The organism is Corynebacterium endometrii (assembly GCF_004795735.1).
Lineage (GTDB): Bacteria > Actinomycetota > Actinomycetes > Mycobacteriales > Mycobacteriaceae > Corynebacterium > Corynebacterium endometrii.
Map to the genome: position 1 here is coordinate 1,551,819 of NZ_CP039247.1, position 115,343 is coordinate 1,667,161.

Annotated in this window: 104 protein-coding genes (2 of these 104 cut by a window edge); 25 read left to right on the plus strand and 79 right to left on the minus strand. The window is 61.4% G+C overall.

The window, feature by feature from the left end:
- The 4 genes from CENDO_RS06995 to dxr form a co-directional block, all read right to left on the minus strand.
- Nucleotides 1-1,464 carry the 5' portion of a penicillin-binding transpeptidase domain-containing protein gene (locus CENDO_RS06995; RefSeq protein WP_136141394.1) on the minus strand. 387 nt of this gene lie to the left of the window's left edge, so the window shows 1,464 of its 1,851 coding nt (coding positions 1-1,464); it begins with the start codon at nucleotides 1,462-1,464; the stop codon falls past the left edge of the window.
- Nucleotides 1,465-1,575: 111 nt separating this feature from the next.
- Nucleotides 1,576-2,739 carry a flavodoxin-dependent (E)-4-hydroxy-3-methylbut-2-enyl-diphosphate synthase gene (ispG, locus tag CENDO_RS07000; RefSeq protein ID WP_136141395.1) on the minus strand — a complete coding sequence of 388 codons (1,164 nt, stop codon included), beginning with the start codon at nucleotides 2,737-2,739 and terminating at the stop codon, nucleotides 1,576-1,578.
- An 87-nt stretch (nucleotides 2,740-2,826) separates the two neighbouring features.
- On the minus strand, nucleotides 2,827-4,035 hold the full coding sequence (locus tag CENDO_RS07005; RefSeq protein WP_136141396.1) for a M50 family metallopeptidase: 1,209 nt from the start codon (nucleotides 4,033-4,035) through the stop codon (nucleotides 2,827-2,829).
- A 42-nt stretch (nucleotides 4,036-4,077) separates the two neighbouring features.
- Nucleotides 4,078-5,256, minus strand: a complete 1,179-nt coding sequence (gene dxr, locus CENDO_RS07010) for a 1-deoxy-D-xylulose-5-phosphate reductoisomerase (RefSeq protein WP_425456218.1) — start codon at nucleotides 5,254-5,256, stop codon at nucleotides 4,078-4,080.
- A 188-nt stretch (nucleotides 5,257-5,444) separates the two neighbouring features.
- Between dxr and CENDO_RS07015 the strand changes: the two genes are divergently transcribed.
- Nucleotides 5,445-5,879 carry a DUF2631 domain-containing protein gene (locus tag CENDO_RS07015; protein WP_136141398.1) on the plus strand — a complete coding sequence of 145 codons (435 nt, stop codon included), beginning with the start codon at nucleotides 5,445-5,447 and terminating at the stop codon, nucleotides 5,877-5,879.
- Nucleotides 5,880-6,092: 213 nt separating this feature from the next.
- Here the strand turns inward: CENDO_RS07015 and rlmN are convergent, their stop codons facing one another.
- Complete coding sequence (gene rlmN / locus CENDO_RS07020) at nucleotides 6,093-7,193, minus strand: dual-specificity RNA methyltransferase RlmN (RefSeq protein WP_136141399.1); 1,101 nt, start codon at nucleotides 7,191-7,193, stop codon at nucleotides 6,093-6,095.
- Between the two features lie 117 nt (nucleotides 7,194-7,310).
- Here rlmN and CENDO_RS07025 point away from each other — a divergent pair, with 117 nt between their 5' ends.
- Entirely contained in the window at nucleotides 7,311-7,715 is a 405-nt protein-coding gene (locus CENDO_RS07025; RefSeq protein WP_136141400.1) for a LapA family protein, read from the plus strand.
- A gap of 91 nt (nucleotides 7,716-7,806) precedes the next feature.
- On the opposite strand, the gene CENDO_RS07030 is transcribed toward CENDO_RS07025, so the two are convergent.
- The 5 genes from CENDO_RS07030 to rpsB all read right to left on the minus strand — a co-directional run bounded on the left by CENDO_RS07030 (nucleotide 7,807) and on the right by rpsB (nucleotide 12,446).
- On the minus strand, nucleotides 7,807-8,706 hold the full coding sequence (locus CENDO_RS07030; RefSeq protein ID WP_210726522.1) for a phosphatidate cytidylyltransferase: 900 nt from the start codon (nucleotides 8,704-8,706) through the stop codon (nucleotides 7,807-7,809).
- A gap of 123 nt (nucleotides 8,707-8,829) precedes the next feature.
- Nucleotides 8,830-9,387 (minus strand): ribosome recycling factor, encoded by a 558-nt coding sequence (frr, locus tag CENDO_RS07035; protein WP_136141401.1) that lies wholly within the window; start codon nucleotides 9,385-9,387, stop codon nucleotides 8,830-8,832.
- A gap of 75 nt (nucleotides 9,388-9,462) precedes the next feature.
- Complete coding sequence (pyrH, locus tag CENDO_RS07040; RefSeq protein WP_246014444.1) at nucleotides 9,463-10,149, minus strand: UMP kinase; 687 nt, start codon at nucleotides 10,147-10,149, stop codon at nucleotides 9,463-9,465.
- Nucleotides 10,150-10,519: 370 nt separating this feature from the next.
- A complete protein-coding gene (gene tsf / locus CENDO_RS07045) occupies nucleotides 10,520-11,332 on the minus strand; it encodes a translation elongation factor Ts (protein ID WP_136141403.1) in 813 nt (270 codons plus the stop codon).
- A 283-nt stretch (nucleotides 11,333-11,615) separates the two neighbouring features.
- A complete protein-coding gene (gene rpsB / locus CENDO_RS07050; RefSeq protein WP_136141404.1) occupies nucleotides 11,616-12,446 on the minus strand; it encodes a 30S ribosomal protein S2 in 831 nt (276 codons plus the stop codon).
- Nucleotides 12,447-13,029: 583 nt separating this feature from the next.
- Here rpsB and CENDO_RS07055 point away from each other — a divergent pair.
- Complete coding sequence (locus CENDO_RS07055) at nucleotides 13,030-13,518, plus strand: M23 family metallopeptidase (protein WP_246014206.1); 489 nt, start codon at nucleotides 13,030-13,032, stop codon at nucleotides 13,516-13,518.
- 9 nt (nucleotides 13,519-13,527) lie between these two features.
- Here CENDO_RS07055 and CENDO_RS07060 read toward each other — a convergent pair whose 3' ends face one another.
- From CENDO_RS07060 to rplS, 10 genes are all read right to left on the minus strand, one after another.
- Nucleotides 13,528-14,445 (minus strand): tyrosine recombinase XerC, encoded by a 918-nt coding sequence (locus CENDO_RS07060; protein WP_210726523.1) that lies wholly within the window; start codon nucleotides 14,443-14,445, stop codon nucleotides 13,528-13,530.
- A gap of 103 nt (nucleotides 14,446-14,548) precedes the next feature.
- The gene (locus tag CENDO_RS07065; RefSeq protein ID WP_246014208.1) at nucleotides 14,549-15,523 is read right to left on the minus strand and encodes a serine hydrolase; all 975 of its coding nucleotides are present in this window, start codon (nucleotides 15,521-15,523) and stop codon (nucleotides 14,549-14,551) included.
- A 107-nt stretch (nucleotides 15,524-15,630) separates the two neighbouring features.
- A complete protein-coding gene (gene dprA / locus CENDO_RS07070; RefSeq protein WP_136141406.1) occupies nucleotides 15,631-16,821 on the minus strand; it encodes a DNA-processing protein DprA in 1,191 nt (396 codons plus the stop codon).
- 2 nt (nucleotides 16,822-16,823) lie between these two features.
- Nucleotides 16,824-18,443: a YifB family Mg chelatase-like AAA ATPase gene (locus CENDO_RS07075; RefSeq protein ID WP_136141407.1), complete on the minus strand. Its 1,620-nt coding sequence runs from the start codon at nucleotides 18,441-18,443 to the stop codon at nucleotides 16,824-16,826.
- The gene (locus CENDO_RS07080; protein ID WP_136141408.1) at nucleotides 18,430-18,819 is read right to left on the minus strand and encodes a YraN family protein; all 390 of its coding nucleotides are present in this window, start codon (nucleotides 18,817-18,819) and stop codon (nucleotides 18,430-18,432) included. The genes CENDO_RS07075 and CENDO_RS07080 overlap by 14 nt, the downstream gene beginning before the upstream one ends.
- Nucleotides 18,820-19,152: 333 nt before the next feature.
- A complete protein-coding gene (locus CENDO_RS07085; RefSeq protein ID WP_136141409.1) occupies nucleotides 19,153-19,458 on the minus strand; it encodes a DUF2469 domain-containing protein in 306 nt (101 codons plus the stop codon).
- Between the two features lie 51 nt (nucleotides 19,459-19,509).
- The gene (locus CENDO_RS07090) at nucleotides 19,510-20,181 is read right to left on the minus strand and encodes a ribonuclease HII (protein ID WP_136141410.1); all 672 of its coding nucleotides are present in this window, start codon (nucleotides 20,179-20,181) and stop codon (nucleotides 19,510-19,512) included.
- Between the two features lie 6 nt (nucleotides 20,182-20,187).
- Entirely contained in the window at nucleotides 20,188-21,096 is a 909-nt protein-coding gene (lepB, locus tag CENDO_RS07095; RefSeq protein ID WP_136141411.1) for a signal peptidase I, read from the minus strand.
- Nucleotides 21,074-21,868, minus strand: a complete 795-nt coding sequence (gene lepB, locus CENDO_RS07100; RefSeq protein ID WP_136142198.1) for a signal peptidase I — start codon at nucleotides 21,866-21,868, stop codon at nucleotides 21,074-21,076. The genes lepB (CENDO_RS07095) and lepB (CENDO_RS07100) overlap by 23 nt, the downstream gene beginning before the upstream one ends.
- A 381-nt stretch (nucleotides 21,869-22,249) precedes the next feature.
- A complete protein-coding gene (rplS, locus tag CENDO_RS07105; RefSeq protein WP_136141412.1) occupies nucleotides 22,250-22,594 on the minus strand; it encodes a 50S ribosomal protein L19 in 345 nt (114 codons plus the stop codon).
- A gap of 270 nt (nucleotides 22,595-22,864) precedes the next feature.
- Here rplS and panB point away from each other — a divergent pair, with 270 nt between their 5' ends.
- Nucleotides 22,865-23,698 carry a 3-methyl-2-oxobutanoate hydroxymethyltransferase gene (gene panB, locus CENDO_RS07110; RefSeq protein WP_136141413.1) on the plus strand — a complete coding sequence of 278 codons (834 nt, stop codon included), beginning with the start codon at nucleotides 22,865-22,867 and terminating at the stop codon, nucleotides 23,696-23,698.
- 16 nt (nucleotides 23,699-23,714) lie between these two features.
- On the opposite strand, the gene CENDO_RS07115 is transcribed toward panB, so the two are convergent.
- From CENDO_RS07115 to CENDO_RS07125, 3 genes are all read right to left on the minus strand, one after another.
- A complete protein-coding gene (locus CENDO_RS07115; RefSeq protein ID WP_136141414.1) occupies nucleotides 23,715-24,512 on the minus strand; it encodes a YwiC-like family protein in 798 nt (265 codons plus the stop codon).
- Between the two features lie 107 nt (nucleotides 24,513-24,619).
- Nucleotides 24,620-25,471, minus strand: a complete 852-nt coding sequence (gene panC / locus CENDO_RS07120) for a pantoate--beta-alanine ligase (RefSeq protein WP_136141415.1) — start codon at nucleotides 25,469-25,471, stop codon at nucleotides 24,620-24,622.
- Between the two features lie 55 nt (nucleotides 25,472-25,526).
- Nucleotides 25,527-27,851, minus strand: coding sequence for a Tex family protein (locus CENDO_RS07125; protein ID WP_136141416.1), 2,325 nt, complete (start codon nucleotides 27,849-27,851; stop codon nucleotides 25,527-25,529).
- Nucleotides 27,852-27,955: 104 nt separating this feature from the next.
- Here CENDO_RS07125 and CENDO_RS07130 point away from each other — a divergent pair, with 104 nt between their 5' ends.
- Both CENDO_RS07130 and CENDO_RS07135 read left to right on the plus strand, forming a co-directional pair.
- A complete protein-coding gene (locus tag CENDO_RS07130; RefSeq protein WP_136141417.1) occupies nucleotides 27,956-28,315 on the plus strand; it encodes a GntR family transcriptional regulator in 360 nt (119 codons plus the stop codon).
- A complete protein-coding gene (locus tag CENDO_RS07135; protein ID WP_136141418.1) occupies nucleotides 28,315-29,286 on the plus strand; it encodes an SdpI family protein in 972 nt (323 codons plus the stop codon). Before CENDO_RS07130 ends, CENDO_RS07135 begins: the two co-directional genes overlap by 1 nt.
- Before the next feature lie 17 nt (nucleotides 29,287-29,303).
- Here CENDO_RS07135 and trmD read toward each other — a convergent pair whose 3' ends face one another.
- From trmD to rpsP, 3 genes are all read right to left on the minus strand, one after another.
- On the minus strand, nucleotides 29,304-30,176 hold the full coding sequence (gene trmD / locus CENDO_RS07140) for a tRNA (guanosine(37)-N1)-methyltransferase TrmD (RefSeq protein WP_136141419.1): 873 nt from the start codon (nucleotides 30,174-30,176) through the stop codon (nucleotides 29,304-29,306).
- Nucleotides 30,173-30,670 (minus strand): ribosome maturation factor RimM, encoded by a 498-nt coding sequence (gene rimM / locus CENDO_RS07145; protein WP_136141420.1) that lies wholly within the window; start codon nucleotides 30,668-30,670, stop codon nucleotides 30,173-30,175. The genes trmD and rimM overlap by 4 nt, the downstream gene beginning before the upstream one ends.
- Nucleotides 30,671-30,868: 198 nt before the next feature.
- The gene (gene rpsP, locus CENDO_RS07150; protein ID WP_136141421.1) at nucleotides 30,869-31,384 is read right to left on the minus strand and encodes a 30S ribosomal protein S16; all 516 of its coding nucleotides are present in this window, start codon (nucleotides 31,382-31,384) and stop codon (nucleotides 30,869-30,871) included.
- A 422-nt stretch (nucleotides 31,385-31,806) separates the two neighbouring features.
- Between rpsP and CENDO_RS07155 the strand changes: the two genes are divergently transcribed.
- On the plus strand, nucleotides 31,807-34,158 hold the full coding sequence (locus CENDO_RS07155) for an acyltransferase family protein (RefSeq protein WP_136141422.1): 2,352 nt from the start codon (nucleotides 31,807-31,809) through the stop codon (nucleotides 34,156-34,158).
- Nucleotides 34,159-34,310: 152 nt separating this feature from the next.
- Here the strand turns inward: CENDO_RS07155 and ffh are convergent, their stop codons facing one another.
- The 17 genes from ffh to CENDO_RS07240 all read right to left on the minus strand — a co-directional run bounded on the left by ffh (nucleotide 34,311) and on the right by CENDO_RS07240 (nucleotide 56,686).
- Complete coding sequence (gene ffh / locus CENDO_RS07160) at nucleotides 34,311-35,945, minus strand: signal recognition particle protein (protein WP_136141423.1); 1,635 nt, start codon at nucleotides 35,943-35,945, stop codon at nucleotides 34,311-34,313.
- A 46-nt stretch (nucleotides 35,946-35,991) separates the two neighbouring features.
- A complete protein-coding gene (locus tag CENDO_RS07165) occupies nucleotides 35,992-38,094 on the minus strand; it encodes a [protein-PII] uridylyltransferase (protein WP_136141424.1) in 2,103 nt (700 codons plus the stop codon).
- Nucleotides 38,095-38,433 (minus strand): P-II family nitrogen regulator, encoded by a 339-nt coding sequence (locus CENDO_RS07170; protein WP_136141425.1) that lies wholly within the window; start codon nucleotides 38,431-38,433, stop codon nucleotides 38,095-38,097.
- Between the two features lie 41 nt (nucleotides 38,434-38,474).
- Nucleotides 38,475-39,836, minus strand: coding sequence for an ammonium transporter (locus CENDO_RS07175; RefSeq protein WP_136141426.1), 1,362 nt, complete (start codon nucleotides 39,834-39,836; stop codon nucleotides 38,475-38,477).
- Between the two features lie 281 nt (nucleotides 39,837-40,117).
- Nucleotides 40,118-40,510 (minus strand): Na+/H+ antiporter subunit G, encoded by a 393-nt coding sequence (locus CENDO_RS07180; RefSeq protein ID WP_136141427.1) that lies wholly within the window; start codon nucleotides 40,508-40,510, stop codon nucleotides 40,118-40,120.
- Between the two features lie 3 nt (nucleotides 40,511-40,513).
- Entirely contained in the window at nucleotides 40,514-40,804 is a 291-nt protein-coding gene (locus CENDO_RS07185; RefSeq protein ID WP_136141428.1) for a cation:proton antiporter, read from the minus strand.
- A gap of 1 nt (nucleotide 40,805) precedes the next feature.
- Nucleotides 40,806-41,321, minus strand: a complete 516-nt coding sequence (locus tag CENDO_RS07190; RefSeq protein ID WP_136141429.1) for a monovalent cation/H+ antiporter subunit E — start codon at nucleotides 41,319-41,321, stop codon at nucleotides 40,806-40,808.
- A complete protein-coding gene (locus tag CENDO_RS07195) occupies nucleotides 41,322-42,863 on the minus strand; it encodes a monovalent cation/H+ antiporter subunit D family protein (RefSeq protein ID WP_136141430.1) in 1,542 nt (513 codons plus the stop codon).
- A complete protein-coding gene (locus CENDO_RS07200) occupies nucleotides 42,864-43,367 on the minus strand; it encodes a sodium:proton antiporter (protein ID WP_136141431.1) in 504 nt (167 codons plus the stop codon).
- Nucleotides 43,367-46,411 (minus strand): DUF4040 family protein, encoded by a 3,045-nt coding sequence (locus CENDO_RS07205; protein WP_136141432.1) that lies wholly within the window; start codon nucleotides 46,409-46,411, stop codon nucleotides 43,367-43,369. The genes CENDO_RS07200 and CENDO_RS07205 overlap by 1 nt, the downstream gene beginning before the upstream one ends.
- Nucleotides 46,412-46,863: 452 nt before the next feature.
- On the minus strand, nucleotides 46,864-48,771 hold the full coding sequence (gene ftsY / locus CENDO_RS07210; RefSeq protein WP_246014210.1) for a signal recognition particle-docking protein FtsY: 1,908 nt from the start codon (nucleotides 48,769-48,771) through the stop codon (nucleotides 46,864-46,866).
- Nucleotides 48,772-48,989: 218 nt separating this feature from the next.
- Nucleotides 48,990-52,490 (minus strand): chromosome segregation protein SMC, encoded by a 3,501-nt coding sequence (gene smc / locus CENDO_RS07215; protein WP_136141433.1) that lies wholly within the window; start codon nucleotides 52,488-52,490, stop codon nucleotides 48,990-48,992.
- A gap of 119 nt (nucleotides 52,491-52,609) precedes the next feature.
- The gene (locus CENDO_RS07220; RefSeq protein WP_210726524.1) at nucleotides 52,610-52,894 is read right to left on the minus strand and encodes an acylphosphatase; all 285 of its coding nucleotides are present in this window, start codon (nucleotides 52,892-52,894) and stop codon (nucleotides 52,610-52,612) included.
- Nucleotides 52,887-54,410: an alanine/glycine:cation symporter family protein gene (locus CENDO_RS07225; RefSeq protein ID WP_136141434.1), complete on the minus strand. Its 1,524-nt coding sequence runs from the start codon at nucleotides 54,408-54,410 to the stop codon at nucleotides 52,887-52,889. Before CENDO_RS07225 ends, CENDO_RS07220 begins: the two co-directional genes overlap by 8 nt.
- A gap of 64 nt (nucleotides 54,411-54,474) precedes the next feature.
- Entirely contained in the window at nucleotides 54,475-55,338 is an 864-nt protein-coding gene (gene mutM / locus CENDO_RS07230; RefSeq protein WP_136141435.1) for a bifunctional DNA-formamidopyrimidine glycosylase/DNA-(apurinic or apyrimidinic site) lyase, read from the minus strand.
- A gap of 26 nt (nucleotides 55,339-55,364) precedes the next feature.
- A complete protein-coding gene (gene rnc / locus CENDO_RS07235; protein ID WP_136141436.1) occupies nucleotides 55,365-56,138 on the minus strand; it encodes a ribonuclease III in 774 nt (257 codons plus the stop codon).
- Entirely contained in the window at nucleotides 56,135-56,686 is a 552-nt protein-coding gene (locus CENDO_RS07240; RefSeq protein WP_136141437.1) for a YceD family protein, read from the minus strand. The genes rnc and CENDO_RS07240 overlap by 4 nt, the downstream gene beginning before the upstream one ends.
- A 204-nt stretch (nucleotides 56,687-56,890) precedes the next feature.
- Here CENDO_RS07240 and CENDO_RS07245 point away from each other — a divergent pair, with 204 nt between their 5' ends.
- On the plus strand, nucleotides 56,891-57,487 hold the full coding sequence (locus tag CENDO_RS07245; RefSeq protein WP_136141438.1) for a hypothetical protein: 597 nt from the start codon (nucleotides 56,891-56,893) through the stop codon (nucleotides 57,485-57,487).
- Nucleotides 57,488-57,614: 127 nt separating this feature from the next.
- On the opposite strand, the gene CENDO_RS07250 is transcribed toward CENDO_RS07245, so the two are convergent.
- Together CENDO_RS07250 and gdhA are read right to left on the minus strand one after the other, a co-directional pair.
- Complete coding sequence (locus CENDO_RS07250; RefSeq protein ID WP_136141439.1) at nucleotides 57,615-58,331, minus strand: DivIVA domain-containing protein; 717 nt, start codon at nucleotides 58,329-58,331, stop codon at nucleotides 57,615-57,617.
- Nucleotides 58,332-58,665: 334 nt separating this feature from the next.
- On the minus strand, nucleotides 58,666-60,012 hold the full coding sequence (gene gdhA / locus CENDO_RS07255; protein WP_136141440.1) for an NADP-specific glutamate dehydrogenase: 1,347 nt from the start codon (nucleotides 60,010-60,012) through the stop codon (nucleotides 58,666-58,668).
- A 196-nt stretch (nucleotides 60,013-60,208) separates the two neighbouring features.
- Between gdhA and CENDO_RS07260 the strand changes: the two genes are divergently transcribed.
- Nucleotides 60,209-61,336 carry a glycerate kinase gene (locus CENDO_RS07260; protein ID WP_136141441.1) on the plus strand — a complete coding sequence of 376 codons (1,128 nt, stop codon included), beginning with the start codon at nucleotides 60,209-60,211 and terminating at the stop codon, nucleotides 61,334-61,336.
- 97 nt (nucleotides 61,337-61,433) lie between these two features.
- Here CENDO_RS07260 and metS read toward each other — a convergent pair whose 3' ends face one another.
- The 3 genes from metS to CENDO_RS07275 all read right to left on the minus strand — a co-directional run bounded on the left by metS (nucleotide 61,434) and on the right by CENDO_RS07275 (nucleotide 64,006).
- Nucleotides 61,434-61,604: a methionine/alanine import NSS transporter subunit MetS gene (gene metS, locus CENDO_RS07265; RefSeq protein ID WP_136141442.1), complete on the minus strand. Its 171-nt coding sequence runs from the start codon at nucleotides 61,602-61,604 to the stop codon at nucleotides 61,434-61,436.
- 2 nt (nucleotides 61,605-61,606) lie between these two features.
- Nucleotides 61,607-63,235 (minus strand): sodium-dependent transporter, encoded by a 1,629-nt coding sequence (locus tag CENDO_RS07270; protein ID WP_136141443.1) that lies wholly within the window; start codon nucleotides 63,233-63,235, stop codon nucleotides 61,607-61,609.
- A gap of 372 nt (nucleotides 63,236-63,607) precedes the next feature.
- Nucleotides 63,608-64,006, minus strand: coding sequence for a hypothetical protein (locus CENDO_RS07275; RefSeq protein WP_136141444.1), 399 nt, complete (start codon nucleotides 64,004-64,006; stop codon nucleotides 63,608-63,610).
- A 100-nt stretch (nucleotides 64,007-64,106) separates the two neighbouring features.
- Between CENDO_RS07275 and CENDO_RS07280 the strand changes: the two genes are divergently transcribed.
- The 3 genes from CENDO_RS07280 to CENDO_RS07290 all read left to right on the plus strand — a co-directional run bounded on the left by CENDO_RS07280 (nucleotide 64,107) and on the right by CENDO_RS07290 (nucleotide 69,021).
- Nucleotides 64,107-65,333 carry an amidohydrolase gene (locus tag CENDO_RS07280; RefSeq protein ID WP_136141445.1) on the plus strand — a complete coding sequence of 409 codons (1,227 nt, stop codon included), beginning with the start codon at nucleotides 64,107-64,109 and terminating at the stop codon, nucleotides 65,331-65,333.
- 181 nt (nucleotides 65,334-65,514) lie between these two features.
- Entirely contained in the window at nucleotides 65,515-67,905 is a 2,391-nt protein-coding gene (locus CENDO_RS07285) for a glycogen/starch/alpha-glucan phosphorylase (RefSeq protein WP_136141446.1), read from the plus strand.
- Between the two features lie 18 nt (nucleotides 67,906-67,923).
- Nucleotides 67,924-69,021, plus strand: coding sequence for a PrpF domain-containing protein (locus tag CENDO_RS07290; RefSeq protein ID WP_136141447.1), 1,098 nt, complete (start codon nucleotides 67,924-67,926; stop codon nucleotides 69,019-69,021).
- 63 nt (nucleotides 69,022-69,084) lie between these two features.
- Here the strand turns inward: CENDO_RS07290 and pyk are convergent, their stop codons facing one another.
- From pyk to hisD, 14 genes are all read right to left on the minus strand, one after another.
- Nucleotides 69,085-70,512, minus strand: a complete 1,428-nt coding sequence (gene pyk / locus CENDO_RS07295) for a pyruvate kinase (protein ID WP_136142201.1) — start codon at nucleotides 70,510-70,512, stop codon at nucleotides 69,085-69,087.
- Nucleotides 70,513-70,794: 282 nt separating this feature from the next.
- Nucleotides 70,795-71,763, minus strand: coding sequence for a prolipoprotein diacylglyceryl transferase (lgt, locus tag CENDO_RS07300; RefSeq protein WP_136141448.1), 969 nt, complete (start codon nucleotides 71,761-71,763; stop codon nucleotides 70,795-70,797).
- A 100-nt stretch (nucleotides 71,764-71,863) separates the two neighbouring features.
- A complete protein-coding gene (locus tag CENDO_RS07305; RefSeq protein ID WP_136142202.1) occupies nucleotides 71,864-72,691 on the minus strand; it encodes an indole-3-glycerol phosphate synthase TrpC in 828 nt (275 codons plus the stop codon).
- 277 nt (nucleotides 72,692-72,968) lie between these two features.
- The gene (locus CENDO_RS07310) at nucleotides 72,969-73,637 is read right to left on the minus strand and encodes a TIGR02234 family membrane protein (protein ID WP_136141449.1); all 669 of its coding nucleotides are present in this window, start codon (nucleotides 73,635-73,637) and stop codon (nucleotides 72,969-72,971) included.
- Nucleotides 73,637-73,999, minus strand: coding sequence for a phosphoribosyl-AMP cyclohydrolase (gene hisI, locus CENDO_RS07315; RefSeq protein WP_136141450.1), 363 nt, complete (start codon nucleotides 73,997-73,999; stop codon nucleotides 73,637-73,639). Before hisI ends, CENDO_RS07310 begins: the two co-directional genes overlap by 1 nt.
- The gene (gene hisF / locus CENDO_RS07320; protein WP_136142203.1) at nucleotides 73,996-74,766 is read right to left on the minus strand and encodes an imidazole glycerol phosphate synthase subunit HisF; all 771 of its coding nucleotides are present in this window, start codon (nucleotides 74,764-74,766) and stop codon (nucleotides 73,996-73,998) included. The genes hisI and hisF overlap by 4 nt, the downstream gene beginning before the upstream one ends.
- A gap of 34 nt (nucleotides 74,767-74,800) precedes the next feature.
- Entirely contained in the window at nucleotides 74,801-75,571 is a 771-nt protein-coding gene (locus CENDO_RS07325; RefSeq protein ID WP_136141451.1) for an inositol monophosphatase family protein, read from the minus strand.
- A 45-nt stretch (nucleotides 75,572-75,616) separates the two neighbouring features.
- Nucleotides 75,617-76,396, minus strand: coding sequence for a bifunctional 1-(5-phosphoribosyl)-5-((5-phosphoribosylamino)methylideneamino)imidazole-4-carboxamide isomerase/phosphoribosylanthranilate isomerase PriA (gene priA, locus CENDO_RS07330; RefSeq protein ID WP_136141452.1), 780 nt, complete (start codon nucleotides 76,394-76,396; stop codon nucleotides 75,617-75,619).
- Nucleotides 76,397-76,429: 33 nt separating this feature from the next.
- Nucleotides 76,430-77,068, minus strand: a complete 639-nt coding sequence (gene hisH / locus CENDO_RS07335; protein ID WP_136141453.1) for an imidazole glycerol phosphate synthase subunit HisH — start codon at nucleotides 77,066-77,068, stop codon at nucleotides 76,430-76,432.
- 4 nt (nucleotides 77,069-77,072) lie between these two features.
- The gene (locus CENDO_RS07340) at nucleotides 77,073-78,302 is read right to left on the minus strand and encodes an MFS transporter (RefSeq protein WP_246014447.1); all 1,230 of its coding nucleotides are present in this window, start codon (nucleotides 78,300-78,302) and stop codon (nucleotides 77,073-77,075) included.
- Between the two features lie 232 nt (nucleotides 78,303-78,534).
- Nucleotides 78,535-78,708, minus strand: a complete 174-nt coding sequence (locus tag CENDO_RS11165; protein ID WP_168707184.1) for a hypothetical protein — start codon at nucleotides 78,706-78,708, stop codon at nucleotides 78,535-78,537.
- 5 nt (nucleotides 78,709-78,713) lie between these two features.
- Nucleotides 78,714-79,319 (minus strand): imidazoleglycerol-phosphate dehydratase HisB, encoded by a 606-nt coding sequence (hisB, locus tag CENDO_RS07345; RefSeq protein WP_136141454.1) that lies wholly within the window; start codon nucleotides 79,317-79,319, stop codon nucleotides 78,714-78,716.
- A gap of 5 nt (nucleotides 79,320-79,324) precedes the next feature.
- Nucleotides 79,325-80,467, minus strand: a complete 1,143-nt coding sequence (locus CENDO_RS07350; protein WP_136141455.1) for a histidinol-phosphate transaminase — start codon at nucleotides 80,465-80,467, stop codon at nucleotides 79,325-79,327.
- Nucleotides 80,468-80,501: 34 nt separating this feature from the next.
- Nucleotides 80,502-81,812, minus strand: a complete 1,311-nt coding sequence (gene hisD, locus CENDO_RS07355; protein ID WP_136141456.1) for a histidinol dehydrogenase — start codon at nucleotides 81,810-81,812, stop codon at nucleotides 80,502-80,504.
- 314 nt (nucleotides 81,813-82,126) lie between these two features.
- Between hisD and CENDO_RS07360 the strand changes: the two genes are divergently transcribed.
- Nucleotides 82,127-83,104, plus strand: a complete 978-nt coding sequence (locus tag CENDO_RS07360; protein WP_168707185.1) for a YbjN domain-containing protein — start codon at nucleotides 82,127-82,129, stop codon at nucleotides 83,102-83,104.
- A gap of 32 nt (nucleotides 83,105-83,136) precedes the next feature.
- On the opposite strand, the gene CENDO_RS07365 is transcribed toward CENDO_RS07360, so the two are convergent.
- Together CENDO_RS07365 and CENDO_RS07370 are read right to left on the minus strand one after the other, a co-directional pair.
- A complete protein-coding gene (locus CENDO_RS07365; protein ID WP_136141458.1) occupies nucleotides 83,137-83,628 on the minus strand; it encodes a hypothetical protein in 492 nt (163 codons plus the stop codon).
- Nucleotides 83,629-83,681: 53 nt separating this feature from the next.
- Nucleotides 83,682-84,383 (minus strand): hypothetical protein, encoded by a 702-nt coding sequence (locus tag CENDO_RS07370; RefSeq protein WP_136141459.1) that lies wholly within the window; start codon nucleotides 84,381-84,383, stop codon nucleotides 83,682-83,684.
- A 503-nt stretch (nucleotides 84,384-84,886) separates the two neighbouring features.
- On the opposite strand from CENDO_RS07370, the gene glgX reads away from it, so the two are divergent.
- The 4 genes from glgX (at nucleotide 84,887) to CENDO_RS07390 (ending at nucleotide 90,198) form a co-directional block, all read left to right on the plus strand.
- Nucleotides 84,887-87,076, plus strand: a complete 2,190-nt coding sequence (glgX, locus tag CENDO_RS07375) for a glycogen debranching protein GlgX (protein WP_136141460.1) — start codon at nucleotides 84,887-84,889, stop codon at nucleotides 87,074-87,076.
- 27 nt (nucleotides 87,077-87,103) lie between these two features.
- On the plus strand, nucleotides 87,104-88,495 hold the full coding sequence (locus CENDO_RS07380; RefSeq protein ID WP_136141461.1) for a 3'-5' exonuclease: 1,392 nt from the start codon (nucleotides 87,104-87,106) through the stop codon (nucleotides 88,493-88,495).
- Between the two features lie 97 nt (nucleotides 88,496-88,592).
- Nucleotides 88,593-89,174, plus strand: coding sequence for a hypothetical protein (locus CENDO_RS07385; RefSeq protein ID WP_136141462.1), 582 nt, complete (start codon nucleotides 88,593-88,595; stop codon nucleotides 89,172-89,174).
- A gap of 25 nt (nucleotides 89,175-89,199) precedes the next feature.
- Nucleotides 89,200-90,198 (plus strand): GTP pyrophosphokinase, encoded by a 999-nt coding sequence (locus CENDO_RS07390; RefSeq protein ID WP_136141463.1) that lies wholly within the window; start codon nucleotides 89,200-89,202, stop codon nucleotides 90,196-90,198.
- Nucleotides 90,199-90,319: 121 nt separating this feature from the next.
- Here CENDO_RS07390 and CENDO_RS07395 read toward each other — a convergent pair whose 3' ends face one another.
- The 5 genes from CENDO_RS07395 to ilvA form a co-directional block, all read right to left on the minus strand.
- The gene (locus CENDO_RS07395) at nucleotides 90,320-90,721 is read right to left on the minus strand and encodes a dihydrodipicolinate synthase family protein (protein ID WP_136141464.1); all 402 of its coding nucleotides are present in this window, start codon (nucleotides 90,719-90,721) and stop codon (nucleotides 90,320-90,322) included.
- Between the two features lie 202 nt (nucleotides 90,722-90,923).
- Nucleotides 90,924-91,307: an RNA-binding S4 domain-containing protein gene (locus CENDO_RS07400; RefSeq protein ID WP_136141465.1), complete on the minus strand. Its 384-nt coding sequence runs from the start codon at nucleotides 91,305-91,307 to the stop codon at nucleotides 90,924-90,926.
- Nucleotides 91,307-91,549, minus strand: a complete 243-nt coding sequence (locus CENDO_RS07405) for a hypothetical protein (RefSeq protein WP_136141466.1) — start codon at nucleotides 91,547-91,549, stop codon at nucleotides 91,307-91,309. The genes CENDO_RS07400 and CENDO_RS07405 overlap by 1 nt, the downstream gene beginning before the upstream one ends.
- 10 nt (nucleotides 91,550-91,559) lie before the next feature.
- Nucleotides 91,560-92,204 (minus strand): YigZ family protein, encoded by a 645-nt coding sequence (locus CENDO_RS07410; protein WP_136141467.1) that lies wholly within the window; start codon nucleotides 92,202-92,204, stop codon nucleotides 91,560-91,562.
- Complete coding sequence (gene ilvA, locus CENDO_RS07415; RefSeq protein ID WP_136141468.1) at nucleotides 92,204-93,499, minus strand: threonine ammonia-lyase IlvA; 1,296 nt, start codon at nucleotides 93,497-93,499, stop codon at nucleotides 92,204-92,206. Before ilvA ends, CENDO_RS07410 begins: the two co-directional genes overlap by 1 nt.
- A 203-nt stretch (nucleotides 93,500-93,702) precedes the next feature.
- Between ilvA and CENDO_RS07420 the strand changes: the two genes are divergently transcribed.
- Together CENDO_RS07420 and CENDO_RS07425 are read left to right on the plus strand one after the other, a co-directional pair.
- The gene (locus CENDO_RS07420) at nucleotides 93,703-95,598 is read left to right on the plus strand and encodes a choice-of-anchor I family protein (protein WP_136141469.1); all 1,896 of its coding nucleotides are present in this window, start codon (nucleotides 93,703-93,705) and stop codon (nucleotides 95,596-95,598) included.
- A gap of 101 nt (nucleotides 95,599-95,699) precedes the next feature.
- Nucleotides 95,700-96,200 (plus strand): hypothetical protein, encoded by a 501-nt coding sequence (locus CENDO_RS07425; RefSeq protein ID WP_136141470.1) that lies wholly within the window; start codon nucleotides 95,700-95,702, stop codon nucleotides 96,198-96,200.
- Between the two features lie 58 nt (nucleotides 96,201-96,258).
- On the opposite strand, the gene CENDO_RS07430 is transcribed toward CENDO_RS07425, so the two are convergent.
- Nucleotides 96,259-97,461, minus strand: coding sequence for a cobalamin-independent methionine synthase II family protein (locus CENDO_RS07430; RefSeq protein ID WP_136141471.1), 1,203 nt, complete (start codon nucleotides 97,459-97,461; stop codon nucleotides 96,259-96,261).
- Between the two features lie 118 nt (nucleotides 97,462-97,579).
- Nucleotides 97,580-101,149, minus strand: a complete 3,570-nt coding sequence (gene dnaE, locus CENDO_RS07435; protein WP_136141472.1) for a DNA polymerase III subunit alpha — start codon at nucleotides 101,147-101,149, stop codon at nucleotides 97,580-97,582.
- An 88-nt stretch (nucleotides 101,150-101,237) separates the two neighbouring features.
- On the opposite strand from dnaE, the gene rarD reads away from it, so the two are divergent.
- A complete protein-coding gene (gene rarD / locus CENDO_RS07440; RefSeq protein ID WP_136141473.1) occupies nucleotides 101,238-102,113 on the plus strand; it encodes an EamA family transporter RarD in 876 nt (291 codons plus the stop codon).
- Here the strand turns inward: rarD and CENDO_RS07445 are convergent.
- From CENDO_RS07445 to lspA, 4 genes are read right to left on the minus strand one after another with little or no spacing between them, the layout of a single operon-like run.
- Entirely contained in the window at nucleotides 102,110-102,379 is a 270-nt protein-coding gene (locus tag CENDO_RS07445) for a permease (RefSeq protein ID WP_136141474.1), read from the minus strand. The genes rarD and CENDO_RS07445 overlap by 4 nt on opposite strands.
- Nucleotides 102,376-102,924 (minus strand): arginase family protein, encoded by a 549-nt coding sequence (locus CENDO_RS07450; protein ID WP_136141475.1) that lies wholly within the window; start codon nucleotides 102,922-102,924, stop codon nucleotides 102,376-102,378. Before CENDO_RS07450 ends, CENDO_RS07445 begins: the two co-directional genes overlap by 4 nt.
- Entirely contained in the window at nucleotides 102,921-103,847 is a 927-nt protein-coding gene (locus CENDO_RS07455; protein ID WP_136141476.1) for an RluA family pseudouridine synthase, read from the minus strand. The genes CENDO_RS07450 and CENDO_RS07455 overlap by 4 nt, the downstream gene beginning before the upstream one ends.
- On the minus strand, nucleotides 103,848-104,372 hold the full coding sequence (lspA, locus tag CENDO_RS07460) for a signal peptidase II (RefSeq protein ID WP_136141477.1): 525 nt from the start codon (nucleotides 104,370-104,372) through the stop codon (nucleotides 103,848-103,850).
- A 32-nt stretch (nucleotides 104,373-104,404) separates the two neighbouring features.
- On the opposite strand from lspA, the gene CENDO_RS07465 reads away from it, so the two are divergent.
- On the plus strand, nucleotides 104,405-105,352 hold the full coding sequence (locus CENDO_RS07465; protein ID WP_136141478.1) for a hypothetical protein: 948 nt from the start codon (nucleotides 104,405-104,407) through the stop codon (nucleotides 105,350-105,352).
- A 33-nt stretch (nucleotides 105,353-105,385) separates the two neighbouring features.
- Here the strand turns inward: CENDO_RS07465 and CENDO_RS07470 are convergent, their stop codons facing one another.
- Nucleotides 105,386-105,883: a WKL family lipoprotein gene (locus CENDO_RS07470; protein ID WP_136142205.1), complete on the minus strand. Its 498-nt coding sequence runs from the start codon at nucleotides 105,881-105,883 to the stop codon at nucleotides 105,386-105,388.
- A 224-nt stretch (nucleotides 105,884-106,107) separates the two neighbouring features.
- Between CENDO_RS07470 and CENDO_RS07475 the strand changes: the two genes are divergently transcribed.
- A complete protein-coding gene (locus CENDO_RS07475) occupies nucleotides 106,108-107,025 on the plus strand; it encodes an asparaginase (RefSeq protein WP_136141479.1) in 918 nt (305 codons plus the stop codon).
- Here the strand turns inward: CENDO_RS07475 and CENDO_RS07480 are convergent.
- Entirely contained in the window at nucleotides 107,022-108,419 is a 1,398-nt protein-coding gene (locus CENDO_RS07480; protein WP_136141480.1) for a DNA polymerase IV, read from the minus strand. The two genes, CENDO_RS07475 and CENDO_RS07480, sit on opposite strands and share 4 nt — an antisense overlap.
- A 54-nt stretch (nucleotides 108,420-108,473) precedes the next feature.
- On the opposite strand from CENDO_RS07480, the gene CENDO_RS07485 reads away from it, so the two are divergent.
- Both CENDO_RS07485 and CENDO_RS07490 read left to right on the plus strand, forming a co-directional pair.
- Entirely contained in the window at nucleotides 108,474-109,109 is a 636-nt protein-coding gene (locus CENDO_RS07485; RefSeq protein WP_246014213.1) for a GntR family transcriptional regulator, read from the plus strand.
- A 59-nt stretch (nucleotides 109,110-109,168) separates the two neighbouring features.
- Nucleotides 109,169-110,362 carry an MFS transporter gene (locus CENDO_RS07490; RefSeq protein WP_136142206.1) on the plus strand — a complete coding sequence of 398 codons (1,194 nt, stop codon included), beginning with the start codon at nucleotides 109,169-109,171 and terminating at the stop codon, nucleotides 110,360-110,362.
- On the opposite strand, the gene CENDO_RS07495 is transcribed toward CENDO_RS07490, so the two are convergent.
- Both CENDO_RS07495 and ileS read right to left on the minus strand, forming a co-directional pair.
- A complete protein-coding gene (locus tag CENDO_RS07495; protein ID WP_136141482.1) occupies nucleotides 110,322-110,711 on the minus strand; it encodes a DMT family transporter in 390 nt (129 codons plus the stop codon). The genes CENDO_RS07490 and CENDO_RS07495 overlap by 41 nt on opposite strands.
- Before the next feature lie 139 nt (nucleotides 110,712-110,850).
- On the minus strand, nucleotides 110,851-113,961 hold the full coding sequence (gene ileS / locus CENDO_RS07500; RefSeq protein ID WP_136142207.1) for an isoleucine--tRNA ligase: 3,111 nt from the start codon (nucleotides 113,959-113,961) through the stop codon (nucleotides 110,851-110,853).
- A 459-nt stretch (nucleotides 113,962-114,420) separates the two neighbouring features.
- Between ileS and CENDO_RS07505 the strand changes: the two genes are divergently transcribed.
- Nucleotides 114,421-115,343, plus strand: partial view of an HNH endonuclease signature motif containing protein gene (locus CENDO_RS07505; RefSeq protein ID WP_168707186.1) — the 5' portion only. 70 nt of this gene lie beyond the right edge of the window; 923 of the gene's 993 nt are visible here — the first part of the coding sequence; the start codon lies at nucleotides 114,421-114,423; its stop codon lies off the right edge, out of view.

A 115,343-nucleotide genomic window follows, 5' to 3' on the forward strand; every position in this document is an offset into this window, starting at 1 on the left:
CAGCGCCATGCCGAAGGGGCTAGCCAGGTCGTAACCCTGGCCGTAGCCGGCCTCGGTGCGGTCCAGTGCGGATTCCCCTTCCGGGACGGATCCGGTCACGGTGGTAAGTCCCGGGATCTCGTAGTCGATACCAAGGCCAAACGACTTAGCGATGTCCTTAAGCTGCCCCTGCTCCAACTTGGTGGAGATATCCGCGAAGGTGGTGTTGCACGAACTAGCAAAGGCCTGGGCGAGCGGCACGGATCCCAAGGAAAAGCCGTTGTAGTTGGTGACAACACGGCCATAGATGTCCATCGTGCCCGGGCATGGGACGATTGATCCGCTGGTGAGGCCCTGATCTTGTACCCCCGCGGCGGCGGTAATGATCTTGAAGGTGGAGCCCGGCGGGTATTGACCGTTGAGCGCCACATCACCGTCTTTATCCGCCTCACCGGTCTGGGCGACGGCCAGTATTTCGCCGCTAGATGGGCGGATGGCCACCAGCATGGCCTTGGAGTCCGCGCGCAGATTCACTGCTTCCTCCGCGGCCCGCTGGACGTCATAATCGATGCTCACCTTGATGGCAGGGGCCGGGCTAGCGTCATGGAATTCCACGTCGCGCAGCGCGGCGCCGTTCTCATTGACTACGGCGACCCGCCAGCCGTTACTGCCCTCCAATTCATCGTTGACCATGGTGCGTACTCGAGACATGATATCCGTGGCGAAGCCCTTATCTCGGGTGACCAGGGCCGGTTCCTCATTGAGGCGCACGCCGGGGGCATCGGCCAGAATGCTCTCGATGGCTGGGCCCATGCGGTCATCGTAAACGCCGACAGAGTAAGTGCCCCTGGACTCCTCCAGTGAATTGGCTAAATCCAGGGCGTCAATTGCCGGCACCGTTGCATCGTCCCCACGAACTTCATTGACTGCGCTTGCGATGCGTCCGGCCAAGCCGCGAAGGTCAGATTCTGTGCCCGTATCGACCAAGAGGCGATACTGCAGGCCGGGGGTCATCAAAGCCACGCCATCAGAACTGACCACGCTTGCGCGTTCCGCAACAACGGGCCGAAGCTCGAGCCGTTGCCTAGCGCCAAGATCCGGGTGGATGAGAGAAGGTTGCCAGCGGACGGTCCACTCATCCCCCGCTTTAGACAGGTTTAGCGACGTGTCATAGGTCAAGTGACGCTCTCGCGGAAGGGTCCACGCGACGGAATAATGAGCCACCGCCGAATTGTCTTGCTGTTCGACGCTCTTTAACTGAAAATCCACCGCCTCTGCTTGGAGACCGTCAAAGGTGGAATTAAGCATCTCCGCCGCCACGGTAGGTGAATCGACAAGCTCCTGTGCGGCCTCAGAATCGCGTTGTTCCAACGCGGTAAAGAAGTCCTCCACCACTGGCTCCGCGGCCACGGGTTTAGGGGTGCACGCGGCCAACATCCCGGCCGATAGACCCGCTATGCACACAACCGCCACCGTCTGCTTCATGTCATGGAACAATAGCAGCGCGGCGGCGGTTACACGGCGATCAACTCTCCACAGGCGCCCGACTCACAGCTAGGTGGAAGGTTGAGCCAGGCGGGAAGGTGGGCTAGGTGCTTACCTGGTGACGCGGACGTCAGCCTTTGCACCCTCCACGGCCTCAAGGCCCTGTTCGTCGGCGATGCGCATCGCCTCTTCGATGAGGGTCTCAACGATCTTGGACTCAGGCACGGTCTTGACAACTTCTCCCTTGACGAAGATCTGGCCCTTACCGTTGCCGGAGGCAACGCCCAGGTCCGCGTCACGGGCCTCGCCAGGCCCGTTAACGACACAGCCCATAACGGCGACGCGCAGCGGGAATTCCATCCCCTCCAAACCGGCGGTGACTTCCTCAGCCAGCTTGTATACGTCAACCTGGGCACGGCCGCAGGATGGGCAGGACACGATCTCCAGCTTGCGTGGGCGCAAGTTCAAGGACTGAAGGATCTGGTCGCCGACCTTGATTTCTTCCACCGGGTCAGCCGAAAGTGAGACACGGATGGTATCCCCGATTCCGTCGGCAAGCAGGGATCCAAACGCCACCGCGGACTTGATAGTGCCCTGGAACTTAGGGCCAGCCTCGGTCACGCCCAAGTGCAAAGGGTAATCAGACTGCTCGGCCAGCTGGCGGTACGCCTCAACCATAATGACTGGGTCGTTGTGCTTGACGGAGATAGCGATGTCCCCATAGCCGTGTTCCTCAAACAGTCCAGCTTCCCACAGTGCTGACTCAACCAAGGCCTCTGGGGTGGCCTTCCCGTACTTATCCATAATGCGCTTATCCAAGGATCCCGCATTAACGCCGATACGGATAGGGATACCGGCATCGCCGGCCGCCTTGGCCACTTCCTTGACGCGGCCGTCAAATTCCTTGATATTGCCTGGGTTAACTCGAACCGCGGCGCACCCCGCGTCAATCGCGGCGAAGATGTACTTAGGCTGGAAGTGAATATCCGCAATCACCGGGATTGGGGACTTCTTCGCGATCGCCGGAAGCGCCTCGGCGTCGATGGTCTTTGGGCATGCCACGCGGACAATGTCGCAACCGGAGGCAGTGAGTTGGGCGATCTGCTGGAGGGTTGCGTTGATGTCATTGGTCTTAGTGGTGGTCATGGACTGCACCGAAATCGGGTAGTCAGAGCCCACACCGACGTTTCCGACCATCAGCTGGCGGGTCTTGCGGCGTGGCGCCAAGGTGGGAAGTGGCGCGTCTGGGATACCAAGTCCAATTGGAGTGGACATGCATGCTCCTTTGGAGGAAGTGATGTATAGCTTTCGCTGATTATTGTTCCCCACTCTATCATCGCGGCAACGGCCACCGTTGCAGCGCTAGCCGAACAGACGGATTGGATTGACCACATCCGCGATGATGATTAGGAATCCCACTACGAAGAGCGAGCCCCAGATGACATAGGTCAATGGCATGAGCTTCGTATAATCGGCCGCACCCAGCGGTTCCTTGCCCATAAGAGCCCGGAGGCCGTCGCGGATTTTTTCATATAGGACCACCGCTATGTGACCGCCATCAAAAGGCGGGAGTGGAATGAGATTGAACAACGCAAGGAAGAAGTTCAGTGTAGCCAGCATCATGAAGAACATGTCCCACAGGCTACGTTCCACCAACTCGCCGCCCACCCGCGATGCGCCTACAACGGACATTGGGCCCTCTACGTCACGCTCGGCGCCAAAGATAGAGGCCACCACGCCGGGAATCTTCGCGGGAAAGGCCTTCAGGCCCTCAACCGTGGCGTCAAGCATGTAGACGGTGTAATTCCAGGTTGCCGGGATTGCACCGAAGAAATTGTGCTTTTCGACCGTGTTCACCGGCTCGCTGACTAACCCGATGGAACCGGCCTCGAAAGCCTCACCGGAGTTGCCGTAACGGGTTACCGCATCGAGCTCAACCATGACATCCCTCTGGTCGCCGCCGCGCTCGATGGTTACGGTCACCTCGTCACCCGGCAGCTCGATGACCTTGTTGCGCAGGTCGACAAAGTCGGTGACCAGCTCACCATTGAGCGCCACGATCACATCCCCCGGCTGGATACCGGCACGGCCCGCTGGGCCTAAACCATCGCACGCCTCGAGGGCCCCATCCGCTCGCTGGTCCGCCGAACAGGTGACCTCAGCAACCCGGGCCCGAACGTCCGCGTTGGGGTTGGGAATGCCCGCGGTCTGGGCCACCACGAACAAAATGACAAAGCCGAGCAGCAGGTTGACCATGATGCCGCCTAGCAACACGATGATGCGCTGCCACCACGGCTTCTTATACATCGCGTGCCGCTCCTCCTCCGGAGTAAGCGTGTCATCCAGCGAGGTCATGCCGGCAATGTCACAGAAACCGCCGAGCGGAAGAGCGGCGAAACCATATTCCGTATTGCCCTTGCGGAAGGACGCGACCGTGGGGCCGAAACCAACGAAGAATCGCCGCACGCGCATGCCGAACGCGCGAGCGGTTACCATGTGCCCGGCCTCGTGCAGGGCTACTGTGAGACCGATTCCAAGGGCAAATAAGAATATGCCTAAAGCGTTGGCCATGAGAGTCGCGGGAGCCTTCCTGAAAAAGCGCGGAGCTAGCGCTTAGTGAGCAATCTTGTCTATCAACGCGTTAGCGCGCCTGCGGGCCTCGAGTTCAACCTCGAGTACATCATCGACGCTTGAGGGTACACCAGCAAACTCGGAGGATGTAGATAAGACCTTGCCTACTACATCAACGATCTCTGGGAAGCGGATGCGACCGGCCAAAAAGGCTGCCGCCGCCTCCTCGTTAGCCGCGTTATACACGGCTGGGGTGGTACCTCCGGCGGCTACGGACTCACGCGCTAGGCGTACCGCCGGGAAGGCCTCATCGTCAAGCGGCTCAAAATGCCAATCAAGGGTTTCAGAAAAATCCAGTGCCGGCTGAGCATCGGCCACGCGGTGCGGCCAATTCAATGCCAAGGAGATGGGGAGCTTCATGGACGGCGGCGAGGCCTGCGCTATTGTGCAGCCATCTACGAACGTAGCCATGGAGTGGATTATTGACTGAGGGTGCACAGTGACATCAATGCGCTCCGGCTCGATATCGAACAGCAATGTGGCTTCAATGAGCTCGAGGCCCTTGTTGACCAGCGTCGCGGAGTTGAGCGTATTCATCTGACCCATCGACCAGGTTGGGTGCTTGGCCGCCTGCTCTGGGGTCACGTCCCTCATCTGCTCGCGGGTCCAGCCACGGAAGGGGCCGCCGGAGGCCGTTAACACAAGTTTATGCAGCTCTCGCATCCCCTCATCCCCGGATCGCAGGCACTGGGCCATGGCGGAATGCTCGGAGTCCACGGGCACAATCTGGCCAGGTTCTGCCAGTTTGGTTACGATGTGCCCACCCGCGACGAGCGATTCCTTGTTCGCCAAGGCCAGGATTTCACCCTGCTCAAGCGTGGCCAGGGTCGCCTTAAGCCCCATGGAGCCCACCAACGCATTAAGCACCGTGTCAGCGCGAACCGAACGGGTCAGGCGCTCGGCGGAGTCAGGCCCGTCAATCACGGTTCCGCCCAGAGCTTCCGAGACCTGCCGAGCGGCCTCCTTCCCCGCTACCGCTACGTGGTCAGCCGAAAGGTTGAAGGCTCGCGCTTGCTCGATCACGAGATGCGGGTTGGAACCTCCCGCGGCTATGCCTACGACCTGGAATTTATCAGGATTATCCGCGATCACCTCCAGCGCCTGGGTACCGATGGAGCCAGTTGAACCAAGAATGAGAATTCGCTTTACAGTCACGCCTATACCCTAGCTTGACCGTGGGCTTAGCGGTATTCCCTCCCAGCTGGTGAGCGGCGCCAAATGCTACCGCGTCAGAAAGGTGCCGGACGTCACACGGCTATTCGATATGGGTGGGGGTGATTGTTCCCCAAAGCTGGGGCCATGCTCTAAGATACTTAGGAGATTAATGGCATTAACGCGAAGGAGAGCACGTGTCTACCCACAAGAAGCCCGCACCTCAGATTTATGACGGCGTTTCTACCTCGGATGTTCCATCCGCAGGCTTCGGTTGGTCCCGCACCCCGTTCATCGGCACTCAGGTTGCCGGTTGGGTGTCCGTATTCGTCCTGCTGATGTACAACTTCGGTAACCACCGCGGCCACGTGGAGACCATCTGGCTGCTGGTACTGGCGGCCGTAATTGCCCTTGGCCTTGTCCTTCACATGCTGCAGCCAAAACTGAACCAGGTACGCACCGTTACCGCCCGCAACCAGCCTGTTGGCCACGTTGAGATGGACTACATGTATGACCAGGCCACCGTCTCCGGCCGCTACGCCGAGCTGACCGATGGCCAGCTGCGCGCCCTGAATATCGATCCTGCTCGTGTTGCTCACCTTCGCACCAACCAGGACGCTATCTCCCAGTAGTAAGGGCCTCCAGACTCGAACCGCCGCCTCCCCGGAAGGGGTAGCGGCGGTTTCTTTATCGCTAAAAGGTCTTCGCCCCCTTGAAGTGAGCGGTTACAGCCGGCAGAAGGGCGCCCATCCAGCTACGCCGCAGGCAGGCATGCCTCTCCGCGGCCCGGGGTTCTGGGAGGAGCATGCCTTGGTGATGCTGCCATAAGTCGCGCGTTTTTGTGGTTAGTCGCGCTCTTCGGCCGCAAGCTGGCCACACGCCGCGGCGATTTCTTGTCCCTTCGTATCGCGGACCGTGCAGGGCACGCCTTGGGCCTGGACGCGGCGCACAAATTCGTCCTGACGAGCCTTAGGCGCGGCATCCCATTCGGAACCTGGAGTGGGGTTTAGCGGAATCACGTTGACATGAACCTTGGAGCCCAATGCTCGGTGGAGCTTTTGCCCCAGCATGTCCGCGCGGAAATCCTGGTCATTTTTGTCACGGATCAGCGCGTATTCAATAGAGACGCGGCGGGACGTCTTCTCCACGTAGTAGGCCGCAGCCTCCAGCACCTCCTCAACGGACCACCGGTTATTGACGGGTACAAGGGTGTCACGGAGCTCGTCGTCCGGCGTGTGAAGCGAGACAGCGAGCGTGCAGGACAGCTCCTCATCGGCGAGTTTGCGGATAGCCGGTGCGATTCCCACGGTGGAGACCGTCACATTACGCATGGACATACCAAAGCCGAGCGGCTCCGGTGCCGTGATTTGGCGCACCGCGGAAACCACGCGCTTGTAATTGGCCAGCGGCTCGCCCATTCCCATGAAGACAATATTGGACAGGCGGCCGCCCTCCGCATCCATGACCGCGGAAGCGTTGCGTACCTGCTCCACGATCTCGGCGGTGGACAGGTTCCGGTCTAGGCCTCCCTGGCCGGTGGCGCAGAATGGGCAAGCCATACCGCAGCCGGCCTGGGATGAAATGCACAGTGTGGCCCGGCCTGGGTAACGCATCAGAACGGACTCTAGAAGCGTGCCATCGTGCAACTTCCACAGCGACTTAGTGGTTTCGCCATCGTCAGTCTCATAAAACTTGATGGGCGTCATGAGCTTGGGGAACAGCTTTTCCTGCACCTCCGCGCGTTGTGCCGCGGGGATGTCAGTCATCTCCTCCACGTTGTCAGTGTGGTGCACGTAGTAATGCTTCGCCAACTGGTTGGCGCGGAACTTGGGAAGGCCAATTTCTTTGAGCGCCTCGACGCGCTCTTCTTGGGAAAGATCGGCAAAGTGCTTGGGCGGTAGACCGCGGCGTGGTGAGGAAAAATCGAGTTTTACTGGAGTGGCCATAATGCTTGCCATTCTTGCACGTTTTCGACGATCCTAGTGAATCGAAGCAGCCCAAGCCGAAGGATTAATTGGTTCCACAGTTGGCCAAACCGGTGCATTCCCTATTTAATGATATGTATGACTAACCCAAACTATGACCCTAACGCTATTCCAGCGAATAGCGGTTACGCGGCGGATCCAGAGACCGCTCAGGCTCCGGCACCTGCTTCACGAGACCAAGTTGAATACGCAGAGCCAAAGAAGGCCCCGAAGGATGCAGGAAAGGCTAAGGGCTCCTTCGCCGCTAGCACCTGGGCCGCTCTCATCGTGGGCTTCCTGCTTCTCATCCTGCTCATTGTCTTCATCCTGCAGAACATGCATGAGGTGGAATTGAACTTCATTTCGTGGACCGTCCAGTTCCCTGCAGGCATTGCATTCCTCATCTTCGCTGTAGCCGGTGCGCTGATCATGGCCCTGGTTGGCGGTTGGCGTATGTTCGAGCTTCGTCGCCAGATGAAAAAGCAGGCCAAGCTCTACGGCTAAACCCGTCTGCCCGCTATTTGAGATAGGCATTATTAAAGCGCTTGTCCCCCATCGTTACGATGAGGTGCAAGCGCTTTTTAACGTGGAAAAGCTACCCAACGACGTTAGTCGCCAAAAAGGACATGGCTACCCACGTAACCATGGCTGAGGGCAGCATGCCATCGAGCCGGTCCATGATTCCGCCATGACCGGGCAGGATATTAGACATATCCTTGATTCCTAACTCACGCTTGAATTGGGATTCGACCAGATCCCCCAGGGTGGCGCAGAATACCAAGCCTAGACCCATCAGCGCGCCAACCCACCAGTCCTGATTGAGCAAGAACTGCACAAGTAAGGCACCGGTGACCACACCGAAGACTATGGAACCGGCAAAACCTTCCCAAGACTTCTTTGGGCTCACGGCGGGCGCCATAGGGTGGGAACCAAACATCACGCCCGCGATGTAACCGCCCGAGTCTGAAGCCACCACGCACAGCATAAAGGTCACAATCGCCGCCGAACCGGAAGCTACCGGCGTGGACTGCAGGGACAGCATCGCCGCAAACGATCCGAAAAGCGGAATCCACGTCAGGACAAAGATCCCCACTGACATGTCCCGCAGATAGTTAATCGGTGGACGGTGCCGGCCGTTGTGGAACAGGCGCCCAAACATCAACAGCAGTACCGAGGTCACGTAGACCGCTACCAGGCCCGAGGATCCGAAGGGCCGGGAAAGCCAGACCATAGCCACGCCGGAGATCACCAATAGCGTGCGGGGAATGTAGAAGGAATGCTCCCGCAAACGCGACAGGACTTCCCACATGCCGCCCGCGACGGCCAAAGACACCACGGTGTACCAAGCCCATGGACCAACCCACACCGCGCCAATGACCAGCGCACCAAGGCCCACGCCGACGCCGATGGCCGCTGGCAAATTGCGGCCAGCGTCATTTTTAGGCTTCGGCAAATGCCTGCGGGAATACTTCTCCCCTGGCTGAGCATTACTCACGCGGTGAGGTCCTCTCCGGTTTGAAACTTAGAACATGATAGGGGCTATATACCGGCCAAAGGTGCCGCGATTGGGAATAGAAGCACAATTCACGGCACCTTCAAAGCACGGCAATGGTGAGGGTTAAACCTCCATCAACTCGGATTCCTTGTTGGCCACGAGTGCATCAATCTGCTCGACGTAACCGTGGGTGATCTTCTCCATTTCCTTCTCAGCCGCCTGGATCTCGTCCTCGCCAGCGTCGCCGTCCTTCTGCATCTTCTTGAACTGGTCCATGGCCTTGCGGCGCACGTTACGGATGGCGATCTTGCCGTCCTCCCCCTTCGACTTTGCGACCTTCACCAGTTCACGGCGGCGTTCCTCAGTCAGCTGAGGGATAGTTACGCGCAGGACCTGACCGTCGTTGGTTGGGTTTACGCCGAGGTCAGAGTTGCGGATAGCGTTTTCAATCTCACCCATCATGGACTGCTCGTAAGGCTTAATCAGCAGCATGCGGGGCTCCGGAACGGAGATGGTAGCCATCTGGGTAATCGGGGTCGGGGCACCGTAGTATTCCGCTACAACGCCGTTGAACATAGCCGGGTTAGCGCGTCCGGTACGGATGGTGGTCAGCTGTTCACGAGTATGCTCCACAGTCTGGGTCATGTGGGTTTCGGCGTCGAGCTGAATCTCATCAATCATGAGAAAGTTTCTCCCTAAATAAATCGTTATTAGCTGGGTAAATACCCTACCAGGTTTTGCGGCGTTAGCAGGAAATTAGGACTGGACGAGCGTGCCGATCTGCTCGCCGTTGACGGCGCGGGCAATGTTTCCGTCAGTCAGCAGATTAAAGACCAGGATTGGCATGTCGTTGTCCATGCACAGGCTAAACGCCGTGGCGTCAGCAACCTTCAATCCCTTTTCGATTACCTCACGCGGGGTAATCTCATCGTAAAGCTCGGCCTCAGGGTTGGTCCGAGGATCATCGGAATACACGCCATCTACCGCCTTTGCCAGGAACAACACCTCCGCGCCGATTTCCAGGGCACGCTGGGCGGCGGTGGTATCAGTGGAGAAGTAAGGCATACCCATGCCGGCGCCGAAGATGACCACGCGGCCCTTTTCGAGGTGGCGGGCGGCGCGCAATGGGAGGTAAGGCTCGGAGACCTGAGCCATGTTGATGGCGGTTTGGACGCGGCAGTCAACCCCCTGCTGCTTCAGGAAGTCCTGCAGCGCCAGGGAATTCATCACGGTACCGAGCATGCCCATGTAATCGGAGCGCGCGCGGTCCATGCCACGCTGGGACAATTCCGCGCCACGGAAGAAGTTACCGCCGCCGATAACTACCGCAATCTCGGTGCCGGAGCGAGCGACTTCAGCGATCTGACGGGCCACGTTTTCCACGACATCCGGGTCGATGCCAACCTTGCCGCCGCCGAACATTTCACCACCAAGCTTGAGCATTACGCGCTTGTAGCCGGTCCTCTTAGATTCTGGGGTAGTCACTTTTCCTTGCGTCTCCTTGTAGACGTTGTAAGAACAAGACAGCCTCGAAAATGAACGAGCCCAGCCAGTTCGATGGCTAGTGCACTGCCATGCGTGATTCGGTCCGTTCCATCCTACCTGCCCAACGGGCAAGCCCACGCATTAGCGCAGCAAAAGTCACAAATCACACGCTTGGGCGTGCAGGTTGCTCAGTACCCGCCGATCATCGCATCGCCATGGCCTGACGCGGGCATGATTAAGGCCCCCACCCCGCCACGCTGGCAAAAATGGAGGCCTTAGAAACTATCCGTGGGGGTTTATGCTCCCTACGAATTGAGGCGGCTAGCCCTTAGACGCCGAGCTCGAAGCGCTCGAAGCCCTTGATGGTGGTGCCGGTCTCTTCGCAAACCTGCTTAACGGTCTTCTTGTTGTCAGTCAGGTAAGGCTGCTCAAGCAGTACTACACCCTTGTAGAAGCCGTTCAGGCGACCCTCAACGATCTTTGGAAGCGCAGCCTCAGGCTTGCCCTCTTCACGAGTGGTGGCCTCAGCAATCTCACGCTCCTTCTCAACTACCTCAGCTGGAACCTCTTCGCGGGTGAGGTATTCAGCCTTCATAGCCGCGATCTGCAGGGCAACCTGGTGAGCGGTCTCTTCGGAACCCTCGTAGGAAACCATAACGCCAACTGCTGGCGGCAGGTCAGCGGAACGCTGGTGCAGGTAAGTAGCGATGTTCTCGCCTTCGATGGTAACCGCACGGCGAGCCTGTAGCTTCTCACCAGTCTTGGCGGACTCAGCCTCGACGAATTCTGCGACGGTCTGGCCCTCTACGTCAGCGGCGTTGAGCTCCTCGGCGGAGTTAGCCTTTACGGTTCCGGCTGCCTCTGCAATCTTTGCAGCGAAAGCCTTGAAACCATCATTCTTCGCTACGAAGTCAGTCTCGCAGTTGACCTCAACCATGGTGTTGCCGGAAACGGCAATCAGGCCCTCGGTTGCCTCGCGGTCGGCGCGCTTAGACACAGACTTTGCGCCCTTGATGCGCAGAATCTCAACAGCCTTGTCGTAGTCACCGTTGGACTCTTCCAGAGCCTTCTTGCAGTCAAGCATGCCGGAGCCGGTAGCTTCGCGCAGAGCCTTAACGTCTGCAGCAGTGTAGTTCGCCATGTTGGGGCGATCCTCCTTGAATTAGGGTGTGTTTCGTTGCACTAGCGTAGTGGAATTTCGCCTAATCCGCCCGTCCAACGGCGCGGATTATGCGTTACACGTACGCTATCAGCCTCATTAAGTCTAAAGCTTGTGCATAGTGATGGACGCGTTGAACTTATGCGGGTATAAATGCCAATCCCCCGCTGCCGTAGGTAAACGACGCGGGGGCAGCATTAAACGTTCAACGCCGTAGGTAGAACACACTATGTCTTCTTCTACCTACACGTGAAAGGATTGAGTTTTACTCAGCGTCCTTAGCAGCGTCCTGCTCAGCGCCCTTTGCGGATGCTGGGTCGGATGCAGCAGCAGCCTCAGCCGCGTCGCGTGCTTCCTTCTCAGCGGAATCACCAGCGGCTTCCTTAGCGGCGTTCAGGGCGCGCTCTTCACGAGCCTGCTTACCCTGCTCGATCGCGGTAGCGATGATGCCGGAAAGGAGCTTGGTAGCGCGGATTGCGTCATCGTTACCAGGGATTGGGTAGTCAACCTCGTCTGGGTCGCAGTTGGTGTCCAGGATGGCAACAACTGGGATGTTCAGCTTGTGAGCTTCCTTGACAGCGATGTGCTCCTTGTTGGTGTCAACAATCCACAGTGCGGATGGAGCCTTGGTCATCTCCGAAATGCCGCCCAGTACGCGCTCCAGCTTGGTGCGCTCGCGGGTCAACATGAGGATTTCCTTCTTGGTGCGGCCCTTGTAGCCGTCCTCAGCAGCATCCATTGCCTGAAGCTCCTTCATGCGCTTCAGACGCTTGGAAACGGTGTTGAAGTTGGTCAGCATGCCGCCCAGCCAGCGGTGGTTGACGTAAGGCATACCTACGCGGGTTGCCTCTTCAGCAACGGCTTCCTGAGCCTGCTTCTTGGTACCGACGAACAGAACGGTGCCACCGTGTGCAACGGTCTCCTTGACGAACTCGAAAGCCTCGTCAATGTAGGTCAGGGTCTGCTGCAGGTCGATGATGTAAATGCCGTTACGATCGGTGAAGATGAAACGACGCATCTTTGGATTCCAGCGACGGGTCTGGTGACCGAAGTGAACACCAGCGTCGAGGAGCTCGCGCATGGTTACAACTGCCATGATTCGCTCGCTTTCATAAGTAACTTTAGGTTTTGGACATGTACACGCGTGGGTTTTTATCCCACGCCCTGGCAACAAAGTTCAGATCAAACCACCCCGCCAATAAGACGGGGACCACAGCTAAATCTGAATGCTTAGACCGCTCTACCCGCGTACATTCCGCACAGCTATAAAGCCCGGAATCTTCGCGTTTGAGCTGGTGGACAGCACCTTTGCCGCGCGTAGTCAATGCGCCTGCATAAAGCGGACACACTGCTGGCAACTAAGCATAGACTTCCCCTGCCCCATTTCCAAACCGGCCCCATGGTCCTTTCTACAGGCCAGGGACCTAAACGGCACCATTTTTCACACCCGTCACACGTCTGCATTCTTCGGCCGCGAGCCTTTACTATGTGCGGTTCCACTTTTCGTAGACGTCATAGACGCCGCCGGATAACCGGAGTCAGGCTTACAGAACTTATCCACAGGTGCAGGTAGATTCCTTTCCTTTGCGGCCGTCAACGCCGAAAATAAGGGCATGAAAGCCGATAAAGATATTCTTCGTTCTTCAGTTACTCACCTCCGCCAGTCTCCACTCGCCCGCTTGCGCATAGTTTCTCTTTTGACCGCGATCGCCGTGGGTACTGCAGGTTCGCTAACGCCTAGCATCCCGGCGCGGGCTTACGTAGATCCTACGACGGGTGAAGAATACGCACGGGATGTCCTGAGGGGATTCGAGCAGCCCGAGTTCGAGTGGAGCGCCGGACACCGTGGCGTGGACCTAGGCCTCGATGTTGGTGATCCCGTGCTCGCCGCCGAGGACGGAATAGTTGATTTTGCTGGAATGGTCGCCGGCAAGCCGGTAATGGCGCTGGTCCATGCCGATGGTATCCGCACCACTTACCAGCCAGTCCATGCCATAGCCAAGGCTGGGGACACCGTGGCCGCGGGCCAGGAAATTGGGCGATTAGCCCATCCCGTGGATGGTTACCCCGGGCTGCATTGGGGCGCGTTAGTAGGCAAGGATTCCTATGTCGATCCGCTCGGCCTTCTTGAATTCCCCGTCATCCGGCTCAAGCCCCTGGACGGCTAGGAAACCTGCCTAGGCTCGCGGATGGGCTTGGTTGTAGACCTGCTTTAAGCGTTCCGCGGTGACATGGGTATATACCTGCGTGGTTTGCAATGAGGCGTGGCCTAAAACTTCCTGCACAACGCGAAGGTCGGCGCCGCCTTCCAGCAGATGCGTCGCCGCGCTATGCCGCAGTCCGTGTGGAGTTAATCCAGTACTCCCAGTTACTTGGGCTGCCGCGTTGACTATTCGGCGAACCTGGCGCTGATCGATCCGCTTACCGCGCGCCCCCACGAACACGGCCTCGGTGCCGCGGGCGATATCCGGGCGGGCGTTGTCCAACCACTGGGTTAGCGCGTCATGAGCGCTATCACCAAACGGGATGACCCTTTGCTTGTTTCCCTTGCCGGTGACTTTGACCGTTCGCCGGGCCAGATCTACATCGGCGCAATCTAATCCCGTCAACTCCGCCACGCGCATACCGGTGGCATACAGCAATTCGAGAATAGCGCTATCCCGCAGGAACATCGTTTCGTTACTGCTTACGGCATTGCCCACCAGCTCGCCGGCCTCTCGCTCACTAAGGACGGTGGGCAGATGCTTGCCCACCTTAGGCGTGACCAGGCGCGCGGCCACATCCGAATCGAGATACCCCTGCTTCATCGCCCACCGGGAAAAAGCCCGCACGGCTGCGGTGCGCCGGGCGATAGTGGACCGGGCCTTACCTTCAGCCACGGCCCGCGCCAACCAACCGCGAATGGAACCGAGGCTAAGCTCTTCGAACGTGCCTACGGTCTGCGCAAGGTTGCGAAGATCTGAGACATAGCCCTTCACCGTAGCTTCCGAACGTCCGTGGATGAGGCGCTGATCCTCAGCGAAATCCTCTATCGCAGCCTCGACCTGCCGTGGTCTGCTAGTCCCATCGGACGGTGATTGCTGCATATGTGTCATAAGGCCCTAGCCTAGCTGGTCCCCTTTATCCATTCCATCGGGCACTTCCACGCCCCAGGCGTTGACTCTTCATCCGCTTGATCCCTCTTAGGACATGCGGGGGCTACCGGCAACGGGCCACCGGCAACTTCGATACCTGTCCTCGGATAGCATTGCCCAACTCATTGGTCATAGCTAGGGCGTCGGCGTAAGTGCCATTGCCCGGCACAGCCGTCACGGCCACGGCTGCCTCACCGCCGGCTACCGGAATGCGCCCCATCTGGCGGATGTGCCACCGGCCGTTGTGCGGGGCCCAACCGGATTTGAAGTGGGCGCCGGGAATCGAGCCAATTCCCCACCGCTGCTCGTCAATGACTTGCCCCATGAGGGAATCCACAGGTTGGGAGCCGGCGATGCAGGGCATGTTCGCGATGAACTTAGCCTGCTCACTGGTGGACCACAGCGTATTACCCCACCAGCCATTGGTAGGCACGGCGGTGCGGGAGCCACCCTCCTTGATGACTTGGTCGACGGTGCCGGCCGGCAGGGAATTCCACATGGCGGTGGTTGCGTTATTGTCTGAGTATGTCACCGCGGCGCGGGCACGCTCATAATTGGCTGGATTCGCGCGTAGCGCGGCAATGGACAGTGGCACCTTGATGGTTGACCATGACTCACGTGGACGGTCATCCCCCACGACTGTCACGGAGGCCCCATCCGAATAGGCAATGGCCGCCGAACCCCCGTACCGGGCTACCACCGCATCGACGGCGGATTGAAAACTGACCAGTGCAGCGGGGGCCAGGCTGCGCCCAGGCTTAGCGTTCTTGGGCTTCAGATACCGGGAACTGAGCGGCGTGGGCAGATTAAATTGCTCCTTCACCGGGCCCGGAATGGCCTTCCACGCATCGTCGATGACCCTCTGGGCCTGCGGGGTCTTGAGCGGGTCCGGGAATTTCGGCAATTCAATGCCCGCCTGGGAGCTCAGCTCAGCGGGGTGCGGCAGCGGCTGTGCCCCACCAACCGCCGGAGACGCAGCAGCGAGCAGCCCAGCGGCAGATAGGCAGGCAATTAATCGACGCATACGGGTCAGTTTCATACCTGGCAGTTTAGGGCAGTTTTTCCCGCCCCACCCCTAAAACCACGAAAAAGAAAAGCCTGGCCACTGTGGCTTTGTGGGCCCGCCTCCCGCACCCACTGGGCCCGTTATCCCTCCTCACCCACCCGCTGCCACAGGCTGCCGGTGCGCATGACCATCGAGGATTTCTCCAGGGCCACCAGCAGGTGGACCACCAATGGCACGCGCATCCCCGCCTCGCGCGCTATCTCTTCCGCGGATGCCCCCATCATCGCCTCCACCGGCGGGGTGGCGTCAAAAACGCGCAACTCATTGCGGGATAACTTCTGCACCGGGGTTTTCAAGAATTCAATTTCATACTGCCCCTCCGGGTCCACCGCACCCGCTTTCGTCAGCAACGATCTGGCGTCATCAACCCCCGTTACCAACTGGGCACGCCCGCTTTGAATGCGCAAATGACACCCCAGCGAATTTGTCCCCGTGATTGGCCCCGGCACGGCCATGACTACCCTGCCAAGGGCCTCCGCCCAATTGGCCGTATTTAATGCGCCGGATCTGTACGCCGCCTCCATGACCAGGGTCCCTGACGTCAACGCCGCGGACAGGCGGTTACGGGTCAGGAAGCGATGCCGCTGCGGGGTGGCCCCCGGCGGAAACTCCGTAACCACACAACCGTTGTGAGCGATCCGGTCAAACAATCGCGTGTTACGCGCCGGATACGGATGGTCAATGCCACACGCTGCGATGGCCACCGTCTGCCCGCCAGCCTCAAGCGCCATCTCATGAGCCACCGTGTCCACGCCCAAGGCGCCGCCGGAAACAATGGTCCACTGATGCTTAACCAATCCCCCAACCATCATGCGCGTAGCTTCATTGCCGTACCGGGTAATAGCGCGAGTGCCAATTACGGCGATTGCCTGGGTAGCAAGCGTTCGCAGGTTTCCTCCCCTCACCCAAAGGGAATGCGGCGGGACCGCCAGCGAATCGAATGCCGCCGGTGCATCGACCTGTCCCGAATGATAGAAGCCAAACGCGGAGGCAAACTCCTCCTTGGGCCAATCTGGGCTATCTGCGGTAATCAACCGCGCCCCTACCCTCTCCGCTGCCTCCAGGTCTTCGTCTTGGCGCAGCCAGTCCCGGCGCGCATATGTTTCATCGCGCAACCGCCCTAGCCAGTCCGCGCCCTCGTAGACACCTTCAGCGATTTCCTCCACGCAGCGGGTCTTGAGTAGTTCGTGAAGGCTCCGCGATGGCCCCTCCAGCACGCGGTTGAGATACACCCAGGCATAAATCGGTGAGTCCAATTTGAGTGTTGCCATTTTTAAGTTTCCCTCCCTAAAACGTGAGCACCGCGCAGGTCCAGCGCGCGGGCTACGTGGTCAATTCCTGGTTGTTGTGCACCGTCCAGGTCGCACAGGGTCCAGCTGAGTTTGAGCGCGCGGTCTACCCCGCGCTGGCTGAGTTGACCGTCCGCCAGGTACGCGCCGAGTAAAGACATTGCGGTTTCCTCCGCGGGGCGGTGACGGCGCAGGTAGGACCCGGGGACCGCGGCGTTGGTAGCCTCGCTGCGCCCGTCGTGGCGCCAGCGGTACGTCGCGCGTTCGCGGGCGGCGGCCACCCTATCCGCAATCACATCCGAGCCCTCCTCCTGCGCCGCGCTCAACAGTCCTGAATCCCCCGTGACTTTCACGGTCATATCCAGGCGGTCCCGTAGCGGACCGGAGATATTGCGCAAGTAGTTTTCCCTCACGTGTGGTTTGCATCGGCATTTGGTGGGGTCTTCAGCGGCGCAACGACACGGGTTTGCCGCCAGGATGAGTTGGAACCTGGCCGGATAGATAACCTCCCGGCGCGCCCGAACCAAGCGCACGGCCCCGTCTTCTAGGGGCGCGCGTAGGCAGTCAAGCACCGAACCGCCTATTTCCGAGGCTTCGTCTAGAAACAGCACGCCGTTGTGCGCCAGGCTTACCGCACCCGGCCGAGGGTTTCCCGAACCACCGCCAAGCAGGGCCGCACGTGTGATTGACGCGTGCGGCGCAATGAACGGTGCTCGCGATATCACGCAACCCGGTGCCCCGGCGATGGAATGGATTGCGGTGGTCTCCACGGATTCGTCCGTTGTCAGCTCCGGCAGGATTGAAGGCATGCGGGCGGCAATCATGGATTTGCCGGCGCCGGGTGGGCCTATCATCAGCAGGTGATGGCCGCCGGCCGCGGCGACTTCTGCTGCGTACTTGGCCTCGCGTTGGCCGGCAATATCGGCAAAGTCGGCGCCCGAGTTTTCCGGCCTGCGCATGCCGCCCGGCGCCACGGCAGCGGCCTTGGGAAGCATGCGGGTCCCACGCACCCAGCCAAAGGCATCTTCGAGTGTGGCGGCCACGAGGACGTTCATGTCTGGCACCAGGGCCGCTTCGGCGGCGTTGCCCGGCGGGATGACGAGCGTGGTGAATCCATGCTTGCGCGCCGCAAGGAGGGCCGGGATTACTCCGGCGACCGGGCGCACGCTACCGTCCAGTCCCAGTTCTCCTAGGACTAAGGAGCGCGATAGCCGTAAGAATGGATCCACGCCCGTGGATTCTTCCCTGTCGTTTAGGGAGCCCGCCCCATTGAAGCCGCCAGTTGTCCCAGTCATCTGTTGATTCTTGGTGCCGGTGTCTTTCAGCCCCGCCACGAGAACGGCCAGAGCGACCGGCAAATCAAAGTGGGATCCGGATTTAGGCAAGGACGCCGGAGACATCGAAACTACTACCTTCGTCTTCGGCCACTGTAGATGCGAGTTGGCCACCGCGGTGCGGATGCGGTCGCGCGATTCGTTTATTGCCGTATCCGCAAGGCCCACCACGTGAAAGCCTGGCAGACCTACGCCGATATTCGCCTCTACGGTCACAACGTGCGCTAGTACTCCGGCAAGTGCCGTGGTCATTGACTTACCCAGCGCCATGGCGCACGTCCCTGTAATAGTCCACCTCAAAGCCTTTGTGAGTAGACGTCAACGCCATGACGTCGAAACGCACGGTGGCAAGGCTCGGCCCTTCTATCCCGCGCAGCCATTGGCTGGCGGCCTTGCGCATCCGGGTCAATTTGCGTGCGGTGACAGCCTCCGCCACCCCGTAATTGGCGCTGGAGCGGGTCTTAACTTCTACGAAGACTATGGTGCCGTCCACTTCGCGGACGATCAGGTCCAGCTCCCCAACGGCGTAGCGCACATTGGTGGCTAGGATGGTGGCCCCCGCTTTCCGGTACAGCCCGGCCGCGTATTGCTCTCCCCTTCTTCCTAAGCTCGTGCGCTGTGCCGCGCGCTGCGAACCGCTTAACATGGTGAAAATTCCTCCCCCGAGGTTGACGTTTGGTTATTGCCTGCATTCCTGCATGGCTTCCACTCAATCCCAGGGTGGGTTTAGGGCGCAAGATTTTTTGGGCGGGGGCTAATAGCTGTGGATAACGCGGTAAACGTTCCTATCCAATTGCCCGGAGTTATCCACAGATTTGGGCTTGCGGCGGTAAGGCGGGAACCGGCGAATGCCGAGGGCAGTCCAATATGGTTTGGGGCCACGACAATGTATGCCAAAGCCCCCGGGCGCTTCGTCGGCGGCGTTCGCTTCGAGCTGTCCCCAGGGGCCGTGGAGGAAGAAGGTTTAGGGTTCGCGATTTTAATCCGGCATGACAAAATCCGGCTTATCAAGCTCTTCGATGTTGACGTCCTTGTAGGTAATGACTCGGACGTAGCGCACGAATCGCGCAGACCGGTACATGTCCCACACCCACGCGTCGGACATGCGAACCTCGTAGTAGACGTCGGGGCCGGAGGTGTGTGGAATAAGCTCCACGGCGTTGGCTAAGTAGAAGCGGCGTTCAGTCTCCACGACGTAGGAAAACTGGCTCACTACGTCGCGGTATTCGCGATACAGGGAGAGTTCTACCTCGGCCTCGTAGTTTTCGAGTTCCTCAGCACTCACTGGCGTTCTCCTTAGAACAGCGACGGTCAACTAGGCCACAAGCATAGTGGCTTAGGCCGGCGCGTTTGGTTTAGGCGCGCGGCGGGAAAATATCTCATGCGCGCGAGCCACGTTTGCGTAGCTCATCCGGTGCTCGGGCGTTGGCCCTAGACGCTCTATGGCCTCCGCATGGATCTTAGTTCCATAGCCCTTGTGCCCCGCCAGCCCATAACCCGGGTAGCGGCGGTCGAGGTCCTCCATTATGCGATCGCGTGACACTTTGGCCAGCACGCTCGCCGCGGCGATGCACCGGGCGGCGGCGTCTCCGCCAATCATCGGAAGCTGGGGTGCCGGCATTCCCGGGACCTTCATGGCATCGGTGAGTACGTAACCCGGATGAACCTTAAGCCCCGCCACCGCCCGCCGCATGCCGGACAAATTGGCGTGTTGAATCCCTTGGCGGTCAATATCGCCGGCGGGGATGTGCACAATCGAAAAGGCCACGGCCTTGTCCTGAATGATGGGATAGAGCTTATCCCGCGCCGCGGGCGTGAGCTTCTTAGAATCCGTAAGCCGCTCCAACTCGGGGATAATCCGGTCTGGCAGCACGCACGCGGCGATACTGATGGGCCCGCAGCTTGCCCCGCGCCCCGCCTCATCGACGCCAGCGACCGGACCTAAGCCGGCCTTGGACAGCGCAACCTCGTAGGTGCGCTGCTGTTTAAGAGCCCTAACCCGACGCATGAGGAATTAGACTCCAAAGTCCACGTGGTCTACCGCGCCGAATCGGGACACGGGCAGTACTACCGCCATAACCTTGCCACGGACGTTGTCCACCGGAATAGTGCCCTGCAATGGATCACCCAAGTGGGCGCGGGAGTCCACGGAGTTTGTTCGGTTGTCCCCCATGACCCACAACGAGCCTGCGGGGACCTCCACGGGGCCGAAGTATTCGCCTCCGCACGCCCGCGAGCCCACCGTGGTATCAATCGGGTTGGCGGGAGGATCCAGGGTGTATTCACTCGGCACAGCCACGCCATCAACCATTACCCCGGGGTCACCGGCCTCACACTTGACAGTCTGACCACCGGTAGCGATTACGCGCTTGACCAGTATATTTTCGGGACTCGGGCCGATACCCAGGCTCGCAGCAATGATCTGCAACCCGCGCGCCATAACGTTGTCAGAAAGCTGAACGTTGTAATCGACATTCCAGGAATCCGTTCCCGCGAAGACCACCACGTCCCCCGGCGCAGGGTCTGTGAAGCGATAGCTGATTTTCTCCACCGCAATGCGGTCATTGGTGCAGCCGGGGCACCCGTGCAACGTAGGTTCCATCGACGCCGACGGAATGACGTATAAACGCGCGACGAAAGTTTGCACGATAAGCATCAACACCACTACGGAGGCAATGACCTTCACAACGCTGCCGAGGCCCAAGCCCTCGTCATCGCGGCCTCCGGCCGGCGTGGGACGCGTACTCGAGGGGCCCGCCGAAGAGCCTGCCCCGGGGTCTTTCTGGGCACCGCCCCGCCGCTCCTGCGGTCCATACGCATTGCCGCGCGAAGCGTCGCCCGCTCGGCGCGCTTCGAATGCCGGGTCCCTGCGGTATCCTCCCGCGCGCGGGTGGTTGCCGCTACTGCTGGATTTCTGGGTCATCTACACCGCTAATTCGGTCCAGCGGCCAGAAGACAAACATGACCTTGCCGCGCACGTTTTCGCGAGGGATAGTTCCGCTGTACTGATCTTGGCTGTGGTAGCGGGAGTCAGCGGAGTTGGTGCGGTTATCCCCCATCATGAAGTAGTGATCAGCCGGCACCGTAATTGGACCAAAGAAATTGCCGCCGCAGGCTTCGGAACCGGTGCTCGGGTCTATTGGGTAGGCCGGAGGGGACTGAACATAAGACTGATCAATGGGCTTTCCATCGACCATCACCGCGGGGTCACCGGCCTGGCAGGAAACGGTCTGGCCACCGGTGGCGATAACCCGCTTGACCAAAGTATTCTCATCCGGCGGAGCCAGGGATAGGAAGCTCAATCCGTCCTGCAGTGCGTGGATGAACGGATTCTCAGACCGCGGCGACTGGTAGAGCATGTTCCAGGACTCGGTGCCCTCAAAGACAATGACGTCTCCCGGCTCGGGATCAGAACCGTACAGGCTCACGCGCTCCGCGAAAACACGGTCGTTGGTGCACCCCTCGCAGCCATGCAGGGTTGGCTCCATGGAACCGGACGGAATGATGTACTGGCGCCCCACAAAGTTCTGGAACAGCCCCACGACAAGCAGGACAGCGACCAGGATCAGGCCGGTTTCCACGAGCCATGGAAGCTGCTTTTTCCCTTCGCGTGCTTCGGAATTCCCCTCCGCACTTTGGGCCGCTGGGGCGCCCGCCGAGCGTGAGCCGGCGCCGCGCGTTTCCTCACCTACCACTGGCTGCGCTGGAGGCACCTGCTGTTTACGAGGTGGGATATTCTGCTCTGGCTGGCTTAGGCCCCTGTTATCAGTCACGGGCTAGATACTAGCAACTCCCCGCCCTTCCCTGGAACGTGAAACGGTTTTAGCGCTTTGAGGCCCGCCATCTCGCTGCTCCCCCGTTGGAACGTCTGACCCCACGGGCGGCGGAGTTACCAGGCCAGTGGATCGTCCGCGGAGAATCGGCGAAGGGGCTTCACCCCGGCGCGGCGCGTCAATCCCAGGGGCTGGCCTCTGGACTCTAAGAAGAGAATCGAAAAAGAGCCAAGTTAAGGAAAAGGCCCGTCTCCCCGGGCGTGGGGTGACGGGCCTTAAAGGCGCGCGTTATGCGCTTTCCTTTTAGCGACGCTCCTTGATGCGAGCCTTCTTGCCGCGCAGCTCGCGCAGGTAGTACAGCTTCGCACGGCGTACGCGACCGCGGCGTACTACCTCGATGGACTCAAGGTTTGGAGAGTGTACTGGGAAAGTACGCTCAACACCGATACCGAAGGAAACCTTGCGGACGGTGAAGGTCTCACGGATGCCAGAGCCCTGGCGGCGGATGCATACGCCCTTGAAGAGCTGGGTACGCTGGGTGGAACCCTCGATAACCTTCACGTTTACGTCCAGGGTGTCACCCGGGCGGAATGCTGGGATGTCCTCGCGCAGGGAGGCAGCATCGAGCTTGTCAATGATGTTGGTCATTAAACCTAATCCTTCTTAAGTTTGGGAAAGAGGACCCTAGCGCCACCATACGGAGGCTAACTGGTTCGTATCCGTTACATAGTCAACCGTGGAAGTATCCCATACTTTGCCCGCCTTGTTCAAATCCCCGCCCGGCGCGCCTAATTTCGCAGAGAATCCCCCATTCCTTCCCGGTCGAGGCGCGTATGATTCCAACGTCTACCCTCTCTTATCCCGCCATCCGCCTACCCAAGGCGGTCTGTTTATTTTAGGTGAAAGGATTACGCGTCAATGACTGACAAGCCTGATTCCGTTGGATACCTGGTTCCTACTAAGAAGATCCGGGTCTCCGATTTGCAAGCCCGCAAGGGCCACGAGCCCTGGGCCATGCTCACCGCCTACGACTATGCCACGGCCAAGGCTTTTTCCGAGGCGGGCATTGAGTGCATCCTCGTCGGTGACTCCGCCGCGAATGTGGTCTTCGGCTACGAATCGACCACCCAAATCTCCTTTGACGAGATGGCCTTTATCGGCGCCGCCGTGGTTCGCGGCGCCGGCAATGCGCTGGTCATAGTGGATTTGCCTTTCGGCACATACGAGGCGTCCAACGAGCAGGCGGTTAAATCCGCCACTACTATGCTAGCCCGCACCGGCGCCCACATGGTCAAGCTTGAGGGCGGCGTTCGCATTGCCCCTCGCATCAAGGCGCTCAAAGACGCTGGGCTAGCCGTCTGCGCACACGTGGGCTTTACCCCTCAGTCCGTGAATAGCCTGGGAGGCTTTAAGGTCCAGGGCCGCGGCGACGCCGGAGCTCAGGTCCGCGCGGATGTGGAGGCAGTAGTTGACGCCGGCGCGGACATGGTGGTCTTCGAGATGGTGCCCGCGGCTTTGGCAAAGGCCATTACTGCTTCGTGCCCGATCCCTACCATCGGCATTGGCGCCGGCGGCGCCACTGACGCCCAGGTTCTGGTCTGGCACGATATGGCCGCAATGTTCCCGGACGGGCACCGCCCGAAGTTCACCCACGTCTTTGGCGAAGTGGGGGCAAGCCTTGTTGACGCTGCCGCCTCGTACAAGCAGGCGGTTACGGAGGGAAACTTTCCGGCCGAACGCCACGAGTTTTAGGCCTTGCCAACCGGCCTTACATTCCCCACGGCAAGGTTAAAACCATAAGCGCGGTGAACACGCACTCCACGCCTCCCACCACAGGCGGGGTCCATTGCTTCCCAGTCCGCGCGGCGGAGGCCGGCAGGTACCAGGCGCGCAGGGTGGCCAGGCACCACACGGCCGCCTGCCACCCGGTTTGGATTCCGAGGCCGGCGAGAACAAACATCACCAACGCCATCACGGCATGATAGGCAATCGACCCCACGAACCACGCCTTATTCCCCCGCTCCCTGATAAGCGTTTTGACCACTGGAACTGTGCCGGCGAAATAGGCCCCCAGATAGAAAGTAAACAACCAGGCCTTTGCCGATACCCCGCCGGATTCAAACCATGCCACGCCGGTGCCGAGGTTATCCGCTACGGCCAAAATGAGCGCCGCTGCGACAATGGCCACCTCGCGTGAGACCAGCTCACGCTCCTTTTTCGCCCATGCCTGATAGAAGGAAATTGCGACTAGCGGCGCATACACCAAGGCCCACCACGCCATATAGGGCGCGGTGATGGCAAGTCCCGCGCACATAACCAGGGTTAGGGCTAGATAGGTCAGCAACGCGGGCCGGTAGCGCGGACGGAACTTAAACTTGAGCCACTTTTCCGCGACGGCAAAGAAGAAAAACCCAAAGGTCCATGCCGCGACCAGCAGTACGTGGCGCCACCCCAAGTCCTGCGCCACACAAAGCCCCACAGCCAGCGGCACGAAGCCCATGGGCCACGAACCATGCTGGTCCGTTACCCAGCCGTTGCGTATTGCTTGAGAGGGACGCTTGCTCATGCAACCGAGCCTATCCCTCGGGCGGGGAAATCATCCGAAAGTTTGACGAGGTTTTTATCACAGGTTTTCCCGTGTTAAACCCGCGAACCCCTCCCTCATCCTGGCGTCTAATGGGCTAACCGAACCGCGACATTGTCAATCAAGCGGGTGGCCCCCACGCGTGCTGCCACGAGCAATCTATTATCCCCCACCCGGGGTTCGCCAAGATCGGCGCTGGTCAAGGCCACGTAGTCCAGATCTATCCCCTCGTGTTCCGCGAGCATTTCTTTAGCCTTAGCCACCACCTCTTCGGCACTGTCATATCCGGCAGCAACGTGAAGGGCGCGGGATAGCGCGCCGGCCAGCTTCCTCTCATCGTCGCTCAGGTACTGGTTGCGGGAGGATTTTGCTAGGCCTGAATCCTCCCGAACTATGGGCGCGCCAATGACCTCGACCGGGATGTTCAAGTCCTGAACCATCTGGCGGATGAGCAAAAGCTGCTGGTAGTCCTTTTCCCCGAAGACGGCGTGCGTGCAGCCCGTGATCTGGAAGAGTTTATTGACCACGGTCAGCACACCGGAGAAATGTGTAGGGCGGGATGCACCTTCAAGGATGGAACCGGCCTCCCCGGGATGAATCAGCGTGCGCGGCCCCTGTGGGTACATCTCCCGCGGGCTGGGGGCGAAAACCAGATCCGCCCCAACGTTGGATAGCTTTTCCACATCGGCATCCAGCGTGCGTGGGTATGAATCCAGGTCCTCGCCCTCAGCAAACTGCAACGGATTGACGAAGATGGAGACCACGACCACCGCCCCATCGATGCGCTGGGCGCGCTTGACCAGGGAAAGATGCCCCTCGTGCAGAGCCCCCATGGTGGGCACCAGGACTACCGGTGCGCCACCGCGGGCCCTGCGCAATTCGGAGATTTTTGTTCGGATCTGCTCAGTGGTGTTCGCCACTACGGGTTCGGTGATATTCATGGGCACCGATTCTATTCCCCTCGGCGGGCCGCGCGGGATTAATTCGCCCCCTTAATTAGCGGCCGAATCCCGCCTTCTTCAACGCGTCCGCCAAGGAGCCGCCCGCGGCATTTCCACCGGCCCGGCCACCGCCCTTGCCCCGGCCCTGGCCGCGGCCTTGGTTTCCACCCCGGGCGCGCTGCTGGCCGCCGCGTCCACGGTCACCGCCGCGGCCGGAGCGCTGAGGCTTGTTGTCCTGCCCCGGTTCGTCGTCAAGGCGCAGCGACAAGGAGATGCGCTGACGCTGAACGTCTACCTCCATCACCTTGACCTTCACCACCTGACCGGAGCGGACCACCTCGTGGGGATCGGAGATGAATTTATGGCTCATTGCGGACACGTGCACCAGGCCGTCTTGGTGCACTCCCACGTCGACGAACGCGCCGAAGGCCGCCACGTTCGTCACGGTGCCCTCCAAAACCATGCCCGGAACCAGGTCAGAGACCTTATTGACGCCTTCTTTGAAGGTAGCCGTGACGAATTCCGGACGGGGATCACGGCCTGGCTTGTCCAATTCGGCGATGATGTCCGTGACGGTGGGCACGCCGAAGGTGGCGTCGGCAAAGTCTGCGGGATTCAAGCCCTGCAAAGTGCGGGTATTGCCTATAAGTTCCCCCACGTCGAGGCCGGTAGACTCGGCAATCCGGGTCACAACCGGGTATGCCTCAGGGTGAACGGCCGAGGCATCCAGCGGATCCTTGCCACCATTGATACGGAGGAACCCGGCCGCCTGCTGGAATGCTTTTGGCCCCAGGCGTGGGACCTTTTTAAGCTCCTTGCGGGAGGCAAAGGAACCGTGCTCGTCGCGGTAGGCCACAATGTTGGCGGCAATGGTGGAATTAACGCCCGCGACGCGCTCTAGCAGCGGAACGGACGCGGTGTTCAAATCGACTCCCACGCCATTGACGGCGTCTTCCACCACACCGTCGAGGGTGCGCGCCAAGGCGGTCTGGTTGACGTCATGCTGGTACTGCCCCACCCCAATGGCCTTAGGGTCGATTTTTACCAGCTCCGCCAGAGGATCCTGCAGGCGGCGGGCGATGGATACTGCCCCGCGAAGGGACACGTCCATAGAAGGGAATTCATCCGCCGCTAACTGCGAGGCGGAATACACCGATGCCCCGGATTCGGACACCACAACCGGGGTTGGGCGGGCGCCGCCAGCCTGGGCGATGAGATCCGCAATTTCACCGGCGAGCTTCTCCGTCTCGCGCGAGGCCGTGCCATTGCCGATAGCCATAAGATCCACGGAGTGCGCGGCACACAGGCCCGCCAGGGTTTGGACGGACTGGGCCCATTGGTTTTGCGGCTGGTGCGGGTACACGATCGCGGTATCGAGCACCTTTCCTGTGGGGTCCACCACGGCGCATTTGACGCCATTGCGGTAGCCGGGGTCCAGCCCTAAGGTGGCGCGCTGACCCGCTGGGGCGGCCAGCAGCACGTCGCGCAGGTTAGTGGCGAAAACCTTAAGCGCGCCTTCCTCCGCTACTTCCTTCAGCCGCATGCGCACGTCGAGGCCGGAGGAAATGTAAAGCTTGGTGCGCCATCCCCAGTGCACGGCATCAGAGAGCCACTTGCTGGAGGTATCCAGGCCGAACCGGTCCGCTATCATCCCCTCGTAGACAGCATCATCGCCGGCGTCCAGGTTGAGCTGAAGGACCCCCTCATTCTCGCCGCGGAACAGGGCCAGGATGCGGTGGGACGGCAAGCTGGAAAAAGGCTCCGAGAAATCAAAATAGTCCTTGAATTTGGCGCCCTCCGCCTCCTTGCCTTCGACCACGGAAGCGCCCATGGTGCCCTCAGTAAACATGCGCTCGCGCACCTCGCCCACGAGATCCGCATCCAGCGCGAAGCGGTCGATCAAGATGGAGCGGGCGCCATCCAACGCCTTCTTTGTATCCTCGAAGCCCTCCGTAACGTACTCCGCTGCCAGGGTCGCGGGATCCGCGGATGGGTCATCAATGAGGCTGTCCGTCAGCGGTTCCAGGCCGGCCTCGCGGGCGATGTCCGCCTTGGTCTTACGGCGCTTCTTGTACGGCAGGTACAGGTCTTCCAGGCGGGCCTTGGTCTCACAGCCCAGGATGAGCGCCTTGAGCTCATCAGTTAGCTTGCCCTGTTCATCGATGGCCTGCATGATGGTCGCCTTGCGCTCCTCCAGCTCGCGTAGGTAGGCGGCGCGTTCTTCGATGGTGCGTAGCTGGGAATCATCCAGCCCGCCGGTCGCTTCCTTGCGGTAGCGCGCGATAAAGGGGACGGTATTTCCCTCAGCGAGCAGCTGGAGGGCGGTTTCAACTTGGCTTTCCTTGACGCCTAATTCGGCGGCGATGGTCGCTGCAATCATTCGCACGATTTTAGCAGTCACGCCCAGCGCGCCCCCTCACCGCCCCAATCGGAATCTACGGATCCCATTGTACTAGTTGTGATAGTCGTGTTAGCATTTGGGGCATGCTCATCATCCTCGACCCGGCGGACAATTCGCCGCTGTACTCGCAGATTGTTCGCCAAGTCATTCAGCAAATCTCCGCGGGGACCATCCGCCCCGGCGACCGCCTGCCCACGGCCGTGGAACTGGCGGAAACGCTAAATCTGAACCGCAACACCGTCCTGCAGGCCTACCGGCAGCTGCGAGACGAGGGCTGGCTCGAGCTGCGCCGCGGCCGGGGAACAATTGCCCGCAACCCCCTCGATGAGCCCCGCTACAGCCGTCTGGATTCCTTAATTGCAGAACTAACCCGGCTGGCACAGGCGGAGGGCATAAGCCTGAGGGAAGTCACCGACGCACTAAGAAAGAAGGGCCTGGCGTGATGGCTACATACTCGACCTCTAGGTTCTTTGCCACCATGGCCGCCCCCGCCTTCGGCGCGCTGGCCGCCGCGGGCGTGTGGGGCTCGACGGTCCTCGACCGCCTGCCGGAAGATACGGCAACCCATTTCAGGTCCAACGGAACCCCGGATGGATTCATGGACCCCGCCGGCGCGGTATTTGTACCCCTGGCCATAGGTTGCGTGGCAACCGCCGCGCTCATGTCGATGTTCCTATCCCCCACCACCCGCCAGGGCGGGCAAGCGCGATGGCTGGCGGGAACCGCCTCCGGCCTGGGCGTATTCCTCGCCTTGCTCATCGTGCTGGTAACCGCTGCCAATCTGGATCTCACTAGCGGCGTCGATGCACGCTTGGGTTTTGGCGCCATTGCGTTAGCCCTCATCACCGGCCTCGTAATTGGTGTGGCGGTTGGGGTAATCATTACCCCGGCGCCAGCGCCGCGGGGTGCGGAGGGCCGGCCCGCCGGCGCGCGCGGTGACTTTGGCCGCAGTTTCACGCTCCCAGACGGCGCCACGGCCAGCTGGTTTGGTTACGCGCGGCCGGGCGCGGTGGTGTGGCTAATAGCAACGGGCACACTGCTGTCCATCCTGGTCATCGCCGCCATCATCCAGGACTGGCGGCCCATTATGGTCGTGTGCGTTGTGGCGATCCTGGTGTGTGCCTCTAGCTACTTCAAGGTCTCCATTTCTCCCCGCGGTGTGCAGGCCAGCTCACTGGTTGGCTTTCCCCGCATTTTCATCCCCTTGGAGGACATAGAGGACGCGGAGGTCTCCAACGTCCACTTCGGCATGTGGGGCGGATGGGGCTGGCGCTGGGGCACCCGGGGCACGGGGCTTATCACCCGGGGAACCGAAGCGCTGCGGGTCAACCGCACAGACGGCAAGATTTTGGAAATCACCTGCAACGAGCCGGCTACCGCAGCCGGTGTGGTCAACGCGCTCAAGCGTCGCTGAGGGCACCGGAATGCCCGCTAGCGCGTGGACCAGCCCAAGGATTCGAGGAAGGCCAAATCATCCTTGTCCAGCACGGCGCCGTCTAAAAGCTCCGGGCGGCGTTCCAGCGTTTTCTTGAGTGATTGCTCGCGCCGCCACTTCTCCACCAAGCCATGATTGCCCGAGGTCAACACCTCCGGGACTTCCATGCCCCGCCACTGGCGCGGCTTGGTATAGCTTGGGCCTTCGAGCAGGCCGTCGGAAAAGGAGTCCTCTTCGTGGGAGCGCTTATTGCCCAAGACTCCTGGTATAAGCCGCACAACGGCCTCCGCGATGACCAGGACGGCCACCTCCCCGCCGATGAGCACGTAGTCCCCGATGGAGACCTCGCGCACCCGGAAGCGCCGGGCCGCATCATCAACCACCCGCTGGTCGATGCCTTCATAGCGGCCGCAGGCGAAGACGATATGGTCCTCATTGGACCAGGCTTGAGCATCCTCTTGGCTAAAGGGTTTGCCTGTCGGCGTGGGGACAATCAACAGCGGGAGGCTTGGATCCTCGCCGTCCCTGTGCTCGCGCTTTTCATACGGCGTGCGCTCCACCTCTTTCACATCGTCATGGCGCGGCTTATTCAAATGCGGCAATGAAGACTCAAGCTCCACGGACTGGGAGGCCTTGCCGGTGCCAGCCGCCACATCGTCGAGCGCCGGGCCCCAGACGGTGGGCTTCATGACCATGCCCGGTCCGCCACCGAAGGGTGAATCATCTACGGACTGGTGGACATCCGTCGCCCAATCACGCAGGTTGTGAACGCCAACGCTGAGATCCCCCCGTTCTATGGCCTTGCCCAGCAGGGCGTGGCGGAGTGGGTCAAGGTACTCAGGGAAAATGGTGATTACATCGAGCCTCACAGATCCAGCAGCCCCTCAGGCGGGGTGACGGTCAGCGTCCCCTCCTCCAAATCCACGTCAGGCACAATCGCCTCTACGAATGGAATGAGCACCTCATTGCCGTCGATGTCTACTTCCAGCAGGGATTGCGCCGGCCCGTGGGTTACGCCCGTGACCTCACCAATGTCTTTGCCGTCATGGATGACGCGAAGGCCCTCAAGCTCGTGGTCATAGAAGCCATCATCGTCTGGGTCTTCCAGGGGGGCCGCGAAAAACTGCGTGCCGCGCAGGGAATCTGCGGCGGTGCGGTCCGCGATTTCTTCAAACGTGATGAGCAGGCGCCCCTTGTGTGCGCGAACCGCCTTGATGGTCAGTTCATGCTCTTTCTTCCCCTGACGGCCATGCAAAACCTCCCCGAGGGCGAAGCGAATTTCTGGTTCATCTGTGGTGGACTCAACGGAGACCTCACCGCGAATGCCGTGGGACTTTATCACCCGGCCAATCATCAATTCCATGGCGTCCATGATAACGGTATGCCCGCACAAGGAGACAACCGGACGCCCTGCCGTCTAGACGGGGCCGCCCCACAGTCCGCTGCCGCGGCTTGGCGCCATCATTCTCAAGGGGGCCGCAAATGACCAATGCCGCCCCACGAGGCCGGTGGCCGTGGGGCGGCATGAAAAGCGCGTGCGCTCTAAGCGCGCGAGGCAGGATTACTCAGCGGAGGAATCCGCGTTCTCCTCGGAAGCCTCGGCGGACTCTGCCTCGGCAGCAGCAGCCTCTTCCTCGGCCTTCTTTGCAGCCTCAGCCTCAGCAGCGGCCTTAGCCTCAGCCTCTTCCTTGGCCTTCTTCTTCTTTTCGGTGATCGCCTCGATGGTAGGACCGTTGTTGGCCTCGGCCAGGGCAGCGTTGAACAGGTCAAGCTTGGATGGCTTCTCCTCGGCAACCTTCAGGGTGCCCTCTGCACCTGGAAGGCCCTTGAACTTCTGCCAGTCACCGGTGATCTTCAGCAGCGCCAGAACAGGCTCGGTTGGCTGCGCGCCAACGCCCAGCCAGTACTGTGCACGCTCGGAATCGATCTTGATGAGGGATGGCTCCTGCTTTGGCTCGTAGATACCGATGTTCTCGATAGCCTTGCCGGAACGGCGGGTGCGTGCGTCAGCAACGATCACACGGTAGTGAGGGGTACGGATCTTGCCCATACGCTGAAGCTTGATCTTTACAGCCATGATGGCTCCTTTTCTTAAGTCACTGGGCAGTTCATAGACACGCACATTATTTTCCTGTGCGCCGGTTCAGCCCTTGGATTTAACCTGCAGGTGACGTACTGGCCGGCCATGGCCGGATACAGTGTTATGCAGGAAAAATATGAAATTTGCGGGGTCGCACGCCGCTAGCCGGTTAAGACGCTAGGACATACAACCTGAATAATCTTACAGATCACGCGGGGAAAGCCAAATTCTTGGCGGATGAACGTGGCTAAGGGCTCCTATTCGATTCACGTGGGGTAGCCTATATCGGGCACAAGCAGTTCTACTCAATATGAGACTTTGGCAGTATCCCATTTCTGGATATCAATAAACGGCCGCTGCCATGCCGTCGAGGTTTCATGATTGGGGTTTCCAACAACGGATGTGAGCAGTTCCGCAGAATGACTAAAGAATCCCCCCGCAGCTTCCGGTACCGCTATGACCTCGACGGGCTCCGCGGTATCGCAATCGCGCTTGTGGTTATCTACCACGTCTTCGTGGGCCGCGTCTCGGGCGGTGTAGATGTATTCCTCCTGTTATCCGGGTACTTCTTCTTGGGTTCACAATTGCGCTACGCCGGCAAGCCGGATGCTTCGCTGAACCCGTGGTGGCCAATCTGGCGCATGCTGCGCCGCCTGCTGCCCGCCCTGGTCCTAGTCATCGGCGTGACCATGCTCCTGGTCTCCTGGCTGACTCCGCAGCTCCTGCGGCTGGAGCTGACGCAGCAGGTCACGGCGACCATGCTTTATTTCCAAAACTGGGAATTGGCTCGTCAGAATGCGGATTACGCGGCCGCCTCGGCGGACACCTCGCCGCTGCAGCACATGTGGTCCATGTCCGTCCAGGGCCAGTTCTACATCATGGGCATCGCCTTGGCGCTCATTCTGGGCGCATGGATGAAGTACCGCCGCAGGACCGCCGGCCTGGGCGCGGCGGAGCAGCTCAGCGTGAACCGAATCGCTGGGCCTTTGCTTATCGTCATCACCGTTGCCTCCTTTGCCTACGCTTCCCGCTTCGGCCTGTATGGAACTCCCCAGAACTACTACTCAACGTGGTCTCGCGTCTGGGAGCTCACCCTTGGTGCCGTGCTCGCTATCTACGGCCCCAAAATTAGGATCCCAGAGCGCCTGCGCGACCCGTTAACCGCGCTGGGCCTGCTGCTCCTGGTCTTCACCGGCGCATTGATTGCTGATTCCACGGCCTTCCCCGGCCCCCTGTCCCTGCTGCCGCTAGGCGGCGCCGCGCTCATCATCCTCGGCGGCGGCGGGCGGATTTCGCGGGCCATGGCCTCGAAGAATGCGCGCTGGCTGGGCGATATTGCTTATTCCCTGTACCTATGGCACTGGCCGCTGCTGATCCTGTCCACCTCCGCGCTGGGGTTCGATACCCCACCGTGGTGGCTGGGCGTCATCATCATCGCCGCTTCCCTGCTGCTCGCGGATCTCACCCACCGCTTTGTCGAGGCCCCACTCCGCCAGCATCGCAAGCGCCCCGTGGCCAGCGATATGCCAGTCAACAAGGCCCTAGCCTCCATGAAAGAACGCGCCGGGGGCATGCGCGCCGCCGGTGGTGCCGTAGTGGGAGCCTGCTCGGTAGCACTCCTAGCGCTTCAGCCGGTGTTCGCTCACTCGGTTAATTCCGAGAACGAAAAGACCCTCGATCCAACGCGCTATCCAGGCGTTATGGCGCTCTTCGGCGAGGATACGCCCGCAAACGTGGAGTATCAGCCCGATCCGGTGCTTGTTGGCAATATGATGCCGCCGATCGCCACCCAGCATTGCTTCGTCGCAAAGGACGAACTGCCTAACAAGTTCATCACTGAGGATAAAAACGGCGATCCGTGTATCTTTGGCGATGCCAACGCCGAAACCGAGGTTTACCTGGTTGGTGGCTCACACGCGGAGCAGTGGGCTTCGCCGCTCGACCGGCTGGGCAAGGAAATGGGATTCAAGTTGGTGCCGCTTTTGCGCCAGGACTGCCCGCTAGAGCTTGGTGAGGTCACGGTGACCCCGGAATGCGCCGAATGGGGCAGGCTCGCCATCGACAAGATAGTCGAGGCGGATCCGGCGCTTGTGATCTCCAATACCACCCGCCCGCAGTCCGAGTTCGGATTAGGACCCGATGTGGTCCCTGCGGGTTACGTGGGATTCTGGGAGGTCCTTGCGGAAAATGAGATCCCATTTTTGGGCTTCCGGGATAACCCCTGGGGTTTTGATTCTGAGGGCCAGGCCCGCGAGTTCGATGAGTGCTACGTGGCCACCGAGGATGCGATTGGCTGCGGCATGCAACGCAACCAGGTGTATCAGCCGTTCGACCCATCCATCCCAATCTTGGCGCAGTGGCCCAACATGATCGCGATTGATACCTCGGACTGGTTCTGCGATGAAGTCAATTGCCCCGTGGTCATCGGCAACACCATGGTCTACCGCGATATGCACCACATCACCAACGCCTTCGCGGATTCCGCGATGCCATTGCTCCGCGAGGAGCTCAGGCCCTTCCTCGATGGAACCCCGGTCCAGCAGGAAATCCCCGAGGGGTACGTGGCCCCAGCCCCTCCGGTGGAGGGCACGCCGCCGGCCGTGACGGACCCAGGCATCGTGCCGGATTCTTCACCGCAGTTAGCCCCGGCGAATCCGGTTGACCCGGGCACCGCACTAACCGAGGATCCCCTCTATTACCAGGATCCCGCCTCGGCGGTCTACGGGACGGCGCCCTACCCCACACCGTTTGGTGAGGATGACGCGGTCTAGCACGCGCCCTCACCGCTTACTCGCCCGGCCCCACGCCGCTCCCCCTAGGCAGCGCCTACTGCACGGGAGGCCGTAAATGCTCAAGGCCCTCTAGCCGCCACCGCCTCGGTGGTTAAGCTAGAGGGCCTCGATTCTTTAGGGGCTAGACCGAATTACTTCTTACCCTGGCCAAAGTCTAAGTTGTTCAGGTCCAGGTTCTCTAGGCCCTTAGGCATTCCCGGCATCGACTTCGGCATTCCCGGCATCCCCGGCATGCCGCCGCCCATTTGTTGCTGCATCTTCTGCAGCTCTGCCATGGATGGCATTCCGCCGCCCATGCCCGGCATCCCCGGCATGCCCTGGGGACCACGGCCTCCGCCGCCTTTGCCCTTCTTGCGCTTTCCGTTCTTGCCCTTGCGGCCCTTAGGCTTTTTCTTCGTCGCGGAACGCCCACCACCGAAGCCACCCATGCCGAATTGGCCGGCCATCTTCGCCATCATCTTCTTCGCTTCATTGAAGCGCTCGATGAGCTGGTTAACGTCTGAGACTGACACGCCGGAGCCACGCGCAATACGCTTGCGGCGGGATGCGTTCAGGATCTTTGGATTTTCACGCTCCTCCGGGGTCATACCGCGAATGATGGCCTGGATGCGGTCTAGCTGTTTTTCATCCACCATGGCGGCCATCTCATTCATCTGCTTGCCGCCAGGCATCATCTTGAGCAGGTTGCCAATGGGCCCCATTTTGCGGACCATCATCATCTGCTCTAAGAAGTCATTGAGGGTCATCTCACCGGAGCCGATCTTGGCCGCGGTCTCCTCAGCCTTCTCCTGGTCCAGAGCGGCCTCTGCCTGCTCAATCAGGGAAAGCACGTCACCCATTCCCAGGATGCGGGACGCCATGCGTTCTGGGTGGAAGACGTCAAAGTCCTCGAGCTTTTCGCCGGTGGACGCAAACATGATTGGCTTGCCCGTGACCTCACGGATAGACAGGGCCGCACCACCGCGCGCGTCACCGTCCAACTTAGTCAGGACAACGCCGGTAAAGTCTACGCCGTCGCGGAAGGCCTCTGCGGTCTGGACCGCGTCCTGACCGATCATGGAGTCGATAACAAAGAGGACTTCGTCAGGGTTGACGGCATCGCGAATGTTGCGCGCCTGGGTCATAAGGGTTTCATCGATGCCCAAGCGGCCCGCGGTATCGATAATGACCACGTCATGCTGGGTCCGCTTAGCCTCTGCGATACCGGCCTGTGCCACCTCGACCGGGTCGCCGTGGGAGGTGCCCATCTCATGGTCGTGGGAGTCAATAGAGGTGCCCGGGTCCGGAGCGAACGTCTTTACGCCGGCGCGCTCGCCCACGATTTGGAGCTGCTGCACCGCGCCTGGGCGCTGCAGGTCGCAGGCCACCAGCATTGGGGTGTGCCCCTGCTTCGCCAGGTGCTTGGAGAGCTTACCGGCGAGAGTGGTCTTACCCGCACCCTGGAGGCCGGCCAGCATGATGACCGTGGGCGGGTTCTTCGCCATGGCGATGCGGCGGGTTTCGCCACCAAGGATCTCAACGAGCTCCTCGTTGACAATCTTGACCACCTGTTGCGCGGGGTTGAGGGCCTCAGAAACCTCAGCGCCCGCGGCTCGCTCCTTGATGCGCTTGATAAATTCGCGGACCACGGTCAACGACACGTCAGCCTCGAGCAACGCGAGGCGGATCTCACGCGCGGTGGCGTTAATATCAGCCTCGGTGAGCTTGCCTTTACCTCGCAGGCCGGTTAGCGCTGATTGTAGGCGGTCTGACAGTGACTCAAACACTTCGCAGTACTCCGTTTATCGGGGGTGAATAACAACTCGTCCCAGCTTAGCCGTTTACCAGTACTTCGGTCACATTGCGTACCACGGCTTGACGGGGCGGGTTGCCGCGCAACGAGGTCTTTACAATCATGGTCGCGCCGGGATTGGCCATGGTTAGCCATTCCACATCAGGCAATCGGGAAAGCAAGTGTCCAAGTGCGCTACGGCGGTCTACCGTGCGCACCACGAAGACGCCACCGGTGGCGAACATGGCGGTGGTGGGCCCGCCCTGGATGCCGGGGAGTGTGGAATACACACCCGATTTGTAGGACTGGATAAAACGGACCTCATCGGCCGCAGCCTCGAGCGTTTCGTGCGCGGGGCGGCAATCGAATTCGGCGCTGTATCCGCCGTCGCCCCGGCGTACCATGCGCGCGGCCTGGATGTTCCAGCCTAGGGCATAAATGAGCGCCAGCACGCGCACCACCTCGCGCTGATAGCTGCCGCGCCAATGCACCGTGATGCAGCTTTCTTCCTCATCGATTCGCAGCCCTACATCTGTGGGCGCGGAAACCATAGGCCGGGATGATGCTTGTGGCGCTAGCGCGTCCGACGCCCCCTTGACCATAATCTCTATGGCCTGCGCCACTCTCGGCGTCCAGACCCCAGGGCCGGTGGACTTTGCGTCGGCCTCCGCCAAGACTTTGAGGATTTGCAGGGTCAGCAGGTCATAGTGCGTGGCGTCTAGCACCGCGTCCCGCGTGGAGTCCGCATGCGGATCGGCGGAAGCGGCCAGGCGCGCCAACGTCGTGTGTTCCGCCACGATGGTCTGGACTCGGGACCTATCGGCAAGGTGCAGGCGCAGTTTCGCCGCCATTTTAGTCACCATCTCGGCGCCCACCTGCTCATGCGGGCGTCCATACCCCTTCCCCATGTCATGGAACAGGGCTGCCAGAAGGAGCAGGTCCGGCCTGCCCACGAGGGTCCGGTTCTCCGCACACCGCACGACGGTGTTAATCGAGTGAAAGTCAATGGTGTGGGTGTGGGTGCGCTCGCGGGGCATGCGCCCGCGGATGTGCCCCCATTCCGGCACGAAGCGCTCCCACAGGCCGTGGCGGTCCATGTCTAGGATGATGCGCGGCGTCTGCTCCGGGGAGGACAGGATGGCAAAGAAGTCATCGGCCGCGGCGGCGCTCCAGCGCTCGGGCATCGGTGGAGTCTGTGTCAGCCGCTCCCATGTGCCCTCCGCCACCGGATGACCGGTGCGCGCGGACGCCGCCGCGACCCTGAGCACCAGCGCCGGATCGTTCAGATCCGGCCTGCGCGATAGCGTTACCTCTCCCCCAACGTCAACCACATCGACGTCTAGGGGTTTGCGGGTGGTAGACGAGCTACGCTTGCCCACCACGCCGCGGGCGGTGGCCAAAGCCTGCTCCAACGCATTTGAGATGGAGATGGCCGCTTTCACGATGTCCGAGGTTAGACCGTAGCGATCCTCATACCCCAGGTCATGCGCCACGTCTGCGGCGAATTCGGGCGCCAGCACGTCCCGGTGGCGGCGGGAATGGACGTGGAGCAACGTGCGCACGTCCAGAAGCAGCTCACGCTCCGCGCCCAAATCTGGCTCGTCGCTCAGCTGGCCTAAGGCCAGGGCGTGGAGCAGCTGCAGATCGCGAAGCCCGCCGCGGCCATTCTTAATCTCCGGGTTGGTCATCATGGCCACGGACCCCGAACGGCGCCAGCGGGCGATGGCGGACTCGATGAAGGAATCGAAATGACGGGATACCGCGACGCGCCAATTGCGCACTATCTGGCTGCGGGTGAGTGAGAATAGCCCTTCATCCCCCTGAATAAAGGCGAGGTCTAGTTGGGAGAAACCAGCGGTGGGATCGCGATGGGCGATATTCGCGCACTCCTCCGGAGTCCGAATGGAATAATCCAGGTGGTATTTCGCGTCCCAGATGGGATACCACAGCTGGCTTATCTCCTCTTCGTCGAGCTCCATGCCTGCCGGGTGGATGAGGATGAAATCTAGATCTGAGCGCGGCGTCATCTCACGGCGAGCAAAAGACCCCGTCGCCGCCAAGGTGGTTCCCTCTGGCAAGGACAGGGTCATGGCAAGCTCGTGCGCTTTATCGTAAGCGGCGGCGCGTAAGCGTGCTGGATCCATCTAAAGGGCGGCCGCTCCGCGATCGCCGGTGCGGACGCGGACTATCTCCTCGACCGGGGTGACCCACAGCTTTCCGTCGCCGATCTTGCCGGTATAGGCCGCCTCAGTAACGGCGTTGATAATGTCTTCGACCTGCTCATCTGAGGCGACTACCTCGAGCTTAATCTTGGGCACAAAGTCCGTGGCGTATTCCGCGCCGCGGTAAACCTCACTGTGACCACGCTGCTGGCCAAACCCCTGTACCTCGGAGACGGTCAGGCCATGTACATCAAGCTGCTCAAGCGCCTCACGGATGTCTGGGAGCGTAAAGGGCTTTACTACTGCCGTAATCAGCTTCATAGTGGCTTTTCCTTAATCTTTGTAGGTGGTTTACGGGGTGCTTAGATTTCTTCTTCGTGGCTCATCTTACCGCCGGCGAAGATTGAGCGGGAGGTGTTTGGGCCCGCCAGGTCATAGGAGGACTCGCGGTGCAGAGCCTGGTCGATGCCGCTCGCCTCAGACTCGGAATCGATGCGCCAACCCATAACCGCTTTGAGGATAACCGCAAGGATTGCGGTGATGATTGCGGTGAAGACCATCGCAACCAAGGCGATGACTATCTGAACCACAAGGAGCTTAAAGCCGTCACCGAAGTTGTCCGTGAACATTCCGCCGTCCTGTGCGAAAAGTGCCAAGCCAACGGTGCCCCAGAGGCCTGCGACCAGGTGGACGCCGACCACGTCAAGGGAGTCATCAAAACCGAACTTGTACTTGATGCCAACGCCCAAGCACGCCAGGGCGCCACCAATAGCGCCAAGAATCAGGGACGTTACTGGGGTCAGTGCGCCCGCGGCAGGGGTGATGGTGACCAAACCGGCCACCACGCCGGAGGCCGCGCCCAGGGAGGTAGCAGCCTTATCGCGAATGGACTCAACGGCAATCCAGCCCAGCATCGCCGCTGCAGTAGCTGCGGTGGTATTCAACCAAGCCAGGCCGGCCAGGCCATCTGCGGCGAAAGCGGAACCGCCGTTGAACCCGAACCAACCGAACCACAGCAAGGCGGCGCCAAGCATAACCAATGGCAGGTTATGTGGGCGGGATGGGGACTTCATGAAGTCATAGCGCTTGCCGACGATGATGGCCAGAACCAAGGCCGCGGTGCCAGCGGAGATGTGGACTACGGTTCCGCCGGCAAAGTCAACGGGAGCCACGTTTGCCACGCCATCGGTAGCGCCGAACATCCAAGCGGCGAAACCCCGCTCCTCAGCGTGCAGCAGGCCGCCGCCCCACACCATGTGCGCCAGCGGGAAATAGACGAAGGTTGCCCACAGTCCGGAAAATACCAGCCAGGTGGAAAACTTCACGCGGCCGGCCAGGGCGCCGGAGATGATTGCAGTGGAAATGACCGCGAAGGTGAGCTGGAACGCGATGTCAATGACGTTGGCATACCCGGAAGATCCCTCGACATAGAGGCCATCAGCATCGGTAATCTGGCCGGCCAAGCCGAACATCTCAAAGGGATTAGCAAACAGGCCGGCGACGGATTGCGAGCCATAAGACATGGACCAACCCCATAGGACATAAACGATGGAGACAACGCCAAGGGTGCCGAAAGACATCATCATCATGTTCAGGGCGCTGCGGCGGCCGGTCATTCCGCCATAAAAGAGGGCCAAGGCCGGGGTCATCAGCAGCACGAGCGCCGCGGACATGAGCATCCACGCCGAGTTGCCCGAGGCAGCTACAACTTGGTCAGGGGTCATGGTCTCATCCTTTTCTTTTTAACTATAGCTCGATAGGTTCACCAAAAAGATTATCTATTGAACAATAGAAAGAAAAGTCGTTTTTCAAATTTTACCCACGCCCCTCCCCCGCGCCGACATAGCGATTGGCCTCTTTTCGCGTCTTTTACGCCCACCCCCTGTGCCGCTGCCGTGGTAAAAGCACTGCGCGCGGGACTAGGCACCACCCCGCAAATGCAACAATGCCGCCCGAGGGGATCAATCAGACCCCCGGGGCGGGATGTGAGGAAATTACCTGGACGCTACTGCTGAGCGCCTTTTTCCTGCGCCTTCTCGGCGGCCTTATCGTTTGCCGCGGATTCCTGTTCCTCACGACGCCGAGCGTGCTTAACATCGGTGACCGTGACGCCATAAATCGCGCGGCCCATGTAGAAGGAGCCCACTGAGGCCACGATCCACACGCCGAAGCACACCAGGATGACCTTGATAAGGGCGCCGGGGTCGAAACCGTGCACGCCGGTATCGGCGATAAACTTGGCCACCGTCAGCAAAGGCACTGCCAGGCCAACGATAGGCCCCAATAGGTTCACCCGCGTCAGCGCATCCGGCGCGCGCCACACCGAGATGACGGTGGCGACGATCAGCCACGTGGACAGGACGATCAAAACGGTGGCGATAATCTCAAAAATACTCATGATTTAGCGCCTACCCTTCGAGATGATGCGGGACATGGACAGCGTTGGCAGGATGCCCGCCACCACGGCCGCCAGCAGAACGATGTCATAAATGATGGACAGGTCAGTCATCATGGTGCGCACCAGCATCAAGCAGATCATGCCGTAGAAGATGACATCCGAGATCACAGCGCGGGTGAGCTCATCGCGAGTACGCAGGATGAGCGCCATGGCCGCGCATATGGCTCCGCCGATGATGAAGGAGCACGCGAAGACGACCCATTCGAAGGGCGTCATTGAAGCAAAATCAAGCATCTTACTTCTCCTTTTCCTTCTTCAGCACGCGCGGATAGATTTTGTCCGCGGCTTCCTCGGTCACGGTCGTGTCCTCCAAACCGGACATGTCCGGGGCACGCAGCTGCCGGCCGACTGTCTCCAACGGGTACTCGTAGAAAGCCGGATCCAACTCGGTGGTATCCCCCTGGCCCGGCACGCCGTGGTCGATGCCCACCACGCGCGGCGCCAGGCGGCTTTCCATATCGGCTAGGTCGGCCATGACGGCGGCCGGATCCGCGCCCTGCACCGCCTGGACAATGACGATGCGGGGCCACCCCTCGCGAGGGGGTTCGCGCAGGCCGAGTGACAGCGTTCCGGGAGTCGCAGTAATCGATGAGGTAAACCAGAAGATCTCCCAAGCGCTGGTCACGCGGAGCGGATAGCGCAGGATAACCGGGCGGTAGCCGGGATCGGGCTTAAACGCGGCTGCCGCGAGGCTAAAGCCAGCTACGAAAATTTCTTTGATTAGCCACAGGGCGTATACCGGGATGTGCATTTACTTCCCTTCCTGAATGCCGTCCAGCTGAGGCAGGCCCACAGGCTCGTCCCCCAGAACCAAGGACACATAGGCATCCGTGTTAAGCAGGTCTGCCGAAGCCACCCGGGTAGCGTCGATAACCAGACCGGAGAAAATGAACATGGTGAGCGAGCCGAGTATGAGCGCCGCGGATGGGGCCATCAGCTTCTTGCGGATAATCAGCTCATCCGGCACCTTCTTGGCACTCAGCGGCTTACCCCAGAAGACCTCGCGCCACACGCGCAGCATCGCCAGGAAGGCCGCGAAGGACGCAAGGATCATCACGGCGATGGTAATCCATGCCCACATGGAACCGTCACGGGCTACCTCGACGATGATCATCACCTTGCCCCACATGCCGGAAAATGGCGGGAAGCCAACGACGGAGAATGCGCCGGCGGCGAAGATCCATCCGATGATGGGGTCGCGGCGCGCCAGGCCCGTAAGTTTGGACAGGCGGCCGGTGCCGTAGGTCTCCTCAATCGCACCGGAGGCCAGGATGAGCGAGCCCACGGTGAGCATGTGGTGGATGGTGTACAGGATGCCGGCGGCCAGCGCGCGCTCCGCGTCTTCAGAGGTAAACGCGAGCATCACGAGGATAAACGGCATTCCGTTGATCATCTGGTAGCCCAGCACGCGGCGGATAGAGTTTTCCGCCAGGCCGCCGAAGGCGCCGATGATCATGGAGATGAGCATGACGACCACGATGAACACGCCCCAGCGCTCATCGAGGTCAAACAGGTGGACGTACACGCGGTAGAGCATGTAGACCGCAACCTTGGTGTGAAGGCCGGAAAACAGGCCCATCACCGCGGCGGAAGTACCCGGGTAGGTCCGGGGCAGCCAGGTGTGCAGGGGGAACACGCCGGCCTTGGCGGCAATGGCGATGATGACAATGCCCGCCGCCACCGTGACGGAGCCGTTTCCAGCCGCAACTCCATGAAGAGCCGCAATGTTGACGGAACCGGTGACCGCGTACAGGTAGGCCACGCCCAGCAGGAGCAGAGTCGATGCGAAGAGGTTGACCAGGACAAACGCACGGCCCGCCGCAAGGCGAGACCACGTACCGGACATGGTGATAAGCCCATAAGACGGCAAGAGCATAACTTCGATAAACACGAAGAAGTTAAACAGGTCAGCCGTGAGCAATGCGCCGCATACACCCGTGATCAGAATCAGGGTCAGGGAGGAATAGAAGCGAGACTTGGTCTCCCCTGCAGCGATGGCAAACCAGTTGGCGCCGAAGGCCACAATCATGGTGGAAATCAGCATGATTGCCGAGAACGAATCTCCCACAAACGGAATGGCGATATTGCCCGGGTACAGGCCCACGTTGTGGGCTACCGGGCCGTTGTTCATCGTGAAGATGAACAAACCCAAGCCGGCGAAAATGCCGATGCCCGGGACGATGAGCATGATGGCATCGCGGACCGCGCGCCAGGGAGCCAGCAGCGCGAAGGCCGCGGCGATCAGGGGAACCGCGGGAAACAGCGGCAGTAATTGAGCAACTACGTCATACATTTACTGCTTACCTCCCTCTGGCTGAGCCTTGGAGACCTCAGCGGATTCCTTTTTCCGAGCAGCCTGGAATTCCTCATGCTCCCGGCGTGCCTGTTCGATGCGCTGGACCGCGCGTTCGGAACGGCGACGAATATCCTTATTCTGCGCGTCACGGCCCAGAGTAGAAAACGTGTGGTCAATGGTGTTGTCATCCACGGCCTCAACCACATCGGTATCGTCATTGGGGCCCATGGCCGCCAGGGTAAGCAAGATGGTTGCTGTGGCCATGGAGATAACCACGGCGGTCAGCACGAAGGCTTGCGGCAAGGGGTCGGCCATCTCCTCAATGGAGTTTGCGGATGGGAAGGACTCCGCACGGTAGGAATAAACTCCCGTAGCCAAGATGGTCAGGTTAACGCCGTGACCGAAGCACATCATGCCCAGCACCACGCGTACCAGGCCGCGCTGCAACACGAGGTAGACAGAGCAACCAATCAATAATGCAATGGTCAATGCAAGAATCATCAGCGCTCCCCTTCCTTCATCTGCTTGTTTGCTTTCTGTTCTTTCTTGGCGTCCTTAGCCGCCTTGGCTTTGCGTTGCTTGTGCAGGCGAGAACCACGCGGCGATTTCTTCTTCGACCTTAACTCCGCCTTGGTGAGCAAGGCGGTGGAGTGCGTGGCCGGATTAATCGGGGCCGGATACGGATCGTCTTCATCTTCCAGAGCCGCGGCCGGGGTGGATGGCAAGGCCGAACCGTCATCATGAACCCACGGCAGGAATTCGCGTTCGGTACCCGGCCTCAAGTAACCGCCCAAGGCGTTAATGGCCATGGTGAGCATGCCCAGAACCGCCAGGTAAATACCAAGGTCGAAGATGAGCGAGGTGGTCAGGTGCTGGCCCAGGAAATCGCCGTGGATCGCGGTGAGGAAACCACCATTGCCGAATCCGTGGTGCCAGTAGCCAACGAAACCGGCAGCCAGTGCGGTAATGATGCCGATGCCGGTCAGGCGGATCGGCGCAAGAGGGCCAAAGACAATCTCATCGGAACCGCGGGACAGGTAGGTCAGGCCAATGGCCGCGCCCATAATCAGTGCGGCCGGGAAGCCGCCGCCGGATTCCTGGTGGCCGCGCCAGAACACCAGCACGGATAGGACGGCGAGGATTGGAACCACCAGCACGAGCGCCTTGCGCAGCGGGACCGAGTTCAACTGGGATTGGCCAAACGGTGCCGGACGGGTGCCCGGGGTAAACGGGAAGCGTGGCAGTGTCGAGGTAACAGCGGCGATAACCACCGCGGCCATACCGAGAACGGACAGCTCGCCCAAGGTATCCAGTGCACGGAACTCAACGATGATGGTTGCCACGACGTTGTCGCCGCCGGTGATGCCGGGGGCTTCGTTAAGGAACCACATGGCCAGTTCGGAGCGCTCGTGGCGGCCGATCAGCGCCCACACGCCGAGGAAGGACACCACGCCGGCCGCGACGGCCAGGACGATGGACCAATTACGGCGGACCTTAGACACGGGGTGGAAACGCTCCGGCAGGTAACGCAGAACCATCATCATCACGATTACGGACAAAGCCTCCACCGTGAATTGGGTCAGCGCTACGTCCGGGGCACCCAGCAGGAACATCTGCAGGGTCACGCCCACACCTGCGGTACCAATCAAGATGGCGCCGGTGAGGCGGTTTTGGGTACGCACCAACCCGCTCAATGACAAAGCAATGATTGCCAGCGGGAGCAGATCCCATGGGTTGTCCAAGCCGTCCACGCGAGGCAGCAGGGCCACGCCATCCACGCCTTCGGTGAAGAATAGCGTTACGGCACCTAGCGCTACCACGCACAGAATGATTGGAAGCAGCAGCAGGGCTGGGTTGTGCGTAGCGGCCATCTTCGCGAAAACTCGGCCGATCGATTCGGAGCCCGTGTTGACTCCGTGGAGCAGCGTGTTGCCGTTCGTAGGAAGCAACTCGCGGCCCTCCATAACAGGCCAGAATTTCCTTCGCACTAGCACTCCCGCCACTCCGGCTACCAGAACGGCAACAGAAATAGCGAGTGGGACGTTGACGCCGTGCCACAAGGCCAAGTGTGAGTGGTGCTCCATGCCAACCGCCCCAACGATGGCATCGATCGGCGCGTCAAACAGGCCAAGGATAAATACCAATGGCAAGGACATAAAGCCCGGAAGGGCCGCAGGGAGCCACAGGGAAACGGGCGCCTCATGGACATGGTCCATATTGCGCGGCCCGTCGAAGAAGGCGCCAAAGACAATCTTTGCGGAGTAGGTAAAGGTAAAGAACGCGCCTACCGCCGCCGCGATAAGCAGGATGACCACGCCGGCGTTGCCGATAGGTGCCTCCTGGAAAGCGGTCAGCATGCCTTCCTTTGACACAAAGCCCAGCAGTGGCGGTACTGCAGCCATGGAAGCGGCGCCAATGACTACGGAGCCGAAGGTCCATGGCATCTTGTTCCACATCTTGCCCAAGCGGCGTATGTCACGGGAACCGGCCTCATGATCGACCACGCCGATGAGCATGAACAAGGACGACTTGAACAATGCGTGGGCCATGGTGTGCACGATCGCCGCTGCGATGGCGAAAGGAGTGCCCACGCCGATCGTGGCCACGATCCAGCCAAGGTGGGACACAGTTGAATAGGCGGTCAGTTTCTTCAGGTCAGTCTTTTGGACCGCAAAGATCGCGGACATGACGGCCGTGCCCATGCCCACGACGATGAGCAGCCAGTTCCAGACGGCTACGTCGTGGAAGATGGTGGAGAAGCGGATGAGGAGATACACGCCCGCCTTGACCACGGCCGCTGCATGCAGGAACGCCGAGACCGGCGTGGCCGCTGCCATCGCCTCAGGCAGCCAGAAATGGAACGGGAACTGGGCGGACTTCGTGAACGCAGACACGGCGATCAGTACCGCGACGGCAGTCGTCAAGCCTTCATTCTTGTCCCAGACGTCAGACGCCAGGATCTCCGTCAAATTGGTAGTACCCGCCATGGTGGACGCGATTGCCACCGCGCTAAGAAGTGTAAGACCACCGATGAAGGTCAGGATCAGCGTACGCTGCGAACCCGCCTCACCGCCGAGGCCGGAGCGCGCAATCAGCATGAACGACGCTAGGGATACCAGCTCCCAGGCGAGGAACAGCAGGACTACGTCATCGGCTAGTACCAGCAGGAGGATTGACAGCGTGAACGCGGTCATAATCAGGTAGAAGCTGGTGTTCCCGCGGTTCTTTGGCAAGTATGCCGCCGAATAAATGAACACCATCGCACCGATGATGAGGGCCAGAAGTGCAAAGAACACGCTAAGCGCATCGCCGCGAAGTGCAAAAGATACGTCAACGCCAGGCGCGACGAAATCCTTAACCCATGTCATGGAGTAACTTAGTGCTCCCCCGTCCGCTAGGGATGAGAGGTTAGCGATGAGCACTCCAGCTGCGACCACGAACAAGCCAGCCAGTGGGAGGCCAGCCTTCCGGTCGATAGCTTTTACTGCCACGGGTGCGAGAATCACGGCCAACGCTGCGATGAGGACGACATACAAAAGCGTCACGAATTACTCGCCTCACGAACATTGGTTGGGTACGAACTCAAAACAACCCGCGCCTGAAACTAAAGTTTCCGCACGGATGTAACATTCCAAATCTACCATTGTGACCCAATACCAAGCATCCTCGTGGGAGTTACGCGGCTGACACTGTTTGAGGGATACATATATCTCTTATGGGGCTGATTCCTGCCCTCACCGTCTACCCCCACAAGGGGCCTTGCCCCCTCCCCCGCGAGCGAATTATCGCCTATTCAGCGGACACCCGCTGCCATGTGAGGGTGTAACTCACGTACCACGGTGGCTGAGTCACCCCGTCCGCTCCAATTAGTTTTCTGCGCTCTCGGGATCTGTGCACAACGGACCAGGCAAAGCGCATAAGACGGAATAAAGCCCCAGGGGGGAGCGTGAATGAACTCCTCCCCTGGGGCTAAATGCGCATGCAGGACGTTACACGTTTATCGCTCGCCGAGGAGCGCATCAACGAAGGACTCAACCTCGAACGGCGCTAAGTGATCGGCCCCCTCGCCCAAGCCGACAAGCTTGACCGGCACGCCCAGTTCTTCCTGAACCTGGAAGACGATGCCACCCTTGGCGGTTCCGTCCAGCTTCGTCAGGACCACGCCGGTGATGTCTACGACCTCGCGGAATATACGGGCCTGCTGCAGGCCGTTTTGTCCCACGGTCGCGTCGACTACAAGAAGCACCTCATCGACAATCGCCTTCTTTTCCACGACGCGTTTTACCTTGCCCAGCTGATCCATCAGGTCAGTGGAGGTGTGCAGGCGGCCCGCGGTATCGACTAGAACAACGTCTACCTGCTGCTCAACACCCGCGGCCACAGCATCGAATGCGACGGAGGCGGGATCCGCGCCCTCCTTGCCACGGACAGTGGTCGCCCCCACGCGCCGGCCCCACGTCTCGAGCTGATCGGCGGCGGCGGCGCGGAAGGTGTCCGCTGCGCCCAGGAGAACCTTGTGACCCATGGACACCAGCACGCGGGCCAGCTTGCCGGTCGTGGTGGTCTTACCGGTTCCGTTGACACCAACCACCATGATGACCGCAGGCTTACCCTCATTAGGCATAGCCTTGATAGAGCGATCCATCTCAGGGTGTCCAACCTCAATCAGGGTTTCGCGAAGCATAGCGCGGGCCTCCTGCTCCGAGGACACACCCCGCTCCGCGATCTTGTCGCGCAGGGACTCCGTCACTTTCATGGTGACCTTGGTGCCAAGGTCCGCCATGATGAGCGTGTCTTCAATCTCCTCCCACGCATCCTCATCCAAGTCGCCGGCTGACAGGATACCCATGAGCCCCTGACCAATGGCGTTCTGGGACCGGGAGAGCCGGCCACGCAGGCGGCCCAGGCGGCCGGCTGCGGGCTCGATATCATCAGTTGGCTCCTGCGCTGGCGCGGGCTCACTCTCCGGTACCGGAGTTTCCTCGAGCGCTCGCTCAACCGCGTCCTGCTGCACTTCTGCGGCGGCTGCAGCTTCCTGAGCCTGCTCGGCCGCCTCAACTTTCTCTACGTCTTGAGCGTCAACGGAATCCTCGACATGGGCAGCGTCGTGTTCCTCGACTACCTCGTCGAAAACCGGGGATGCCTCTTCGCTGGAAGCCGCCGCACCGGCGACCCCAGCGGCACCAACGCCGCCCGCTGCGGCGGCACCCGCTGCGCCATGAGTGCCCTCAGTGGAGGATGACTCTCCGGTTACCGCCTTTTCCTCCGATGCCCGCAGTTCCTTGGCGCGCTCGGCCTGCTCGGCCTCCAGCTTGCGGGCTTCTTCGGCTTCAGCGGCCTTCTGCTCCTGTTCCTGCTCCGCCTCGCGTGCGGCCTCGGACTTAAGCGAATTCTGCTCTGGGGACTCCTCCTGCTTCACTGCCTCCACGTCGGGCGCCGGGCCTGGCGCCGACTGGGTTGGAGCCTTTCCTGCCAGCTGTTCATTGGCCAACCGGGTGGCATCCTTCTCCTCAGACTCGGGTAGATCCTGCTCCGGCTGCCGGATGTTCGCTGCCGAAGCGCCCGCCGCCGCACCGGCGCCAGCGGCAACCGCAGTAGAGCCAGCATTACCGGCATCGGACTTGCGGCGGATGGGAGCCTGTTCCTTTGGCTTGTCCGCGTTCGCTGGAGCGAAATTAAATCCACTTTTCGCCCGGTAGTTGCCAGACTTCTGCTCCTGGGTGAGCTGCTTGGGCTCCTCCAGAGGTTTTTCAAAATGGACCTTCTTATTGTCGCCACGCTTCTTGCCGATAACCACGATGGCGATAAGGATGAGTAACAGGACGGCAATCGCAATGCCGCCCCACAAAAGGATATTGGAGTTAGTCATGACCTCTATAGTGCCAGCCAGCAGGATATTGTTCATATTTTCCTTTCCTCACTTCATCCAGCATCGCGACGCCCCCCAGCGCAACGCGGCCAGCAATGGCGTTTATTGACTGGCTACAGGTAAGAACAAACAGATACCCAAACCGTTAAGGCTCCGGATATGGGCGCAAAGGCAGGCCAATGACCATCCACCGGTTCCGCCTAGGCGGTCTGGTGGGCACGGCCAGGTCGACACTGTAGTAGAAGTCGCACGCGCTAGCTGCGTGGGGCGTCCACGCCTAGACGCGTGGCGTCAGCGGCGGCCGCCTCAGTCCCCGGCGCGGTGCCGGCAGGCGTCATGCGCTGGGATATGACGCGGGTTACGCCATCGCCTCGCATGGTCACGCCGTACAAAACGTTAGCCACGTCCATGGTTGGCTTCTGGTGCGTGATAACAATCAGCTGCGAGTCCTTGCGCAGCTCTTCAAACAGGGCGATGAGGCGACGCAGGTTTACATCGTCGAGGGCCGCTTCAACCTCATCCATGACGTAGAACGGGGATGGGCGCGCGCGGAAGATGGCCACCAACATCGCCAGTGCCGTGAGTGATTTTTCGCCGCCGGAGAGCAGGGACAGGCGTTTGACCTTCTTACCCGGCGGGCGGGCCTCAACCTCAATGCCGGTGGTAAGAAGCGAGTCAGGCTCGGTCAAGACAAGGCGCCCCTCGCCGCCCGGGAACAGCGTGTTAAATACCTTGGGGAATTCGGCCTCCACATCCTTCCACGCATCCGTAAAGAGCTGAAGAATCTGCGCGTCCACGTCCTCAATCACGCCGTTGAGGTCTGCGCGGGCCTGAATGACGTCATCGAGCTGCGTGGACAGGAACGTGTACCGCTCCTCCAGCGCCTTGTACTCCTCCAGCGCCAGCGGGTTGACCTTGCCCAGGGAATTCAAGTCTTTCTCGGCCTGCTTGAGGCGCTTTGTCTCCTCGGAGCGCACGAAATCGTCGCCCGGGGTGTAATCGCGGAGCAGGTCGGGGATGGAAACGCCCAGTTGCTCCACGATCTTGGCCTCCGCCTCGTCCACGCGGACTTGGGCCTGGGAGCGCGCAATCTCTGAAGAGTGGGCCGTTTGGGTCAGGCGGTCCAACTGATTGCGTGCAGCGGATACCGCCTGCTTGGCCGTGGCAACCTTGGAGTTGAGCAGGTTGCGCTGGTTGACTAGACCGTCGCGTTCGTCGGTAGCGCGCTGCAGGGCGCTGGACGCGCGGGCAGCCAAATCCTGGGCGTGCCGGGCGACTGTCGAGGCCAATTCCGCCTGTGCCTTGCGCCGCGCCATCGCCTGTTCGTGGCGGGCTTTGGCCTGCCGCTCGTGCTCTGCCTGACGGCGCAGGCTATCGCCACGGCCGGCAACCTGGCCGGCCTTGTCCTGGGCCGAGCGCAGAGCTAGTTGGGCCTCGACCTCCATGGCCTTGACCTGCTCCAGGGCTGCGGACGCCTCGTCGCGCAGCGCGGACGAAGGCTCATCCGGAGATTCATCCGCATCGACGCGGGCCAAGCGGTCACGCGCTTCTTCGAGTTGCTTGCGGATCTGATCCAGGTTTACTTCCAGCTCGGTGGCGCGGGCGGCAGCCTTGTCATGCTCATTCTTATTAGCCCCATGCTGCTTTAGCAGGCGCTGGTGGTCCCGTTTCCAGGCTTCCACCTGCGTATCGTGTTCGCGCAGCGCGGCCTTGGTAGAGGCGGCGGCCACGCGGGCATCCTCGGCGGCAATCTTGGCGCCCTCGAGGGTGCCGGAGAGTTCTTCTAACTCCTGGGTGGCGGTCTCCAGCTCTTCCTGGGCCTCCGCTATGCGGGTTGTGACCTCCACGGTGGACTTAGCTCCGTGACCTGCTTCAACCCAGCCTTCGCCTACGAGGACGCCGTCAGGCGTTACGGCGCGCAAGCGAGGATCCTCATCGATCGTGCTGCGCGCCTCGCTTAAGTCATTGACCAAGACCACGTCCGCCAGCAGGCGGTTGACCGCGGCCGAAACCTCAGGGGCTAGGCTCACCTCATCGAGCAGCCAGGTCGCGCCGGCCGGAAGCTGAGCGTCTAGGCGCCATGTGTGCTCCGCCGCCGCGGTGTCAATCAGCGAGGTGCGTGCGGACTCCTCAAGCAAGGCCACCACGTCCTCAGTCACTTCGCCTGCCTGAGCCTCGGCGAAAGCCCCCAGGGCCGCGGTGACGGCCACGTCATACTTGGTAGAAATGTACGTGGCCAGGGGCTGAAAGCCCTCCCCTAGGTCCATTGTCTCGGGCGCGGTCTGGGACAAGGTGTCTATCTGGGCGCGCAGGGTGTAGACCGCGCGTTCACGGTCGCGCTGCTCATCGCGCAACTGATCGAGGCGTTTTTCCGCGGCACCGGATTCGCTAGCGGCGCGGACATGGGCCTCTTCCAATGGTTCGCGTTCCGTGGCCAGCTCGGCTAGCTTATCCGCAACCTCTTCAGCCTCTGCCTGGGCTGCGCGGGTGCGGGCCAAGGTGGAACGCAACGTCTCTTCCTGATGCTCGAGCTCGGCTTCCGCGGCCGTTACCTGTCCCGCCAGGGACTCCTCCGCGGCGATGAGGCGAACCACGCCCTCACGGCGGTCAGCGATGGCGCGCAACTGAGCCATGTGCTCTTTTTCCGCGGCCTCGTAGTCTTGGCGTTTTGCCGCTACCTCCTCGCGGATCGCCTCTAGGCGCATAGCGGCCTCCTCAGCCGCCTCCGTGAGCATCTCGAATTCCTCATCGGCGTGCTGGGCCCGGGCCTCCAGATCCTCCGGATCCTGACCGGAATACGCCACCTGGGATCCAACGTTCTGAGCGCGCTCCGCGGCGATGCGTTGGGTTGCGGAGATCCGCTCGGACAGCGTGGACAGTTCAAACCACAGCTTCTGCGCTGCCTCGGCGCGCGGGGAGACCTCGGCCTGCTCGGCCTCGATTTCTAGCTGCTCCCCCGTGGCCTCTTCCAGCCGGGCCGTGAGCTCCTCAACCTGTTCGGCCAGAAGTTCGGCCTGGCGCTGCGAGTCCTCCAACGCCTTGCGCAACCGCACTACCTGGTCACCGGCGAGCTTTAGCCGCGCATCGCGAAGGTCCGCCTGAACGGTGGCCGCACGCTTTGCAGCCTCGGCCTGACGCGCCAAAGGCTTGAGCTGTTTGCCCAATTCATCCGTTAGATCCTGCAGGCGGTCCAGGTTTGCCTGCATGCCGGTGAGCTTGCGCTGGGCCTTTTCCTTGCGGCGGCGATGCTTTAAAACCCCGGCGGCTTCCTCAATGTAGGCGCGGCGATCCTCGGGCTTAGATTCCAGGATCTCCGCTAGTTTGCCCTGACCCACGATGATGTGCATCTCACGGCCGATGCCCGAGTCAGACAAAAGCTCCTGAATATCCATGAGGCGGGCCTTGGCGCCATTGATTTCATACTCGCTGGCACCGTCGCGATACATGCGGCGGGTGACGGAGACTTCCGTGTACTCGATGGGCAGCGCACCGTCATGGTTATCAATGGTTAGCGTAACCTCAGCGCGCCCCAGGGCCCCTCGGTCACCGGCGCCGGCGAAGATTACGTCCTGCATCTTACCGCCGCGCAGCGTCTTAGCAGACCCCTCGCCCATCACCCAGGCCAGGGCGTCCACGACGTTGGATTTTCCGGAGCCGTTCGGCCCCACGACTGCGCAAATGCCCGGCTCAAATTTAAGCGAGGTCGCCGAGGCAAAGGATTTGAATCCTTTGAGCGTCAGCGATTTGAGGTGCATTCCCAGAAGTTTAGCAACCGCCGTCCCAGTGCATGAAAAAGAGCGCTCCCCTCATCGCAGAAAGGGAAACGCTCTAGTTAACGCCAACGCCAAGCCGCCCCGGCGGCCCCGCGCAGGTGTTAGCGCTCGATGAAGCCGGACTCGCCCTTGGGACCGGCCCACTGCTCCACCACCAGGTCTACGGAACCAGGACGGCGGGTAGTGGAGGGCTGCTCCTTTAGCAAGGCGAGGAGCGATTCGCAGTCAGATCTTTCACCTTCGGCTATGACCTGGACGCGGCCGTCGGAAAGATTGGTAGCGTGGCCTGCAAGCCCCAGCTCCAGGGCACGGGAGCGCGTCCACCAACGAAACCCCACTCCTTGGACATGGCCATGCACGAATGCGGTCATCCGTACCTTAGACACTCAGACCACCCTGCTCATTGTCCTCACCGGCGCGGCGAGCGGCCCGCACGGTTACGCGATCTTCGGCGCTACGGCGGGTAACCGGGTCAGAGCCGTCCCAGAACTCAATGTTTTTAACCTCAGGCAGCATGTCACGGTGGAAGACAGGATCCACGCCGGCCCTGCGCTGTTCGTTGTAGTTCTTGAGCAGCTTGATGGCAATACCGGCCATAGGAGCAATCGCGATGATGTTAATAAACACCATGGACGCCGCGAACATGTCACCCATGGACCAGACCAGAGGAACCGAACCAATGGCGCCGAAGAACACGAAGCCCAGAACTATGACGCGGAAGATGTTGATGACAGTCTTGGACTTGGTCAGGTACTCCACGTTGGCCTGCGCCAAGTAGTAATTGCCCAAGATGGAGGAGAACGCGAGGAAGAACAGGATAAAGGTGACGAAGTGGATGGCCCAATCACCCACGGAATCGGCCAGCGCGAACTGGGTCAGGGAGACGCCTTGTTGTTCCTCACCGTAGGTCACTGCTGGCCCCAGCAGGATGATAAAGCTCGTGATTGAGCAAACCACCAAGGTATCAAAATATACGCCCAAGGTCTGAACCAGACCCTGCTTGACTGGGTGGGAGACGGTTGCGGTTGCCGCGGCGTTCGGCGCGGAACCCATACCGGCCTCATTGGAAAACAGGCCGCGGCGCATGCCCTGGGAGAATGCGAACCACAAGGTGGCGCCGGCAATTTCCTTAAAGCCCAGCGCATGGCCCACGATGGCGCTAATCATGCCCGGGATTTCATTGATGTTCAGGATTATAACCACGACGCCCATGATGATGTACGCGCCGGCCATGAAGGGCACAATCACGTTGGTAGCGTTAGCGATACGCTGCACGCCGCCAAAGATGACGATGGCGGTTAGGATGACCATGGCAATGCCGATGCCGACTTTCAGCCCCATGGAGTCATTGTTGAGGGACGCTCCCACGGACTCAACAATGGAGTTGGTCTGGATGGCGTTGTAGACAAAGCCGTAGGTAACGGGCAGGAAGATGGCGAAGATGACTGCCAATGGCTTCCAGCCTAGGCCGCGGGTCATGTAGTACGCCGGGCCGCCGTGGTAATTTCCGTCTTCATCCTTGGTCTTAAACAGCTGTGCCAAGGTGGATTCCACGAAGGAGGTCGCGCCGCCAACGAGGGCGATGACCCACATCCAGAACACGGCACCCGGGCCGCCGACGGAAATGGCTACCGCCACGCCGGCCACGTTGCCTGTGCCCACGCGGGCGGCGGCGGAGATGGTAAAAGCCTTGAAGGCTGAGATTCCGCCATACTCAGCATCCTTGTCCGCGCCAGCGCCGGATGGTGACTCCGTGATGGCCTTGAACATGTCCGGCAGCATGCGGATCTGAACCAAGAGGGTGCGGATACCAAAGTAGGCACCCGCGGCAAGGAGGAGCCACGGGACTCCAGTCCATAAGAAGTCACTTACTCCAGTGACTATGTTTTCAAGTGTTTCCATGGGATATCAGCCTATGGCACGGCACACACTCCGGCCCAATTCGGGGCCACCATACAATCCGGGGTTACAGACCTCCCGGCGGTCTGATGCTGGGTTTAAACGTCTGACACTGCGGGCACAGATGTGTGGAGCGCCCGGAAATGACCATGCGTTCCATCGCCGTGTTGCACCTGTGACAAGGTAAACCCGTGCGTCCATACGCGTTGAGTGAGCGCGAGAAATACCCGGATTCGCCGTTGACGTTGACGTAGAGCGAATCGAAACTGGTCCCGCCCTGTTCCAGGGCCCTATTCATGACCTCGGCGGCCCTGCGGATAAGGGTTAGCGCATCGGATTGCCTCAGCGTCGATGCGCGCTTCTTGGGGTGAATTCCGGCGGCCCACAGGGCCTCGTCGGCATAGATATTGCCCACGCCGGATAGGACGGTCTGATCCAGCAGCACGGATTTAATCGGGCCCCTCTTCGCACGGATGCGCCTCGCCGCGGCCGCCTCGTCGAAATCAGCCTCCAACGGGTCTGGCGCTATGTGCGCCATGGTGGACCAGGGCGCGTAAAGCCAGCGGCCAAAGGTGCGCTGATCGATAAAGGTCACCGTCAGCGGGTCACCGCTGGGAGTGTGCAGGCGTGCAGTAAGGCGCACGTGCTTGGAATCCGTATCGCCTATTCGTATTTGGCCGGACATGCCTAGGTGAATAAACAACACGTCCCTCAGGGGATCCTGGTGGTCCTCGTGCTCAAATTCCAACCACATGAACTTGCCCCGGCGCGCCACGTGGGAAACGGTTTGCCCACGCAATAGGGCACCTAGGGGTTCAAGTTGTCCGCGGTTGGCGCGGGGATTGTGGACCGTCACCGCGTCAAACGTTGCGCCGCCTATGTAGCGGGCGAGGCCGCGGCGGACTACTTCCACCTCTGGTAACTCAGGCATTTCGGGCAGCTATCGCTAGAAAAGGGTTATTTCGTCCAGGTATCAACAGTCCCGCGCACCAGCTGAGGGGTCTTTTTGAGCTTGGCGCAGGCTTGTTCCGCGGCTTCCTGCTCGGCGAGCTTCTTGTTATGCCCGGTGCCGGCGCCCAGGTCATGGCCCGCCACCGTGGCGGTGGCGCTAAATACCTGGTCGTGCTCGGGGCCCGTGGAGGTGGAGGTGTAGACCGGCATGGGCGCACGCAGTTCGGCGCACAGTTCCTGGAGGTTTGTCTTCCAGTCGAGGTGGCGGCCGGAAACGGTGGCGTTATCAATCTTGTACTTAAACAGGCGCAGGATAACGTCACGGGCCTGCTCGAATCCGTGCTGGCGGTAGATCGCCCCAAAGATCGCTTCGGTGGTGTCAGCCAGGATGGAATCCTTATCATGTCCCCCCGTGGACTGCTCGCCCTTGCCCAGCAGGATGTGGGGGCCAAGATTAATCTCGCGTGCGATATCCGCAAGGCCGTAGCGGGAGACGATGGACGCGCGCATCTTTGATACGTCCGATTCCGGACGTGACGGGTACTGCGTATAAAGCTGAGAGGCCACGGACAGCCCCAGCACGGCATCGCCTAGAAACTCTAGGCGTTCATTGTTGGGAAGCGTGCCATTTTCATTGGCGAATGAGCGGTGGGTTAGGGCCAAGCACAGCAGCTCCGGGGCAATTTCGACGCCCAAGACCTGGAGCAGTGGCGCGTGATCCACGGCTTCGAAAGCCTGCTTCAGGGACTCCTCGCCGGTCAGCTTCTTTTTGCGGCTCACAGGAACTTCTCCAATCCGCTCCAGCGTGGATCCACCTTGCTCTCCTCCGCTTCGCCTTCCCCGGAGATGCCCGTGGTCACGCCTTCCGGCTCATCAATCTCACAGCCGCCCTCGCATACCGGCGCGAACGGCAGGCTCAAGCCCGCCTCATCGATGACGGTCTGCAGCAGATCGAGCTGATCGTTGTCAATCAATGGGGTCTCATCTCCAGAGCCCTTGTCCTCATCGTCTGCCGCATCACCGGTGATAAAATCCTCATCTGCGGCAAAAACTTGGGAGACGTGCAGGTCCAATTCGCGCTTCAAGGGTTCCAGGCACCGTGAGCATTCCCCTTGTAGCTCTCCACGCAGGTCAGCGTCGACCATGATGGCGCCGCCCAATGGCGTCAGGGTAGCGTCTACCGTCAATTCCCCTCCCTCAGGGATGGCAATCATCTCTACGCCGATGCGCTCCGGCGCCGGGCCAGTCTGCGTGCGTTGAAGGGGCATTCCATCTGCGTCTGGTCCTCGAAGGAGGGACGCAACGTTGAAAATCAATGGGTTAGTCATATCGGTCAATAGCCTACCCCGGGTAGGTTCCCTTCGGCTATCTCGGAGCCACGCTGTCAACAAGCCCAGAGCCTTCGCGTAACCTAGCAGCGGCATGCCGCGCGCTACGCCCGCCTGTACGGCGGCTGTCAAGAGCTTTACGAGCGCATAACGCTTCGCGCCCACACGTGGGTTCTTTGCCCCTGGGCTCTTACAGTGGGGTGCATGGATTGGGAGATGGTGCACTTTGAAGAAGGGGCGGCCGCCATAGCCGCCGCGGCTCTGATCCTGCCTCCACTCGCGCTGTGCCTTGCCTCGCTAGGCTTAATGCGCACGGTAGATAACGCTCATCCCCCCTTCAACGGGCCCTTCGATGACAACACGGGTCTGCGGCTGCGGCACGTAGCGGTGTGGTCTTTTGGCACGGGTTCCGTCATTGGTGCCGGTACCGTTTTTCCGGTCAATTTCGAGGTGGCCGTTATGGCCGGGTGCGTGACCATGTCCATTGTGGCGGGAATCATCACCTGGAACGCTCGGAAGGCCTACGCCGGCGCACTGATGGCCGTGGCGTTTCTAGGCTTAGGCGCAACGGTGGTGGAACTGACCCTCATGGTCTTAGTTGCCTTAGGCGGCGGCAATTTTATCACCGCGGAACAGGCGGCGGGACTCGGCGCGATGTGGCTGCTCTACGGGGTACCCAGCCTCGTGAGCGGGCTCATCGTGGCGTTTATCTCCACGCGCTCGCAGGTAACTGAGGCCGATGCGGTAGCAGAGCGTCAGCGCGCCCTGGATAGTGGCAATCGGCCATCACCCACACCCTAGAATGCCACCCCCGGCGGGGCCCGGGTATTAAAGAGGCGGCCGCGCCGGGAATCCCCACTTCCCCGTCGCGGCCGCCTTCGGGTTTCAGAGCGCAGTACTTAACTTCTGCTCGTCCAAGCCGCTCGCTTTACTGCTCGTAACCGCGCGGGGTGTAACCGCCGCGCTCGGGGCGATGGCGTGGGACACCGGATGCGGCACCCGCGCCGCGACGCAGGGCGGTGCGATCAGAGGACACGGTGCGCAGCAGGCCGCCCAGCGTCTCTTCGAATTCGGCAAGTTTGGAATCCACGAATTCATCGCATTCGGTCCGCAGACGGTTGGACTCGGTGTGCGCCGTATCCACGATGCGGTGGGCCTCCTCATTGGAGCGGCGAACTACCTCAGACTCAGAAACCAGGCGCTCCTGCTCTGCCTGGCCGTCAGCCACGGCGCGCTCATAGGAGGCGTTGCCCTCAGCAATGGTCCGCTCTGCCTGGGCCTGAGCGTCCTCCACCATAGCGGTGGAGTCAGCATGCGCCTTGGCCATAATCGCCTCAGCGCGGCGAGTAGCGTCCTCTACCATCGCGGCGGCGTCAGCCTCCGCGCGGGCCATAATCTCATCCGCCTGAGCGCTGGAATCAGCAATAGTTTGATCCGCGCGCTCTTCTGCCCCACGGATAATCTCATCCTGCTTGTCTAAAACATCCTGAGCGTCATCGACCTCCACCGGCAGCGCGTTGCGCAGGTCATCCAGGATGGCCAGCATCTCATTGCGAGGCACTACGCAATTAGAAGTCATAGGGACACTTCGGCCGTGTTCAACGGTGCGGTTCAATTCATCAAGACACTCAAATACGCGGTACATAGGGCAAATCTTAAAGGCGTTTGCTGCGGCAGTGAGGTTCCCACGCATGCCACCGCTAAATTTTCTCAACTTCTACTTGAGGGTCAGACAAGCCGGGCCCACGCTGCAACTCCCCCGCCCTATGCCGCAGCCGCCGCCAAGGAGCTTCTTCGCAAAGAGTACGGCGACCGCGGCCGCTTCCAGCCAGGTCACGATGGGCCCCGTGTGCGGGGCCAGGGATGGCCGCCGGCCATTCCACCGCGCCGAAAAGCCCCTCCCCGCATGAGGATTCATTCAAGGAACCTCATGCGCGAAGGGGCCGCACGTCCCAAGCCCAAGGCTTAGGGGCTAGGACTTAGATGACGCCCTGTGCCAGCATCGCGTCAGCAACCTTCTTGAAACCGGCGATGTTGGCGCCGGCCACGTAGTCACCTTCGCGGTCATACTCAGCGGCGGTCTCCTCACAGCTGGTGAAGATGCCGGACATGATCTTGCGCAGGCGCTCATCGGTGTAGTCAAAGGACCAAGAATCGCGGGACGCGTTTTGCTGCATCTCCAGGGCCGAGGTGGCCACGCCGCCGGCGTTGGCGGCCTTGCCTGGGGCGAACGCCACATCGGAGTTTTGGAACAGGTGGACCGCGTCGGCGGTGCACGGCATGTTTGCGCCCTCCGCGACGTAGCGGACACCATTGTCGATCAGCAGCTGGGCGGAATCCGCGTCCAGCTCATTCTGGGTTGCGCACGGCAAAGCAATATCGGCCTCGACCTCCCAGATATTGCCCTTCTCGTGGAACTCAGCACCGTTGCCGGCCTCCGCAGCGTAGGCAGAGATGCGCTCGCGGCGAACTTCCTTAACGTCCTTGAGCAGCGCAATGTCCACGCCGTTAGGGGTGGAGATGTAGCCGGAGGAATCAGACATAGCCACGACGGTAGCGCCCAGCTCCTGGGCCTTTGCAGCCGCGTAGGTGGCCACATTGCCGGAACCGGAAACAATAACCTTAGCGCCGTCAAAGCTGTCCCCGTTGGACTTTGCCATCTGCTCGGTAAAGTAGACGCAACCGTAACCGGTAGCCTCGGTGCGCACCAGGGAGCCACCCCAGCTCAGGCCCTTGCCGGTCAGCACGCCGGATTCATGCTGGTTCGCCAGGCGGCGGTACTGGCCAAACAGGTAGCCAATCTCACGGCCGCCAACACCAATGTCACCCGCAGGAACGTCGCGGTACTCACCAATGTGGCGGTAGAGCTCAGTCATGAAGGACTGGCAAAAACGCATAACCTCGGCGTCAGACTTGCCCTTTGGATCAAAGTCAGAGCCGCCCTTGCCGCCGCCGATTGGCAGGCCGGTCAGGGAGTTCTTAAAGATCTGCTCGAAACCCAGGAACTTGATAATGCCCAGGTTCACGGATGGGTGGAAACGCAGGCCGCCCTTGTATGGGCCCAGGGCGGAGTTAAACTGCACGCGGAAACCGCGGTTTACCTTGATCTCACCGCTGTCAGTGGTCCACGGAACGCGGAAGATAATCTGGCGCTCAGGCTCGCAGAGGCGCTCCACCAGACCATAATCTGCATAATGAGGGTCCTTCTCCAGAACTACCTTGAGGGAATCCAGAACCTCGGCGAGGGCCTGGTGGAACTCAGGCTCGCCGGCGTTACGCTTTAAAAGCTTGTCATAGTAACTGGAAATCTGCTGGTCGATGGACATTTTCCTCCTTTAAGGCCCCACTGAGGCAAAAGATCTAAAGAACCCCGCCGCACATATAAGCCACTGGCTGCATAATATGCACTCGAGGTATAATTCCTGCGCATAAGAGTCTTCACTCATTGATGCAACTTTGCAACCCTTTTATGCGGTGATCCAGACCACTATTGGAATTGGGTGTCACAGTATAATGAGCGGCATGCATATTATCGTCGCGCCCGATTCCTTCAAGGGAACCGCCACCGCACCAGAGGCCGCAGCCGGCATTGCCGCGGGCATTCGTGAAGCCCTCCCCGAAGCAAAAGTCACCACGCTCGCTTTAGCCGACGGCGGCGAGGGGACCTCGGAAGCAGTAGCCAGCGTCCTGGCCACCGCCGGGCACCGAATTGAAAAGGTAACCCTGCCCACCGTGGACGCCCTAGGAAGGTTGACGGAGGCGACCTATTATCTTGACCGCGATGACAACACCGCCTACATCGATGTGGCCGCCGCCTCCGGCCTGCCTGCCGTGGCGGACGGCCCCGACGCCCTGCATTCTGACACCTACGGGACGGGCGTTCTTATCGCCGACGCCGAATCCAAAGGCGCCAAGCGCATTGTCCTGGGCCTAGGGGGCTCCGCCACGACCGACGGAGGCACCGGCATCCTGACCGCCCTGGGCGCCGCGGCCCACGATTCCCGCGGCTACGCCCTGCCCAAGGGCGGCGCTCCCCTGGTGCACCTGGACCACATTGACACGGTGCAGCTCAACATGAAGGCGGCAATGCTGGATTTTGTCCTTCTGTGTGACACCCGCTGCACCGCGGCCCGCTCGGCGATCATGTACGGCCCCCAGAAAGGCGCGTCGCAGCAGGAAGTGGCATTACTGACCGGCGCCTTACAGCGCCTGTGTGAGGTAACCGGGATTGATCCAGAGACCGAATCCTTCGGCGCCGCCGGCGCGATTCCAGTTGGCCTGACCTGGGTATCTGAGACCCTGTGGGGCACCCGGGACCACGTCGCCGTTCGCTCTGGCGCGGAATTCATCGCCGATGCCATGAACCTCGATGATCGCCTAGCCACCGCGGACCTCATCATCACGGGTGAAGGCGGCTTCGATGAGCAGTCCCTGACCGGAAAGGTGGTGGGCACCATCGCCGATAAGGCCGCGGCCGCGGGAGTTCAGCTTGGCGTCGTGGCGGGCCGCTTTGATGACTCCGCCGAGCTTCCGGCCGGAACGCTGTCAGCGGAACTCATCTCCCTGCGCGAATCCGAATCCCAGCCTATGCCCGCGCAGTTGCGCGCGGCCGGCAAGGCGATTGCAAAGCAGCTCTCCGCGCGAGGCTAACCCACTGGCCCGCACCGGGCCACGATTTATTCGCACAGCACAGCGCCCGTCTACCTCACCGCATTGGAGGTAAACGGGCGCTGTTTTTATGCGTTGCCTACTTGACGTGTTCCTGGGCCACCAGGGCATCGTCGGAGGCGTACTCGTAGTCGCGGAGGTCGCCGGAGACCTCATCTGGATGCTTGCGCAGGTGGATTATTGCCGCGGCCAGGCCGCCCCAGATAATCACCATGAACAAAACCATCATCATGATTGCGATACCGGACATATTTAGCCCTCCTTCTGAATCAAATCGGTGTTTTCTTCGCCGGGCACATAGGCGCGCGGCTTGGCAAGCTTGCGGGTAGCCTCGGGGTTCACACCGAAGTCAGAGCCCGGAGGGCCGGACAGTGGCAGCTGCGAGTCGCGCCATGGCATCACGGACAGGGCGAAGGACACCGCGACGATGGCGGCGATAACGCCCCAACCCCAGGTGATGATTTGGGATTGCTGGTAGCCACCGTAAGGCTCATTGATCAGGGTGACAATCTCCTGGATGAGGGTAAACCCGAGGACCAGGGTGGTGACGTTAACCACGCAAATGCGCCATACGTTGCCGACGTGGAAGGAAGACACGGCATTGATGTGAGTGGAGAACTCGCCGATGCGGCGGAGAATCCAGTCAATGATGATGACCGCGATAAGGGCCACACCCACGATGCCCACGTTATTCGTGAACTTGTCCATGATGTCCAGGGTGACCATGCCGGAGGTGGTTGCAAACAGTGCCAGGGACAGCAGCGCCATGACCACACCGATGCCGATAGCGGCGGTCTTACGCGGCAGGTCGAACTTGTCCTTCACCGCGGAAACCACAACCTCCATCAGGGAGAACAGGGAGGTAAATCCGGCGAGGGTGAGGGAGAGGAAGAACAGGAAACCAAAGATGCTGCCGCCAACCATTTCGTTGATGATCGCCGGGAACGCGACGAAAGCCAGGCCAATGCCGGAGGTGGCAACCTCATCGACCTGCACGCCCTGGCTTGCTGCCATAAAGCCCAGTGCGGCGAAGACACCAATACCGGCCAGAACCTCGAAGGAGGAATTAGCGAAACCGGTAACCAAACCGGTGCCGGTCAGGTTGGTACGAGGCTTCAGGTAGGAGGAATAGGTCAGCATGATGCCAAAGGACACGGACAGGGAGAAGAAGATCTGTCCATACGCCGCAACCCACACGGTTGGGTTGGTCAACTCGCCCCAGTGAGGGGTAAACAGTGCGTCCAAGCCCATTCCGGCGCCCTCGAGGAATACCGAGCGAACCACCACGATGATAAACAGCACGAACAGCAGCGGGATGAAGAACTTGGATACGGCACCAATGCCCTTATCCACGCCGATAGCCAAAACGACAATCGCGGCGATCCAGACCAACGCCAGCGCTAGCGCGATCTGTGGGACGAAATCCGTGGAAAATACCTTGGTATCATCCAGCTGCAGGAAGTCCGTGAAGAAGTAGGCGTTGGTGTCATCGCCCCACTGCCGGCCTAGGGACTTGATGGTATAAATCGCGGCCCAGGCGATGATCGCCGCGTAATAGATGGTAATGAAAAACGCAATGCCCACCTGGATCCAACCCACGGGCTCGGCCCACGCCTTAATGCGGCGGAACACCAAGGGCGCGGAACCGCGGTAGCGGTGGCCCAGCGCGTAATCCAGGAACAAAAGCGGGATACCCGCGGTGAGCAGCGCCACCAGATAGGGTATCAGGAACGCGCCGCCGCCGTTGTCATATGCAACGTATGGGAAGCGCCAGATGTTGCCAAGGCCAACGGCGGAACCGATGGCGGCGAGCAGGAATACCCAGCGGGAGGAAAATACTTCCCGCCTCTCACCTTGCTGCGCCTGAGTGTTGTCAGACATTTTTACCTCACCGGAAACTGTGTAAGAAGAGAAACATTGTCACATCTGGACGGTGGTGAAACCCTTTTTCTCACCTATGGGTGGGGCGAGTCGGAAGTCCCAGCCCGGCAACCCTCATGGATAAAAGTGGGAGACCGTTTTCAGATAGTGAGATAGTAGCCAGATTCCCACCTAATGAGAAACGTATTCTCACAGTCTGAAAGAATCCACCCCCACTTGCGGGGAGGGATCCCATCCCGCATACATGGACTCACTCCACGCCCAACACAAATGTCCTCAGAGGTCAGCAATTACCCCGATTCGCGGCTAAAGCCCCGCCCACTCGCACCCATTGCGGCGCGCGGCGCTAGACCGCGTGCGCCGCCACGGTTCCTAACGCAGAATCTCAACCGTCCACGGGAAAATCGCGGGCTGTTCGTGGGCCTTTTCATCCTCTAGGAGTACGTGATCCTTCGGCAGCACCGCCTCGGGGGTCAGCAGGCGGGAGAGCACCATGGTCAGTTGATTGATGGAGCCTTCCACCCCATCAACCGCGATGGCGTACCGGCGCACAGAGGCGTTTTCCAACTCCAGGTCCTCATGCTCATCCCGGTAGCTTTGGCGCAGCGTTTCCTCAACGCCCTCATAAAGCTTCGGCGCGTCATCGCGCACCACCGTGGCGCTAGTCAGCTTTCCCGCTGCAACTAGCTTTTCTCCTGCGGTGCTAAACATCTCCCCCACTCGATCGGCGAAATCGTGGGTTACCAAAACATCAAACTGAATAATCGGCATAGCCCAAGACTACCTACCCGCGTAAGTACGCAGCATTTGCGACTACCATTTCATTAGAGCCCCGTTAACCCATCGCGATCAGAAAGGCCTTCAAACCACCATGTCCACGCCTTCATCCTCTGCCACCGCCCCGCAGCAAGCCATTGCGGATTTCATTAACTCCCACGGAACGGATCTCACGTGGCAGCGCCCCTTCTATGAAGACTTGCACGCCAACCCGGAGCTGTCCCATGAGGAAGAGCGTACCGCCGGCAAGATCTTAGAACGCCTGGACGCCATGGACTGCGAGGTGGTTTCAGGAATCGGCGGCCACGGCATCGTTGCCATCTTCCGCAACGGTGAGGGCCCGTCCGTGCTTATGCGTGCGGACTTTGATGCACTGCCGGTGAAAGAGGAAAGCGGCTTAAGCTACGCGTCAACGAACGACTATATGCACGCGTGCGGCCACGACATGCACGCCACGGCGCTGATGGGTGTGTGCGAGGTTCTCAACGCGCAACGCCAGGCCTGGACGGGCACGTTCTTGGCCCTATTCCAGCCGGCCGAGGAAACTTCCGTGGGCGCTAAGTACATGATCGCCGATGACCTGGTCAGCAGGGTCCCCGCACCGGATATCTGCCTGGGCCAACACGTGCTTCCAGGCAAGGCGGGCCTAGTAATGTCCAAACCCGGCCCCGTTCTAGCTGGTTGCGATTCCCTCCGCATCCGGGTCACCGGCCGCTCCGCGCACGCTTCCATGCCCCACAACTCCATTGACCCTACGTTCCTAGCGGCCATGATCGTCGTCCGCCTGCAGGGCATCGTGGGCCGCGAGGTGGCCCCTCATGAGTTCTTTGTCATTTCGGTCGGCGAGTTGCATTCCGGGGATAAGAACAACATCATTCCGGACTACGCTGAGCTAGTCCTCAACACTCGCTACTATGACACCGCCCTGGCTGAGCGCGTCTACGGCAGCCTGGAGCGAATGGTGCGGGCCGAGTGCGAGGCATCCGGGTGCACGGTAGAGCCAACCTTCGAATTCTTCGCCCACGGTGAGGTCACGGATAACGACCCGGCGGCGGATGCGGCCATCCGCCCGACGTTTGATTCCGTCTTCGGCGAGCTGTCCATCACCACGGAGCCGTCCACCGCGTCCGAGGATTTCTGCTACCTCCCACAGGCCTGGGGCGTTCCTTACTATTACTGGTTCATCGGCTCCACCCCTGAATCCCTCATGGACAATCCGCCTGTCAACCACCAGGCGAACTTCATCCCGGAGTATGAACCGACGGTAGATTCCTCAACCAAGGCGGGCCTAGCCGCGGTTTTGACCTATCTGCACCGATAAACTCGAGGTAGACCAACGGCCGGAATTGGGCGAAAATACCTAAACTGCGGATCCGCACAGCTAGAAGCAGCGTTTCGCGAGGTGCAACCCCGCAGCTTTAGGGAACATGATTAGACTAGGGCCGTTGAAGCGATAAAGAAGAAGCACACTAGAGACCAATCTAGGGAAAGAGAATCACCACGTGAGTACCCCGAAGCATTCGGCATTCGAAGCCACCGTGCCATCCCATGTACGCGCGGCCTCCGGCCTGACCGCTAGCACCGCAACCGACCGTAAGTTTTGGTCCGGGCTCTCCGCCGCGGTAGTCAACGAGATTGCGGACAACTGGGAAGCCACCCGTGCCGCCTATGACAAAACCCGTCAGCAGCACTACTTCTCCGCCGAGTTCCTCCAGGGCCGCGCGCTGCTCAATAACCTCACCAACCTAGGCCTGGTAGACGAGGCCTCCGCCGCGGCCGAGGCCCACGGCCACAACCTCGTGGACGTTTTGGAGGCGGAGCATGACGCCGCCTTGGGCAACGGTGGCCTGGGGCGCTTGGCCGCCTGCTTCCTTGACTCCGCAGTGACCCTGGACTACCCGGTGACCGGTTACGGCATCCTGTACCGCTACGGCCTGTTCCGCCAGTCCTTCGAGAATGGCTATCAGAAGGAAGCGCCGGATTCCTGGATGGAAAATGGCTACGAGTTTGTTATCCGCCACGCCTCCGAGCAGCGACTGGTCCACTTCGATGACATGGACGTACGCGCGATCCCTTATGACATGCCTATCACCGGCTACGGCACGGACAACGTGGGCACCCTCCGCCTGTGGAAGTCGGAGCCGATGGAGGAATTCGACTACGACGCGTTTAACTCCCAGCGCTTTACCGAGGCGATCGTGGAGCGCGAGAAGGTGGCCGATATCTGCCGCGTTCTCTACCCCAATGACACCACCTACGAGGGCAAGGTGCTGCGCGTCCGTCAGCAATACTTCTTCGTTTCCGCCTCCCTGCAGGCCATGGTCTCTAACTACATCGAGCAGCACGGCGAAGATCTGACCGGCTTCGCCAAGTACAACTGCATCCAGCTCAATGACACCCACCCGGTTCTCGCCATCCCAGAGCTCATGCGCATCCTCCTCGACGATCACCACATGAGCTGGGATGACGCGTGGAAGGTCGTGACGGAAACCTTCGCCTACACCAACCACACCACCCTGGCAGAGGCACTGGAGCAGTGGGAGGTATCCATCTTCCAGCGCCTGTTTTGGCGCGTATGGGAAATCGTCGAGGAGATTGACCGCCGCTTCCGCGAGGATATGGCCGGCCGCGGCCTCGACCAGGGCCGCATCAACTACATGGCACCCGTTCAGGATGGGCGCGTGCACATGGCGTGGATTGCCTGCTACGCGGCGTACTCCATCAATGGAGTGGCGGCGCTGCATACGGAAATCATCAAGGCAGACACGCTCTCCGAGTGGCATGAGCTGTGGCCTGAAAAGTTCAACAATAAGACCAACGGCGTGACCCCGCGCCGCTGGCTGAAGATGTGCAACCCTCGCCTGTCCTCCCTGCTGGACCGCCTGTCCGGCAACGACGAATGGGTCACGAAGCTCACCAACCTCCGCGAGCTGACCAAGTACGCCGATGACGCCGACGTGCTCAAGGAGCTGCAGGAGATCAAGGCAGCCAACAAGGCCGAGTTTGCCGAGTGGATCAAAAACCACCAGGGCGATGAGGTGGACCCCCAGTCCATCTTCGACGTCCAGATCAAGCGCCTGCACGAATACAAGCGTCAGCACCTCAATGCGCTCTACATCCTGGATCTGTACTTCCGGGTCAAGGCCGGCGAGGAAATCACCCCACGCACCTTCATCTTCGGCGCCAAGGCCGCCCCTGGATACGACCGCGCCAAGGCGATCATCAAGCTGATCAACACCATTGGTGACCTGATCAACAATGATGAGGACACCAAGGACATCCTCAAGGTGGTCTTCGTGGAGAACTACAACGTTTCCCCTGCCGAAAAGATCATCCCCGCGGCGGATATCTCTGAGCAGATTTCCACCGCCGGTAAGGAGGCTTCCGGCACCTCGAACATGAAGTTCATGATGAACGGCGCCGTTACCCTGGGCACCCTGGACGGCGCGAATGTTGAGATTGTCGAGGCCGTGGGAGAGGAAAACGCCTACATCTTCGGCGCCAAGACGGAAGAGCTCCCGGAGTTGAAGAAGAACTATAACCCGGGCGAGCTGTACAACTCCGTCAAGGGCCTAAAGCGCGTCCTGGACGCGCTGACTGATGGCACCCTGGGGCAGGAGAACAACGGCTTGTTTGGCGATATTCGTTCTTCCCTGTTGGATGGCTACGGCGAGCACGCCCAGGACACTTACTATGTCCTCGGGGACTTTGAGGCCTTCCGCGAAGCCCGCGACAGGGCGGCCACCGAATACTCCCAGGATCCTCAAGGGTGGGCACGCAAGTGCTGGATCAACATCTGCGAGTCCGGCCGCTTCTCCTCTGACCGCACCATTGAAGATTACGCAAAGGACGTCTGGAAGCTGGAGCCAACTCCTATCGCAAGCCAAGGCTAGTGCCGCTATGCTGGGAATATGACCAGCACGTGGATAGACTGTTGTTTCATACGCGGCGGAACCTCCAAAGGGATTTTCTTCAGCGCTAGCGCGCTCCCCAAGGAGTGGGACGCCGCGTTTTGCTCTGCCATGGGGTCACCGGATCCCTATGAGCGGCAGCTCAACGGAATGGGCGGCGGCATCTCATCCCTGTCCAAGGTGATGGTCGTGGATTCCACCTCGCGCCAGGGATTCGACCTTGAATACACGTTCGGCCAGGTTGACGTCACCTCCGCCACGGTGGATTACGCGGGAAACTGCGGCAATCTATCCGCGGGAGTGGTGCCTTTTGCCCTGGAAAGCGGCCTGATCACGGCGCCGGATGGCCCGGCGGAGTTTCGCCTGTTCAACACCAATACCGGCAAAGCGGTTGCGGTGCGCCTCAATGTTGAAAATGGCCGCGCAAGGACCACCGGCGACACGGTTTTATCCGGTGTTGCCGGTACCGGGGATGCGATAGAACTGGCCTACCCCAATCCCGCGGGTTCGCGCACCGCGGGACTGCTGCCCACGGGAAACCGCGTCGATACCATAGCCGGCATCGAGGCCACGCTAATAGATGCAACCCTGCCACTGGTCATTGTCAGGGCCGCCGATGTGGGGCTGGCCGGCACCGAATCCCCCACCGAGATCGATGCACTCACGCAAACCCTCACCCAGCTGGAGGACATCCGCCGCGCCGGCGCCGTGGCCATGGGCATGTGCGAAGCCCCAGGCGAAGCACCCGCCGTGGTCCCGAAGATAGCCCTGGTGGCCCCCGCCGCGGAATCCACATTGCTCGATGGAACCACTATGTCCGCAGATGACGTGGACTTTATGGTCCGCGTCATCTCCATGGGCAAATGCCACAAGGCCTCGCCCGCCACGGGCGCCATGTGCCTTGCCGCGGCGGCCGCGGTCCCGGGCACCCTAGTAAGCGAACTCGTGGACACCGCCGGGGACGTAAACATTGGAACCCCATCGGGGTTCGTCACCGCCGCGGCCTCCTACGCAGATGGCCATCTGGAGGAGACCTCATTGATGAGAACCGCACGAGTGTTGATGCGCGGCCAAGTGGCCGTAGAGATAGAAGAATAAAAACTAAAAGGCTGGCCCCGGGGTTTCCTGGGGCCAGCCTTTCCTTGTCCTGCTAAACGTAGCTTAGCTGCGCGGTGCGGTTACGTCTTCGCCCAACAAATGAACGTGAATCATGTTGGTGTTTCCGGAGATTCCTGGAGGGGTACCGGCGACAACCACGGTCATATCGTTTTCCTGGTAGCCGTCCATCCCCAGCAGCGCCTCATCCAGGGAGCGCATCATCTCATCGGTAGACTTTGCCGGCGGGCACATGAAGGTCTCCACGCCCCAAGTCAAAGCCAATTGGGAACGTACCGCCTGGTGCGGGGTAAAGACCAGCAGAGGCAGGGAGGAATGCAGGCGGGCCACGCGGCGGGCCGTATCACCCGAGGTGGTAAACGCAACAATCGCCTTCGCGTTGAGGCGCTCAGCGATATCACGAGCGGAGTAGGAGATCACTCCGCGCTTAGTGCGTGGGATGTGAGACAGCGGCGGAACCTTGCCGTCAGCCTCCGCGCGCTGCACGATGCGGGACATGGTGCGCACAACGTTATGCGGATCCACGCCGACGGAGGTCTCGCCGGAGAGCATGACCGCATCTGCGCCATCGAGCACCGCGTTTGCCACGTCGGATGCCTCCGCGCGGGTTGGGCGGGAGTTGGAGATCATCGAATCCAGCATCTGGGTAGCCACGATGACCGGCTTAGCGTTCTCACGGGCAATCTGGATGGCGCGCTTTTGCACCATTGGCACCTGCTCGAGCGGCACCTCGACACCCAAGTCACCACGGGCAATCATGACCGCGTCGAAGGAGAGAATGATGGCCTCGAGCGAGTCCACGGCCTCCGGCTTCTCCAGTTTTGCGATGACTGGCACACGGCGCCCAACCTCATCCATGACCTCATGGACCAGGTCGATATCAGATGGGGAGCGAACGAAGGACAGCGCGATGAAGTCCACGCCAAGTTTCAGCGCAAAGCGCAGGTCCTCCTTGTCCTTCTCACTTAGCGCCGGGACGGAAATGTCCATTCCTGGCAGGGATACGCCCTTGTTGTTGGAGACGGGGCCACCCTCGACAACTTCGCAGACCACATCGTTGCCGTCCACTTCCTTGCAGACCAAGGCCACCTTGCCGTCATCGACGAGCAGGCGGTCACCGGGCTTGGCGTCTTTAGCCAGGCCCTTGTAGGTGGTGGATACGCGATCGTGAGTACCCTCTACGTCATCGACAGTAATGCGAACAATCTCGCCATTAGCCCAATAAGTCTTCGATTCAACGAATCGACCCAGGCGGATCTTTGGCCCCTGCAGGTCAGCCAGGATGCCTACGGCGCGGCCGGTTGCGTCCGTAGCCTCGCGGACCCAACGGTAGTTTTGTTCATGATCCGCATGATCGCCGTGCGAGAAGTTCATGCGGGCTACGTCCATTCCGTCTTCCACGAGACGGAGGATTGCGTCCTGGCTTGCGACTGCCGGGCCAAGGGTACATACGATTTTGGTCTTGCGATTCAGCATCTTCTTCGTTTTGCCTCTTTTTGCCTTCTAGTTCTTCAGTTAGTGACCAAAGTACCCGCTAACGCGAGTATTAGCCACCGGAGAAGCCGTGCGGATTCAAATCTCACACAGACATAAACGGCTGGTTTCGGTCACATTCAAACATTGTTGTATCTAAGGTGCGCTAGCTTCAGGGAACTAAAAAGGTGATGCACCGCTTGGCCATCCGGCCAATGCCGCGCACCACCTTACAGAGGCGTTCTAGGGCTGGCCGCAGCTAGGCCCTAGGGTTATATTTTGTTATTTTCGCTTCGCCCGCCCATAGGAATTGGCCGCAGAGCCGGCTGCGGCCGCAGCATCGGCGTCCGCTGTTGAGTCCTCATCGGATTCCTTAGCCCGCTGCGCGAAGTACTTAGGGTCAACCTCTTCCGGGCTCTCCTGCCCCTTGCGCATGCGGAAGAAGGCCACGGCCGCGATAACGAAGACAATCGCGGATACCCACACGTTTACACGAACCCCGGCAATCAAAGTTGCCTCATCCGTGCGCATGAGCTCAATGAAAAAGCGGCCGAACGTGTAGCTCATCACGTAGAGCGCGAACACGCGGCCGTGCCCCAGCTTCCACGCCTTGTGCGCCCAGATGAGGAAGAAGCACACCGCGACGTTCCAGAGCAGTTCGTAGAGGAAGGTTGGGTGGACGCTCGCTATCACTTCGCCGGTGGAAACCCCGGAAATTGGGGCAAACCGTCCGGACTCGTCCACGCGGTAATAGATATCCAGCGCCCAGGGAACGGTGGTTTCGGCACCGTATAGTTCCTGGTTAAACCAGTTTCCCAAGCGGCCAATTCCCTGCGCCAGAATCAACCCTGGGGCAACGGCATCGGCGAACGGCCCCATGGGAATCTTCTTTATCTTAAACATCACCCAGATGGCCAGGGTTCCCAGGGCCACCGCGCCCCAAATACCCAGACCGCCGTTGGTGATCTTCAACGCGTCCACCGGATTACAATCGGCACAGAAATACTTATCGTTATCAGTGATGACGTGGTAAATGCGGCCGCCGATGATGCCCGTAGGGATAATGACTATCGCCGCGTCCCATACGGTATCCGGGTTTCCGCCGCGTGCGGTGTAGCGGCGAAGCGTCAACCACATCGCCACAATGATGCCCAGGACGATGCACAGCGCGTATGCGCGGATTGGAACGGGACCAAGGTGCCACACGCCTTGCGGCGGGGACGGAATATTAGCAAGGTTCATAATCTGCACGCCTACAGTGTGCCTCAAATCCGTGGCCGGGTGCACCTCACTCCCCCAAACCCGTAGCCCCGAAACTATTGCGCCTGCCGACGCCACCGCCGCTAACGCACTAGGTTTTCCGCGATGGGCAGGCCGGGTGCTGGCCGGTAGCCACCAGCTTGCGAGCAAGACCCACCGGGTCCTGGGAGGCCATGATGGATTCGCCAACTAATACTGCATCCGCACCGCGTGAGGCGTAGCTCAACAGATTCCGGGAATCGTTAACGCCGCCAACTGCTACGCGCACCACGGACTCGGGAAGCCCGGGGGCGATCTCTGCAAATGCCTCGCGATCTATGGAATCCGAGGCCAGAGACCAGGCGTTTACCCCGATGACGGTTCCCCCGGCGGATAGGGCGCGGTCTACCTCGTAGCAGTTGCGCACCTCAAGTAACGCGGTCATCCCCAGTGACTCGATGCGGTCCAGCAGGGCCACCAGGCGGTTTTGCTCCAGCAGCTCCACCTGCAGGGGGACCACGTCCGCCCCGTAGCACCGCGCCTCGTGGATTTGATACGGATCCACGATCAGATCCCGGATGATGACCGGAATGTTGACCGCGCAGCTAACGGCGCACATGTCCTCGAGGCTGCCATGGAAGCGCCTGTTATCCGTCTGCACGGCCATGGCGCTGACCCCTACCTGTTCCAACTGAACCGCGAAACCGGCCATCGCCTGCGGGGAATCCAGGGAGGCAACCTCGCCTCGGTATGGGATGGCGCGCTTAAGTTCGGGGATTACTGAGCATCCGGATTTCAACAGCACCGCTTTGGCATCGCGCGGGGCATCCATGGCCCGGGAGCGCGCCTTAATGTCTTGGAAAGGGACCCTAGCTTCACGGGCGGCGACTCCCTCGAGCACACCAGAGACAATGCGGTCCACGGCGATTGGGGTGGGCATCATCACCTCCCGGTTTAGCGATAGAGATCACACTCGGATCACCTCTAAGGCTAGCCCCTGGCTCCCTAAACTATGAAATTTTAGGTTCACCTAAGCCGCGACACCCAACTTTTGGCCTACCCGTTGTTTCCGTGCGCCGCCGCGCGCGCCCGCGCGGTTTTACCGCCGCTATCAGCGTCGATAACGCACTCTAGGCGTGCCGCTGCGACCGGAGGCTACGCTCTATAGAACGTCCACGCGCCCCACCCCTACTCAGAGGTGGGGCTAGAGAGAAATTTTACGAAGGGCGACCGGAACCGCCGGCGGTGCCTCCATGGCCACCCTCGAAGTCCGTTGGGTCTATATCCGCATCCAACGCGTCCCACATCACGCGGCCGGAATCGGGTGAGCTCTCCAGGTCTTCTTCCAGTTTGTCCACGCGGGCGGACAAGGTTTCATACTTGTTGGATTTGACCGAGTCCTCTCCGGGATTCGTGGCCAGCAGTATGCCGCCAAACAGGGCTAGTGCCGCACCAAAGATCGCCAAGATGGGACCGGCTACGTTGGTCTCTGCCTCTGTGACAATCGCCCAGTCAGAAATCGTAGTAACGTCCACCGCGCGGGTGTTCTCACGGGCGGAGCGCAACACATTCTGGGCGCGCTCCAGATCGGCACCGTAGGTCAGCAGCGAGATGGGCGCCCAGGCCGCGGCGGCGCCACCCAGCGCGCAGATTATGCCCACGATGCGGCGCGCTGTCTTGCGCAGGGCGAAACCGGCCAGGCCGCCGGCCAAGAGCAAAAAGCCCACGCCCATAAGCTCCAGCGACCAGTTAGAGCCCAGGATGTCATTGGCGGCGGAACCGGCCTTATCATCCTCGCTGAAGGCGGTCACCCAGGCTAGACGTGAGGATATGAAAATAATGAGTGCGGCCACCAGGATCAGTAGTGGCCCTAGACGCTTTTTCATCACTTGGCCTCCCTCATTAAGTCATCGGCATCGAAGCAGGTGCGGTCACCGGTATGGCATGCACCACCCTGCTGCTTGACGGTGAGCAAGATGGTATCCCCGTCACAGTCCAAACGGCAGCCCACCACTTCCTGTGTGTGGCCGGACGTCAATCCCTTGACCCAATACTCGTTCCTACTGCGCGAGAAGTAGGTGCCCTGCTTGGTGGCCAGGCTATGGGCTAGCGCATGGTCATCCATCCACGCCATCATGAGCACCTCACCGGTATCGGCCTGCACCACGGCGGGCACCAGACCAGCGTCGTTGCGCTTCAAGCGCGCGGCAATCGCTGGGTCCAATTCATAATCGGCTGGGTTGCTCATCGGCGGACCTCATAACCAGCCGCGGCCAGCTCCTCCTTGACCTCGCCGATGGATACATCGCCGAAGTGGAAGATGGAAGCCGCCAGCACGGCATCGGCGCCCGCGGCGACGGCGGGCGGGAAGTCCGCGGCCTTGCCCGCCCCGCCGGAGGCGATGACGGGGATCGTCACCACGGCCCGCACCGCCCTGGTTAATTCCACATCGAATCCATCACGGGTGCCGTCACCATCCATGGAGTTCAGCAGGATTTCACCCACGCCAAGCTCCTGGCCCGTCTTGGCCCACTCGATGGCGTCGATGCCGGCGGACTTGGTGCCACCGTGGGTGGTGACCTCAAAACCGGAGGGGCAATGCTCGCCCTCGGCGCGGCGGGCGTCGACGGAAAGCACGATGCACTGGGAGCCAAAGACGTCCGCCAACTCCCGCAGCAGCTCCGGGCGCGCGATGGCGGCGGTATTGACGGATACCTTGTCCGCACCGGCGCGCAGGAGTTCGCGCACATCCTCAACGCTGCGCACGCCGCCGCCCACGCACAGGGGGATAAAGACCTGGTCCGCGGTGCGGCGCACCACCTCCAGAATGGTGCTGCGCCCGTCCTTTGAGGCCGAGACGTCTAAGAATGTAAGTTCATCCGCGCCCAGTTGGTCATAGCGGGCGGCAAGCTCCACCGGATCCCCGGCATCGCGCAGGTTCTCAAAATTGACTCCTTTAACCACGCGGCCATTGTCCACGTCCAGGCAAGGAATGACTCGTATCGCTACTCCCATCCTGGGAGCCTCCATTTCTTAGTTGTCTAAAGTTCTAGTGGTGACGGGCTATGGTGTCCATGATCGCCGCATGGACCTCTGGCGTGCCGCACACTAAGCCGCGTGAATGGGCGCTCCATTCATTGCCCTCGGGATCCGTTACCACCCCGCCCGCGGCCTTGACCAGGAGGGCTCCGGTGGCGTTATCCCAAGGGAATTCGGAGAAATTCACCGCCCCGTCGAAGACTCCCTGAGCCACGAAGGCGTTATCAACTCCTACCGAACCCGTCATGCGCGGGCGCAGTCCAATCTCCCGCAGTTCGTTGACCACATCCATTTTTAAGTGCGAGGACAGCCCAATCTGTTTGCTGGAGTGGTGCTCAGCCCCCTGGTCCGCGCGGCGGGGGCGCAGCGGTCCGCGCAGGGCGCGGATGTCCATGCCATCGGCGGCCACCAGGCGCTGGTGGAGCAGCGGGAAGGAAGCCACTGCCACCACAGGGCGGGCCTGGTGCAATAAAGCCACGAGGACGCCGCACATGGGATTGCCCGCGGAGTAATTCGCGGTACCGTCAACGGGATCCACAACCCACACGGTCTCATCCAGGCTGCGTGGCCCACCGCCGCGTTCCTCACCCATAACGGGGATCCCGGTCATCTGGGTCAGGTTGGTGCGCAGCTTGGCCTCGATGGCGAGATCCACGTCCGTGGCAAAATCACCACCACTTTTGTAGTGAGTAGGCGCAGCCCCAATACCCGCTGAAAACATCTGTTCAACGTCATCAACAGCGGCTTCTGCGATGGCTACTAACTCACGTGGCTGGGTCATAGATTCCTAGGGTACTCCACATAGCTGACGGCTAGTTACCGTCCATTAGCCGTCTAGTTGGTCGATGGTGAACTCGCCCGGCAGCGGCTCCACCTTCGCCACGGCGTCTAGGGCCTGGCGGAGATCGAAACGGCCTTCGTACAGCGCCTTGCCGATGATTGCGGAATCAATCCCCTCATTTTCATACCGTGCCAGCTCCGTAACATCATCCAGGGCAGAGATTCCACCGGACGCGGTCACCAGGGCATCGGTAGCCATGGATACTTCACGCAGCAGTTCCACGTTAGGGCCTTCCAGCGTTCCGTCCTTGGAAACGTCAGTGACCACGAAGCGGCTGCATCCGGCGGCGTCCAGGCGCTCCAGGACCTCCCATAGGTCGCCTCCGTCAGAGACCCACCCGTTGCCACGGCAACGCCACTCGCCGCCAATCTCACGGACTGCGAGATCCACGGCAATCCGGTCGCCGTATTCGCCCAAGACCCTGGCAATCCATTCCGGCTGCTGCAGCGCGGCGGTTCCAATATTGACGCGGCGGGCACCGGTGGCCAGCGCCCGCTCCAGGGACGCGTCATCGCGGATGCCGCCGGTCAGCTCCACCTTAATATCAAGCCGGCCCGTGATCTCAGCCATGAGTTCATGGTTGCTTCCGCGGCCAAAGGCCGCATCGAGGTCCACAAAGTGCAACCATTCGGCCCCCTGCTCCTGCCAGGTCAAAGCGGCCTCTAGCGGTTGGCCGTAGGACTTCTCAGTTCCGGCCTCGCCCTTGTCAAGGCGCACGGCCTGGCCATCAACCACGTCTACCGCGGGCAGTAAAGTAAAGCTCATAACTTTAAATCCTAACTAATTGGGCGCGCACGCCTAGAGGGTTTTCATCCAATTTTCCAGCAGCACGGCGCCAGCGTCGCCGGATTTCTCCGGGTGGAACTGGGTCGCCCACAGCGCGCCATTTTCCACGGCCGCCACAAAGCGGTCACCGCCATGTTCCGCCCATGCCACCTTCGGCGGGGTGGTGATTTCCGTCTCGAGGGTCCACTCGCGCACGCCGTAGGAATGCACGAAGTAGTAGCGCTCATCGGCGTTGAGCCCAGCGAACATCCGGGAGCCTTCCGGCACCTCCACGGTGTTCCACCCCATGTGCGGCAGGACGTCACTGTGCAGGCGTTCCACCCGGCCCGGCCACTCACCGCAGCCCTCCGTGTGCACGCCGTGCTCGTCACCCGATTCGAATAACACCTGCAGGCCCACGCAGATGCCCATCACCGGGCGCCCACCGGCCAGGCGCTGGCCGATGATGCGCGGGCCCTGCGCCTTGCGTAGCCCTTCCATACATGCGGCGTAGGCGCCAACGCCCGGCACCAGCAAACCGTCTGCCTCCACGGCGGTTTTCGCGTCCGAGGTCACCGTCACGTCCGCCCCTACCCGTTCCAATGCGCGGTGCGCGGAGCGGATATTTCCAGCGCCGTAATCCAGCAGCGCCACAGTCTTTTTCTGCTTCATAGGCCTATACCTTACGCAACCGGGACAGGCGGGTCTTAATATTGTCATACTCAGTCACGCGATGCCGCCCAAGGTAGAGGTCAAGTGCCAGGATTACCACCGCCACGGCGATGACTGCCGAACCCGCGCCAAAAGCGCCCGCGTAACCAAACCCGCCCACGGCGGCCGCCAGGGCAACGGAGCCCACGCCCGTTCCACCGTCGTAGAAGATATTCCAAATCGCAGAGGCTTCGGAGATCTTCTCCCGCGGCAGGCGCTCGAACATCGACAGGAGCGCCTCATTTTGACCCGTACCAAAGGCCACGCCGAACAAGATGGCCGCAACCACGAGCCAGACCACGCTCCAGCTGAACAAAACGGTGGCTGACATTAGCCCCATCCCCACGATTCCGATCACCGCGGCGGGCAGGTAAAGCCGCCCCGGCTCCCCTACCCTGTCGGCGAATACTCCCGCGCAGAAACGAGATAGAAGGATTGCCCCTCCCACGATGGAGAGCATGATGCCGCCAAGGACCGCGCCCGCTCCGGAATCAAGCTCGCGCACGGAGGCCGGCAGGAAGGTGCTCACCACGCCGTAGCTCATTGCCAATGCGGCGAGCGCAAGCGCCGGTACCGCGACCAGCTTCCAGGTGGCGGCCCGGGGTTTGTCCGGCTCATCCGCGACGGATAGGTCCGCGCGCTCCGGTTTCAGATTGGGCAGCCGCAGGCAAAGCAGCAGGGCCACTACGCCGATAATCGCGGCGATGATAACCGGCGCGGAGAAGCCATAGCTATCCTGCAGCCACAACCCCACCGGCAAGAAGATCATTTGGGCTATGCCCACAAACACGCCCAACGTCCCCGTGGCCTTGCCCAGCCAGCGCAGTGGGACGAGTTCGGCTATGAGGGCGGACTGGGATACGGTCAAGGCGCCAAAGCCCACGCCGCGTAGGGCGGAGAACAAGAGAACAATCCACCCGTCCATGCCCAGCAGGTGGCCCAGCGCCGGAACCCCCAGCATGAACGCGGCCACGGCCATGGTGGGCTTGTAACCAAACAAGCGCAACAGCCGCGGGGTAAGCGCCTGGGTGAGCACCGTGGCGGCCATAAACGCTCCCGTAGACCCGCCCGCCAAGGTGGCCGAGCCGCCGGCATCGAGCACGGCGAGGGGCACCACCGGCAGCAGGATGGACCAGGCTCCGAAGGCACAGGTCACCGCCACCAGGATGGAGATAATTCCAGGCACCGCCCACAGGGATGTGGGTGCCCCGCCATAACCGGCATCCCCCGCTGGCTCACCGGGGAGATTTCCGGGCTGCTTTACAGTTGGGCCAGCGTCGCCTCGCTGTTTGATTTCGAAGTTTTCAGCAGCCGATGAGCCCTGATCAGTGCCAATGCGGTCATGCCTGGTCAATTGCTTTCTAAATCCTCCCGTGACAACCGGTTGCGTTACTATCGCAGCGCCCTAGGCGCCGAGGCACCACACCTTACGCGGCGGCGCCCATTTCCGCCACCAACCAGGACAAAGCCGTGGCGGTGGCAACCACACCCACTAGGGCGGCGATTATCGTCCACAGCTTGGAATCATTCTTATAGGCGGTCCAGGCACCGCCAAGGGCCATGCCGGCTACCAGGAACATGATCCAGACGAGCATGTACATTCGGGTTACAGAGCTCCCTTGGTGGACGGGATGCCGTTTACGCGTGGATCGGATTCGGTGGCCTGGCGCAGGGCCCGAGCCACCGCCTTGTACTCGGCTTCCGTGATGTGGTGGGGATCGCGTCCGTAGCGAACGTTGACGTGGAGGGTCACGCCGGAATGGGTGGCGAAGGTCTCGAAGAAATGACGGTTGATCACGGTCGCATAGTGACCGCCAATGAGCTGCCACTCCATGTTCTCCGGCTCGCCGTTCATCACGAAATAAGGGCGGCCGGAAATATCTACTACTGCCTCGACTAGGGACTCGTCCATCGGCAGCAGCTGGGAGCCGAAACGGCGAATCCCAGACTTTGTGCCCAGGGCCTCCGCGAAGGCCTTGCCCAACACAATCGCGGTATCTTCCACCGTATGGTGCGCGTCCACCTCAATGTCGCCGTGCGCCTGGACCTTAAGGTCGAAGGAGCCGTGAGTGGCAAAGGCGGTGAGCATGTGGTCAAAAAACGGCAGGCCGGTGGAAATTTCTGATACACCGGTGCCGTCAAGGTTGACCTCGATGGCAATCTGAGATTCGGACGTGGCGCGCTCGGCGCGGCCAATGCGGGCGTCATGCATGATATTTACTCCCCCGCCGCGGTGATATTGAATTCCACCAGTTCCTCGGCGGCGGCGAGGAAGGCGTTGTTTTCTTCGGGCAGACCGATGGTGGTGCGCAGGTAGCCCTCCTGGCCCACATCACGGATGAGCACCTCGCGCTCGAGGAATTTCTCCCACACGGCATGCTGATCCGCGAAGCGTCCAAAGAATACGAAGTTAGACTCACTGGGCACCACCTCGTAGCCCAGCTCCCGCAGACGGGTTAATACGCGGTCCCTTTCCTCAGACAGAGTGGCCACGGTCGCTAGTGTGTCCTCGCTGTGTCGCAGCGCCACGATGGCCGCGGCCTGGCTGAGTACGGACAGGTGGTAGGGCAGGCGCACGAGCATGACCGCCTCCACGAAGGCGGGGGAAGCGACGAAATACCCTAGGCGGCCGCCTGCGAAGTCAAACGCCTTAGACATAGTGCGGGATACCACCAGCTTGGCGGGGTACTTGTCCAGCAACGTGGCCGCGGACGGGGAGGAGGAAAATTCCGCGTACGCCTCGTCGACAATCACAATCCCGGGGGCCACCTTAAGGATGGTTTCAATATCCTTCAGGCTGGTGACATCACCGGTGGGGTTATTAGGGGTGGTGATGAAGATGACGTCGGGCTGAAGGCGCTCAATGTCCGCCAACGCCGCGGCCATATCAATGCGGAAATCCTTGCCGCGAGGACACGCGCAAAATTCCGTTTGCGTGCCCGCCGAAAGGATGGGGTGCATGGAATAAGACGGGGTAAATCCCAACGCACGGCGGCCCGGGCCACCGAAAGCCTGCAACAGCTGCTGGAGCACCTCGTTCGAGCCGTTGGCCGCCCAGACCTGCTCCTTGGTCACGGCCACGCCGGTCTCCTTGGTGATGTAGCGGGCCAGCGATTCACGGAGTTCAACCGCGTCGCGCTCGGGGTAGCGGTTGAGCTCCGGGGCCAGCTTGGCCACGGTAGCGACCAGATCATCAATGAGCTCCTGGGACGGCGAGTAGGGATTCTCATTGGTATTAAGCTGCACCGGGACATGCAGCTGGGGCGCGCCGTACGGGGACTGCCCGCGCAGCTCGGAGCGCAACGGCAGATCTTGTAGGGTCACTTCCGCGGGCACGGTGGATTGCTGATTATCAGTCATAGGTTAGGCAAATCTCTTTAAATCTCGGGTGGTTCTATGCGTCCTCGAAGCGGGCCTTGATGGCCTCACCGTGGGCCGGCAGGTGCTCCGCATCGGCGAAGTTCACCACGTGCTGGGCTATTTCTTCCAAAGCGTCCTTGTCATATTCGATGAGGTTGACCGGGCGCAGGAAGGTGTGGGTGCTTAGGCCGGAGCTAAAGCGCGCGGTGCCGGAGGTAGGCAGCACGTGGTTGGATCCCGCGGAGTAATCCCCCAGCGGAACCGGCGAGTAGTCACCCACGAAGATAGCGCCCGCGTGCCGGATGCGCTCCGCCACGGTGCGCGCGTTCCGGGTGTGCACCTCAAGGTGTTCCGCGGCGTAGGCATCCGCCACCCGGATGGCCGCGTTGACGTCATCCACCAAGACGATTCCGGATTGCTTTCCGGTAAGCGCCTCCGCCACGCGCTCCTTATTCTCCGTCACGCCGTAGCGAGCCTCGACCTCCTTGTTCACCGCCGCGGCGAATTCCTCCGAGTCGGTAATCAGCACCGAGGCGGCCATCGGGTCATGCTCCGCCTGGGAGATCAGGTCATAAGCCACATAGACCGGGTTGGCTGAATCATCGGCGATGATGGCAATTTCAGTAGGGCCCGCCTCGGAATCAATGCCCACCACCCCGTTGACCAAGCGCTTTGCGGCGGTGACAAAGATGTTTCCGGGGCCGGTGACCATATCCACCGGCTCAAGCCCCTGGGCATCATCGCCATAGGCCAGCAGGGCCACCGCCTGGGCGCCACCCACGGCCCAGACCTCAGTTATGCCCAAGATGTGGCAGGTGGCAAGCACCACCGGGTGCGGCTGACCGCCGAACTCCTTCTGCGGCGGCGTAGCCACCACGAGGCTGTCCACCCCGGCCTCCTGCGCCGGAACGGTGTTCATGATGACGGAAGATGGATACACGGCCTTGCCGCCCGGAACGTACAGGCCCACGCGTTCTACGGGGGAAAAGACCTCCGTCACGGTGGCGCCGTATCCCAAGGAAGTGGTGTGGGACTCCGGTTTCTGCTCGCGGTGGACCTTGCGCACGCGCGCGATGGATTCCTCGATAGCCTCACGGACGGCGGGCTCCAGGCTCTCAACCGAGGCCTCTAGTTCCGCCTCGCTGACGCGGACCGCGGCCGGGCGCACGCCATCAAACTGCTCACCGTAATCGAGGGCGGCCTGGGCCCCCGCCTCCCGGACCTTGTCCACGATGGGCGCCACGGTTCCCAGTACCGCGTTGACGTCTACTCCACCGCGCGGCAAGACTCGGCGCAAGTGGGATGTGGTGAGTTTCGAGTCGCGCATATCGATGGTTTGCAACATGGTGTGGGCACCTCCAAGGTGATCTGGGCTCTGTGCGCTTCCATTTTAGGGTAGATGTCTGCCATCAAAGACAATAAGGGCCGGATTTCCCCTTTTTAAGGCCTAAACCGCGTTCACTCGCGCACCACGAGCGGCCCTAGGGCGCACACGGCGGGGCGGCTGTATCCCTTATCCGCTCTCCCCTACAGCCGCCGAGGTTAGGCTGGTCGCGGCGGGGTAACCTAGACTTATACGCTCGTAGAATATCAGGCACAAGCGCAGTCCCCCGTTGGCCTTTTAACCGGCCCGCCTGGGTCTGCATGAAGGAGGGATCCATGGATTCGACTATCCCTGGGTTTCCCCCGACCCCGGTGACCATGCTGCGGCTGGTTGCCGCCGTCAAGCGCCTGGATCTTGAGTATTCGTTTAGCAATATCGACTCCGCCGACCCTCGCCTCATCATCAGCCACGCCGATGGATCCCGCACCACCATTCAGCTCGAAATCGAGCCCCGGGAGCGCGGAATCATGACCCTTAGCCTGCCCGGCTCCGTGAGCTTTGACCGCTTGCCTCAGTTGACCCGATTCGTCAACGATTGGAACCGTGACTGCATCTCCCCGACGCTGGTAATCGATGTATCCAACATGGATGCCGTCACCCTATGGGGCCGCACCACGCTGGAAGCCGCCGCAGGGCTGAGCGATTCCCAGTTAGATACCAGCATTGCCCACGCCATGGGCACCACGGCGGTGCTGTCCAATGCGCTGGCGGTTGAGTTCCCCGGCTTACTGACCACCGACGCCTCCATCGCCTCCCGCGTCCGCAACGCAGGGCCGGCGCACAGGGAAGATTCCCTCCTACCCACCGCCTCCAGCCTTCCCCGCGAAGTCACCGTGGAGCGCATCCGTGACGCGCTGTTTTCCATGGGCGTAGGCAGGGTCAGCGAGATCCCTGGGATCGGGGTGTCCACCCGGATCAATGGCATGGGGTTTATGTTCCTGCTCGATAACGGCCCCACCTTCATCGCAAAGGGCAGCTGGGATACCAACCTTGAACCGGCGGATTTCACCCGCATGTTTTTAGTCTGCAATGACTTCAACCGGGATTCCCACCTAGCCGCCGCTTTCTGCCACCTCAATGATGACGGGCTGCAGGTTCGCATGGACGCTACGGTGCCCATTGCCGAAGGCCTCAACGATGAGCAACTCACCGCGATCGTCGCAACAACCATCCGCGAGCTCCTCACGGGCGCGGACCACTTAGCGCAGCAAGCAGGCGGCGTTAGCCCGGTGACCTGGCCAGAGGAAGACTGACCCCGCCTCTTGGCCGCCGGAAGGCCTCGGCGTCACCACTCCTCGTCGCCGGCCACGAAGACCGCGCACCAGTAGGTAAGGGCCGCGACGAACGGGGCTACGAGCCACGCCACACCAGGGGCCATCTGCGGCACAAAGTCCTCACTGATGCCCGGATCCTCCGGGAAACTACTAGCGGTGGCCCCGCCCATCACGAAGAACGCAAAAGCCCCCAGCGCCGCGACCGCGGTAACCCACATCAGCGAACCGAACCCCCGGCGCGAGGGGTTCTTCAGGTAGGCAATCAGCGCCAAGATAGCGGCCACGACGCCCGTGATGATGGCGAAGGTAATGAAGGATACGAACTCAACATTGTCTGGGCCGGTCAAAACGTAGGCCCCATCGTCGCGGACCATCGCGGTCATCGTTGGGCGAAGCAAACCCCACACGGCGCCCACCACGCTGAACATTATGAGCCCCAACGCCAGAACCCCCGCACCGAATCCAAAGGTGCGGGGGACTGAAAGAGTCTTAGTCTTAGCCACGAGCCAACAATAACCGAATCGAGAGCATCATCCCTAACGGGTTGCGAATGGTTCTACTGACAGAACTTCCACTCACCGCCCTCACGCTCAAAGCGCATGGTGGACGTTTCCTGTCCGCCACCAGAGGCCACCACTACGGTTGCGGAGGCTACGTCACCGTCTACACGGACGTCATTGAGGGATTCAACGTTGGTCTGGGACCAATTAACACCCAAGCTATCTAGCGGGATGTCCGGAATGGAATTGTAGTCATATGTCCTCAGGTCCTCTTCCTGGGCGTCTAGCACGCGCTGGCAGGTATGGGCCGGCACGTATTCTGAGAACTCGCGCAACGTGGTAGTGGCGTAGAGCCCCTGGCTCACGGCCATAAGCGCATCAATGGTGGCCTGGTCCGCTTGCTGACCGCCCTCCAGCGGCTGGCCCTCCGCGCTTCCCGGCGAGGCGGGCTGCCCCTCGAATGGATTGGCCATAGTCTGCGGCGTCTGCTCCCCACCTGCCGGCGGAGCCGCGGGCGGGTTATCGGCCTCGCCGCTGGGCTGCGGTTTAGGCTCCGCGTCCTCGGAAGCCGGGGCGGAGGAGGCTGCGGCCGCCTTCTTCTCGGCGTCCTGGGCGCTCCCTTCACCCGACGGCGCGGCCGCGGTTGTGGAAGTCACGGTAGTGGAGCCCGCTGCGGCGTCCTCCTCAGAGCCACAGGCGGCAAGCGTCAGCGACGCTCCAAGGGCGATGGCAATGACGGACTTCTTGGCGGTGTTCATTGGATAAAATGTCTCCTGTAATTTTCTAGGATGGCTGCAGCGCAGTGTTCACGGGGTGCCATGGGGTGCGCCCGCTACCGCGATGCCACGCTCAGTATGATTGGCGGCCCGATGCTCAGGGCCCCGGGACCTTAACGCCCATCGGGGATGACGGGGGTTATTGCCCCGCACCCTCCTAGGCCTGCAGTCTTGACCGGCTTCACGCCCGCGGCGCCTCACTGATCGATACTGAAACTAGATATCCGGCGGTATTGTGCTGCTCATCCTAACAAGCCAACGATGGATACTTGGTGATGGAACCCTTGAAACTTCCTGTGAAGAAACATTCGCCTTTCTTTAAATCCCTTCCAGCGGCAACCCCTTTTCCCAATCCCCACGTCTGCCAAGCCCCATTTCCGCCGCCGGGGCACTGGCGCCTGTGTCCGAGTCGCAAGGGGTGCGGATAGGGCTGCGGCGGCACACTCGGTGCGCGGAATTTCCCGCCTTTTATTATGCTTGGGCGAATGAGTGAAAAAACGCAGTCTGCCATCCAGGTTTGGCCTGGCTCTTCCTACCCACTGGGTTCCACCTATGACGGCTCAGGTACTAACTTCGCCATCTTTTCTGAGGCAGCGGAAAAGGTTGAACTGTGCCTGATCGATGAGGACGGAACCGAGCAGCGCGTTGAACTTACCGAGGTTCACGCCCACGTATTCCATGGCTACCTCCCGGGTGTTGGCCCGGGCCAGCGCTACGGTTACCGCGTCCACGGCACCTATGACCCGGATCGTGGCCTGCGCTGCGACCCGTCCAAGATCTTGGTGGATCCGTACGCCCGCGCCTTCGACGGAGAGTTTGACGGCGACGCGTCCCTGTACTCCTATGACATTTTCGCCGAAGAACAGGGCACCGGCCGCAATGAAGAGGACTCCCTGGGCCACACCATGCTCTCCGTCGTGGTCAACCCGTTTTTCGATTGGGGCGATACCCACCGTCCACACACCCCTGAGAACGAGACCGTAGTCTACGAGGCCCACGTCAAGGGCATGACCATGACGCACCCGGACGTGCCCGAGGAGATCCGCGGTACGTACTTGGGCATGGCCCATCCAAAGGTGGTTCAGTACTTCAAGGATCTTGGCGTTACCGCGGTCGAGCTTCTGCCGGTGCACCAGTTCCTGCAGGATGACCGCCTGCGTGAGCTAGGCCTGCGCAACTACTGGGGCTACAACACCTTCGGCTTCTTCGCCCCACACCAGGACTACTCCTCCGCCAAGAAGCCTGGGGACGTGGTCAATGAGTTTAAGACCATGGTCCGCGCCTACCACGACGCCGGAATCGAGATCATCCTCGATGTGGTCTACAACCACACCGCCGAGGGCAACCACCTGGGCCCAACCATCGCCTTCCGCGGCATCGATAACTTTGCCTACTACCGGCCGGTGGAGGGCGATGAGGCGCACTACATGGACTACACGGGCTGCGGTAACTCCCTCAACGTGCGCCACCCACACACCCTGCAGCTGATCATGGATTCCCTGCGCTACTGGGTTACGGAAATGCGGGTGGACGGCTTCCGCTTCGACCTGGCCTCCACCCTGGCCCGCGAGCTGGAGGACGTGGATAAGCTCGCTACCTTCTTCGACCTGGTGCAGCAGGATCCCGTGGTTTCGCAGGTCAAGCTGATCGCCGAGCCTTGGGACATTGGATTCAACGGCTACCAGGTGGGCAACTTCCCCCCAATCTGGAGCGAATGGAACGGCAAGTACCGCGACACGGTTCGCGATTTCTGGCGCGGGCAACCGGCCACCCTGGGCGAGTTTGCCTCACGCATCACCGGCTCTTCGGACCTGTACGGCAACAATGACCGCCGTCCCACCGCGTCCATCAACTTCATCACCGCTCATGATGGGTTCACCCTCAATGACCTGGTGTCCTACAACGAAAAGCACAACGAGGAAAACCAGGAGGACTCCCGCGACGGCGAGTCCCACAACCGCTCATGGAACATGGGGGTTGAGGGTCCAACCGATGACGAAGAGATTCTGAAGCTGCGCCGCCGCCAGATGCGAAACTTCCTCACCACCCTCATCCTGTCCCAGGGCACCCCAATGCTCGCCCACGGCGATGAGATGGCAAGGACCCAAAACGGCAACAATAACGTCTACTGCCAGGACAATGAGATTTCCTGGATGGACTGGGAATCCCTCAAGGAGGAAAAGCGCGCCCGCCTTCACCTGTTTACCAAGCGCCTGCTGAAGATCCGCAAGGAGCACCCGGTCTTCCGCCGACAGCGCTTCCTAGCCGGTGGCCCGCTGGGGGCTGACGTGCGCGAGCGCGATATCGCGTGGCTGGTCCCTGACGGCCGCCTGATGAACCAGGGCGACTGGGACAATGACTTTGGCAAGTCCGTCATGGTGTACCTCAACGGCAACGCGATCACCGAGCTGACTGATCGCGGCGAGCGCATCGTGGATGACTCCTTCATCATGATCTTCAATGCGCACTCCGATGAGATTGAGTTCACATTGCCCCCCGAGGAATTCGGCGCGAAGTGGATCATCATGGTGGATACCGCTCACTCCGGCGGCTACCCGTCCGAGGACACTTTCATCGACGCAAAGGGTACCCTGAAGGTTCCTGCGCACTCCTCGATGATCCTGAAGCAGGTTGAACCACCTGTCCATGAGGATGACGCTCACCCTGCAGAATAACCTTTAGTTGAAAGGCGTCTAACCCCAGTGACTGTTCAAGCCCACGGTGCCACGATTGATATCACAGCTGATTCGGTAGTGATATCCCGCTCCCTGCTGTCCGTCTGCCTCGGCGGCCGGCCACAGGATGTGGTCCCCTTAAGCTCGATTACTGGGGTTAGCGCTACCCAGCCAGGCTCCGCCACCCCCGGTTCCTTGCTCCTTGAGGGCGCCGGCGTCACCGTTGCCTTCGCACCAAACCAGGATGCCGAGGCATGCGCGGCGCTCATCCGCTCCGCCCAGCGTGGCGAGGCACCTTCCGCGGGTCCGCTGTCCGCGGGCAAGGTAGCGGGTCTGGATTTCACCGCCGTGGACGTGGAGACCGCCAACGGCAACTGGGGGTCCATCTGCCAAATTGGCGCGGTCCGCTTCCGCGATGGCGAGGAGACTGACGCCGCGACGTGGCTGTGCAAGCCGCCGGCGGGAATCGACAATTTCGATGATCTCAACATCGGCATCCATGGCATCAAGCCCGAGGATGTGGCAGACGCCCCGGATTTTGCCACCGTTGCCGCGGAGTTTAAGCAGTTTCTGGGAGAGGACACCTTCGTTGCGCATAACGCGCAGTTCGATTCCACGGCGCTGCATTTGGCGCACCTCGCGGCCGGGATCCCCTCCCCCGCCCTCTCTTTCACCTGCTCGCTTGCCCTGGCCCGCCACGCGTCCAAACTGGGCGTTATTAACGTGGCGAACCACAAGCTTCCCACCGTCGCCGCCGCGGTGGGCTTGGACAAGTTCAAGCACCACGACGCGTGCGAGGATGCCCGCGCGGCCGGTCACATCATCTCCGGCCTGGCCCGCGGCCTCGACTTCGAGGGGACCATCACGGGCCTCTTTGAGTCCCAGGGATTTACCGTGGGTTCAATAAACGGCGACGCGGTCATGCCCGTCCTCCGCGCCGCAACCGCGCCGAATACCGCCGCCGATCTTGGCGCCGGGACGGATTTCCGCGACCATTCCTCAACCGCGTCCGGCCGGTCCCGGAAGCCGGCCGCGGGGAAAACCGCCGCGAAGAAGTCCGGTGCCAAAAACTCCTCCCGCCCCGCCCCATGGCAGTCCGTGGCCACCCCGGATACCATTCCAGACCCTAATCCGGACGCGGATCCGTCCAACCCTTTCTTCGGGCAGAACGTGACCCTGACCGGTGACTTCGATCCGTTCGATAAGGGCCTGCTGTGGAGCGCGATTGCCGAGCGCGGCGGCCAGATCGGAAAGAATGTCACCAAAAAGACCACCATCTTGGTCCTGGGCACCTGGGCAACTAAGACCTCCAAGGAAAAACGCGCGGAGGAACTCATTTCCAAGGGCCAGAGCATCGAGCTCATGCCTTCAGAAAAGCTCTTCGAGCTCCTTGGTCTTGAACTTGAGCCACCGTTTTAAGGGTTTTTAAGCTGCCCCCGGGAACCGTTGGGGCCTTTCAACAGTCCAATAAAGGTAGAAACGTTTACCCTTATCATGCGTACTGGAAGGCCCTATCATGCACGCTATTCCTCTACTTGTGCCGTCCACGCGGGATTACCACCCCGAGCCGGATTCGGGCCAACTCGCCTCCCTAAACCTATCGGACTCCGCGTCCATGATCCTGGCCAAGCCGGATGATGCCTACGCCCCGGTTTCACTGCACGAGCTCGCCTCCCTCGGCCTGCAGGTGCGTCAGGCCTGGGACGAGGCGGCGGCCGGCATGATACGGGCCTCCACGGGTCAACTGGGCATCCAGTTCTTTACCCGCAGCGCGTCCTACCTTCTGGGGCACGCCGCTCGCGCCGGACTTCAGCTCCACACCAAAAGCGCTCCAGTATCGTCCTGGTTTGCGCATCCCCGTACCTTCTCCATCCTGGACGGGCACCTAAAGCAGCAGCTGGGAACGGAATTAGTCTTTTATTTCGTCACGGACGCGAACACGGTCTTTGCTTTCCCCGAATCCAATCTGAAGATTGTCGATCTGCTCTACCAGGCGGTCGAACGGCGCTTCGGCCCCGTCCTGTTCCCAAAGCCTCTATTATGGGCTAACGGATTCCCCTATTCCTTCACCCCGTCCGTGGGGAGAAATGTGGCCTAGACACGCAGCAGAAGGAGCGTTCCCATTGCCCGAAAGCTCAATGTCCAAATTGGGCAACCAGTACCATAGCTTCGTCCGCCAGCACCCCCTCGCCGCGGAGGAATTCGCTGACGCTATCGAAGATCTCCTCAATGACGCCGGCATCATCTTTGACCGCGTGTCCACCCGCATCAAATCCTGGCCGAGTTACAAGGCCAAGGCCAAAAAGAAGCGCGAGGACGGCTCGCCGATGTACCCACACCCCTGGGAGGATATTAAAGACCTCATTGGGGTGCGCATCACCGTCTTCAATTCCCACACCATCCCCAAGGCTATCGAGGTCTTAGGCAATTCCTTCACCGTCATCCGTTCGGTCAACAAGACGGCCGAAACCCGCGTCTCCGGTGGTTTTGGCTACGGATCACACCACCTGATCCTGGAAACCACCGACGTGATCGAGGAACTTGCCCCGTACAAAAACATGACCTTCGAGGTGCAGATCCGCACCGTTTTGCAGCATGCGTGGGCGGAATTTGAGCATGACATCCGCTACAAGCAGGGGCCTAATCCCGCCCCGGCCCAGGTGGACCGCCTGTTTACCCTGGCCGCCGGCCTCATCGAGCTTGCCGACCAGCAATTCGATGAAATCGCCGCCTTGAAGGAACCCTCCACGGATGCGGCCGCGGATGTGGATATCAACGCCGAAACCCTGCCCGGCATCCTGGCTGTCTACCTGGGAGGGCGTTTCCCGCGTTCGCGCTCCGAGCACTACCGTTGGCTGGCGGAATTGCTGGAGCTATCCGGTATTACCACCATGGGCCAGCTCAAGGAGCTGCTCAATATCACGGACATCACTCGGGTTAACGAGGCCATGCGCTACCGCTTCCAGCCCTCGCAGGTCCGCCTCATCGATGATCTCCTCCTCAACCGCTTCGGCCAGGCTTACATCGACGCCACCGGCAACACCGGCACGCGCACGGACCGTCCCGCCCGCCTGACCCGTCGCCTCAAGCAGCTTAAAGCCCTCCACAAGAAGCCGGAATGAACGGGCGTAATATAACCGCCGTCTAGCCGGGGCGATAGGGCCAGCCAGAAGGCTTTGGGAAGCACCCAGCATGGCTCGGGCTGCCTCCCTTCCCGGGCACGCGGGCGCATCGCCAGCGGCATCAACGGCTTGGCCAAGGCGTCTCGTTGGGTAAGTCGGTGGCGATGGCGGCTGCCACGCGTGCATCGCCGTAGCGGCGCATTAGCTCCCACAGCGGCTCCTCCGAAGCGGTGAGTTTCGCCACGCGTGCGTCATCGCCCTCACGCCGAGCGCGGGCGAGCGCAACCGAAAACCCTGGCAGGACTCCCCCAATCGCCGAGTACCACGAGGTGCCGCCGGCGTCGATTCCCTCAAGGGCCACGGCATCGCTACCAATTCCCAAGGCCAAATCCGTGTGTTTGGAAAGCGCCTTCACGTGGCTGGTCCCGGCGAGGCTTACCGCATCGATGCGCGGCAGCGCGGACAGTTTCCGCAGGAATACCGGGCTAAACGCGAAACCGGAGGGATTCTCATCGGCAGTCACGGGTGTTGATACCAGCTGCGAAACCGCGGAATAAAGCCCAAAGGCCTCGTCCTCGGTCAGCCCGTGATACCCAACGGGCTCCAACAGCAGGGCGTCCGCACAAGGTGTCCAATTCCCCCAGGCTGGCCCGGGGCTTGGCAGTTCCCGCCTCCAGCGGGGTGGGAACTGCTAAGCGTTGACGCCATCAAACAAGTTTAGTCACCTAACGCAATCCCCCGCGGAACTTCTCCATCTGCCGCCGCTCGCGCTTGGTGGGCCTGCCCGCCCCGCGTTCACGCACCGGGACAGAGGGCATAAATTCCTTGGGCGGTGGCGGCGGCGCGTGATCCGTATAGCAGGTGCGCGCGACGGGCGCCCCCACACGCTTGCGCACGGTGGCCAGCACTTCCAGGTCATGCTCGTGGTGATTGCGCCACACGCGCACGCGATCCCCCGGCACCACCTGGGCGGCGGGCTTGACCGCCTCCCCGTTGAGTTTGACGTGCCCGGCGCGCACTGCCTGGGCCGCCTCACCGCGGGTTTTGAACATGCGCACTGACCAGACCCACGCGTCAATGCGGACTGGGAGTCCCTCTGGGGTAGTCATTAGTAGTTGTTGTGATTTTCGTTCACAATCTTCTGGATCCGCATCCAGTTGTAGGCGCCGCCCGCTACGGCGACGATAAGCCCCAGGGACATCCAGAACCAGAAGCTACCGGTGAACACGAATGCCGCCAGGACGCCGCCACCCACGCCTGCGGCTACGGAGATTACTCCGTTCTTGGCGTGCTTACGCACCGCCTGCTTGCGCTGTTCAATGGGATTATTGGGGCGTCGCTGCATAGTCATGGTGCCTATATTAACGCACGATTTCCACCCATGACGTCCCGGCTTCCTGTGCTTCTACCTGACCTTGGGTTAGGGCCGCCAATGTGGCGTTAAGCTGGTCCAATTCCCCGGGATTGATGGCCAAGGTATAGGTCACCGCTGCGCCGTAGGCGGTATCGACGATTTCGATTCCGCGGTTGCGCAGTTCGGCCTCGAGTTTCCCCGCATCGGCGTGTGCAAACTGAACGAGGTAGAGCTCTTTCACCGCGCGGGTAACGCGCGTTACCCGCTCCATGGTTTCGCTCACGGCCCCGCCGTAGGCGTGGACCAGCCCGCCGGCGCCGAGCTTGATGCCGCCGAAGTAACGCACAACCACCGCCGCTACGTCGAGCAGGCCGGAGCCCTTGACCACGTCCAGCATGGGTTTGCCGGCGGTACCGGAGGGTTCGCCGTCATCCGAGGAGCGCTCCACCGGGTTGGCCCCATCCACATGGTAGATGTAGGCCGAACAGTGGTGGCGCGCGTCCGGGTATCGGGAACGCACCTCATCGATGAAGCCGCGGGCTTCGTCCTCATTCTGAACCCGCCTTATCAGCGTGATGAAGCGGGAACGCTTGATCTCAATCTCATGGCTGACCGTTTCATCAGCACGCGGAAGTTCGTAGCTAGTAAGCACTAAGCCACCAAGAAATCGTAGCCGGGCGTTCCCGGTTTGAGGTGCTCACAGTCGACCTTGGATTCCCGCATGCGGTTCAGCAGAGGCTCTAGTCCCTCGGCCGAGCCCAGCTCGAGGCCCACGAGCGCTGTGCCGGTTTCGCGGTTGTTGCGCTTCAAGTACTCAAAGAGGGTGATGTCATCATGCGGCCCCAGGATGTCTTCCAGGAAGTGACGCAGCTGTCCGGGCTCCTGCGGGAAGTTGACGAGGAAGTAATGCTTCAGGCCACGGTGGACTAGGGAGCGCTCCATAATCTCGGCGTAGCGCAAAACGTCGTTGTTGCCGCCGGAGATAACGCATACCACCACAGAGCCCGGCGCCAGGTCTAGCTTGCTTAGGCCAGCCACGGACAGTGCGCCCGCGGGTTCGGCGATGATGCCCTCATTTTGGTACAGCTCCAGCAGCTCGGTGCACACTGACCCTTCAGAGACCACGTCAACGTTGAGGCGCCCCTGATTGGCCTCGAGGATCTGATACGGTAGCGTGCCCACGCGGCGTACGGCGGCACCATCCACGAACGGGTCCACGGTATCCAGGGTCACCGGGCCGCCCTCCGCGAAAGCCGCGGTGAGTGATGCGGCGCCGGCGGGCTCGATTCCCACCACCGCCGTGCGCGGCGACATATCGGCCACGTAGCTGGTGATCCCGGAGATGAGGCCGCCGCCGCCCACGGGAACCACGGCGCAATCCAGGGACTTGCCCAGGGTGGATAGCTGCGCAATGATTTCCGCTGCCACGGTCCCCTGGCCTATCACGGTGTCGCGGGAATCAAACGGCTCAATGAAGGTTGCGCCCTGCTCCGCCGCATACTCGTGCGCTGCGGCCGCCGCGTCATCGAAGTTGGCGCCCACTACGACCAGCTCCACCATGTCACCGCCGTGGACCATGATGCGGTCCCGCTTTTGCTTAGGCGTTGGGGCTGGGACGTAGATGCGGCCCTTGATCCCCATGGTCCGGCAGGCATAGGCCACGCCCTGAGCGTGGTTGCCGGCCGAAGCGGTCACAATGCCGGCCGCGCGCTGCTCATCGTTGAGGTTGGAGATGCCGTAGAGCGCCCCGCGAATCTTGTAGGAGCGCACGTCCTGCAAATCCTCGCGCTTCAGGTACACCTCAAATCCCGTCTGCTGGGACAGGCGCGGGCAGTACTGCAGCGGGGTGGGGGCAATCTCGGAGGAAATTCGCGCCTGGGCCTGCTGAATATCGAAGGCGTGGATTACGTCGAATTCCTTGGATGGCGCTGCAGCATTAGTACTCATGGTTTTAGTATCTTACCCCCTAAACCGCGCGCGGGAATCTACCCTCCAGCTTTCCCGCGACATGGAACTCGAATCGGAAGGGGGTAACCCGCTGTTAACTCAAAGATCCCGCCGGTTTAACCAGCGCTTCCGCCGCAATACAATCCCGTGGGCTTAGCTGGGAGGGCAGTTTTTACGTCCCCCAAGCCAGCCAAAGGACCCCAATGACCACGTCACGTCTGCGAACTTTTACCCTTGCTACCCTTGTCGCCACTGCGTCTGCAGCGACTGTTCCGCCGGCCAGCGCGCAGGAATTTGGGGGCGTTGTCCCTAACGTGATTTCCCACTCCGCCACGGTCGCCTCGTTATCCATGACCCCGATCGGGAGCTACGCCACTGGCCTTTTTGCGGAGTCCGCCGCGGAAATCGTGGCGTTTCATGCGCCGTCGCAGCGCATCCTGACGGTCAACGCCACCTCTGGCGAGGTGGATATTTTGGATGCCTCGAACCCCCGCCAGCTGCAAAAGGTTGGGGCCATCAGCGCCGGTGAGGGCAGGGAAATCAACTCGGTCGCCGTTCGCGCCGACGGGCTGGCCGTAGCCGCCGTGCAAGCGCCCAACAAGACGGACAATGGCGAAGCACTCTTCTTCGACGCCGCCGGGGATGGCGCCGAGCTTGGCCGGGTTAGCGTCGGCGCCTTGCCGGATAACGTGTCGCTGTCCAAGGACGGCAGGTACGCGTTAGTGGCCAACGAGGGTGAACCGTCCAACGAGCTCAACCCAGAAGGCACCGCATACACCGCGAATCCCGCGGGCTCCGTATCCATCATCGCGCTTTCGGATGACGTGGCCGCGGCCACTCAAGCCGATGTACGCACCGCCGGCTTCGAGGCCTTTGACTCCCCCGGCGCGCTTGACCCATCCATCCGCGTCTTTGGCCCGTCAGGCCATCACAACAAGCCTTCCCTGGATTTCGAGCCGGAGTACGTAGCACCGGCATCCAACGGCAAGGCGTATGTGTCCATTCAGGAGGCCAACGCGATTGGCATCATTGACATTGAGTCCGCAACTGTGGAAAAGGTGGTTCCTGCCCACATCGCCGATCATTCCGTTACCCCTATCGACCCATCCAACAAGGATGGGTCGGCTCGGCCGCGCACCCTTCCGGTAAAGGGCCTGTCGATGCCGGATAGCATGGCGGCGTTCGAGTCCGGCGGCCAGACGTTTATCGCCGCCGCCAACGAGGGCGACGCGCGCGAATGGGGCGTTCACGAAGATGAAGGCGGCTCGGGTGTCTACACGGATGAAATCGAGCTCAAGGACGTCATTGAGGGCGGCCTGGTGTGTGAAGGCGCGCTGGGTGAAACTGATACCGCCGCGCTTGCCGAGGCGGAATCCGCGGGAAACTTAAAACTTAGCGCTGCCTCCGGTTGGGACGCCGAGAATGGCTGCTTCGATGAGCTGCACGCATACGGCTCCCGCAGCTTTTCAATTTATGACTCCGCCTGCAACGTAGTGTTTGATTCCGGCGCGGAATTCGAACGCATCACTGCCGAGCTGCACGAGCGGGGCGAATTGGTTTTCAACGCGGATAACGAGGGCAATGCTTTCGATGACCGCTCCGATAACAAGGGCCCCGAGCCTGAGGCGCTGACCATTGGCCGGGTCGGCGAGCGCACCTACGCGTTCATTGGCGCCGAGCGCGTGGGCGGCATCTTCGTCTATGACGTTACGGATCCGGCGAACGCCACCTTCCAGACCTATGTCAACAACCGCGACTTTCGTGCCGATCCTAGGTCCCCTCAGGCCGGAGATCTGGGTCCCGAGGGCTTCAGCTTTGTCCCCGATGAAGATTCCCCTACCGGCAAGGACCTGCTCATTGTGGGCAATGAGGTCTCCGGGACCACCACCGTTTACGAGATCGAGGAGGCGCTTTCTTCTTCCGACGCCGCCCCCAGCTCCCCTAGCGGTTCATCTACCGGCGGCACCGTAGCAGCGGTCATCGCGGCGGTGCTCGGCATCGCGGCCGCATTATTGCTAAGCCCGCCCATCCTCAATCCCCTCGTGGCCGCGCTACCTGACAGCCTGCGCGCCCAGATCGAGGCCGCGCTGGGTCGCTAAGGATAATTGTCCAATTTTCATTTAATGGTATGAATCTCTGGCAATTCCTGCTAAATTCATTGGCAATTGCATAAACCCCCAATTAAGGAGTACTGCCCTTCATGCGCGTTAATCGCTTCTCCGTCGCACTGATTGCCGCAACCAGCGCCTCCCTGGCCCTGGTCACCCCGGTCGCTGCCGCCCAGACTGCCGATGCGAACGGCAATGCCTCCGGCCTGTCCGCTGAATGCCAGGCTGAGGTGGACCAGGCCAAGGCCGACCATGCGGCACAGGCCGAAGCAGGTGGTTCCTCATTCATGGGCCCACAGGAACTCCTGCTGGGCGCTGTCAACGGTTACGGCTCCTCCGGCATGCCTGAAACCCCAGAATGCGCTCAGCCTGAAACCGAAGAGGAGCGCGAGGAGCAGGCCCTCTCGCAGCTTCCGGATTGGGCGCAGTCCGCCGTTCCTTCCCCAGAGGCCCGCGAGGCCTTCGCCTGGATCGGCGCCATCCTCGGCTTGGTCGGCGGCGCAGCACAGCTGCTCACCATCGTGGCCTCCATCAACCCTGCGGTCCTGGATCCTATCCGCTCGGCCCTTAAGGCGGCCGGCATTAAGCTGTAAAACCCAAACAAAAAAGGAGCGCCCACCGTCGCGGTGGGCGCTCCTTTTGGCGTTGGCCTTAGAACAGCTCCTTGGACGCTAGCTCAGCGCCCTTGACCAGGGAGTCCAGCTTGGCCCACGCGATTTGGTGGTGGATGCGTCCGCCCAGGCCACAGTCCGAGGAGGCGATAACATTTTCCGGGCCCACCAGTTCGGCGAACTGAATGATGCGATCGGCAACGAGGCGCGGATGCTCCACGGCGTTGGTGTTGTGGGAGATAACGCCCGGGTAGATAACGGTGCCCTCTGGCAGCTTGTGTTCCTTCCATACGCGCCACTCGTGCGCATGGCGCGGGGATGCGCCCTCGAAGGAGTAGCCACCCACCTTGGCGCGCAGGATCTCGTCGATGATGTCCTCGAAAGGAATGTCGGTGACGTGCGGGCCGTGCCACGAGCCCCAGCAGATATGCAGGCGGGTCAGTTCGCGAGGAATGTCCTTGATGGAATCGTTGAGCACATCGATGCGCTCGCGCACCCAAGCCTGGAAATCCTCGACGCTTGGCTCGGGGTTGATCTGGTCCCACGCCTCGGCGAGGTCTGGCGCATCAAACTGGACTACCAGGCCTGCGTCGGTAATCGCCTTGTACTCCTCGGACAGCGCGGCTCCGCACGCCTGGACCACCTCGAGGTCAGTGTCGTAGTACTTGTTGTTCAGGCGCGCCGCGGATCCCGGGGACAGGGCCGCCACGAAGCCGTGCTGGGCGCCCGCGCGGTCCAGCGCGTCGCGCAGCAGCTTCACGTCAGCGGCGACCTGGTCCTGGCCGATGTAAGTGATCGGGCCGGTGAATTCGGGGTTGCCCACCTTCTTGCGGCCGGTGAAGATGCCGGACTCAGGGTCGTTGTACGCCTCGCTAAACAGCGCGCGGTCGCGGCGATCGATAAAGGAGGTCAGCTTGATGTTTCCGGGCTCAGAGCGCACCTTCTCCTGGTTGGCCCAGCGGTCAGTATCGGTCATGGTGAGCCCGCCCAGGCGGGTAAAGGAGTAGTTCCACCACGCGCCGTAATCAACCGCGCCGGAGGTGATGTGGCCGTACTCGCCCTCATTGATGATGTCCAGGCCAAGGTCCAGCTGGCGCTTGACGACCTTGTCCACGGATTCCGTGAGGATCTCGTTGAACGCCTCATCGGAGATGGCGCCGTCCGCGCGCTTGAGGTTTGCCTCGAGCAGTTCGGGCGTGCGAGGAAGCGAGCCTACGTGAGTGGTGAGGATCTTGTTAGACATGGGGCTCCTTTTTGAATTCCATTCTTTTTTAGACCAAGCGGTCTATTTCCTCTTGCCACTCTAGCGCCCAACCCGCCCGGCATCCGCTTTTATATTCACGCACGCCCTCGGCGGCGCGTTAGCCCAGAATTCCCTGCCCCATCGTGGCCTTGAGATCACCCATCAAACTGCCGGAGCGCTCCACGCGCAAATGTTCGCCCAGGATCATGGTGGTGGACTCATCCCCGTTGACCAGGTTGAGATACACGTCGGATTCGCCCTTGTTATTGAGCAGCACCCGCTTTAGCTTGGCGATGTTTTCCATGGTGCACTGCTCAGTGCGCAGAGTCAGGCGCAGCGGCAGGCCGGCGCCGCCGCCGGGGCCAAGATCCGGCACGCGGATATCTGAGCAAAACAGGGACATGCGCTCATCGCGGACCTTCACCTGGACCTTGGCCAGGATGATGTTATCCTCAGCGATCTGCGGCGCCACCAAGGAATAGACCTGGTTGAAGACCAGGATATCCACCTGTGCGCCATGGTGATCCTCAATGGTAACGATGGCCCACGGGGAACCGTCCCGCTTGGAGTAGCGCCTATCGACCGCGGAGATAATTCCGCCGATGATAAGCTCCTGGCCATGGCGCACCTCGTTGGCCAGAATCTTTGGCAGCGGCGTATCGGTCTGCTCTTCAAGCGCCTCCTCGAAGCCGTCCAGTGGATGGCCGGAGACGTACAATCCCAGCATTTCGCGCTCGAGCGCCAGTTCGTGTTTGCGGTCCCAGTTCTGATCCGGCACGTCGATGCTAAACGCGGAGACCACCTCCCCATCGTCGCCACCGAATCCCGCGAAGAGATCAAACTGCCCCTTATCCGCCGCCTTTTTGGTGGTCTGGACGGAATCCACCGCGTCCTCCTGAATCAGCATCAGGCCCTTTCGCGGATGGCCCAGGGAGTCGAAAGCGCCAGCCTTAATTAGTGATTCGGTCACGCGCTTGGAGCAGGCCGTCAACTCAATCTTGTCCAGGTAATCGGAAAACGAGGTAAACGCGCCCTTTTCCTTGCGGGACTTCATGATGGACTGGACCACATCCGCGCCGACGTTGCGGATGGCGCCCATGCCGAAGCGGATATCCTCGCCCACCGCCTGGAAGTCCACGACGGACTCGTTAACGTCCGGTGGAAGCACCTTGATGCCCAGGTGGCGGCAATCGGCCAGGTAGATGGCGGACTTGTCCTTCTTGTCACCCACGGACGTCAGTAGAGCGGCCATGTATTCCGGGGCGTAGTACGCCTTGAGGTACGCGGTCCAGAAGGACACCAGGCCGTAGCCCGCCGCGTGGGACTTGTTGAACGCGTAGGCCGCGAAGGGCTCAATGGTGCCCCACAGCGCGTCCATCGCGCTCTTGGAAAACCCGTTGGCCTGCATGCCCTCCCAGAATTTTTCATATTGTTGGGCCAGCACTTCCGGTTTCTTCTTACCCATGGCTTTACGGAAGCCGTCCGCCTCGCCCGCGGTGTAGTTGGCCACCTTTCGCGAGATCTCCATGATCTGCTCCTGGTACACGATGAGGCCGTAGGTCTCAGACAGGATGTCCTTGAGCGGTTCCTCTAACTCGGGGTGGATGGGGACAATCTCCTTGCGGCCATTCTTGCGGTCCGCATAATCCCAGTGGGCATTGACGCCCATTGGTCCCGGTCGGTAGAGCGCCAGGGACGCCACGATATCCTTGAATCCCGTTGGCTTCATGCGCTTAAGCAGCTCCTGCATGCCGCCGGAGTCAAGCTGGAACACGCCCAGGGTATCGCCGCGGGAAAGCAGCTCATAGACCTTGGACACCCGTGGATCGTCGGCGTGGATATCCTCCAGCGCGATCTCCTCGCCACGGTTTTTCTTGATATTGGCCAGCGCGTCACCGATCACGGTGAGGTTGCGCAGGCCCAGAAAGTCCATCTTCAGCAGGCCAATGGCCTCGCACGCCGGGTAATCCCAGCCGGTGATGAGCGCGCCATCGGCCGGGCGCTTCCACATTGGGATGTGGTCCATCAGGCGCACGGACGCCATAATCACCGCACACGCGTGCACGCCGGCCTGGCGGACCACGCCTTCAAGGCCGCGGGCGGTTTCATAGATTTTCTTAACGTCTGGATCCGTCTCGATGAGGCTGCGCACCTCGGTGGCCTCGGAATAGCGCTCATGCTCGGGGTCCATGATTCCCTTGAGCGGAATGTCCTTCGCCATGATGGCGGGCGGCAGCGCGCCGTTGATGCGGTCAGCCATCTGGAAGCCCGGCTGGCCGAAGTGCACCTTTGCCGAGTCCTTGATGGCCTGCTTGGTCTTGACCGTGCCGAAGGTGATAACCTGCGCAATCTTGTCCTCGCCCCAACGCTCCGCGGCGTAGGCGATCATCTCACCGCGGCGGCGGTCATCGAAGTCGATATCGATATCCGGCGCGGATGGGCGCTCCGGGTTTAGGAACCTCTCGAACAGTAGGCCGTGCTCGATGGGATCGATATTGGTGATGGTGAGCGCGTACGCCACCAGCGCGCCCGCCGCGGAGCCACGACCCGGGCCCACCCAGATGCCGATGGAGCGGGCGTGTTTGATGATCTCGGCGACGATGAGGAAGTAGGACGGGTAGCCCTTTCCGTCGATGACCTCGATCTCATATTCCGCGCGGTCTATGTATTCCTGCGGCACGTCCCCGCCATTGAAGCGGTCCTTGAGCCCCCGCATGACCTCCTCGTGCAGCCAGGACGTAGGAGTGTAGCCCTCCGGAACATCGGCGATGGGCATGCGGTCATGGGTGTGCTCCTCCCAAATCTCGCCGTAGTCCTCAACGCGTTCGGCGATCCACAAAGTGTTATCGCAGCCGTCCGGCACCATGTCATCCCACAGCTCGCGCATCTCCGCCGCCGACTTGATGTAGTAGCCCGTGCCGTCAAATTTGAAGCGATCCGGGTCGAGCAGGGTCTTACCGGTCTGCACGCAGAGCATCGCCTCGTGGGCAGGGGCCTGGGATTCCAGAACGTAGTGGCAGTCATTGGTTACCAGCGGCGGCAGATCCAGCTTGCGGCCGATATCTAACAGCGCGTCACGGGTGCGCTTTTCAATGTCCAACCCGTGGTCCATCAGCTCAAGGAAGTAATTATCCTTGCCGTAGATGTCCTGCCACATGGCGGCGGCCTCAAGGGCTTCATCGTACTGCCCCAGGCGCAGCCTGGTCTGCACGTCGCCGGATGGGCAGCCGGTGGTGGCGATGATGCCGTCCGCGTGCTCCGCGATAAGCTCCGCGTCCATACGCGGCCATTTGCCCAGCTGGCCCTCATACGAGGCCAGGCTGGAGAGCTTGAACAGGTTTTTTAGGCCCGTGGCGTTTTCCGCCAGCATGGTCTGGTGCAGATACGCTCCCGAAGCCGAAACGTCATCCCGCTTCTGATCCGGAGTACCCCAGAGCACACGTTTTTTGTTGAAGCGGGATTCCGGCGCCATGTACGCCTCGATACCGATGATGGGTTTGACCCCGGCTGAGGTCATCTTCTGATAGAAGGCATTGGAGCCAAACATGTTGCCGTGGTCGGTCATGCCCACCGCCGGCATGCCCTGGCGGTTCACCTCATCGGCTAGCAGATCCACCTTGGCCATGCCGTCAAGCATGGAAAATTCGGTGTGGTTATGCAGGTGTACAAATGAGGAGTTTTTGGCCATGGGGCCATTTTAGCGGCCTTGACAAGTTGGCCCAATGGCCCTGAATACCACACCCCTCCCCGCGATGTGGGGTACCCTGTGCTCTGCCATGATTTACACCCTCGCGGCCTACTTCATGTGGTCGGTCTTCCCCGGATTCTTCCCGCTCCTGCTGCCAGCGGGCCCCGTGGAGATCCTCGCTCACCGCATCATCTGGACCGCGGTGTTTATGCTCATCATCGTGTGGCTTAGCGGCGGACTAAAAGAGCTGCGCGGCCTGCCGTTGAAATCCTGGGGCTGGCTGGCGGCCGCCAGCGTCGCCATCTCGGTGAACTGGGGCACCTACGTGCTGGCGGTGAACTCAAACCACGTTGCGGACGCAGCTCTGGGTTACTTCATCAACCCTTTAGTCTCCGTGGCGCTGGCAGTCATCTTCCTGAAGGAGCGGCTGCGCCGCAACCAGCTCATCGCGGTGGCCGTCGCGGCGGTCGCGGTTATCTGGCTGACGTTCATGACCGGCCAGGTCCCCCTCCTAGCGCTGAGCCTGGCCTTCTCCTTTGGCATCTACGGGCTGATCAAAAAGCAGGTCAACGTATCGGCGGCGGCATCGGTGGCGGCCGAGGCCATGGTCATGTCGCCGCTGGCGCTGGCCTACATCATCTTCATCGAGTCCCAGGGCACGGGCACCTTCTTCGCGCAGGGACCGGGCCACGCCGCCTTGCTGATGGCCGCAGGCGTAGTCACCGGCCTGCCGCTGCTGTGTTTTTCCGCGGGCGCAAAGTTGCTGCCGCTGGCTACCGTGGGCATGCTGCAGTACATCACTCCTATCATGCAACTGCTGTGGGCGGTCTACATCACCAAGGAGTCCTTTAGCGCAGAACGCTGGATTGGTTTCGTTATCTTGGCGGTGGCGGTCATCATCTACGTCGCGGATTTGCTCATGGCCCACCGCAGAGAGCTCCGGCGGCGCCTGCCAGAGTCCTAGCGCCTCTTCAGCTCGGCACGCAGGCGCTTGGCCCGCGCGCGCCGGGCCTTTTCCGCGTCCCCGCTGGGCGCCCACCGGGGGATGGTCGCCATGGCGGTAGCCCCCACGATGAATAACAGCCCCACCATCACGTAATCCTGGCCGCCGCCCCAGCCGAGAAACACCGCGGCGCCCGTAAGCCCGAGGGCCGCTAGCACGGCGAGGATGCTTAAGACGAAGGCGAACTTGTAATTTGCGGGCCAGTCTTTAAAGGGGATGGTGCTCATAGCTGGCCATGGTAGCCGGGTGGGCGGACGGCGAACGCGCCCCACGCGGAATCCGCGGGGACTGCTTCGACGGCCAGTACGCCCGGGGATTGTTCAATCGCGCGCAACGCCTCCGGTTCCCCGTAGACGATCGCGGCGCTAAAGGTCATAGGCGCCGAAACGTTGCCGATCCCGGCCAGCGAGGCGGCCACGCGGCCCAATACGGTGTCCAGGACATCCCGGCGCGTGGCGTTACCGGCCGGTTCCGGCACCGCAATGGGTGCCGCCTGGCCGATGATGACGGCGGCTAGCCGCTCCGCCTCCCCCACGGCCTCGGCGGCCCGCTCGGGGCCAAGGCCGCCCTCAAAGCTGACCAAGGCATATGTTGGTTCGGAACCGGTGATGGTCGCCGCCGCGCGGGCCTGGTAGGCCTCGGCGGTCTCCCCGCGCTCGGGGCCAAGTTCGTCCCCCTGCGGGCTGGGGCTTGGGCGCGGGCCCCAAATCCCCACCGCGGCGACCGTGGCGCACAGGGCCACCGCGGCGACGCTCCCCCGTGCCAGGCTCATCCGCGCAGGACCTCCAGCGCATGCGCGAGATCCGGCGGGTACGGCGCCCCGATTTCCATCCACTTGCCGGTGGCCGGGTGCTCGAAGCCGAGTTTTACCGCGTGCAGCCACTGGCGCTTCAGCCCCAGGCGCTTGGTGAGGTTGGGGTCGGAGCCATACATGGGGTCCCCGCAGCACGGGTGCCCGGTGGCGGACATGTGGACGCGGATCTGGTGGGTCCGGCCCGTTTCCAGGTGCACCTCGAGCAGGCTGGCCTCGCGGAAGGCCTCCATCACCTCATAGTGAGTCACCGCGTGCTTCCCGCCGTCAACCACGGCGAACTTCCAGCCGGAGGACGGGTGGCGGCCGATGGGCGCGTCGATGGTGCCCACGATCGGGTCGGGAAGCCCCTGCACCAGAGCGTGGTAGGTCTTTTTCACGGTGCGCTCCTTAAACGCGCGCTTGAGGTGGGAGTAGCCGCGTTCCGAGGCGGCGACTACCATCACGCCGGAGGTGCCCACGTCGAGGCGCTGGACTATGCCCTTGCGCTCGGTGGGCCCGGAGGTGGACACGCGGTATCCTGCCGCGGCAAGGCCTCCCACCACGGTGGGACCCTCCCAGCCCAGGGTTGGGTGCGCCGCCACGCCCACCGGTTTGTGGATTGCGATCACGTCATCGTCCGCATAGAGGACGTCCATGCCCTCGACGAGTTCAGCCTTGGGCGCCAGCGCCTGCGGCGGCTCCGGCAGCGTAACCTCCAGCCACGAACCGGCCGTCACCCGGTCTGATTTGCCCACGGGCGTTGAATCCAGCAGCACCACGCCCTCGGCGCACAACTCCGCCGATGCCGCCCGCGACAGCCCCAGCATCTTTGACATCGCCGCATCCACGCGCATCCCGGCCAGGCCCTCCGGGACAGGAACGGTCTTAATCTCCCGGCTCATCTAAGCGCTGACCTCCTTGTTATCCGCGGCAATCTTCTCATCGCGCTCCTCCAAGAAAATGGCCACAATGAATACCAGTACGCCCAGGGTGATGGAGGAATCCGCGATATTGAACACCGCAAAATCGCCGATGGAAATGAAATCAACCACGTGCCCAAACCAGAATCCCGGCTCGCGGAAGAGCCGGTCAATCAGATTGCCCAGCGCGCCGCCGGCGATCATGGCCAGGCCGATGGCTTGGCCCTTGTGCTGCAGGCGCGGGGCGGCGATGGCCACCCCCACCACGAATGCTAGCTGGATCGTCGTAAAGAGCCAGGTGGATCCTTCCCCGCCCATGGAAAAGGCGGCCCCCGGATTGAATAAAAGGTAGAAACGGAACCAATCCCCGATGACCGGCATGGGCTCACCCTCAGTCAGGATGGACAGCATCAGCGCCTTGGTCGCTTGGTCGATGACGGCTACCACCGCAACGATGGCGGCCATCAGGCCCACAAAACTCCTTCTATTAACAGTCACCCGGACCATTGTAAACGCTAAATTCCTGTAGGTTGGAATGCGTGTTTCGTTTACGTGTCTTCGCAGTTTCCTCAGCGCTGCTCATCGGCGCATCCACGGCCCTCACGGCGTGCAGTTATTCCCCGCCGGGCCCCGCAGTAGACCAGCCCGTGGGCCTTAACGTTGACGCCTCCCGGGTCACCCTAGTCGACCCGGGCCAGGGAAAGACCAGGGTATTGGCCTACCGCGACCTAGACCAGGCCCAGGAGCTGACCTACTCCTCCGCGGAGTCCTTCACCCAGGACGTGGTCCATGCCCCCGAGCTGGACTCCTACTCCCCCGAAGACGCTGACCTCGCCACCACGACGGTGAAGCTGGATGGTGAGGTTGAGGCGGCGTCGGAGGCTGTGGAAGGCCAGCAGCCCGCCACCCGCAACGTGTTTTTCACGATCTCCGAGCCGGACTTTTCCGGAGGCACGGACCTCACCTCCGCGGAGGGTTTCCAGTTTGGTTGGCGCGCGAACGATGACGGCCAGATGTCCTCACTCCGCCTGGCCGCCCCGCAATCCGCCGCCGACGACGCCCGCGCCATCACCGAGCAAGCCATCGTCAAACTCACCGCGCTGCCCATCGTATTCCCCGGCGAAGCCGTGGGTGCCGGCGCGTCCTGGACCGTGGAGTCCCGCGTGACCGGCCAGTCCAGCCTGCTCCAGACCGCGACCTACACCATCAAGGAACTCGAGGGTGACACCGTGGTCCTCGACGTCCAAATAGATCAGCGCCCCTCCCAGGGGGCATTGTCCCTGGAAGGGGCGGGTGAAGGCCTCGAAGGCCAAAACCTGGAGGTGCTCGAGTCGACCACGGAATCCCGCGGCGAGCTCACCGTGGATCTGACCAAGCCGTTGCCCACCGCCGGCGATGTGCAATACACCACCACCGTGGTCTACGGCTCAAATAAATCAAAGGCCCGCGTGGTGCAGACCTCTGGTTCCGTGCTCAGCTTTTCGTAGCTATCTTTCGGCGCTTAAATCCCGGCGCCGGGCTTAGGCGCCGCCCTGGGCCTGAGCGGAGCACATCTCCGGGACCTCTTCCGGCGTCACGGTGTTGACAATCAGGGTGCACGCCCAGGACTGCTGAAGCTTCCAATTGCCGTCCTCGTTGACGAACTCCACAGCCTCAGCGGTCTGTGGCTCCTGGCCGGGGACGGTGAAGTTCACGGTGGCGGAGACGGTGTTTGCCGGATCCGGGCCGGGCAGAACCGGGTCAACAACCTCAAACGTTGCGCCGGACTCCTGCTTGGAACGGGTCATGGTCTCAAACAGCTCGGGGGCGGTCTCCGAGCCCTGGACCGTCAAGGTCTTCTCCTCTACCGGCACGTTAGGGTCGGTGGCCTTAGCCAGCACCGCGTTCAGATCCGCGGCGGTTGGCAGCTCAGCGGTTGGCGCCGCAACCGAGGAGGTGGCCGGCGCCTCAGAGGTGGGGGTGGCCTCCTCTTCCTCGGAAGAGCAGGCTGCCAGGGCTACCGCTGCGGACAGCGCCATGATGCCGGCACCGAACTTATTGTGGAAGTTACTCAAAACTTTTACGCTCCTACGTATCGTTGTTTGGCGCGCGCTTTCCGGGGCAACCCGCGCGCCACTTTCGCCCCATCAATGCTACCTGGCAACACGGCGATTGGGGCGCGCCATGCCCCAATTCTCAGCAAAGGCAAATGCGCCGCATATTTAGGTATGCGAAAGCCGCCGCATCGTCTAATCTAGGGCGCATGTCTGACGCCGCTTCTGCCTCAATAATTTCCGTCATCGCCACGGGCGGAACCATCGCCTCCGCCACGGATTCCACCGGCGCGCTCGTGCCGCAGCGCAACGCCCAGGACCTTGTGGATGAGCTGGGCGGCGTGGATGTCCCCCTGCGCGCCATCGATTCCGCGCGGCTCGATTCTTCCTCCATGACGCTAGCGCAGCTTGACGCGCTGGTTGCGCAGGTCCACGAGCAACTCGCGGATCCACAGGTACGCGGCGTGGTGGTCACCCACGGCACCGATTCCATGGCGGATACCGCGATAGTGCTCGATATCTTCCACGACTCGGACAAGCCCGTGGTGCTCACCGGCGCCCAGCGCCCCTTTGACCATCCGGAGTCCGATGGGCTTACCAACCTCACGGATTCAATCCGCGTCGCCGCCGCCCCGGCGTCCACCGGCGTGGTCATCCGCTTTGGCGGCGTGACCGTCCCGGCCCGCGGGGCCCGCAAGCAGCACACCTCTAACCTGCGGGCGTTCTCCCCTACCCGCTGCAACCGCCCGGCGCCCATCCCCGTCGCCACGCTGGACGGCACGTCCGTGGCGATCATCGCGGCCTTCCCGGGATCCGGCCGCGAGCTGGTTGACGCCGCGGTGGCCAGCGGCGTGGATGGCCTGGTCATCGAGGGTCTGGGCTCCGGCAACATGGGCGAGGAGATGGGCAAGGGCGTGGCCGATGCCCTAGACGCCGGCATCAAGGTGGTAGTCTCCACCCGCGTTCCCGAGGGCCCCGTTGCCCTCGACTACGGCGGCGCCGGCGGCGGGGCCACCCTGGACGCAAAGGGGGCCGTGGGCTCCGGCCTGCTGCGCGTGGGCCAGGCCCGCATGATGCTCATCGTGGCCCTGGCCACGGGCCGCGACGTAGCCGATCTGCTCAGCTAATCCTCGCGCGCTGCGAACCACTCCGGCCACGCCAGCGAATCGAGCGGATCGGCCGCGCGCAGGTCCGGGTCATCATGGGCGAAGGAGCGGGTCTTGCCGGGGCCGGTGGAGCGGTCCTCGAAACGCACGCTGACCACCCCATGGCCCGCGCCTTGGATCCAGCCGTGGCCAAAATCCGGATGCCACACGTCCTGCGTGGCGCGCCACCGACTATCTAACTGATCGCTGATTTCCACGCTGTCAGTAAAGCCCAAGCCGTCAACGCCCAAGCCGTCGCTGACCCCGGTTTCGAAATCAGAATCCTTAGGTACTGGCCGCGTTACCACGCGGTCTAGCTCGGGAAATAACACGTCCTGGCGCGCGGTTTCGAGCCCGGAGTATCCCACGCCCACCAGGCGTATGGGCCCCAGCTCGTCCGGGTACCGGGCGATGCGGAAGGCGGTGGCTTTCAGCGTCTCGTAGTCATCGGTGGCGTAGGGCAGGGTGATCGAGCGAGACTCGATGTGGAAGTCCGCCATTCGGAGCTTGACCGTTACCGTGCGCGCGCCGCGCCCGTCTTTAAGCAGGCGCCGGTGAGCGCCCTGGGCGGCGCGCTCGATAGCCGCGTCTACCTCAGGCGCGGTCTTCAAATCCTTCGGGTAGGTGTGCTCCTGGGAAATCTGCTTGGCGATGGCGCGCGGTTCAACCGGACGTTCATCGATGCCCTGCGCCAGACGCCACAGCCCCACTCCCACCGTGGCCCCGATGGAAATCTCCACCTCCCTGCGTGACATGCTCGCCAGATCCCCGATGGTTTTCACGCCAATCGCGCTGAGCTTAGACGCCGTAACCGGCCCCACGCCCCAGAGCTTGCCCACCTCCAGCGGGTGCAGCATCTCCAGCTGCCTGTCCGCGGGGATCACGAACGTGCCGTCCGGTTTGGCCTCACCGGAACCGATCTTGGCGAATTGCTTGCCGGAGCCCGCGCCGATGGATGACGGCAGCCCGGTCTCCTGCCGAATTAATTCACGCAAATTCTGCGCCCACGCGAACACCTCGTCCGGGGTGGCGCCCACCAACTCTTCCGGTTCCATAAAGGCCTCATCGATGCTCAAGCGCTCGATTACTCCCACCCGCGAGCCAATAATCTCAAAGACCCGCTGAGAGGCCGCCGAGTACACCGCGTGCCGCGATTGCACCACCACCGCCCGCGGGCCCACCAGCTTTTTCGCCCTAAACATGGGCATCGCGGAGTGCGCACCATAGGCGCGAGCCTCATAGGAAGCGCCGGCCACCACTCCCCTGCCGCTGGTGCCGCCTACCAACACGGGCCGGCCGCGCAGCGTAGGCCGGGTTAGCTGTTCGACGGAGGCAAAGAACGCATCCATATCGATGTGTAAGACCCAGCGCTGCATAGCTCATAGGTTAACCCACTTTCCATTTGCACCACTTGCATGCATGATAGATGCATGACTAAGCAGGCCGCAGCAGAAAACGCTTACGAGCACGTCAAGCACCGCATTTTGAACGGGGCCTTCACGGAATCCTCCATGCTCTCAGAAGGTGAGGTGGCGTCCAGCCTTGGGGTAAGCCGCACGCCCGTGCGCGAGGCCTTCCTCAAACTGGAAGCCGAAGGGTTTTTAAAGCTCTACCCCAAACGCGGCGCCCTGGTGACCCCGATCAGCCGCCAGGACATCCGCGAGGTATACGAGGCCCGCACTCTCATCGACATGCACGCCGCCGGGAGAATCTGCGCCCTGGGGGAACCGGCGCGGGCGTTCATCGCGGACCAACTAGACGCTCTCATCGAGCAGCAGCTCGCCGCCGTCAAGGCCGGGGATTTAGCCCGCTATTCCAGCCTTGATGCGGACTTCCACCAACTCGTGATGAACAGCGGGGACAATGACATCCTCGCGGACCTAGGCCACCGCCTGCGCGAGCGCCAGCAGCGTTTCACGGCCACCGCCATTAGCCGCAATGCCGACCGGGCACGGATATTCATCGAAGGGCACAAGCAATTATCCGCAGCGCTGCGCGACGGGGACATCGACGAATACTGCAAGCAATTCGCCGCCCACATCGCCGATTCAAGGAGCCAGCTGTGAACAATCGCACCATAGCCCCGGCGCCGCACCCACCGCAGCGCTACACCCCCGGCTCGTGGATGCCCGTTGCCGGCACCATGGTGGCCGTAGCCTGGGGCGGCAATGAATTTACCCCCTTGCTGGTCATGTACCGCGAAACGTCCGAGTTCTCCCAGGTCACCGTCAACGGCCTCCTCGCCGCCTACGTCTTTGGCATTGTGCCCGCCCTGCTTATCGGCGGCCCGCTGTCAGATCTCATTGGCCGCCGCCCAGTGATGCTGCAGGCCGCGCCGCTGTCGCTGGTGGGATCATTTTTGCTCTCCATCGGCCCCCATGAGCCGCTCATCATCGCCGCCGGCAGGGTCTTCTGCGGGCTCGCGCTGGGCATAGTCATGGCCGTGGGCTCCACCTGGATCACCGAACTCATCTATCACTCCGGCGGGGACCATTCCGGCGGCCCCCGCCGCGCCTCGCTGTGCCTGACCATCGGCCTGCTCATCGGCGCGGGCCTGGCCTCAGTCCTGGCGCAGTGGGGCCCGTGGCCGCAGCACCTGGCGTACCTGGTGCACATCGCGGTGACCGTGGCCACGGGGTTGTGGTTGCTTAACACCCCCGATACCCGAGTCCCCAAGCACGGTACCGTAGGCCGCACCGTGTGGTTGCTCACCGTGGGTGACATGGTGACCATGCTGCGCATCCCTAAGGCCGCGCACCGCCGTTTCCTGCGCATCGTGCTGCCGGTCGCGCCGTGGGTATTCGGCTGCGCCGGCGCGGCCTACGCGCTGCTGCCCCAATTGCTGTCTGTATCCGCCGGCGATGTGCCCATCGCCTTTTCCGGCCTGATGACGGTTATCACCCTGGGCTGCGGCGTGGGCGTGCAGATGCTGGGCAAGCGCATCGATACCGCGCGCTCCGCGCGGGCCTCCGCGGTGGCCATGAGCGTCATTTTCGCCGGCACCGTACTGGGCGCGTGCGCCGCATACACGCTCAGCCTGCCGCTGGGAATCGCCGCGGCGGCCACCATGGGCGCCGGCTACGGGCTCGCGCTGGTGGCCGGGCTCTCCGAGATCCAGCGCATCGCCCACCCCGAGGAACTAGCCGGCCTCACTGCGGTGTTCTACTCGCTGACCTATACGGGCTTTTTCATCCCGATGACCTTCAGCGCCCTAGCCCCCTACGTCGGCTTTACCGCGCTGTTTCTGGTGGGCTCCGCATTGGCACTGGTCTGCCTGGTTAACGTATTCGCCGGCTGGCGCGCGCACCTGCCCGCCTAATCCGGCCTTCGCAAAGGCCACTGCCGCTGCGACCATTAGCAACCTCGATCCAGCTCAGCCACTGCGCAAGGAACACCGCGCCCATGACGGTGGCCACCATCGGCAATATGGCCCGCAGCAGCGCAAAGTAGGCGGTTCCGGCCATGCGTAGCACCACCTGGTCCAGCGAATATGGCAGTGCCGCCAATAGCAATCCTAGGCCCATTATCAAGCCCAGTAATTCCAGTCCGCCCACTACCCGGCCCTCCGGCCACAGCCACCACACCAGTGGAATTCCCGCGACGGCTGCCCAGCTAAAGCCCACCGCCACGGAGCCCTGGCCTAATAAAACGCCATTTTCATGGCCCAATCCCGTAGCATGCCGCCACCCCCGCGGGGAAGGCAGCAAAAAGCCCCACGGCAATGGCCGCGCCGGCGTACAGCGATACCGCCGACGCAACCATCACCGCAGGGGCCGCATTCCTCAGTGGAGTAGCCCTTGCCGCGCGCTATTTGCTCACAGTGGCGGAAACGCCCTTGAGCACGTCATGGGTCTGACCGCTTAGCGCGTCGGTGGTGACGGTGAAGTCCGTAGCCAGGACCTCCCCCGCGATGTGGTCAGCGTGGCGCTGAGCCCACTCCTGCTTATCGGCCGGCACCGACAAGACCACGGTGATCCGGTCGGAGACCTCGAAGCCCGAGGCCTTGCGGGCGTCCTGCAGGCCGCGGATGACGTCCGCCGCCCAGCCCTCGGCCTCGAGCTCTTCCGTCACGGCCGTATCCAGCACCACCAGCCCGTCCAGGGCACCAATACGCGCGGTGGACTCCGGGTTCTCCGCCACCAGGCGTTCGGTATACTCGCCCGGCTCCAGGCGGATGTCACCGTCAACCACTACTACCTCGCCCTCTCGGACGTAATTGCCGGCCTTGACGTTCTTAATCGCCCGCTGCACGTCGCGGCCCAGCTTAGGGCCTACGACCTTCGCGTTCACCACGACCTCAAACGTGCCTACGGAATCCACATCGTCGGTCAGCTTAACGTCCTTGACGTTTACCTCATCGCGGATGATGTCCTTGAACTCGGCCAGCTGCTCGGAATCGCTCAGCGCCACGGTAAGCCCCGGCAGCGGCAGGCGGTTACGCAGCTTGTTGGACTTGCGCACGGAGGACGCGGCGGAGCACACCGCACGGGTGTTGTCCATGGCCTGGACTAAGGCGGCGTCGGCTGGGTAGTCTGCGGCCTTCGGGTACGCGGCGAGGTGCACGGAACGCTCCCCCGTAAGCCCGCGGTAGATAACCTCCGAGATGTGCGGCAGCAGCGGCGCCACCACGCGGGACAAGGTCTCCAGCACCGTGTAGAGGGTGTTAAACGCCTCTGGGTGCTTCTCATCGCCTGCCCAGAAACGCTCGCGGGAGCGGCGCACGTACCAGTTCGTCAGCGCGTCCGCGAAGAGGCGAACCTCCTCCGTGGCGGTAGCGATGTCAATATTGGCCAGCGCCTCATCCACGGTGCTCACCAAGTCATGCAGCTTCGCCAGGATATAGCGGTCCAGCACGTTCGTGGAGCCCGTATCGAACTGCGCCTCCTTCGAGGAGTAGAGCTGCAGGAAGGAATACGCGTTCCACATCGGCAGCAGCGCCTGGCGGACTCCCTCGCGGATGCCCTGCTCGGTGACAATCAGGTTGCCGCCGCGCAGGATAGGCGAAGACATGAGGAACCAGCGCATGGCGTCCGAACCATCGCGGTCGAATACCTCGTTGACGTTGGGATAGTTGCCCTTAGACTTGGACATCTTCTGGCCGTCGCTGCCCAGCACGATGCCGTGCGCCACCACATTCTTGTAAGCGGGGCGGTCAAACAGGGCGGTGGCCATCACGTGCATGGTGTAGAACCAGCCGCGGGTCTGGCCGGAATACTCCACGATGAAGTCCGATGGCGAGTGCGTATCAAACCACTCTTTATTCTCAAACGGGTAGTGAACCTGCGCAAACGGCATGGAACCGGACTCGAACCAGCAGTCCAGGACCTCCGAAACGCGGCGCATTGTGGACTTACCCGTCGGATCGTCCGGGTTGGGGCGGGTCAGCTCATCGATGTGCGGGCGGTGCAGGGACTTTGGACGGACGCCGAAATCGGCCTCCAGCTCGTCGAGGGAGCCGTAGACATCCACGCGGGGGTAATTGTCATCGTCAGAGACCCATACCGGGATCGGCGAGCCCCAGTAGCGGGAGCGGGAGATGTTCCAATCGCGGGCGCCCTCGAGCCACTTGCCAAACTGGCCGTCACGGATGTGCTCTGGCAGCCAGTTGATCTCATTGTGGTTGAGCTCCACCATCCGGTCGCGGAACTCGGTGACCCGCACAAACCACGCGGGCATGGCCTTGTAGATAAGCGGCTCACCGGAGCGCCAGGAGTGCGGGTAGGAGTGCTCAATGGTCTGGTGGCGGACCACGCGGCCCGCCGCTTTAAGGTCCCTGATGATGTCCTTGTTGGCATCGAAGACCAGCTGGCCCTCATACTCCGGGACCTGGCTGGTGAACTCGCCGTCATCATCAACGGGGATGACCACCTCGATGCCGGCCTTGTCACAGGTTGCCATATCGTCCTCACCAAAGGCCGGGGCCTGGTGGACGATGCCGGTGCCGTCCTCGGTGGTGACGTAGTCCGCCTCCAGCACCTGGAAAGCGTTGGGGTGATCCTTGAAATGCTTGAAAATCGGCTCGTAGGTGATACCCACCATCTTGGCGCCGGGGAAGGTGCACAGCACCTCGTGGTCCTCACCTAGCTCCTTGCCGTACGCGCCGACCAGGGAGGACGCCAGCAGGAATACCTGGCCCTCAAACTCAGAGCCGGCGCCGACCTTAACCGCCGCGTACTCAACCTCGGGGTTGACCGCCAACGCAAGGTTGGACGGCAGGGTCCACGGCGTGGTGGTCCATGCCAATAGGGATACCTTGCCCATGGACTCGTGGTCAGCGAAGACCTCCTCGGCGGCAGACCCCGGCAGCGCACCGGTGACCGGGAAGGTCACGGTCAGGGTTGGGTCCTGGCGCATCTTGTAAGAGTCATCCAGGCGGGTCTCCTGGTTGGACAGCGGGGTGTGCTCAGCCCAAGAGTAGGGCAGCACACGGAAGCCCTGGTAGATAAGCCCCTTGTCATACAGCGTCTTGAACGCCCACATGACGGATTCCATGAAGTCCTGATCCATGGTCTTATATCCGTTATCGAAGTCCACCCAGCGGGCCTGGCGGGTGACGTAAGCCTTCCACTCATCGGCGTACCGGAGCACGGACGAAGCGCAGTACTCATTGAATTTCTCGAGGCCCATGTCCTCAATCTGGCCCTTGTCCGTGATACCCAGCTGCTTTTCCGCCTCTAGCTCGGCCGGCAGGCCGTGGCAGTCCCAGCCAAACACGCGCGGCACGTAGTTGCCCGCCATGGTGCGGTAGCGGGGCACGATGTCCTTGACGTAGCCGGTCAGCAGGTGGCCGTAGTGAGGCAGGCCGTTGGCGAATGGGGGCCCGTCGTAGAAAATGTATTCCGGGCACTCCCTGGTCTGGTCCAGGGATGCCTGGAACGTGCCGTCCTGGGTCCAGAATTCCTGGACCTTTTCTTCCATATCAGGAAAGCGGGAGGAACCACCGGTTAGGTCCACCTTTGGGTACACGCCGCCAACTTGGTTTTCAGTCACGTTAAAAGCCCTTCACTAGAGTGTGTGCGGTGCAGGGACGCGGCGCATACCACGCGGTACCACCCTGCTTGGGCCGAAGCGGCCCCACTTCATTGGTAGTGAAGGATGTACGGTCCCACCCGTCCGGTTCTAATGAGCCCTGTTGGCCGTTCTTCCGGAATGCTCCCCGGTGATGGCCGGATCAATGCATATCGCAGACGAGTATAGCCCTCTAGGGCCCCGGAATCCACATGGGCGCGGCCAGTGTAGTCAGGGATGTGGCGTGACGCCAGATTAGGCCGGTTTCGCCTGTGGATAAACGCATCCCGCACCCGACGCCCCCTCCCCCTGTGGATAACCTCCCTTTCACCGTTGCCATGTGTTGCGCCTGGCGGTTGGGTAGTTGGTATGAGCATCACTTCACATCTTTCGGCTATCGCCTCAGGGCTAGCCCTCATCCGCGACTTGGACGGGATGACCAAGCAGACGCTTATCGAGCTCGGCGCTCCCGCCGATTACGCCGACGAGCTACTGCGCGTGCACTCCGTCTACTTCGGCGAGACCGCCTTTACCGGCAAGCAGCGTAATGCGAGGCGCACGCGCCACGATTTGCTGACGTTGCTGCGGATAGAAAAGCACGTTGGGCGCGTCAAGACCCAGCGCGCCGCGTGGGATCTTCGCGTAGAACTGTGCGCTACGCCCGCGGAGAAGGTGGACGCCGTGGCCCGGCAGCGCCTGAAGGAAATCAATCCTCCCAAGCCGGCCCAGGACGGCGTCCGCGTCACCCGAGGCACCGGCAAGTGGCGCCTGACCATCACCGGCGATTCGAGCCGCATCGCGGACATATGGGACGGCTTCGGCGATACCCTTGAAAGCTTCGAAGAGGCCTTCTTCACCGGCACCGCAAGGCCCGCGGTGACCGCCAACGTGGTGGTCACCCTGGATGCTTTGGATGAGATCCTCGACGGCGACGGCGAAGAGGTCACCCTCAAGCTGACCAATGGCTCCACCATGACCGGCGCGGAGTTCATCAACCGCATGTTCCGCGACCGGTACAACGTGGGTCTGTTCCACCCGGAGAAGGGGCCGGTCAACCTCTACCGCGCCGAACGCTTCGCCAACGACAAACAGCGCCTTTTATGCATGATGGAAAACCCAACCTGCGCGTGGCCCGGCTGCAACTGCCCCGCGACGCAGGCCCAGTTCCACCACATCATCCCCTTTAAGAACGGTGGAAACACCAACGCCGCAAACCTGGTAACACTATGCGCTTACCACAACGCGGTCAACAGCGATTCCGGCCCGAATATCAACGGCAAGATGGCCCGCAT

Bases quoted from the DNA above. Each gene is read 5' to 3' on its own strand.
- CENDO_RS07005 (WP_136141396.1), bottom strand. From the start codon at position 4,035: ATGGCCAACGCTTTAGGCATATTCTTATTTGCCCTTGGAATCGGTCTC.
- CENDO_RS07060 (WP_210726523.1), bottom strand. From the start codon at position 14,445: ATGACACATATGCAGCAATCACCGTCCGATGGGACTAGCAGACCACGG.
- CENDO_RS07275 (WP_136141444.1), bottom strand. From the start codon at position 64,006: ATGCCGATTATTCAGTTTGATGTTTTGGTAACCCACGATTTCGCCGAT.
- CENDO_RS07170 (WP_136141425.1), bottom strand. From the start codon at position 38,433: ATGAAGCTGATTACGGCAGTAGTAAAGCCCTTTACGCTCCCAGACATC.
- CENDO_RS07225 (WP_136141434.1), bottom strand. From the start codon at position 54,410: ATGGAAACACTTGAAAACATAGTCACTGGAGTAAGTGACTTCTTATGG.
- CENDO_RS07090 (WP_136141410.1), bottom strand. From the start codon at position 20,181: ATGCGTCGGGTTAGGGCTCTTAAACAGCAGCGCACCTACGAGGTTGCG.
- CENDO_RS07370 (WP_136141459.1), bottom strand. From the start codon at position 84,383: ATGAACACCGCCAAGAAGTCCGTCATTGCCATCGCCCTTGGAGCGTCG.
- CENDO_RS07175 (WP_136141426.1), bottom strand. From the start codon at position 39,836: ATGACCCCTGACCAAGTTGTAGCTGCCTCGGGCAACTCGGCGTGGATG.
- CENDO_RS07135 (WP_136141418.1), top strand. From the start codon at position 28,315: ATGGCTACATACTCGACCTCTAGGTTCTTTGCCACCATGGCCGCCCCC.
- hisH (WP_136141453.1), bottom strand. From the start codon at position 77,068: ATGAAGCAGAAAAAGACTGTGGCGCTGCTGGATTACGGCGCTGGAAAT.
- CENDO_RS07025 (WP_136141400.1), top strand. From the start codon at position 7,311: ATGACTAACCCAAACTATGACCCTAACGCTATTCCAGCGAATAGCGGT.
- CENDO_RS07270 (WP_136141443.1), bottom strand. From the start codon at position 63,235: ATGTCTGACAACACTCAGGCGCAGCAAGGTGAGAGGCGGGAAGTATTT.
- CENDO_RS07180 (WP_136141427.1), bottom strand. From the start codon at position 40,510: ATGAGTATTTTTGAGATTATCGCCACCGTTTTGATCGTCCTGTCCACG.
- hisB (WP_136141454.1), bottom strand. From the start codon at position 79,319: ATGCATGACGCCCGCATTGGCCGCGCCGAGCGCGCCACGTCCGAATCT.
- glgX (WP_136141460.1), top strand. From the start codon at position 84,887: ATGAGTGAAAAAACGCAGTCTGCCATCCAGGTTTGGCCTGGCTCTTCC.
- mutM (WP_136141435.1), bottom strand. From the start codon at position 55,338: ATGCCTGAGTTACCAGAGGTGGAAGTAGTCCGCCGCGGCCTCGCCCGC.
- lspA (WP_136141477.1), bottom strand. From the start codon at position 104,372: ATGGTCCGGGTGACTGTTAATAGAAGGAGTTTTGTGGGCCTGATGGCC.
- rplS (WP_136141412.1), bottom strand. From the start codon at position 22,594: ATGACCAACATCATTGACAAGCTCGATGCTGCCTCCCTGCGCGAGGAC.
- CENDO_RS07385 (WP_136141462.1), top strand. From the start codon at position 88,593: ATGCACGCTATTCCTCTACTTGTGCCGTCCACGCGGGATTACCACCCC.
- CENDO_RS07250 (WP_136141439.1), bottom strand. From the start codon at position 58,331: ATGTACCGCGTATTTGAGTGTCTTGATGAATTGAACCGCACCGTTGAA.
- CENDO_RS07190 (WP_136141429.1), bottom strand. From the start codon at position 41,321: ATGCACATCCCGGTATACGCCCTGTGGCTAATCAAAGAAATTTTCGTA.
- rpsB (WP_136141404.1), bottom strand. From the start codon at position 12,446: ATGGCAGTTGTAACCATGCGCGAGCTCCTCGACGCTGGTGTTCACTTC.
- gdhA (WP_136141440.1), bottom strand. From the start codon at position 60,012: ATGTCCATCGACCAGCAGATTTCCAGTTACTATGACAAGCTTTTAAAG.
- metS (WP_136141442.1), bottom strand. From the start codon at position 61,604: ATGTCCGGTATCGCAATCATGATGATGGTTTTGTTCATGGTGATTATC.
- ilvA (WP_136141468.1), bottom strand. From the start codon at position 93,499: ATGAGTACTAATGCTGCAGCGCCATCCAAGGAATTCGACGTAATCCAC.
- CENDO_RS07310 (WP_136141449.1), bottom strand. From the start codon at position 73,637: ATGAAAAAGCGTCTAGGGCCACTACTGATCCTGGTGGCCGCACTCATT.
- CENDO_RS07185 (WP_136141428.1), bottom strand. From the start codon at position 40,804: ATGCTTGATTTTGCTTCAATGACGCCCTTCGAATGGGTCGTCTTCGCG.
- CENDO_RS07195 (WP_136141430.1), bottom strand. From the start codon at position 42,863: ATGTATGACGTAGTTGCTCAATTACTGCCGCTGTTTCCCGCGGTTCCC.
- CENDO_RS07240 (WP_136141437.1), bottom strand. From the start codon at position 56,686: ATGACTAACCCATTGATTTTCAACGTTGCGTCCCTCCTTCGAGGACCA.
- rpsP (WP_136141421.1), bottom strand. From the start codon at position 31,384: ATGGCTGTAAAGATCAAGCTTCAGCGTATGGGCAAGATCCGTACCCCT.
- lepB (WP_136141411.1), bottom strand. From the start codon at position 21,096: ATGACCCAGAAATCCAGCAGTAGCGGCAACCACCCGCGCGCGGGAGGA.
- CENDO_RS07425 (WP_136141470.1), top strand. From the start codon at position 95,700: ATGCGCGTTAATCGCTTCTCCGTCGCACTGATTGCCGCAACCAGCGCC.
- frr (WP_136141401.1), bottom strand. From the start codon at position 9,387: ATGATTGATGAGATTCAGCTCGACGCCGAAACCCACATGACCCAGACT.
- rlmN (WP_136141399.1), bottom strand. From the start codon at position 7,193: ATGGCCACTCCAGTAAAACTCGATTTTTCCTCACCACGCCGCGGTCTA.
- CENDO_RS07475 (WP_136141479.1), top strand. From the start codon at position 106,108: ATGTCTGACGCCGCTTCTGCCTCAATAATTTCCGTCATCGCCACGGGC.
- CENDO_RS07430 (WP_136141471.1), bottom strand. From the start codon at position 97,461: ATGTCTAACAAGATCCTCACCACTCACGTAGGCTCGCTTCCTCGCACG.
- hisD (WP_136141456.1), bottom strand. From the start codon at position 81,812: ATGTTGCAAACCATCGATATGCGCGACTCGAAACTCACCACATCCCAC.
- CENDO_RS07125 (WP_136141416.1), bottom strand. From the start codon at position 27,851: ATGATTGCAGCGACCATCGCCGCCGAATTAGGCGTCAAGGAAAGCCAA.
- CENDO_RS07165 (WP_136141424.1), bottom strand. From the start codon at position 38,094: ATGGATCCAGCACGCTTACGCGCCGCCGCTTACGATAAAGCGCACGAG.
- CENDO_RS07420 (WP_136141469.1), top strand. From the start codon at position 93,703: ATGACCACGTCACGTCTGCGAACTTTTACCCTTGCTACCCTTGTCGCC.
- CENDO_RS07480 (WP_136141480.1), bottom strand. From the start codon at position 108,419: ATGCAGCGCTGGGTCTTACACATCGATATGGATGCGTTCTTTGCCTCC.
- CENDO_RS07065 (WP_246014208.1), bottom strand. From the start codon at position 15,523: ATGAAACTGACCCGTATGCGTCGATTAATTGCCTGCCTATCTGCCGCT.
- CENDO_RS07080 (WP_136141408.1), bottom strand. From the start codon at position 18,819: ATGTTAAGCGGTTCGCAGCGCGCGGCACAGCGCACGAGCTTAGGAAGA.
- CENDO_RS07470 (WP_136142205.1), bottom strand. From the start codon at position 105,883: ATGGCGCTGTCCGCAGCGGTAGCCCTGGCAGCCTGCTCTTCCGAGGAA.
- panC (WP_136141415.1), bottom strand. From the start codon at position 25,471: ATGAATATCACCGAACCCGTAGTGGCGAACACCACTGAGCAGATCCGA.
- CENDO_RS07305 (WP_136142202.1), bottom strand. From the start codon at position 72,691: ATGCCCACCCCAATCGCCGTGGACCGCATTGTCTCTGGTGTGCTCGAG.
- CENDO_RS07290 (WP_136141447.1), top strand. From the start codon at position 67,924: ATGACCAGCACGTGGATAGACTGTTGTTTCATACGCGGCGGAACCTCC.
- CENDO_RS07485 (WP_246014213.1), top strand. From the start codon at position 108,474: ATGACTAAGCAGGCCGCAGCAGAAAACGCTTACGAGCACGTCAAGCAC.
- pyrH (WP_246014444.1), bottom strand. From the start codon at position 10,149: ATGCTCAAGCTTGGTGGTGAAATGTTCGGCGGCGGCAAGGTTGGCATC.
- CENDO_RS07490 (WP_136142206.1), top strand. From the start codon at position 109,169: ATGCCCGTTGCCGGCACCATGGTGGCCGTAGCCTGGGGCGGCAATGAA.
- panB (WP_136141413.1), top strand. From the start codon at position 22,865: ATGACTGACAAGCCTGATTCCGTTGGATACCTGGTTCCTACTAAGAAG.
- priA (WP_136141452.1), bottom strand. From the start codon at position 76,396: ATGAGCTTTACTTTACTGCCCGCGGTAGACGTGGTTGATGGCCAGGCC.
- CENDO_RS11165 (WP_168707184.1), bottom strand. From the start codon at position 78,708: ATGTACATGCTCGTCTGGATCATGTTCCTGGTAGCCGGCATGGCCCTT.
- CENDO_RS07115 (WP_136141414.1), bottom strand. From the start codon at position 24,512: ATGAGCAAGCGTCCCTCTCAAGCAATACGCAACGGCTGGGTAACGGAC.
- CENDO_RS07130 (WP_136141417.1), top strand. From the start codon at position 27,956: ATGCTCATCATCCTCGACCCGGCGGACAATTCGCCGCTGTACTCGCAG.
- dprA (WP_136141406.1), bottom strand. From the start codon at position 16,821: ATGGCAACACTCAAATTGGACTCACCGATTTATGCCTGGGTGTATCTC.
- hisF (WP_136142203.1), bottom strand. From the start codon at position 74,766: ATGGGAGTAGCGATACGAGTCATTCCTTGCCTGGACGTGGACAATGGC.
- CENDO_RS07400 (WP_136141465.1), bottom strand. From the start codon at position 91,307: ATGACTACCCCAGAGGGACTCCCAGTCCGCATTGACGCGTGGGTCTGG.
- hisI (WP_136141450.1), bottom strand. From the start codon at position 73,999: ATGAGCAACCCAGCCGATTATGAATTGGACCCAGCGATTGCCGCGCGC.
- ispG (WP_136141395.1), bottom strand. From the start codon at position 2,739: ATGTCCACTCCAATTGGACTTGGTATCCCAGACGCGCCACTTCCCACC.
- CENDO_RS07260 (WP_136141441.1), top strand. From the start codon at position 60,209: ATGCATATTATCGTCGCGCCCGATTCCTTCAAGGGAACCGCCACCGCA.
- CENDO_RS07280 (WP_136141445.1), top strand. From the start codon at position 64,107: ATGTCCACGCCTTCATCCTCTGCCACCGCCCCGCAGCAAGCCATTGCG.
- CENDO_RS07360 (WP_168707185.1), top strand. From the start codon at position 82,127: ATGGATTCGACTATCCCTGGGTTTCCCCCGACCCCGGTGACCATGCTG.
- CENDO_RS07405 (WP_136141466.1), bottom strand. From the start codon at position 91,549: ATGACTATGCAGCGACGCCCCAATAATCCCATTGAACAGCGCAAGCAG.
- tsf (WP_136141403.1), bottom strand. From the start codon at position 11,332: ATGGCGAACTACACTGCTGCAGACGTTAAGGCTCTGCGCGAAGCTACC.
- CENDO_RS07075 (WP_136141407.1), bottom strand. From the start codon at position 18,443: ATGGCGCTGGGTAAGTCAATGACCACGGCACTTGCCGGAGTACTAGCG.
- CENDO_RS07455 (WP_136141476.1), bottom strand. From the start codon at position 103,847: ATGAGCCGGGAGATTAAGACCGTTCCTGTCCCGGAGGGCCTGGCCGGG.
- ftsY (WP_246014210.1), bottom strand. From the start codon at position 48,771: ATGAACAATATCCTGCTGGCTGGCACTATAGAGGTCATGACTAACTCC.
- rimM (WP_136141420.1), bottom strand. From the start codon at position 30,670: ATGGAATTGATGATTGGCCGGGTGATAAAGTCCCACGGCATTCGCGGT.
- CENDO_RS07450 (WP_136141475.1), bottom strand. From the start codon at position 102,924: ATGAGCCTGGCACGGGGGAGCGTCGCCGCGGTGGCCCTGTGCGCCACG.
- dnaE (WP_136141472.1), bottom strand. From the start codon at position 101,149: ATGGCCAAAAACTCCTCATTTGTACACCTGCATAACCACACCGAATTT.
- CENDO_RS07325 (WP_136141451.1), bottom strand. From the start codon at position 75,571: ATGACCCAGCCACGTGAGTTAGTAGCCATCGCAGAAGCCGCTGTTGAT.
- smc (WP_136141433.1), bottom strand. From the start codon at position 52,490: ATGCACCTCAAATCGCTGACGCTCAAAGGATTCAAATCCTTTGCCTCG.
- CENDO_RS07200 (WP_136141431.1), bottom strand. From the start codon at position 43,367: ATGATTCTTGCATTGACCATTGCATTATTGATTGGTTGCTCTGTCTAC.
- CENDO_RS07445 (WP_136141474.1), bottom strand. From the start codon at position 102,379: ATGAGCACCATCCCCTTTAAAGACTGGCCCGCAAATTACAAGTTCGCC.
- rarD (WP_136141473.1), top strand. From the start codon at position 101,238: ATGATTTACACCCTCGCGGCCTACTTCATGTGGTCGGTCTTCCCCGGA.
- CENDO_RS07155 (WP_136141422.1), top strand. From the start codon at position 31,807: ATGACTAAAGAATCCCCCCGCAGCTTCCGGTACCGCTATGACCTCGAC.
- CENDO_RS07350 (WP_136141455.1), bottom strand. From the start codon at position 80,467: ATGACTGATAATCAGCAATCCACCGTGCCCGCGGAAGTGACCCTACAA.
- CENDO_RS07245 (WP_136141438.1), top strand. From the start codon at position 56,891: ATGGATTGGGAGATGGTGCACTTTGAAGAAGGGGCGGCCGCCATAGCC.
- ileS (WP_136142207.1), bottom strand. From the start codon at position 113,961: ATGGAAGAAAAGGTCCAGGAATTCTGGACCCAGGACGGCACGTTCCAG.